106 protein-coding genes (2 of these 106 cut by a window edge) are annotated in these 113786 nt (G+C 68.1%); 38 read left to right on the forward strand and 68 right to left on the reverse strand.

What is annotated here, in order from left to right; translation table 11 throughout:
• Window positions 1-396 carry the 5' portion of a class I SAM-dependent methyltransferase gene (locus tag ACSFBM_RS12295; RefSeq protein WP_435484589.1) on the reverse strand. The gene continues 408 nt to the left of window position 1, outside the view, so the window shows 396 of its 804 coding nt (coding positions 1-396); its start codon is at window positions 394-396; its stop codon lies beyond the left edge, outside the window.
• A gap of 117 nt (window positions 397-513) precedes the next feature.
• Window positions 514-1266, reverse strand: coding sequence for an SDR family oxidoreductase (locus ACSFBM_RS12300; RefSeq protein WP_435484590.1), 753 nt, complete (start codon window positions 1264-1266; stop codon window positions 514-516).
• Window positions 1267-1363: 97 nt separating this feature from the next.
• Here ACSFBM_RS12300 and ACSFBM_RS12305 point away from each other — a divergent pair, with 97 nt between their 5' ends.
• The gene (locus tag ACSFBM_RS12305; RefSeq protein WP_435484591.1) at window positions 1364-2299 is read left to right on the forward strand and encodes an AraC family transcriptional regulator; all 936 of its coding nucleotides are present in this window, start codon (window positions 1364-1366) and stop codon (window positions 2297-2299) included.
• On the opposite strand, the gene ACSFBM_RS12310 is transcribed toward ACSFBM_RS12305, so the two are convergent.
• The gene (locus ACSFBM_RS12310) at window positions 2296-2502 is read right to left on the reverse strand and encodes a YbdD/YjiX family protein (protein WP_435436265.1); all 207 of its coding nucleotides are present in this window, start codon (window positions 2500-2502) and stop codon (window positions 2296-2298) included. The two genes, ACSFBM_RS12305 and ACSFBM_RS12310, sit on opposite strands and share 4 nt — an antisense overlap.
• A gap of 4 nt (window positions 2503-2506) precedes the next feature.
• Window positions 2507-4579, reverse strand: a complete 2073-nt coding sequence (locus ACSFBM_RS12315; protein WP_435484592.1) for a carbon starvation CstA family protein — start codon at window positions 4577-4579, stop codon at window positions 2507-2509.
• Between the two features lie 240 nt (window positions 4580-4819).
• Here ACSFBM_RS12315 and ACSFBM_RS12320 point away from each other — a divergent pair, with 240 nt between their 5' ends.
• Both ACSFBM_RS12320 and ACSFBM_RS12325 read left to right on the forward strand, forming a co-directional pair.
• A complete protein-coding gene (locus ACSFBM_RS12320) occupies window positions 4820-6043 on the forward strand; it encodes an FAD-dependent oxidoreductase (protein ID WP_435484796.1) in 1224 nt (407 codons plus the stop codon).
• Window positions 6044-6254: 211 nt separating this feature from the next.
• Window positions 6255-6590: a hypothetical protein gene (locus tag ACSFBM_RS12325; protein ID WP_435484593.1), complete on the forward strand. Its 336-nt coding sequence runs from the start codon at window positions 6255-6257 to the stop codon at window positions 6588-6590.
• Window positions 6591-6641: 51 nt separating this feature from the next.
• Here the strand turns inward: ACSFBM_RS12325 and ACSFBM_RS12330 are convergent, their stop codons facing one another.
• Together ACSFBM_RS12330 and ACSFBM_RS12335 are read right to left on the reverse strand one after the other, a co-directional pair.
• Window positions 6642-7181, reverse strand: a complete 540-nt coding sequence (locus tag ACSFBM_RS12330) for a C40 family peptidase (protein WP_435484594.1) — start codon at window positions 7179-7181, stop codon at window positions 6642-6644.
• Window positions 7182-7325: 144 nt separating this feature from the next.
• Window positions 7326-7613, reverse strand: a complete 288-nt coding sequence (locus ACSFBM_RS12335; protein ID WP_435436261.1) for an HU family DNA-binding protein — start codon at window positions 7611-7613, stop codon at window positions 7326-7328.
• A gap of 261 nt (window positions 7614-7874) precedes the next feature.
• Between ACSFBM_RS12335 and ACSFBM_RS12340 the strand changes: the two genes are divergently transcribed.
• Together ACSFBM_RS12340 and ACSFBM_RS12345 are read left to right on the forward strand one after the other, a co-directional pair.
• A complete protein-coding gene (locus tag ACSFBM_RS12340) occupies window positions 7875-8738 on the forward strand; it encodes a DUF1444 domain-containing protein (RefSeq protein WP_435484595.1) in 864 nt (287 codons plus the stop codon).
• A gap of 182 nt (window positions 8739-8920) precedes the next feature.
• Window positions 8921-10117 (forward strand): MFS transporter, encoded by a 1197-nt coding sequence (locus ACSFBM_RS12345; protein WP_435484596.1) that lies wholly within the window; start codon window positions 8921-8923, stop codon window positions 10115-10117.
• An 85-nt stretch (window positions 10118-10202) separates the two neighbouring features.
• Here the strand turns inward: ACSFBM_RS12345 and ACSFBM_RS12350 are convergent, their stop codons facing one another.
• The 20 genes from ACSFBM_RS12350 to ACSFBM_RS12445 all read right to left on the reverse strand — a co-directional run bounded on the left by ACSFBM_RS12350 (window position 10203) and on the right by ACSFBM_RS12445 (window position 35221).
• Window positions 10203-10505, reverse strand: a complete 303-nt coding sequence (locus tag ACSFBM_RS12350; RefSeq protein ID WP_435484597.1) for a hypothetical protein — start codon at window positions 10503-10505, stop codon at window positions 10203-10205.
• Between the two features lie 90 nt (window positions 10506-10595).
• Window positions 10596-11231 carry a response regulator gene (locus tag ACSFBM_RS12355; RefSeq protein ID WP_435484598.1) on the reverse strand — a complete coding sequence of 212 codons (636 nt, stop codon included), beginning with the start codon at window positions 11229-11231 and terminating at the stop codon, window positions 10596-10598.
• Window positions 11228-12610, reverse strand: a complete 1383-nt coding sequence (locus ACSFBM_RS12360) for a cache domain-containing protein (RefSeq protein ID WP_435484599.1) — start codon at window positions 12608-12610, stop codon at window positions 11228-11230. Before ACSFBM_RS12360 ends, ACSFBM_RS12355 begins: the two co-directional genes overlap by 4 nt.
• 46 nt (window positions 12611-12656) lie before the next feature.
• Complete coding sequence (locus ACSFBM_RS12365) at window positions 12657-13682, reverse strand: hypothetical protein (protein ID WP_435484600.1); 1026 nt, start codon at window positions 13680-13682, stop codon at window positions 12657-12659.
• Window positions 13683-13697: 15 nt separating this feature from the next.
• Window positions 13698-14978 (reverse strand): MFS transporter, encoded by a 1281-nt coding sequence (locus tag ACSFBM_RS12370; protein WP_435484601.1) that lies wholly within the window; start codon window positions 14976-14978, stop codon window positions 13698-13700.
• Window positions 14979-15102: 124 nt separating this feature from the next.
• Complete coding sequence (locus ACSFBM_RS12375; protein ID WP_435484602.1) at window positions 15103-16041, reverse strand: VTT domain-containing protein; 939 nt, start codon at window positions 16039-16041, stop codon at window positions 15103-15105.
• 141 nt (window positions 16042-16182) lie between these two features.
• The gene (locus ACSFBM_RS12380) at window positions 16183-17565 is read right to left on the reverse strand and encodes a heavy metal sensor histidine kinase (RefSeq protein ID WP_435484603.1); all 1383 of its coding nucleotides are present in this window, start codon (window positions 17563-17565) and stop codon (window positions 16183-16185) included.
• Complete coding sequence (locus tag ACSFBM_RS12385; protein WP_435484604.1) at window positions 17562-18260, reverse strand: heavy metal response regulator transcription factor; 699 nt, start codon at window positions 18258-18260, stop codon at window positions 17562-17564. The genes ACSFBM_RS12380 and ACSFBM_RS12385 overlap by 4 nt, the downstream gene beginning before the upstream one ends.
• 38 nt (window positions 18261-18298) lie before the next feature.
• Window positions 18299-21472 carry an efflux RND transporter permease subunit gene (locus ACSFBM_RS12390; RefSeq protein WP_435484605.1) on the reverse strand — a complete coding sequence of 1058 codons (3174 nt, stop codon included), beginning with the start codon at window positions 21470-21472 and terminating at the stop codon, window positions 18299-18301.
• Window positions 21469-22674, reverse strand: a complete 1206-nt coding sequence (locus tag ACSFBM_RS12395) for an efflux RND transporter periplasmic adaptor subunit (RefSeq protein ID WP_435484606.1) — start codon at window positions 22672-22674, stop codon at window positions 21469-21471. Before ACSFBM_RS12395 ends, ACSFBM_RS12390 begins: the two co-directional genes overlap by 4 nt.
• A 4-nt stretch (window positions 22675-22678) precedes the next feature.
• Window positions 22679-24199 carry an efflux transporter outer membrane subunit gene (locus ACSFBM_RS12400; protein WP_435484607.1) on the reverse strand — a complete coding sequence of 507 codons (1521 nt, stop codon included), beginning with the start codon at window positions 24197-24199 and terminating at the stop codon, window positions 22679-22681.
• 470 nt (window positions 24200-24669) lie between these two features.
• Complete coding sequence (locus ACSFBM_RS12405) at window positions 24670-25680, reverse strand: aldo/keto reductase (RefSeq protein WP_435484608.1); 1011 nt, start codon at window positions 25678-25680, stop codon at window positions 24670-24672.
• Window positions 25681-25762: 82 nt separating this feature from the next.
• Window positions 25763-27310, reverse strand: coding sequence for an alkaline phosphatase D family protein (locus tag ACSFBM_RS12410; RefSeq protein ID WP_435484609.1), 1548 nt, complete (start codon window positions 27308-27310; stop codon window positions 25763-25765).
• Window positions 27311-27438: 128 nt separating this feature from the next.
• A complete protein-coding gene (locus ACSFBM_RS12415) occupies window positions 27439-28689 on the reverse strand; it encodes an MFS transporter (RefSeq protein ID WP_435484610.1) in 1251 nt (416 codons plus the stop codon).
• Between the two features lie 132 nt (window positions 28690-28821).
• The gene (urtE, locus tag ACSFBM_RS12420) at window positions 28822-29514 is read right to left on the reverse strand and encodes an urea ABC transporter ATP-binding subunit UrtE (protein ID WP_435484611.1); all 693 of its coding nucleotides are present in this window, start codon (window positions 29512-29514) and stop codon (window positions 28822-28824) included.
• Between the two features lie 12 nt (window positions 29515-29526).
• On the reverse strand, window positions 29527-30405 hold the full coding sequence (gene urtD / locus ACSFBM_RS12425) for an urea ABC transporter ATP-binding protein UrtD (protein WP_435484612.1): 879 nt from the start codon (window positions 30403-30405) through the stop codon (window positions 29527-29529).
• On the reverse strand, window positions 30402-31628 hold the full coding sequence (gene urtC, locus ACSFBM_RS12430; protein WP_435436242.1) for an urea ABC transporter permease subunit UrtC: 1227 nt from the start codon (window positions 31626-31628) through the stop codon (window positions 30402-30404). The genes urtD and urtC overlap by 4 nt, the downstream gene beginning before the upstream one ends.
• A gap of 121 nt (window positions 31629-31749) precedes the next feature.
• Window positions 31750-33297 carry an urea ABC transporter permease subunit UrtB gene (urtB, locus tag ACSFBM_RS12435; protein ID WP_435484613.1) on the reverse strand — a complete coding sequence of 516 codons (1548 nt, stop codon included), beginning with the start codon at window positions 33295-33297 and terminating at the stop codon, window positions 31750-31752.
• A gap of 185 nt (window positions 33298-33482) precedes the next feature.
• A complete protein-coding gene (gene urtA / locus ACSFBM_RS12440; RefSeq protein WP_093058616.1) occupies window positions 33483-34751 on the reverse strand; it encodes an urea ABC transporter substrate-binding protein in 1269 nt (422 codons plus the stop codon).
• A 143-nt stretch (window positions 34752-34894) separates the two neighbouring features.
• Window positions 34895-35221 carry a nucleotide pyrophosphohydrolase gene (locus ACSFBM_RS12445; RefSeq protein WP_435484614.1) on the reverse strand — a complete coding sequence of 109 codons (327 nt, stop codon included), beginning with the start codon at window positions 35219-35221 and terminating at the stop codon, window positions 34895-34897.
• A gap of 138 nt (window positions 35222-35359) precedes the next feature.
• Here ACSFBM_RS12445 and ACSFBM_RS12450 point away from each other — a divergent pair, with 138 nt between their 5' ends.
• Entirely contained in the window at window positions 35360-35902 is a 543-nt protein-coding gene (locus ACSFBM_RS12450; RefSeq protein ID WP_435484615.1) for a nucleotidyltransferase domain-containing protein, read from the forward strand.
• A complete protein-coding gene (locus ACSFBM_RS12455; RefSeq protein ID WP_435484616.1) occupies window positions 35886-36230 on the forward strand; it encodes a hypothetical protein in 345 nt (114 codons plus the stop codon). Before ACSFBM_RS12450 ends, ACSFBM_RS12455 begins: the two co-directional genes overlap by 17 nt.
• Window positions 36231-36318: 88 nt before the next feature.
• Here the strand turns inward: ACSFBM_RS12455 and ACSFBM_RS12460 are convergent, their stop codons facing one another.
• Together ACSFBM_RS12460 and ppk2 are read right to left on the reverse strand one after the other, a co-directional pair.
• Window positions 36319-37362, reverse strand: coding sequence for an extracellular catalytic domain type 1 short-chain-length polyhydroxyalkanoate depolymerase (locus tag ACSFBM_RS12460; RefSeq protein WP_435484617.1), 1044 nt, complete (start codon window positions 37360-37362; stop codon window positions 36319-36321).
• 60 nt (window positions 37363-37422) lie between these two features.
• Window positions 37423-38346: a polyphosphate kinase 2 gene (ppk2, locus tag ACSFBM_RS12465; RefSeq protein ID WP_435484618.1), complete on the reverse strand. Its 924-nt coding sequence runs from the start codon at window positions 38344-38346 to the stop codon at window positions 37423-37425.
• 155 nt (window positions 38347-38501) lie between these two features.
• Here ppk2 and ACSFBM_RS12470 point away from each other — a divergent pair, with 155 nt between their 5' ends.
• The 8 genes from ACSFBM_RS12470 to ACSFBM_RS12505 all read left to right on the forward strand — a co-directional run bounded on the left by ACSFBM_RS12470 (window position 38502) and on the right by ACSFBM_RS12505 (window position 46690).
• The gene (locus tag ACSFBM_RS12470) at window positions 38502-40133 is read left to right on the forward strand and encodes an inorganic phosphate transporter (protein WP_435484619.1); all 1632 of its coding nucleotides are present in this window, start codon (window positions 38502-38504) and stop codon (window positions 40131-40133) included.
• 9 nt (window positions 40134-40142) lie between these two features.
• On the forward strand, window positions 40143-41255 hold the full coding sequence (locus ACSFBM_RS12475) for a transporter (protein ID WP_435484620.1): 1113 nt from the start codon (window positions 40143-40145) through the stop codon (window positions 41253-41255).
• A 97-nt stretch (window positions 41256-41352) separates the two neighbouring features.
• The gene (locus ACSFBM_RS12480; RefSeq protein ID WP_435436233.1) at window positions 41353-42210 is read left to right on the forward strand and encodes a 3',5'-nucleoside bisphosphate phosphatase; all 858 of its coding nucleotides are present in this window, start codon (window positions 41353-41355) and stop codon (window positions 42208-42210) included.
• Window positions 42207-43184: a DMT family transporter gene (locus ACSFBM_RS12485; RefSeq protein ID WP_435484621.1), complete on the forward strand. Its 978-nt coding sequence runs from the start codon at window positions 42207-42209 to the stop codon at window positions 43182-43184. The genes ACSFBM_RS12480 and ACSFBM_RS12485 overlap by 4 nt, the downstream gene beginning before the upstream one ends.
• A 130-nt stretch (window positions 43185-43314) precedes the next feature.
• On the forward strand, window positions 43315-43950 hold the full coding sequence (locus ACSFBM_RS12490) for an L-threonylcarbamoyladenylate synthase (protein WP_435484622.1): 636 nt from the start codon (window positions 43315-43317) through the stop codon (window positions 43948-43950).
• 41 nt (window positions 43951-43991) lie between these two features.
• Complete coding sequence (locus ACSFBM_RS12495) at window positions 43992-44663, forward strand: site-2 protease family protein (RefSeq protein ID WP_435484623.1); 672 nt, start codon at window positions 43992-43994, stop codon at window positions 44661-44663.
• A gap of 18 nt (window positions 44664-44681) precedes the next feature.
• Window positions 44682-46016 carry a tryptophan--tRNA ligase gene (locus tag ACSFBM_RS12500; protein ID WP_435484624.1) on the forward strand — a complete coding sequence of 445 codons (1335 nt, stop codon included), beginning with the start codon at window positions 44682-44684 and terminating at the stop codon, window positions 46014-46016.
• A 74-nt stretch (window positions 46017-46090) separates the two neighbouring features.
• Window positions 46091-46690 (forward strand): LuxR C-terminal-related transcriptional regulator, encoded by a 600-nt coding sequence (locus ACSFBM_RS12505; protein WP_435436228.1) that lies wholly within the window; start codon window positions 46091-46093, stop codon window positions 46688-46690.
• Window positions 46691-46840: 150 nt separating this feature from the next.
• Here ACSFBM_RS12505 and shkS read toward each other — a convergent pair whose 3' ends face one another.
• Entirely contained in the window at window positions 46841-48256 is a 1416-nt protein-coding gene (shkS, locus tag ACSFBM_RS12510) for a surface-behavior sensor histidine kinase ShkS (protein WP_435484625.1), read from the reverse strand.
• Between the two features lie 163 nt (window positions 48257-48419).
• On the opposite strand from shkS, the gene ACSFBM_RS12515 reads away from it, so the two are divergent.
• The 3 genes from ACSFBM_RS12515 to ACSFBM_RS12525 all read left to right on the forward strand — a co-directional run bounded on the left by ACSFBM_RS12515 (window position 48420) and on the right by ACSFBM_RS12525 (window position 50361).
• Window positions 48420-48812 carry a VOC family protein gene (locus tag ACSFBM_RS12515; RefSeq protein WP_435484626.1) on the forward strand — a complete coding sequence of 131 codons (393 nt, stop codon included), beginning with the start codon at window positions 48420-48422 and terminating at the stop codon, window positions 48810-48812.
• 37 nt (window positions 48813-48849) lie between these two features.
• Window positions 48850-49251, forward strand: coding sequence for a phage holin family protein (locus ACSFBM_RS12520; RefSeq protein WP_435484627.1), 402 nt, complete (start codon window positions 48850-48852; stop codon window positions 49249-49251).
• A gap of 198 nt (window positions 49252-49449) precedes the next feature.
• The gene (locus ACSFBM_RS12525) at window positions 49450-50361 is read left to right on the forward strand and encodes an alkaline phosphatase D family protein (RefSeq protein ID WP_435484628.1); all 912 of its coding nucleotides are present in this window, start codon (window positions 49450-49452) and stop codon (window positions 50359-50361) included.
• A gap of 22 nt (window positions 50362-50383) precedes the next feature.
• Here ACSFBM_RS12525 and ACSFBM_RS12530 read toward each other — a convergent pair whose 3' ends face one another.
• The 3 genes from ACSFBM_RS12530 to ACSFBM_RS12540 are packed head-to-tail and all read right to left on the reverse strand — an operon-like array spanning window position 50384 to window position 54152.
• The gene (locus tag ACSFBM_RS12530) at window positions 50384-51496 is read right to left on the reverse strand and encodes an ABC transporter substrate-binding protein (protein ID WP_435484629.1); all 1113 of its coding nucleotides are present in this window, start codon (window positions 51494-51496) and stop codon (window positions 50384-50386) included.
• A gap of 35 nt (window positions 51497-51531) precedes the next feature.
• Entirely contained in the window at window positions 51532-52638 is a 1107-nt protein-coding gene (locus ACSFBM_RS12535) for an ABC transporter permease (protein WP_435484630.1), read from the reverse strand.
• Window positions 52635-54152 (reverse strand): sugar ABC transporter ATP-binding protein, encoded by a 1518-nt coding sequence (locus ACSFBM_RS12540; RefSeq protein ID WP_435484631.1) that lies wholly within the window; start codon window positions 54150-54152, stop codon window positions 52635-52637. The genes ACSFBM_RS12535 and ACSFBM_RS12540 overlap by 4 nt, the downstream gene beginning before the upstream one ends.
• Window positions 54153-54368: 216 nt before the next feature.
• Here ACSFBM_RS12540 and ACSFBM_RS12545 point away from each other — a divergent pair, with 216 nt between their 5' ends.
• Window positions 54369-55379, forward strand: coding sequence for a LacI family DNA-binding transcriptional regulator (locus ACSFBM_RS12545; protein WP_435484797.1), 1011 nt, complete (start codon window positions 54369-54371; stop codon window positions 55377-55379).
• A 6-nt stretch (window positions 55380-55385) separates the two neighbouring features.
• Here ACSFBM_RS12545 and ACSFBM_RS12550 read toward each other — a convergent pair whose 3' ends face one another.
• On the reverse strand, window positions 55386-56483 hold the full coding sequence (locus ACSFBM_RS12550; protein WP_435484632.1) for an L-idonate 5-dehydrogenase: 1098 nt from the start codon (window positions 56481-56483) through the stop codon (window positions 55386-55388).
• Between the two features lie 28 nt (window positions 56484-56511).
• Window positions 56512-57465, reverse strand: a complete 954-nt coding sequence (locus tag ACSFBM_RS12555) for a 2-hydroxyacid dehydrogenase (protein WP_435484633.1) — start codon at window positions 57463-57465, stop codon at window positions 56512-56514.
• Window positions 57466-57628: 163 nt separating this feature from the next.
• On the opposite strand from ACSFBM_RS12555, the gene ACSFBM_RS12560 reads away from it, so the two are divergent.
• From ACSFBM_RS12560 to ACSFBM_RS12580, 5 genes are read left to right on the forward strand one after another with little or no spacing between them, the layout of a single operon-like run.
• Window positions 57629-58390: an SDR family oxidoreductase gene (locus ACSFBM_RS12560; RefSeq protein WP_435484634.1), complete on the forward strand. Its 762-nt coding sequence runs from the start codon at window positions 57629-57631 to the stop codon at window positions 58388-58390.
• A 4-nt stretch (window positions 58391-58394) separates the two neighbouring features.
• Window positions 58395-58961, forward strand: a complete 567-nt coding sequence (locus tag ACSFBM_RS12565) for a gluconokinase (protein ID WP_435484635.1) — start codon at window positions 58395-58397, stop codon at window positions 58959-58961.
• Entirely contained in the window at window positions 58958-59851 is an 894-nt protein-coding gene (locus ACSFBM_RS12570; RefSeq protein ID WP_435484636.1) for an NAD(P)-dependent oxidoreductase, read from the forward strand. The genes ACSFBM_RS12565 and ACSFBM_RS12570 overlap by 4 nt, the downstream gene beginning before the upstream one ends.
• 45 nt (window positions 59852-59896) lie before the next feature.
• Window positions 59897-60049, forward strand: coding sequence for a hypothetical protein (locus ACSFBM_RS12575; protein ID WP_435484637.1), 153 nt, complete (start codon window positions 59897-59899; stop codon window positions 60047-60049).
• Complete coding sequence (locus ACSFBM_RS12580; RefSeq protein WP_435484638.1) at window positions 60022-60246, forward strand: hypothetical protein; 225 nt, start codon at window positions 60022-60024, stop codon at window positions 60244-60246. Before ACSFBM_RS12575 ends, ACSFBM_RS12580 begins: the two co-directional genes overlap by 28 nt.
• Here ACSFBM_RS12580 and ACSFBM_RS12585 read toward each other — a convergent pair.
• Entirely contained in the window at window positions 60200-62143 is a 1944-nt protein-coding gene (locus ACSFBM_RS12585) for a glycoside hydrolase family 15 protein (protein WP_435484639.1), read from the reverse strand. The two genes, ACSFBM_RS12580 and ACSFBM_RS12585, sit on opposite strands and share 47 nt — an antisense overlap.
• 201 nt (window positions 62144-62344) lie before the next feature.
• On the opposite strand from ACSFBM_RS12585, the gene ACSFBM_RS12590 reads away from it, so the two are divergent.
• Entirely contained in the window at window positions 62345-64330 is a 1986-nt protein-coding gene (locus ACSFBM_RS12590) for a type VI immunity family protein (RefSeq protein WP_435484640.1), read from the forward strand.
• Here ACSFBM_RS12590 and ACSFBM_RS12595 read toward each other — a convergent pair.
• From ACSFBM_RS12595 to fliE, 24 genes are all read right to left on the reverse strand, one after another.
• The gene (locus tag ACSFBM_RS12595; RefSeq protein WP_435436214.1) at window positions 64314-65048 is read right to left on the reverse strand and encodes an RNA polymerase sigma factor FliA; all 735 of its coding nucleotides are present in this window, start codon (window positions 65046-65048) and stop codon (window positions 64314-64316) included. The genes ACSFBM_RS12590 and ACSFBM_RS12595 overlap by 17 nt on opposite strands.
• 36 nt (window positions 65049-65084) lie before the next feature.
• On the reverse strand, window positions 65085-65879 hold the full coding sequence (locus tag ACSFBM_RS12600) for a MinD/ParA family ATP-binding protein (RefSeq protein WP_435484641.1): 795 nt from the start codon (window positions 65877-65879) through the stop codon (window positions 65085-65087).
• A gap of 10 nt (window positions 65880-65889) precedes the next feature.
• Window positions 65890-68439 carry a flagellar biosynthesis GTPase FlhF gene (gene flhF, locus ACSFBM_RS12605; RefSeq protein ID WP_435484642.1) on the reverse strand — a complete coding sequence of 850 codons (2550 nt, stop codon included), beginning with the start codon at window positions 68437-68439 and terminating at the stop codon, window positions 65890-65892.
• Window positions 68436-70535 carry a flagellar biosynthesis protein FlhA gene (flhA, locus tag ACSFBM_RS12610; RefSeq protein ID WP_435436211.1) on the reverse strand — a complete coding sequence of 700 codons (2100 nt, stop codon included), beginning with the start codon at window positions 70533-70535 and terminating at the stop codon, window positions 68436-68438. Before flhA ends, flhF begins: the two co-directional genes overlap by 4 nt.
• Window positions 70532-71695: a flagellar biosynthesis protein FlhB gene (flhB, locus tag ACSFBM_RS12615; RefSeq protein WP_435484643.1), complete on the reverse strand. Its 1164-nt coding sequence runs from the start codon at window positions 71693-71695 to the stop codon at window positions 70532-70534. The genes flhA and flhB overlap by 4 nt, the downstream gene beginning before the upstream one ends.
• Before the next feature lie 154 nt (window positions 71696-71849).
• Window positions 71850-72491: a protein phosphatase CheZ gene (gene cheZ, locus ACSFBM_RS12620; protein WP_435436209.1), complete on the reverse strand. Its 642-nt coding sequence runs from the start codon at window positions 72489-72491 to the stop codon at window positions 71850-71852.
• 1 nt (window position 72492) lies between these two features.
• Window positions 72493-72888: a chemotaxis response regulator CheY gene (gene cheY, locus ACSFBM_RS12625; protein ID WP_172839779.1), complete on the reverse strand. Its 396-nt coding sequence runs from the start codon at window positions 72886-72888 to the stop codon at window positions 72493-72495.
• 31 nt (window positions 72889-72919) lie between these two features.
• Complete coding sequence (locus tag ACSFBM_RS12630) at window positions 72920-73954, reverse strand: protein-glutamate methylesterase/protein-glutamine glutaminase (RefSeq protein ID WP_435484798.1); 1035 nt, start codon at window positions 73952-73954, stop codon at window positions 72920-72922.
• A gap of 56 nt (window positions 73955-74010) precedes the next feature.
• Entirely contained in the window at window positions 74011-74697 is a 687-nt protein-coding gene (gene cheD, locus ACSFBM_RS12635; RefSeq protein WP_435484644.1) for a chemoreceptor glutamine deamidase CheD, read from the reverse strand.
• Window positions 74694-75560, reverse strand: coding sequence for a CheR family methyltransferase (locus tag ACSFBM_RS12640; protein WP_435484645.1), 867 nt, complete (start codon window positions 75558-75560; stop codon window positions 74694-74696). Before ACSFBM_RS12640 ends, cheD begins: the two co-directional genes overlap by 4 nt.
• A gap of 92 nt (window positions 75561-75652) precedes the next feature.
• A complete protein-coding gene (locus tag ACSFBM_RS12645; RefSeq protein WP_435484646.1) occupies window positions 75653-76978 on the reverse strand; it encodes an EAL and HDOD domain-containing protein in 1326 nt (441 codons plus the stop codon).
• 26 nt (window positions 76979-77004) lie between these two features.
• On the reverse strand, window positions 77005-79113 hold the full coding sequence (cheA, locus tag ACSFBM_RS12650) for a chemotaxis protein CheA (RefSeq protein ID WP_435484647.1): 2109 nt from the start codon (window positions 79111-79113) through the stop codon (window positions 77005-77007).
• 56 nt (window positions 79114-79169) lie between these two features.
• Window positions 79170-80069, reverse strand: a complete 900-nt coding sequence (gene motB / locus ACSFBM_RS12655; protein ID WP_435484648.1) for a flagellar motor protein MotB — start codon at window positions 80067-80069, stop codon at window positions 79170-79172.
• Between the two features lie 50 nt (window positions 80070-80119).
• Window positions 80120-80980, reverse strand: a complete 861-nt coding sequence (gene motA, locus ACSFBM_RS12660) for a flagellar motor stator protein MotA (protein ID WP_435436202.1) — start codon at window positions 80978-80980, stop codon at window positions 80120-80122.
• Between the two features lie 77 nt (window positions 80981-81057).
• Window positions 81058-81657, reverse strand: coding sequence for a flagellar transcriptional regulator FlhC (flhC, locus tag ACSFBM_RS12665; RefSeq protein WP_435484649.1), 600 nt, complete (start codon window positions 81655-81657; stop codon window positions 81058-81060).
• On the reverse strand, window positions 81654-82016 hold the full coding sequence (gene flhD / locus ACSFBM_RS12670; protein ID WP_435436200.1) for a flagellar transcriptional regulator FlhD: 363 nt from the start codon (window positions 82014-82016) through the stop codon (window positions 81654-81656). The genes flhC and flhD overlap by 4 nt, the downstream gene beginning before the upstream one ends.
• Before the next feature lie 356 nt (window positions 82017-82372).
• Window positions 82373-82660 (reverse strand): EscU/YscU/HrcU family type III secretion system export apparatus switch protein, encoded by a 288-nt coding sequence (locus ACSFBM_RS12675; protein ID WP_435436199.1) that lies wholly within the window; start codon window positions 82658-82660, stop codon window positions 82373-82375.
• Window positions 82657-83970: a flagellar hook-length control protein FliK gene (gene fliK, locus ACSFBM_RS12680; RefSeq protein ID WP_435484650.1), complete on the reverse strand. Its 1314-nt coding sequence runs from the start codon at window positions 83968-83970 to the stop codon at window positions 82657-82659. Before fliK ends, ACSFBM_RS12675 begins: the two co-directional genes overlap by 4 nt.
• A 54-nt stretch (window positions 83971-84024) precedes the next feature.
• Window positions 84025-84357, reverse strand: coding sequence for a flagellar protein FliT (locus ACSFBM_RS12685; RefSeq protein WP_435484651.1), 333 nt, complete (start codon window positions 84355-84357; stop codon window positions 84025-84027).
• 56 nt (window positions 84358-84413) lie between these two features.
• Window positions 84414-84824: a flagellar export chaperone FliS gene (fliS, locus tag ACSFBM_RS12690; RefSeq protein ID WP_435484652.1), complete on the reverse strand. Its 411-nt coding sequence runs from the start codon at window positions 84822-84824 to the stop codon at window positions 84414-84416.
• Window positions 84825-84849: 25 nt separating this feature from the next.
• Window positions 84850-86301 (reverse strand): flagellar filament capping protein FliD, encoded by a 1452-nt coding sequence (gene fliD / locus ACSFBM_RS12695; RefSeq protein ID WP_435484653.1) that lies wholly within the window; start codon window positions 86299-86301, stop codon window positions 84850-84852.
• Between the two features lie 58 nt (window positions 86302-86359).
• A complete protein-coding gene (locus tag ACSFBM_RS12700) occupies window positions 86360-86695 on the reverse strand; it encodes a flagellar protein FlaG (protein WP_435484654.1) in 336 nt (111 codons plus the stop codon).
• Window positions 86696-86870: 175 nt separating this feature from the next.
• Window positions 86871-87995: a FliC/FljB family flagellin gene (locus tag ACSFBM_RS12705; protein ID WP_435484655.1), complete on the reverse strand. Its 1125-nt coding sequence runs from the start codon at window positions 87993-87995 to the stop codon at window positions 86871-86873.
• A 176-nt stretch (window positions 87996-88171) separates the two neighbouring features.
• Window positions 88172-88495, reverse strand: coding sequence for a flagellar hook-basal body complex protein FliE (fliE, locus tag ACSFBM_RS12710; protein WP_435484656.1), 324 nt, complete (start codon window positions 88493-88495; stop codon window positions 88172-88174).
• Window positions 88496-88788: 293 nt separating this feature from the next.
• On the opposite strand from fliE, the gene fliF reads away from it, so the two are divergent.
• The 13 genes from fliF (at window position 88789) to fliR (ending at window position 100235) form a co-directional block, all read left to right on the forward strand.
• Complete coding sequence (gene fliF, locus ACSFBM_RS12715) at window positions 88789-90543, forward strand: flagellar basal-body MS-ring/collar protein FliF (protein ID WP_435484657.1); 1755 nt, start codon at window positions 88789-88791, stop codon at window positions 90541-90543.
• A complete protein-coding gene (gene fliG, locus ACSFBM_RS12720; RefSeq protein WP_435484658.1) occupies window positions 90536-91534 on the forward strand; it encodes a flagellar motor switch protein FliG in 999 nt (332 codons plus the stop codon). Before fliF ends, fliG begins: the two co-directional genes overlap by 8 nt.
• Entirely contained in the window at window positions 91521-92390 is an 870-nt protein-coding gene (gene fliH, locus ACSFBM_RS12725) for a flagellar assembly protein FliH (protein WP_435484659.1), read from the forward strand. Before fliG ends, fliH begins: the two co-directional genes overlap by 14 nt.
• A 5-nt stretch (window positions 92391-92395) precedes the next feature.
• Window positions 92396-93847, forward strand: coding sequence for a flagellar protein export ATPase FliI (gene fliI, locus ACSFBM_RS12730; protein ID WP_435484660.1), 1452 nt, complete (start codon window positions 92396-92398; stop codon window positions 93845-93847).
• 50 nt (window positions 93848-93897) lie between these two features.
• Window positions 93898-94353, forward strand: a complete 456-nt coding sequence (gene fliJ / locus ACSFBM_RS12735) for a flagellar export protein FliJ (RefSeq protein ID WP_435436186.1) — start codon at window positions 93898-93900, stop codon at window positions 94351-94353.
• Between the two features lie 25 nt (window positions 94354-94378).
• A complete protein-coding gene (locus tag ACSFBM_RS12740; protein ID WP_435484661.1) occupies window positions 94379-95818 on the forward strand; it encodes a flagellar hook-length control protein FliK in 1440 nt (479 codons plus the stop codon).
• Between the two features lie 134 nt (window positions 95819-95952).
• The gene (fliL, locus tag ACSFBM_RS12745; RefSeq protein ID WP_435484662.1) at window positions 95953-96459 is read left to right on the forward strand and encodes a flagellar basal body-associated protein FliL; all 507 of its coding nucleotides are present in this window, start codon (window positions 95953-95955) and stop codon (window positions 96457-96459) included.
• 24 nt (window positions 96460-96483) lie between these two features.
• A complete protein-coding gene (fliM, locus tag ACSFBM_RS12750) occupies window positions 96484-97482 on the forward strand; it encodes a flagellar motor switch protein FliM (protein WP_435484663.1) in 999 nt (332 codons plus the stop codon).
• Window positions 97475-97921 (forward strand): flagellar motor switch protein FliN, encoded by a 447-nt coding sequence (fliN, locus tag ACSFBM_RS12755; protein WP_435436182.1) that lies wholly within the window; start codon window positions 97475-97477, stop codon window positions 97919-97921. The genes fliM and fliN overlap by 8 nt, the downstream gene beginning before the upstream one ends.
• Window positions 97918-98406 carry a flagellar biosynthetic protein FliO gene (gene fliO, locus ACSFBM_RS12760; RefSeq protein ID WP_435484664.1) on the forward strand — a complete coding sequence of 163 codons (489 nt, stop codon included), beginning with the start codon at window positions 97918-97920 and terminating at the stop codon, window positions 98404-98406. The genes fliN and fliO overlap by 4 nt, the downstream gene beginning before the upstream one ends.
• 23 nt (window positions 98407-98429) lie before the next feature.
• Window positions 98430-99161, forward strand: a complete 732-nt coding sequence (fliP, locus tag ACSFBM_RS12765) for a flagellar type III secretion system pore protein FliP (RefSeq protein ID WP_435484799.1) — start codon at window positions 98430-98432, stop codon at window positions 99159-99161.
• A 10-nt stretch (window positions 99162-99171) separates the two neighbouring features.
• Window positions 99172-99441, forward strand: coding sequence for a flagellar biosynthesis protein FliQ (gene fliQ / locus ACSFBM_RS12770; protein ID WP_435436180.1), 270 nt, complete (start codon window positions 99172-99174; stop codon window positions 99439-99441).
• Between the two features lie 44 nt (window positions 99442-99485).
• Window positions 99486-100235 (forward strand): flagellar biosynthetic protein FliR, encoded by a 750-nt coding sequence (gene fliR, locus ACSFBM_RS12775; protein WP_435484800.1) that lies wholly within the window; start codon window positions 99486-99488, stop codon window positions 100233-100235.
• 69 nt (window positions 100236-100304) lie between these two features.
• Here the strand turns inward: fliR and flgL are convergent, their stop codons facing one another.
• The 9 genes from flgL to ACSFBM_RS12820 form a co-directional block, all read right to left on the reverse strand.
• The gene (gene flgL / locus ACSFBM_RS12780; RefSeq protein WP_435484665.1) at window positions 100305-101516 is read right to left on the reverse strand and encodes a flagellar hook-associated protein FlgL; all 1212 of its coding nucleotides are present in this window, start codon (window positions 101514-101516) and stop codon (window positions 100305-100307) included.
• Between the two features lie 44 nt (window positions 101517-101560).
• The gene (gene flgK, locus ACSFBM_RS12785) at window positions 101561-103525 is read right to left on the reverse strand and encodes a flagellar hook-associated protein FlgK (RefSeq protein WP_435484666.1); all 1965 of its coding nucleotides are present in this window, start codon (window positions 103523-103525) and stop codon (window positions 101561-101563) included.
• A gap of 98 nt (window positions 103526-103623) precedes the next feature.
• The gene (locus ACSFBM_RS12790) at window positions 103624-105345 is read right to left on the reverse strand and encodes a methyl-accepting chemotaxis protein (protein ID WP_435484667.1); all 1722 of its coding nucleotides are present in this window, start codon (window positions 105343-105345) and stop codon (window positions 103624-103626) included.
• Between the two features lie 118 nt (window positions 105346-105463).
• Window positions 105464-107203 (reverse strand): methyl-accepting chemotaxis protein, encoded by a 1740-nt coding sequence (locus ACSFBM_RS12795; protein ID WP_435484801.1) that lies wholly within the window; start codon window positions 107201-107203, stop codon window positions 105464-105466.
• A 64-nt stretch (window positions 107204-107267) separates the two neighbouring features.
• Complete coding sequence (locus ACSFBM_RS12800) at window positions 107268-109001, reverse strand: methyl-accepting chemotaxis protein (protein WP_435484668.1); 1734 nt, start codon at window positions 108999-109001, stop codon at window positions 107268-107270.
• Window positions 109002-109031: 30 nt separating this feature from the next.
• A complete protein-coding gene (locus tag ACSFBM_RS12805) occupies window positions 109032-109550 on the reverse strand; it encodes a chemotaxis protein CheW (RefSeq protein ID WP_435436175.1) in 519 nt (172 codons plus the stop codon).
• A 56-nt stretch (window positions 109551-109606) separates the two neighbouring features.
• A complete protein-coding gene (locus ACSFBM_RS12810) occupies window positions 109607-111247 on the reverse strand; it encodes a methyl-accepting chemotaxis protein (protein ID WP_435484669.1) in 1641 nt (546 codons plus the stop codon).
• Between the two features lie 16 nt (window positions 111248-111263).
• On the reverse strand, window positions 111264-112859 hold the full coding sequence (locus tag ACSFBM_RS12815; RefSeq protein ID WP_435484670.1) for a methyl-accepting chemotaxis protein: 1596 nt from the start codon (window positions 112857-112859) through the stop codon (window positions 111264-111266).
• Between the two features lie 16 nt (window positions 112860-112875).
• Window positions 112876-113786 carry the 3' portion of a methyl-accepting chemotaxis protein gene (locus ACSFBM_RS12820; RefSeq protein ID WP_435484671.1) on the reverse strand. Its footprint extends 688 nt past the window's final position, so only the last 911 of its 1599 coding nucleotides appear in the window; its start codon lies off the right edge, out of view; its stop codon occupies window positions 112876-112878.

Consider the following 113786-nt stretch of genomic DNA (forward strand, 5'->3'; position numbering starts at 1 on the left):
CCGCATCTCGGCAATGGCCACCTCGGCACGCGGCGCGAACATGTGGCCGAACTGGCTCAGCACCACGTCGAACGAGGCGTCCGGGTACGGCAGCTGTTCGGCATCCCCATCGGTCCACACGATGTCTTCGTGTTTCGAGATGCGGGCGTTGTCGCGCGCCAGCTCGAGCAGCTCGGGCGTGAGGTCCAGCCCCGTGACCCTGGCGCCCTGGCGCGCCGCCGTGATGGCCACGACACCGGTGCCCGTGCCCACGTCGAGCACCGCCTCGCCCTTGGCAATCTGCGCGAAGCGCACGAGGTGGCCCGCCACCGGCGGCGTGAACATGGCGGTCGGCGCAAAGGTCGACCACATCTGGCGTTGCCGCTGCTTGAACTCTGCGAACGGATCGGTGGACATGCAGCCCTCCATGCCGGCCGCGAAGGTGCGGACGTGGGCGCACTGTAGACCTCGGGCGCATGGCGGCCTAGCCACCGCGCGAAAGAAGCGTAACGCGATGCCGCTGCAGCGTCCGCTTCATGCGCCCGCCAGCGCGACGGCATCGGCGCCCGCCGGGATCCGCATGGGCGCCGCGGGGTCGGTCACGGCGCGCCACACGGCCTCGGCGACGTCCTGCGCGTGCGTCACCGGCGTGCCGGTGTCGCGCACCGCGGCGAACACGCGCTGCCTGAAGTCCGCATAGGCTTCGTGCACGCCGTCGCCCATCCGCTGGCGCGCGTTGTCGCCAAAGCTCGTGCCGGGCGCGCGCCCCGGCAGCGCCAGGCGCACGCGAACCTCGAAGGGCGCCAGCTCCAGGGCCAGCGACTCCGTGAACGCATTCACCGCCGCCTTGCTGCCGGTGTAGACCGACAGCAGCGGCAGCGGCATCAGCGTGACGCTCGACGTGACATTGACGACCACGCCCGAGCGCCGCTGCCGGAACTGCGGCAACACGGCCTGCGTCATCGCGATGGTGCCGAGCGTGTTGGTCTCGAACACCTCGCGGGCGCTGGCCAGCGCCATGCCTTCCAGCGGCGCCAGCAGGCCGACACCGGCGTTGTTGACCAGCGCGGCTATCGGCCCGGCCGCCTCGATGCAGCGTTGCACGCTCTGCGCGTCGGTCACGTCGAGCGGCAGCACGCGAAGCCGCTCCGAGCGGGGCAGCAGGTCGTCGCGCGGCGTGCGCATGGTCGCGACGACATGCCAGCCCTTGTCGAGGAAGAAGCGCGCCGTCTCGAGGCCGAAGCCGGAAGAGCAGCCTGTGATCAGGACGGTGGAAGCGGTGGACATCGGGTAACTCCGTGGGGTTGACGATGCCCTGACGATACGGACCGCAGGCAGGACTTACTACACTCGAAGATCCATTCATTTGTCGAGAGAGTCCAGCATGGTCGACCCGTTGGCGGAAGTGGTGGCGTTGCTGCGCCCGGAGGCGCCGTTCTCGAAGCTCGTCGTCGCGTCGGCTCCCTGGGCCGTGCGCCGCACCGAAACGGGCCGGCCCTTCTACCTGGTCGTGCTCGAAGGCAGCTGCCACCTGACCGTCGACGGCCCGGCGCACAGCGACACCCTCACGCTGAACGCGGGCGACTTCGCGCTGATTCCCGCCGCGCGCAGTTTCGCCACGTCCAGCCTCGACCGGCAGCCGCCGCGAGAAGGAGAGGCCGTCACCACGCCGATCGCGCAGATGCCCGGCGGTGCCCGCGTGGGCGATCCGGCCGCCACGGTGGACGTGCGCATGCGGGTCGGCAACTGCGTGTTCGGCTCGCCGGACGCGGCGCTGCTGGTGTCGCTGCTGCCGCAGTGGCTGCACGTGCGCGGCGAGCCGCGCCTGTCGACGCTGGTGCAGCTGGTGGGCGAGGAGTCTCGCGCCGACCGGCCGGCGCGAGAGATCGTGATGGCCCGCCTGCTGGAGGTGCTGCTGATCGAGGCCTTCCGCTCGTCGGCCAGCACCGCGGCTTCCGCGGGACTGGTGCGCGCCCTGGCCGACACCAAGCTCGCGCTGGCGCTGCGGCGCATGCACGAGCACCCTTCAAACGCATGGACCGTGGCGCAGCTCTCGCGAGAAGCAGGCATGTCGCGCTCGGCCTTCTTCGCGCGCTTCAGCCGCGCGGTGGGTATCGCACCGATGGCGTACCTGCTGGCATGGCGCATGGCGCTCGCCAGGCAGATGCTGCGGCAGCGCGAGCTGGCGATCTCCGAGATCGCCGAGCGCGTGGGCTACAGCTCGGTCAGCACCTTCGGCGTGGCGTTCACGCGGCATGTAGGCGTACCGCCCGGGCGCTATTCGAGGAGCGGGATCGACGAAGCTATGCGGGCGGCCTAGCAGCAGCGCCCCTTGCCCGCGCCGTACCGCGCCTCCAGACGCTCGCGGAAGAAGGCCTCGTAGCTCATGGGCGCCTGGTCCGGGTGCGTGGCGGCCATGTGGGTCAGGTACACGTCGTAGTCGGGCAGCCCGACCATGAGCCGCAGCGACTGCTTGACAGAGCGCGCGATGTAGCGCCCCGCTTCCGGCAATGCGAGGCCCATGGCGTCAGTGCGCCGCCGACGAAGCCGCGCCCATCGGCTCGAACGGCGTCTCGTGCGTGGTCGGCCGGTTGGCCGCGCGCGCTGCCAGGCAGGCCTTGATGCTGTACACCAGCACGCTCAGCACCACGAACATGAAGAGCGCGCACAGCGCGGCGTCGAGCCGGTCGTTGAACACGATGCGCGACATGGCCTCCGGCGTCTTGGCCGGCGCCACCAGCACGCCGTTGGCGATGCCTTCGGTGTACCTGGCCGCATGCGAGAGGAAACCAATCTTCGGGTCGGCCGAGAAGATCTTCTGCCAGCCCGCGGTGAGCGTGCAAGCCAGCAGCCATGCGGCCGGCGCCGCCGCCACCCACGCATAGCGCTCGCGCTTCATGCGGAACAGCACCACCACGCCCAGCAGCAGCGCCACCGCGGCCAGCATCTGGTTGGAGATGCCGAACAGCGGCCACAGCGTGTTGATGCCGCCCAGCGGATCGACCACGCCCTGGTACAGGAAGTAGCCCCAGGCCGCCACGCACAGCGCCGTCGCGACCAGGTTGGCCGGCAGCGAATCGGTGCGCTTGAGCGCGGGCACGAAGCTGCCGAGCAGGTCCTGCAGCATGAAGCGGCCGGCGCGGGTGCCGGCGTCCACCGCCGTCAGGATGAAAAGCGCCTCGAACAGAATGGCGAAGTGGTACCAGAAGGCCATCATGGCCTGCCCGCCGATCACCTGGTGGAGGATGTGGGCCATGCCCACCGCCAGCGTGGGCGCGCCGCCCGCGCGGCCGAGGATGGTGGTTTCGCCCACGTCCTTGGCGGTCTGCAGCAGCATCTCGGGCGTGATGACGAAGCCCCAGCTCGACACCGTGGCCGCCACCTGCTGCGCGGTCGTGCCGACCAGCGCGCCGGGGCTGTTCATCGCAAAGTACACGCCCGGCTCGATGCACGAGGCCGCCACCAGCGCCATCACCGCCACGAACGACTCGGCCAGCATGCCGCCGTAGCCGATGAAGCGCGCGTGGCGCTCGTTGTCGAGCATCTTGGGCGTGGTGCCCGAAGAAATCAGCGCATGAAAGCCCGACACGGCACCGCACGCGATGGTGATGAACAGGAACGGGAACAGGCTGCCCGACCACACCGGGCCGTTGCCCTGCGCGAACTGCGTGATGGCCGGCATCTGCAGCGTGGGCATCACGAACACGATGCCGATAGCCAGCGCGATGATGGTGCCGATCTTCAGGAAGGTCGACAGGTAGTCGCGCGGCGCCAGCAGCAGCCACACCGGCAGGCTCGCGGCCACGAAGCCGTAGCCCACCAGCATCCAGGTGAGCGCCTTGCCGTCGAAGGTGAACAACGGCGCCCACTCGGCGCTCTGGCTCACGGCCTGGCCGCCGAAGATGGCCAGCATCAGCAGCACGAAGCCGATGAGCGACACCTCGCCGATGCGCCCCGGGCGAATGAACCGCAGGTACACGCCCATGAACAGCGCCACCGGCACCGTGGCCGCCACCGTGAAGGTGCCCCACGGCGATTCGGCCAGCGCCTTCACCACGATGAGGGCCAGTACCGCCAGGATGATGATCATGATCATGAAGGTGCCGAACAGCGCGATCATGCCGGGCACCACGCCCATCTCCTGCTTGACCAGGTCGCCCAGCGAGCGGCCGTCGCGCCGCGTGGAGATGAACAGGATGATGAAGTCCTGCACCGCGCCCGCGAACACCACGCCCGCCAGGATCCACAGCAGGCCGGGCAGGTAGCCCATCTGCGCCGCGAGCACCGGGCCCACCAGCGGGCCTGCGCCCGCGATGGCCGCGAAGTGGTGGCCGAACAGCACGTTCTTGTCGGTCGGCACGTAGTCCAGCCCGTCGTTGTGGCGGTGCGCGGGCGTCTTGCGGTTGCCATCCAGGCCCAGCACCTTTTCGGCGATGAACAGGCTGTAGTAGCGGTAGGCAATGAGGTAGGTGCAGATCGCGGCGGCCACCACCCAGAGGGCGTTGACGCTTTCACCACGGGTCAGGGCCACGGTGCCGAGCGCGAATGCGCCGACCACGGCCACGACCAGCCACACCAGATGGCGTCGGATGCTGTGCATGCGGTTGTCTCCAAGATTGAACCCGCAGAGTCTTGCGGGGCTGGAGCCGATGCGCATCCGTCGCACCGCGCGGTGCATGTGCGTGGCTTTGCGTAATGGAAAACCCGCATCACGCGCAAACCGCTGCGCGTTTCAATGCCTTTGGGCCTACACGCACGAACCACGCCAGACCTGAAGATGTCGCCCTGACGCCAGGGAGCACGAGAGATCAACGCATTCGACACCCCCCTACGCTGCTGCATTGCAGGCGGCGGGCCGGCCGGCATGGTGCTGGGCCTGCTGCTGGCACGCGCAGGCGTCCACGTCGTGATGCTGGAAAAGCACCTGGACTTTCTGCGCGACTTTCGCGGGGACACGGTGCATCCGTCGACGCTGGAAATCCTGCACGAACTGGGCCTGCTCGACGCCTTTCTTCAGCGCCCGCACGACCGTGTCGATGAACTGCGCGCCACCTTCGAAGGACAGGACTTTCCGGTCGCCGACTTCACCCACCTGCCCTCGCACAGCAAGTTTCTCGTGCTCATGCCGCAGTGGGAGTTTCTGGACTTCCTGTGCGACGAGGCGCGGCGCTATCCGGGCTTCGAGCTGTGGGCCGACGCCGAGGCCGTGGGCCTGTTGCACGACAACGGGCGCGTGAGCGGCGTGAAGGTGAGGCGCGGCGCGCGAAGCGGCAAGCCGCAGGACGTCGAGCTGCGCGCCTCGCTGGTGGTGGCGGCCGACGGCCGGCATTCGACGCTGCGCGATGCTGCGGCGCTGCCGCACATCAGCTACGGCGCGCCCATCGACGTGCTGTGGATGCGCATTCCCAAACAGCCCGGCGACCCCGATGCCACCGCGGGCCACATTGCCGGCGGGCACTTCCTGGTGACGCTGAACCGCGGCGACTACTGGCAATGCGCCTTCGTCATCCCCAAGGGCGGCCACGAGGCGCTGAAGGCGCGCGGCATCGACGACTTCCATGCCGAGATCGCGAAGATCGCGCCCTTCATGCGCGAGCGGCTGCCGCAGGCGCTGCCCGACTGGAACGCGGTGAAGCTGCTCGAAGTGACGGTCGACCGGCTCGAATCGTGGGCCTGCAAAGGCATGCTGTGCATCGGCGACGCGGCGCACGCCATGTCACCGGTGGGCGGCGTGGGCATCAACCTGGCCGTGCAGGACGCCGTGGCCGCCGCCAACCTGCTGGCCGCGTCGCTCGCGGGCGGCGCCACCGACAAGCAGATCGACACCCTGCTCCCGCAGTTGCAGCGCCGCAGGGAATGGCCCGTGCGCGTGACGCAGGCGGCGCAGCGCATGGTGCAGGACCGTGTGCTGCTGCCGGTGCTGGGCGGCAAGGTCAACACAAAGGCGGGCCATGTGCCGTGGCCGTTGCGGCTGCTGTCGCGCTGGCCGTTGCTGCGCAGGCTGCCGGCGCGCGCGGTGGGCCTCGGTGTGCGGCCGGAACACGTGCAGTCGCCGCGGGCCTGAGCGTTTTTTACGGCTTGTTTACGCAGACGCGTGAACATTCGACGCCGTTTTTATGCCGGCCTTCAGACACTCGATGCATTGCAAATGCATGAGTGAGCAATGGACATCGTTTGGTTGGCCGTCATCGCGGCCGTATGGATCATTTCGGCCGAGACGCTGGTGCGGGTTCGCAAGCTCGATGGTTCGGGCCGGCGCGCCGCCCGGGTGTGACATGGCGTTGAACGCAACGCTCTGGTATCGCGCGGCGGCCTGGGCCCGGCAGGCGCAGGCACGGCCCGACATGACGCTGCTCTGGTCGTGCTGCGGCACACCCGCGCTCGGCGAGCAGACTTTGCTCGGGCGGCATGGCGGGCGCGACGTGCTGGTCGCTTCATGCAGCCATTGCGGGGCGGAGTGGTTGAGCCTGTCGCAGGCGCAGCACACCAGCGACTGGCAGCCCTTGGCACGCAACACGGCATCCGCCGCGCGACCGGCATGCAAGCCGCCACGCTCTATCGACGAGCGGATCGCGTGGCGCCGAAGAAAGCAGCGCGATCTTGAAGACTGAAGACGCAGCCGGCCGCAAGGTAGCCAACGCTCGCGGCGGCGAGCGAAGCCCTCACGCGCCGGGCCGCCGCGCCTGCTGCGGCTGCCGCGACCAGTAGACCCCGTCGAGCCTGTCGAGCCGCACTTCGCCGCCGGTCGACGGCGCATGCACGAAGCGCCCACCGCCCACGTAGATGCCCGCGTGCGAGGGCGTGGAAGAACCGAAGAGCACCAGGTCGCCGGTGCGCAACTGCGACATGTCCACCGGATGCCCGAAGGCGGACATGCGCGCCACCGTGCGCGGCGGCGATTGCCCCACGCTGTTGAGGTACACGTAGCCGATGAGCCCGCTGCAATCGAAGCCGCCGTCGGGCGTGTTGCCGCCGTAACGGTACGGCGTGCCTACAAGCCCGAGCGCATGAATCGCGATGCTGTTCGATTGTTCGTCCGTCAATGGAATGCCGGTGACGACGGGCACCTGCCCCTGGCGCGGCCTGGGGCCCGTGGGGCCGGCGCAGCCGACGATGAGGACGCAAGCCGCAATGGGCAACAGCCTGGGCAGCCACTGCTGCAGCATGCGAAAAGATGACGTGGGCCGGAGTGCGTCTTGCATGGCGGAAGGCGGGTCTGGTGGGCGTTCGCGAACTCTATCGCGGAACGCCCACCAGACCCGCCTTCCTGAAAACGAAACGCCCTTTGCGGCCGGTGCTGCTGCACCGGAGCCGCCAAAGGGCGTCTATGCACACGAGGGTGCGATTTACGCAGCAGGCGCAGCGTTGACCGCGTCCTTCAGCGCCTTGCCGGCGGTGAACTTGGGCGCCTTGCTGGCCTTGATGGTCATCGGCTCGCCGGTCGACGGGTTGCGGCCCGTGCGCTCGGGGCGTGCGGCCACCGAGAAGGCGCCGAAGCCGATCAGTTGCACCGTGTCGCCACCGGCCAGGGCGCGCGACAGGTTGTCGAGGGCGGAGTCCAGAGCGCGGGCGGCATCGACCTTGCTGAGGTTGGTGTCGGTGGAAATGGCGGCGATGAGTTCGGTCTTGTTCAAAACGAGGGGTTCCTTTTTCAATGAGTGAAACAGTGGGGAAAAGTACGTAGCGCCAAAGCGCTACCGGGGCACGAACTTTAAACGCACCGCAGGGGGCCGGCTGCACACGCGCATTTCAAAATTGCAACATCGTGATCGATGTCCGGCAACCGCCGCTTGTGTCTGCTTCAAGCAAACGGCCACCGGCCGCCAAGTTCGTTGTACATGAGAGTTCATCGAGAATGAAATGGTTCGAACATCTTCGAAACGACCCTGTCACACATGTCCATCCTGAAAAAGCTCTTTGGCGCGCGCAATGCCGCGCCCCTACAACCGGTCAGCATCGCCTCCTACGCCGAGGCCTATGCCGCGCATGTTCGCGTTGCGTTGCCGGGCACCGATGTACATGTGGAGCATGGCGAAACGGCCGGCCTCACGCGTGTGCACTGGACCTTTCCCGAAGGCGGCGAGGTCAGCACTTTTCTGGGCAACGCCTATGCGCGTTATCTGCAGCAGCCCGAAGCGATGAACGCGCTCTTTGCCGAACACCTGGCCGATGCACGGCGAATGCACGCGCTGGAAGCCGACGCGCCCGATCGCTCGCTCATGCTTCCGGTCATGAAGACCTTGGCGTGGCGGCAGGCGTCTCAAGCCCAGCTTGCGCGCAGCAATGCGCCCGAGAACCAGCAACCCGTGCTGGCGTCCCTGGCCGGCTCGCTGGTGCTTGCCTACGTGGAAGACACGCCCGAGGCCATGCGCTACATCACGCCGAGCCGGCTCGAGAGCATCGACATGGATTTCGCAACGCTGAACACCACCGCGTTCGAGAACCTGTTGGCCTTTCTTCCGCAACTGCGGATCGAGGGCGGCGGGGGACGCTACGCCGCGCGGCTCGACCACAACTACGACGCGAGCATGGTCCTCGTCTTCGGGCATTGGCGTGAGCGCGTGCCTGTTGCGGGCGACCCCGTCTTCGCCATTGCGGCGCGCGACGAACTGCTGGTGTGCGGCAGCGAAGATGGCGAGTCGGTGGCGGCCCTGCGCGACATGGCGCGAGAGATCGCAGCGAGCTCTGCCTACGGCCTGACGGACGAACTGTTCGTCTGGCGCGAGGGGCGGTTGCAGGTGCTGGACAAGGCCGGCTGAGGAACGCCCACCGGTTCCGCCGTCGAGATGTTGGCGACGTATTGACGACGGCGCAGCGCCGCGTTTATAGTCGCCGCCGCAGCCCGCAATGGTGCTGCCGTAAGCGTTACCGTCATCCAACGCGTCCTTTGTCGAGAGGATCCCAGTGGGGAATATCTCGATCCATAAAGACGCGCATTGGCATGACATCACTTTTCTCACCCGTATCCGTTCGCCCGCTCGGGCCCCCCTCTGCTTTCACCGGCCTCGTGCCCGTGGTGCTCGCGGTGTTCCTGGGCTTTCTTGCAATCAGTGTTCCGCTGGCCGCGCTGGCACTCGAGGTGCGCGATCACCTCGGATTCGGCGCACTCACCGTGGGCTGGGTCATCGGCGCGCAGTCGCTGGCCACCTTGCTGACCCGCCATCAGGCGGGCACCCTATGCGACCAGCGCGGGCCGCGCGCTGCCGTGCTTCTCGGGCTTCCACTGACCGCCTGCTCGGGCCTGGCGTATGCCCTGTCGAGCGTGTTGCCCATCGACCCCGTTGCCAAACTGGCCGTGCTGCTGCTCGGACGGCTGGTGGCGGGCTTCGGCGAGAGCCTGTTCCTGACCGGCTTGATGAGCTGGGGCATCGCGCGCATGGGTGCCGCCCACACCGGCAAGGTCATGTCGTGGACGGGCATTGCGATCTACGCCGCGCTCGGGCTCGGCGCACCGCTGGGGCTGGCCGTGCAAGCGCACCACGGCTTTGCCGGGGTCGGTGTTCTTGCGGTGTTGACCCCTGTGCTGGCCTGGGGCATCGCCGTGCGGCTGCCGGCTGTTCCCGCCGCCGGTGGCCAGCGCGTGCCGTTCCATCGCGTGCTCGGCCTCATCTGGCGACCGGGCCTGGTGCTGGCGCTCGCAACGGTTCCCTATGCCGCGATGGCGGCCTTCCTGACGCTCGACTACGCGGCGCACGGCTGGCCGCACGCCGGCACGGCGCTGCTGGGTTTCGGTGCCGCCTATGTCTTCGTGCGGCTGGTCGGGTCGGGGCTGCCGGACCGCTTCGGCGCAACGAAAGTCGCCGTGGGTTCATTGGCCTTCGAGGCCTTGGGGCAGGTGCTGATCTGGTGCGCGCCCACGCCGGCAATGGCCGTGCTCGGAGCGACGTTGACCGGGCTCGGCTTCTCGCTCGTGTTCCCGGCGATGGGCGTCATCGCGACCCGGTCCGTTCCGCCTGAACAGCGTGGCCGTGCGGTGGGCAACTTCATCGCCTTCGCCGACATCGCGCTGGGCGTGACAGGGCCGGCGGTTGGTTTTGCGACGCAGTGGTTCGGGATATCTGCGGCCTTTCTCGTGGGGGCCGGTGCGACCTGCGCGGCGTTGTGCCTGCTGCCGTCTTTGCGCATCGGCAAGGCGTGAGGCGAGCGCGCCAGACAGGGCGTGGCGCAAGTGCCCGGCTTCGGCGCCGGGCCTCAGAAGCCCGGCGCAGCACGCCAATGCGTGTTCATGTCGCCAGGACCTCCAGCACGCGGCCATGTCCGACAACCCGTCCCTCCCACATCGAGAAGGACGTGCCCACTGCGAAATGCGGCAACGCTTCTTTCGGGGACAGAAACTGAACACCGACTCTCTGCGGTGTGCCTGCGTCGAATGGCAGAGCCACGAAGAATCGAATCGAGAAGCCTTGCTCGCCGACAAGAAACACACCGCGGTATTCGCCTTCATTCAAGGGGCGTTGTCTGCCGCCGTCTGCAGCGGCATCCAGCTCCAGCCCAACGACAATTTCAGGAACAACAGGTGAAGTCATGCTCAAGGCTCTCACGTTCGACTCTTGGTTCCCGAAATACGCGGGCAATCAACACACAGCAGCGGCAGTACACAAAGCCACGCAGCCGAATCAACCGCCCTGCCCGAACTCCCGCGCATGCTCCACCGCATACTTGATGAGTTCCGCCTGCCCCTCGATGCCCAGCCGCCGCTTGATGCTCTGCCGGTGCGCCTCCACCGTGCGCACGCTCAAAGACAGGTCGCGCGCAATCTGCTTGCTCGACTCCCCCCGCCCCAGCGCCGACAGAATCTCGCTCTCGCGCGGCGTGAGCAGGGGCCGCGGCGCCTGCGTGCGAAACAGCTTCTTCGACACGGCCGGGCTCAGGAAGGTGCCCCCCGCCGACACGGCCTCGATGGCCGCGACGATCTCCGCCGCCGGCGCGTCTTTCAGCACATAGCCGCGCGCGCCCACCTGCAAGGCCTTCTGCACGTACTCGGGGTTGTCGTACATGCTGAGCATCACGATGTGCGTGGCGGGCCGGCGTTGCAGCAGCAGCGCAGCAAGGTCGATGCCGTTCATGTCCTTCATGCCGACGTCCATCAGCATCAGGTCGGGTTGAACGCTGTCGATCTGCGCAAGCGCCTCGGCCGCGTTGCCGGCCTCGCCGACGATCTCCAGGTTGGGCATGGAGCCCAGCCGCGCGCGCAGGCCGTCGCGCACCAGCGGGTGGTCGTCGACCAGAAAGAGGCGAACGCTGTTCGTCATGCGGGCACCGCCGCCTCGGCCCGCGCATTGCGCACCGGCACCTCGGCCTCGATGGAGGTGCGCCCGTCGTTGGAGCACACCACGAGCCTGCCGCCGATGGCCTCCATGCGCTCGCGCATGTTGCGCAGGCCGATGCCTCGGCGCGGGTCGAGCTGCACGGCGTCGATGTCGAAGCCGGTGCCGTCGTCGCTCACCTCGAGCCGCACGCCCGCTTCTTCGTCGAAGTTCAGCTCGATGTTCACGTGCTGCGCCTGCGCGTGCTTGCGCACGTTGGTCAGCGCCTCCTGCGTCAGGCGAAAGAGCGCGGTCTTCACCTCGGGCTGCAGCTCGAAGGCTTCGCCGCCGATCATCATCGACGCATCGACGGCGCCTTCTTCGCGAAACTCGTCCACCAGCCGCTCCAGCGCAGCGGGCAGGCCCAGCGTGTCGAGCAAGGCGGGGCGCAGCCGGTGCGAGATGCGGCGCACCTCGATGAGCGAATCGTTCAGCCGCTGCAGCGCCTTGCCCAGCGCGGGCGGCGTGCCCTGGCGCTGGCTGTCGAGCTGCTCGACGGCCGACTCGATCAACAGCTTGGCCGACACCAGCGTCTGGCTGGTGCCGTCGTGCAGCTCGCGTGCGAGGTGGCCGCGCTCTTCTTCCTGCGACTGCACCACGCGCCGCGCCAGCAGGCGCAGCTTGGCCTCGGCCGTGCGCTGCTCGCTGAGGTTCAGCAGCAGCCCGGCGGCGCTCACCGTGCCCAGGCACAGCGCAGCAATGCCGGCAATCCACAGCAGCGTGGCGGTGACGTTGGCGTTCATCTGCCGGTCCAGCGTGTCCATGGTCGACTGGATGTCGTCCAGGTACAGGCCGGTGCCGACCATCCAGTTCCAGCGCGGCATGGCGGTGACGTAGCCGAGCTTGGGCGCCATCTGCGCGCTGGAGGGCTTGCGCCATTCGTACTCGACGTAGCCGCCGCCGTTGTCCTTGGCGCCCTTGATCAGGTCCTGGATGGTGAAGCGGCCGTGCGAATCGCGCATGTCCCAGAGGTTCTGGCCCACCAGCTCGGGCTGGCGCGAGTGCATGAGGGAGTTGCCCTCCAGGTCGTACACGAAGAAGTAGCCGTCGTCGCCGTAGTTCAGCGCGGCCAGCCGGCGCAGCGCCTCGTTGCGGGTGGCCTCGTCGTCCTGGCCCGATTCGTACAGCGGCAGCAGGTTGCTCACGGCCAGGTCGACGTAGCTGCGCAACTCGCTGCGGCGCTGGGCCATGTAGCTGCGCTCGATGAGGGCCCGCTCGCGCTGCGCGAGGTCGTGCTCCTGGTGGCGCACCGCCAGGGCCACCAGCACCAGTGCGACGAGCAGCGGGGCCACGGCCAGCGCGACGATCTTGGAGCGGAGGTTCATCGGGGGGCAAGGCTACCACCGGGGCGTGGCCACGGCCACGGGCCGGTCAGCGCCCGGCGTTCGCCTGCGGCAGCACGCCCCGCTCGACCAGGGCGTCCAGCAGCGCCTCTTGATCCGCGCCGCCCTGCAGCAGCAGATCTCGTCCCTGGCCCTCCTTCGGCCGAACACAGAGAAAGCTGAACTCGTAGCCGAGTCCGCTCACATGGCGATGGCTGACGCGGGCCTGCGGCAAGTCGGCCTGCCATTCGCCGTCGATGCTGCGCAAGCGCGTGCCGTCGAGCTCGAAGGCGCGCACCCGTGAGTGCGAAAAAGTGGTGATACGCGAAAAAGGAACGGCCCACACCAGCCACGCGATCAACGGCATGAGCACGCACAGCCCCACCACGGTCTTCAGGAACCCGGCATCGGAGGCGTTCAGCAGCAACGCGATGCCTGCGGCGCCGGCCAGCGCGTAGCCCGCCCAGACCCAGGCAAGAAAGCACCGCCAGCAGAACACCATGGCACGGGTTTGCAGGGCGGCGGTGCGCGTTCCTTTGGACGTTGTGTTGGGTGTTGCCTGCGCGTTGCTTGCGAGTTCGAGGTAATGGTGGATGGCCGGGGCCAGCTCGTCGACGGGCGCGGTGAGCATCAGCTTCCTGAACGGCCGGGTGTGCACGATCAGGTAGTTGTCGCTGTCGGGAATGCCCTCGAGGGCCAGCACGTCGATCCAGGCGATGCAGCCCAGGCCCTGCACGCTGAGGCCGTCTTCGCCGACCTCGACCTGGGTGCTCGCGTTGAACGGCTCCGGCCTGCGCTCACCCGCTCGCAGCCAGTGCGTTTCGATCCAGATCCATGCGCGCACCACGAACACCAGGCCCACCAGCCACATCGCGAAGAGCGCCAGCCAGGCCACCATGCCCAGCGCGATGTACCAGCCGGTCGCCTCCATGTCGATGACCCACGCCGTGGCCGCGCAGATCAGCACGATGTAGAGCGCGCAGACCAGCAGGGTCGGCCAGATGCGCACCCCGTCGAGCTGGGTGACCTGGATGTGCCGCGAAAAGGCCGGCGGGCCGCCTGCTGATTGCAGCATCGGCGTGGACCCGGGCTATCGGCCCACGGCGACGGCCGCAGGCTGGCCGCGGAACTCGGTCGCGTAGTACAGCAGCGCCAGCGTCACGTAGCCGCCGCCCAGCAGGCACAGGCCGGTCCACCCATGGAAGGCATACACGGCCGCCGCAATGCCCGAGGCAACTGCCGCGCAGATGAAGATGAAGGTCATGAACAGGCCATTGAGCCGACCGCGCAGCTCCGGCGCCAGCATGAACAGGCTGCGGAAGTTCAGCACTTGGCACAGCTGCACCGCACCGTCGAGCAGGATGCCCGCCACCACCAGCCCGGCCAGCGAATGGAAGTGCATGGACACCGCGCCCAGCACGAACGACAGCAGCGCGACCACGATGGCCCAGCCGGTGGCCGGGCGCGTGAGCCCGCGGTCGGCCAGCCGGCCCGCCACGGGCGCGAGCAAGGCACCGGCCGCACCGGCCAGCGCGAACAGCGCAATGCCGCGCTGGCCCATGCCGAACTCGTGCACCAGCGCCAGCGGCACGGCCGTCCAGAAGACCTGGAAGCCGGAGAACATCATTCCCTGGTAGAAGCCGCGGCGGCGCAGCAGCGGCGTGTTCCACACGATGCCGGGCAGCGAGGCCATGGTGCGCGCATAGCCGACCGACGCATGCGGCCGGCGCTCGGGCAGCGCGCGCCACAGCACGGCAATGAGCACGGCCATCAGCGCCGCCGACACCCAGAACACCGCACGCCAGCCCAGCGCCGACGCCACCAGGCTGGCGAAAGGCCGCGCCAGCATGATGCCGCCCAGCAGCCCGGCCATGATGTTGCCGACCACCTTGCCGCGCGAGGACTCGGGCGCGAGGTGCGAGGCGAAGGGCAGCAGCACCTGCGCCGCCACGGCGCACGTGCCCACGAGGAACGAGGCTGCAAGAAAGGTCACGGCCGAGTCCGACAGCGCAATGCCCACCAGCCCGATGACCGCCCCGAACAGCGCCCCCACGATGAGCCGGCGGTTTTCCACCACGTCCGCCAGCGGCACCAGCAGCAGCAGGCCGGCGCCGTAGCCGAGCTGCGTGAGCGTCATGATCAGCCCGGCCAGGCCGGCATGCAGCTGCAGCGTCTCGGAGATGGGGCCGATCAGCGGCTGGGCGTAGTAGATGTTGGCCACGCACAGGCCGCAGGCGATGGCGAAGACCAGCGTGAGGGCCGGGCTGAGACCGGGCGCGTGATGGGCTTGGGCTTGCGCATTGGCCCTGTCCGACGCATCGGCGCGGGCGCTCTGCGCGGCAGTGGGAAGGGGGGCGTCGGGAAGTGGCACGAAGGGCCTCGCTGGCTGGCGGGTGTCGGAAGATATCTGGGGAAAGAGGGGTGGCCAAGGGTTAACCCGGGCCGCGGCACCTTAGCACGGTCACCCGATTCCTGCAGGCCAGCAGCCGCCCGGCTCAGTCCGTGCTGGTCGGCCGCCCCGAGGCCACCCAGGCATCGAGCCCGCCCGTGAGCGGCAGCGCCCGCTTGGCGCCGCGCGACAGCAGCACGCGTGCGGCCTGCGCGGCCGACACCTCGTTGGGGCAGTTGCAGTACAGCACCACGTCGCGCCCCTCGGCATGCGACAGGTCGAGCCCGCGCTGCTGCAGCGCCTTGAGCGTGTACGACTGCGCCCCCGGAATGCGGCGCGGGTCGACCTGCGTGCCGGCCTTGCCCCGCACGTCGATGACCAGCGGCGGCGTTTCACCTTCGAGCAGCGCGTGCAGCTCGTCCACCGAGATGCGCGGCATGCCGGTGAGCCGCATGAAGGCGCGGCGGCGCCAGTAGCGCACCGCCAGAATGATCACCAGCAGCACCGCCAGCGCGACGGTGGCGATGCCGCCGGCCTGCGCCATCACGGCCAGCACCTCCTGGATCTGGTTGCGAAACACCCAGCCCAGCCCGAGGAAGAGCCCCGTCCAGACCAGCGCGGCGCCGATGTCGAAGCCGATGAAGCGCCGCACCGACATGCCCAGCGCCCCGGCCATGGGCGGGGCCACCACCGACACGCCCGGCACGAACTTGGCGGCCACCAGCGACAGGCCGCCCCAGTCGGTGATGAGCGACTCGCCGCGCCGCACGCAGGTGTCGGGCGACAGCGAGATGCGGCACAGCATGCGCATGAAGCGGTAGCCGAAGCGCCGGCCTGCATAGAACCAGGCCGCGTCGCCCAGCAGGTTGGCCACCACCGCGGCCAGCACCACGCCGGGCACCGACACATCGCCCGCCGCCAGCAGCGCGCCGGTGAGCACCAGCACCGCCGCGGCCGGCACGGGCAATCCGAGGCGGGCGGCGAAGCTGACGGCGAACACCACCAGGATCGCGTTCTGCACGAGCAATGACATCAGCTGTGCCATGCCGGGTGTCCTGGAAGTGCTGGGGGTGCGGCGGAATGCCGCGGGATGGGTGGGGGGTTCATGCCACCGGCGATTGTCCGGCATGGCCCAAGAACGTACCCGCGGCAGGCCATTGGCGGACGGCCGTGGACAGCGGCTCTCTCAAGCGGCGCGCGATACGCTGAAGCCGAAGGTATTCAGCCCGTCTTCGCTCGACGCAAAGACCTGCCCGCCATGCATGCTCGCCACCGCCTTCACGATGGCCAGCCCCAGGCCGTGGCCATGGTGCTCGCCGCCGCCGTCGTTGCGCGCCGCGTCCACCCGGTAGAAGCGGTCGAACAGGTGCTGCAGGTGCTGCGCGTCGATGGGCGCGCCGGGGTTGGACACGGTGATCCAGGTCGAGGCGGCCTCCTCGCGCAGCGTGACGGCAATCTGCGCGCCCGGCTTCGAATGCTCGATGGCGTTCTGCAGCAGGTTGGACATGGCGCGGCGGAACAGCGCGCTTTCCAGCCGGGCCTGCGCCAGCACGTCGCCTTCGATGGCCACCTGCGTGCGGGTTTCGTCGAGCACGAACTCGAAGAACTCGATGGTCTTGCGCACCTCCTGCGCCACCGGCGTGAGCACCAGCCCGGTGGCCACCTCGCCGCGGTCGGCGCGCGCCAGGAACAGCATGTCGTTGACGATGGAGCGCACCCGCTCCAGGTCTTCCAGGTTGGCCTGCAGCACCTCCTGGAACTCGCCCGCGCTGCGCTGGCGCGACAGCGCCACCTGCGTGCTGCCGATGAGGTTGGCCAGCGGCGTGCGCAGCTCGTGCGCCACGTCGGCATTGAACGACTCGAGCTGGCCGTAGGCTTCTTCGAGCCGGCCGAGCGCGCCGTTGAAGGCCTCGGCCAGCGCCGACAGCTCCACCGGCAGCGCCCCGGACTGCAACCGCTGGGACAAGGTCTTGGGCCGCAAAGCCTGGGCCTCGCGCGAGAGCTGCTTCACCGGCTGCAGCCCGACGCGGGCGATCCAGTAGCCGGCCAGCGCCACCACCAGCACGGCGCCCAGGCCGAGTGCCACCAGCGCGGTAAGGAATGCATGCCGCGTGTGGGTGTAGGGAGCAGAGTCGCTGCCGACGATCAAGCGCACGGCCGGGCGGTCCAGCAACGGCTCGATGTGCACCGACAAAGTGTGCATCGGCTCCGCGCGGCCCGGCAACAGGATGCTGCCGCGGCCGTCGGCGTCGTGGCTCATGCGCTCGATCTCGGCCAGGCCCTTGCCGTACTGGAAGCGCGGGTCGTCGCACAGCACCCAGAAGCGCACGCTGCCGTCCTCGGGCGTGAGCGTGTCCATCTTGGCCTGCACGCGGGCCCAGCGGTCGACGGTGCCCACGCGGTCGATGGAGTACTGCATGTTCTTGAGCCCGATCTTGAGCTCGTCGTACTGGTGGCGGTCGAGCTCGCGTGCCAGCACGCCGTGCAGCGCGGCGCCGGTGAGCGCGAAGGTGGCCAGCGCCACCGCCGCGAACATCAGGACCAGGCGCGCCGTGATGGAGCGCTTCACAGGGCGGCACCCTCCCCTTCGCCACCGTCGCGCACCTCCATCACATAGCCCATGCCGCGGATGGTGTGCAGCAGCTTGGTGCCGAAGGGCACGTCGATCTTGTCGCGCAGCCGCTTGATGGCCACCTCGACCACGTTGGTGTTGCTGTCGAAGTTCATGTCCCACACCAGCTCGGCGATGGCGGTCTTCGACAATATTTCGCCCTGCCGCCTTGCCAGCACGGCCAGCAGCGCGAACTCCTTGGCCGTGAGGTCGATGCGGGTGCCGCCTCTGAAGGCCTTGCGCGCGAGCAGGTCGACCTGCAGGTCTGCCATGCGCAGCTGCATCGGCTCCTGCTTGCGGCCGCGCCGGTTCAGTGCCTGCAGGCGCGCGAGCAGCTCCAGGAACGAGAAGGGCTTGACGAGGTAGTCGTCCGCGCCCTCGTGCAGGCCCTTGATGCGGTCTTCCACGCGGTCGCGCGCGGTGAGCATGATGACCGGCGTCTGCTTCACGGCGCGCAGCCCGCGCAGCACCGAGAAGCCGTCCTGTCCGGGCAGCATCACGTCGAGCACGATCACGTCGTAGTCGTGCGTGAGCGCCAGGTGCTGGCCGTCGATGCCGTTGTGCGCCGTGTCGACCGTGCAGCCCTGCTCGGTCAACCCCTTGGAGAGGTAGTCCGCGGTTCTGAGCTCGTCTTCGACAATCAGGATCTTCATATTTTTGTGCTCTTGTCTCTCTCCGTCCCTGCCGGCTTCTAGCCGTGCGCTTCGGCCACCGGCGGGGCCTCGCCGGCGCGGGCGGCCTTGCGGGCCTTGCGCGCTTCCTTGCGGCTCAGGTACCAGTAGTGGGCGCGGTCGAGGTACAGGTAGACCACCGGGGTCGTGAACAGGGTGAGTGCCTGCGAGAGTATCAGCCCGCCGACCATCGCGTAGCCCAGCGGGCGGCGCAGCTCGGAGCCCGAGCCGTGGCCCAGCATCAGCGGCAGCCCCGAGAGCAGCGCGCACATGGTGGTCATCATGATCGGGCGGAAGCGCAGCAGGCAGGCCTGGTAGATGGCGTCGTGCGGCGACATGCCCTGCTCGCGCTCGGCCTTGAGCGCGAAGTCGATCATCATGATGCCGTTCTTCTTCACGATGCCGATCAGCAGGATGATGCCGATCAGCGCGATCACGCTCAGGTCGTAGCCCCCCGCCATCAATATCAGCAGCGCGCCCACGCCGGCCGAGGGCAGCGTCGACAGAATGGTCAGCGGATGGATGTAGCTCTCGTACAGCAGGCCCAGCACGATGTACACCGCCACCAGCGCCGCGGCAATCAGGTAGGGCTGCGAGGACAGCGAGTCCTGGAACGCCTGCGCCGTGCCCTGGAACGAGCCGGTGAGCGACTGCGGCAGCCCCATGTCGGCCTGCGCCTTGTTGATGGCGTCCACCGCGTCGCCCAGCGCATGGCCCGGTGCCAGGTTGAACGAGATGGTCACGGCCGGAAACTGCCCCTGGTGGCTGATCGACAGGTAGGCCGTCTTGCTGGTGTCCACCTTCACGAAGGTCGACAGCGGCACCTGCTGGCCGGTGAGCGGCGAGTTGAGGTACAGCTTGCTGAACAGCGCCGGGTCCTGCTGCAGCGCAGGCGTCACTTCCAGCACCACGTGGTAGCTGTTGAGCTGCGTGAAGTACTGCGCCACCTGGCGCTGGCCGATGGCGTCGTACAGCGTGGCGTCGATGGTGGCGGGCGTGATGCCGAAGCTGGCGGCACGGTCGCGGTCGATGGTGAGCACGGCCGACGCGGCGGCGTTCTGCTGGTCGGACGCCAGGTCGGTGATCTCGGGCAACTGCTTGAAGCGCGCAAGCAACTGCGGCGCCCAGGTGTTGAGCTCGTCGAGGTTGGCGTCGGTCACCGTGTACTGGTACTGCGTGCGCGAAGAGCGCCCGCCCACGCGGATGTCCTGCCCCGCCTGCAGGAACAGGTTCACGCCCTGCACCTTGGCCAGCTGCGGACGCAGCCGCGTGATGATCTCGTCGGCCGTGGCCGTGCGGCCTTCGTCCTTCGGCTTCAGGCTGATGAAGAAGTTGCCCGTGTTGTAGGTGGACGAGCTGCCGTTCATGCCGAAGCCGGTCACGTCGGGGTCCTTGCGCACCACGTCGGCCAGTTCGAGCATGCGCGAGTTCATCGACGCGAAGGACGCGTCCTGCGCCGACTCGGCAAAGCCCGAGATGAAGCCGGTGTCCTGCTGCGGGAAGAAGCCCTTGGGGATGATCACGAACAGGAAGCCCGTGGCCGCCACCGTGGCGATGAACGCCATGAGCGTGATGAACTGGTGGTCGAGCACCACGTGCAGCCCGCGCTTGTAGCCGTTGAGCAGGGCGTCGAAGCCGCGCTCGAACAGCTGGTAGAGCCGCCCGTGCTGGCGCCCATGCTCGTTCTTCAGGAAGCGCGAGCACAGCATGGGCGTGAGCGTGAGCGAGATCACCACGCTCACCACGATGGTCAGCGTGACCGTGACGGCGAACTCGCGGAACAGCCGCCCCACGATGCCGCCCATGAGCAGCAGCGGAATGAACACCGCAACGAGCGACACCGAGATCGAGATGATGGTGAAGCCGATTTCGCTCGCGCCCTTGTACGCGGCCTCCATGGCCGTCATGCCCTCTTCCACGTAGCGGTAGATGTTCTCCAGCATCACGATGGCGTCGTCCACCACGAAGCCCACCGCGATGGTCAGCGCCATGAGCGAGAGGTTGTCCAGGCTGTAGCCCAGCAGGTACATGACGGCCACCGTGCCCAGCAGCGCGAGCGGCACCGTCACGCTGGGAATGAGCGTGGCGGGCACGTTGCGCAGGAACACGAAGATCACCGCCACCACCAGCGCAATGGTCAGCAGCAGCGTGAACTCCACGTCCTTCACCGACGCGCGGATGGTCTGCGTGCGGTCGATGATGGCGTTGACCTCCACGGTCGGCGGAATCGAGGCCTTCAGGCGCGGCAGCGCGGCGTTGATGCGGTCCACCGTTTCGATGACGTTGGCACCCGGCTGCTTGGTGATGGCCAGCACAATGGAGCGGCCGTTCTGCACGGTGCTGCCTTCGGGCGCGGCGGCGCCGGCGTAGGCCCAGCCGGCGATCTTGGCGTTCTCGGGGCCGTCGACCGCCACGCCCAGGTCGCGCACGCGAACGGGCGCGCCGTTGCGGTAGGCCAGCACCACGTCGTTCCACGGTTGCGCCTTCAGCAACTGGTCGTTGGTGTAGACGGTGAAGCTCTGGTTGGGCCCGTCGATGGTGCCCTTGGGCGCGTTGACGGTGGCCGACGCGAGCACGGTGCGCACGTCTTCCAGGCTCAGGCCCAGCGCGGCGAGCTTGGCCGGGTCGACCTGGATGCGCACGGCCGGCTTCTGCACGCCGCCGATGTTGACCAGGCCCACGCCGGAGATCTGCGAGATCTGCTGCGCCAGGATGTTGTCGGCGTAGTCGTTCACCTCGGTCAGCGGCAGCGTCTTGGACTGCACCGACAGGATCAGGATGGGCGAGTCGGCCGGGTTCACCTTGCGGAAGGTCGGCGGGCTCGGCAGGTTGGCGGGCAGCTGGCCGGTCGATGCATTGATGGCGGCCTGCACGTCGAGCGCGGCGGCGTCGATGCTGCGGTCCAGGTCGAACTGCAGCGTGATCTGCGTGGAGCCCAGGCCGCTGGTCGAGGTCATCTGCGACAGGCCCGCAATGAGCGAGAACTGCCGCTCCAGCGGCTGCGCCACGTTCGAGGCCATGGTCTCCGGGCTGGCGCCCGGCAGGTTGGCCGACACCTGGATGGTCGGAAAGTCGACCTGCGGCAGCGGGGCCACCGGCAGCAGCGGGAACACCGCCGCACCGACCAGCAGGATGGCCAGTGCCAGCAGCGTGGTGCCGATGGGGCGCTTGATGAAGGCGGCGGAAATGCTCAATTGCCGCTCCCGGCGACTGGCGTCTTGCCGTTCGCATTCTTCGCGGCGGGCGGCGGCTCGACCGTGCTCACGCCGGGCTTGAGCTTGTACTGCCCGTCGGTCACCACGCGCTGGCCGGCCGCGAGGCCCTTGTCGATCACGGCCGTGCCGTCGGCGATCTGCACCACGTGCACGGGCACGTTCTCGGCCTTGTTCTCGGCATCGATCACCCAGACGTAGGTGTTGTCCTGGCCGCGCTGGATGGCGGCCGCGGGCACGGTGAGCGAGTCGGGCCGGCGGTCGAGCTGCAGCCGCACGTTGACGTACTGGCCGGGCCACAGCGTGTGCTGCGGGTTGGCGAAGCTGCCCTTGAGCTGCACGGTGCCGCTGGTGGTGTCGATCTGGTTGTTCAGCAATATCAGCTTGCCGGTGCCCAGCATCTGCGCGCCGCTGCGGTCGTAGGCCACCACGGCGAGCGGCTGGTTGCTTTGCTGCTGCACGCGGTTGATGTCCTGCACCGCGTCTTCGGGCAGCGTGAACTGCACGGCGATGGGGTCGATCTGGTTGATGACGACCAACCCGTTGGCGTCGGTCGCGTGGACGATGTTGCCCGGGTCCACCAGCCGCGCACCCACGCGCCCGTTCATGGGCGACGCGATGCGCGTGAAGCTCAGCTGCACCTCGGCGTACTGCACCTGCGCGGCGTCGTTCTGCACCGTCGCCTGCAGCTGGTTGACCAGCGCCTTCTGGGTATCGACCTGCTGCTGCGTGGCGGCGTCCTGCCCCAGCAGCGTGGTGTAGCGCTGGAGGTCGGCGCGCGCATTGGCGAGCTGGGCACTGTCCTTGGCCTTGGTGGCTTGCGCCTGCGCGAGCTGCGCCTGCAGCGTGCGCGGGTCGAGCTGCGCGAGCAGCTGGCCGGCCTTCACGTCCTGCCCTTCGACGAAGCCGACCTTGTCGAGCTGGCCGTCGATGCGCGCCTTCACCGTCACGGTGGCCATCGAGGCGACCGTGCCGATGCCCGAGCGGTAGACCTGCACGCTCTGCGAGGCGACACGCGCGGTGGTCACCTGCACCGGCGGCGTCTTGGGCGCGTCGGGCTTGGCGGCGTTGGCCGCATGGGGCGCGAGCGCCCAGGCGCCGCCGCCCAGCAGCACCACGAGCGTGGCGGCGGCGAGCCAGGTGGAGCGGCGCTGAAGAAGGGGATGCGTTGCGGTGGTCGTCATGGCGTCAGTTTCCGGAAGTCTTGGATGCGGCCGCGGTCGTGGCGGCGGTGGTGTCGGTGGCGTTCCAGCCGCCGCCCGTGGCCGCGATCAGCGACACGCTGGCGGCCAGCTGGCGGCCCAGCACCTGCGCGGCGGTGCGCTGGTTGGTGAGCGAGAGCGTCTGCGCCGTCACCACGCTGAGGTAGGTGGCGGTGCCCGCGCGGTACTGGCTCAGCGCCAGGCGCTCGGCGAGCTGCGCGGCGCGTACCGCGTCGGCCTGCAGGGCGGATTCGCTGTCGAGCACGCGCAGCGTGGCCAGGTTGTCTTCCACCTGCTGGAAACCGCCGAGCACGGTCTGCTTGTATTGCGCCACCGACGCGTCGTAGGCGGCCACGGCCTGGTCGCTGTGCGCCTTGCGCAGCCCGCCGTCGAACACCGTCTGCGCCAGCGCCGCGCCCAGCGACCACACCCGGCTGGGCGTGTTGAAGAGCGTGGCCATGCTGGCCGCGCTGAAGCCGCCGCTCGCACTGAGCACGATCTGCGGAAAGTACGCGGCCTTGGCCACGCCGATGTTGGCGTTGGCGACCTGCACGCGGCGCTCGGCGCCGGCGATGTCGGGGCGGCGTTCGAGCAGCTCCGACGGCAGCCCCGTGGGCGTGACCGGCAGCTGCACGCGCAACGCGGCGGACGAAGACAGCGACTCGGCCGTCGGCGGCTGCGCCGGCGATTCGAGCCGCGCCAGCGAGAACGACGCGGGCGCCTGCCCCGTGAGCACCGCGATGGCGTGTTCGAGTTGCGCGCGTTGGGCTTCGAGGTCGACCGCCTGGGCCTGCGCGGTCTTGAGCTGGCTTTCCGCGAGCGCCACGTCGGAGCGCAGCACGGTGCCGGCGGCGTACTGGTGCTGCGTGAGTTCGAGCGCCTTGGCATAGGCGGCGGTGGTGCTGGCGTACAGGTCGCGCTGCAGGTCGATCACGCGGATCTGCAGATAGTCTTGCGCGAGCGTGGTCTGGATGCTCAGGCGCGCGGCGGCCAGGTCGTCGGCGCTGGCCTGCTCGCTGGCGCTGCCGGCCTCGACCGAGCGGCGCACGGCGCCCCAGATGTCGGGCTCCCAACTGGCGGCGAGGCCGAGCGTGTCGGTGGTGCCCAGCTTGACGGTGCCGGTGTTGTTGGTCTGCGCGCGGCTGGCACCGGCGTTCAAGCCGACCGTCGGAAAGAAACTGGCGCGCGCCGCGGCGGTGATGGCCTGCGCCTCGCGGTACTGGGCCTCGGCGACGCGGATGTTCTGGTTGGCCGCATTGGCCTGCACGATCAGGTCGCCGAGCGTGCTGTCGCCGTAGGCATCCCACCAGGGGTGGGCGGCGTCGATGGTCTGCGGGGCGGCGGTTTTCCAGGGGCCGCCGGTTTCCTTGTAGGCGACCGGCACGTCCATCTGCGGGCGAACGTAGTCGGGGCCGACGGCGCAGCCTGCGAGGAGCAAGGCGGCCAGCGCGATGGCGGACGGCGCGAAGGCCTTGCGCGATGGGGGAATTGCGGCGGAAGAATCCATGATGAAGGCACTCTAGGTACCTGCATCGAACCGCTCGCTGTCGGTTAACTGACAGTTCTGACAGTTTCCCGTTGTGGCTGTTGCTCCCTCCCCCGCTGGGGGAGGGTTGGGGTGGGGGCACGGCGGCGCTCGCAACAACGCAGCGCCTTTTCGAAGGCCGCTTGCCCCCATCCCGGCCTTCCCCCAAAGGGGGAAGGAGCGGGACCCTCTTGCTCCCTCCCCTTCCGGGGGAGGGCCGGGGTGGGGGCACGGCGGCGTCTGCATAAGCGCAGCATCTACGCAAAGGCCGCTTGCCCCCATCCCAGCCTTCCCCCAAAGGGGGAAGGAGCGGGGACCCTCTTGCTCCCTCCCCTTCCGGGGGAGGGTTGGGGTGGGGGCACGACGGCGTGTGCATAAGCGCAGCGTCTACGCGAAGGCCGCTTGCCCCCATCCCGGCCTTCCCCCGGGAGGGGAAGGAGGAAGACCCAAGATCAGCGCGGGGCGTCGCCCTTGCGGTACTCGGAGGTCAGATCGTCCAGCTTCTGCTTCAACGCCGGGTCCAGCTTGTATTCAGCCGCGGCCAGGGTCGCGTCCAGCTGATCCGGCCGGCTTGCCCCGAGCAGCGGCGCGGTGATCAGCGGATTCGCCATCACCCACGCCACCGCCAGCGTCGCCAGCGGCACGCCGGCTTCGTCCGCCAGCTTGTGCAGCTGCGTCACGGTGTTGAAGCTGCGCTCGTTCCAGTACCGGTCCTGGTACATGTTGCCGGCGGTGCCGAGCGTGAAGCGGGTGTTCTCCTCGGGCTTCGCACCGGGCTTGTACTTGCCGGTCAGCAACCCGCCGGCCAGCGGGTTGTAGGGAATCACGCCCAAGCCCTCTTCACCCACCAGCGGCAGCAATTCGCGCTCGATCTCGCGGAACAGCAGGCTGTAGCGCGGCTGCACCGACACGTAGCGCGTGAGCTTGTGAAGCTCGGCCTTGCCCAGCGCGCGCGCCAGCCGGTAGGCCAGGAAGTTCGACACGCCGATGTAGCGCGCACGCCCCGACTTCACGATGATGTCCAGCGCCTCCAGGCTCTCTTCGAGCGGCGTCTCGCGGTCGTCGCTGTGCAGCTGGTACAGGTCGACGTGGTCGGTCTGCAGCCGCTTGAGCGAGGCGTCGATGGCGTCCAGCAAATGCTTGCGCGACGCGCCCTGGTCCCAGCTGTTCGGGCCGACCTTGCCGACCGCCTTGGTGGCGACGACGAAGCGGCGGCGCCCCGCGGGGCCCTGCTTCTGCAGCCAGCGGCCGATGATCTCCTCGGTGCGGCCGGTGGTCTCGACGGTGCCGCCCAGCGGGTACACGTCGGCGGTGTCGAGGAAGTTGATGCCGCCTTCGGCTGCCTTGTCGAGGATCTGGTGCGACACCGTCTCGTCGGTCTGCAGTCCGAAGGTCATGGTGCCGAGGGCGAGGCGCGACACGGTGAGGCCCGTGCGGCCGAGACGGGTGGTGGGAATGCTCATGGTGTTTTCGCTCTGCAAGAGTGAGGGAAAGGGCGGCGGCCATCATAGACACGGCCGCGCGATCCTGCAGGCGGTGCGGGTTTCAGGCGGTCTCGGCATGCACGCCGGGCGCGCCGCGCTCCACGCTGAAGCGGGCCATGGCCTGCACGCCCGAGTCGGCCTGCTTCTCGTCGTCCACCGCGCGGAACTCCACGGCGCAGCCGCGCGCATCGAGCGTCATGAGCGCGTAGCCGCGCTTGTCAGCGCGGCCGTAGCGCAGGTGCGGATTCTTGGCGAGCAAGTTCGTCACGCTCGCGCCGCTCGGGCCTTCGGAGGTGATGGCGCCGCCGACGAACTCGGTCGCGATGGCCGGCTCCTGTGCGTCGCGCCGCAGGTTGGCCGCCCAGAAGGCATGCACGTCGCCGCTGACCACCAGCGTGTTGCCGCCGTTCGCCTTGTTGGCTGCGATGCCGTCGAGCAGGCGCGCGCGGGCCGCGGCGTAGCCGTCCCAGCCGTCCATCCAGTAGCCGTGCTCGGCGCCGCGCTTGCGGTCGGCCTCGGCCAGCAGCGTGGGCTGCGCGATGACGGTCCAGCGTGCGGGCGGCGCCGCGAGCTCGCGTGCCAGCCAGGCCTCCTGCGCCGCGCCGAAGAAGCTGCGCCCGGGCGCGAAGCGGTCGGCGCAGTCGGCCAGCGGCGAGGCGCTGCGGCCCGAAAGGCAGGCGTGGTGCGAGCGGTACTGGCGCCCGTCGGTCAGCAGCACGTCGAGCATGCGGCCGAAGCGGTGGCGGCCGTGGATGGTCGCGTCAGCGCCGCGCGGACGCATGCTGGCGGGCACCGGCATGTGCTCGTACCAGGCCTGGTAGGCCGCCGCGCGCATCGCAAGGAACTGCGCGGGGTCGGCGGTGCGCGGCGACACGTCGTCGGTGTAGTCGTTCGCCACCTCGTGGTCGTCCCAGGTCACGAGCCACGGGAACGCAGCGTGCGCGGCCTGCAGGTGGGGGTCGGTCTTGTAGAGCGCATAGCGGTCGCGGAACTCGCCCAGCTGCGTGGGAACGCCCCCCGTGTGGTGGCGCACATGGCGCGAGCCCCAGGAGCTTTCGTAGATGTAGTCGCCCAGGTGCACGACAAAGTCCAGCGGCTGGTCGGCCATGTCGCGGTAGGCCGCGTAGAAGCCCTGCTCGTACTGCTGGCAGGAGGCGAAGGCGAAGCGCACGGGCTGCGTGGCTTCGTCCGTTTCGGCCGGGCTGGTGCGTGTGCGGCCGACGGGGCTGCGCCCACCGGCAGCCGTGAAGCGGTACCAGTACGGCCGGCCCGGCGACAGGCCCTGCACCTCGACATGCACGGCGTGCGCGAGTTCGGCCGCGGCCGTGGCGGTGCCCTTCGCCACGATGCGCCTGAAGGCCTCGTCGTGCGCGACCTCCCAGCGCACCTCGACAGGCACATCGCCCATGCCGCCGCCCTGCAGCGGATCGGGCGCCAGCCGCGTCCACAGCACGAAGCCGTCGGGCCGCGGTGCGCCCGAAGCCACGCCCAGCGTGAACAACTCGCGCGACGCTGGTTGCGCGTGCAGCCGTAGGAAGGGGTGGCCCAGCGACGCGGCGGCCAGACCGCCGCACAGCAGGCGCCGGCGCGAAAGCGGCCATGTGCTCATTGGCGCGCCGAGGTGGAGAAGATCATCCCCGGCACTGTCGTTCGCTTCGCTCGCTGCTGTCAACCAAGCCTGTCACGGACGGGCGATGCAATGCAACGCGCTCCCCGAGCGGGCGCTTCCACCAAGGCTCAGCAGGCGACGGCCGCCGGCTGCCGCGCATCGGCGCGTGCACTCATCACCGCCCAGCCGAACACGCCCATGCCCGCCAGCGCCAGCAAGGCGCCGACCCAGCCGGTCGAGGTCCAGCCCAGGCCCGAGGCAATGGCCACGCCGCCGAGCCAGGCACCGAGCGCATTGGCCATGTTGAAGGCCGAGTGGTTGAGCGCCGCGGCGAGCGTCTGCGCGTCGCCGGCCACGTCCATCAGGCGGATCTGCAGCGCCGGGCCGATGGCCACGGTGGTGCCGATGAGGAACACGTTGAACGCCGCGGTGTAGACGTTGTGCGCCGCGAAGGTGAACAGCGCGAGCACCACCGCCGCGTAGACCAGCAGGCCGCCGATGGTTCGCATGAGCGACTTGTCGGCCAGGCGCGCGCCCACGAGGTTGCCCATGACCATGCCCAGGCCGAACAGCGCCAGCACGAAGGGCACGCCGCCCAGCGGCAGGCCGGCCACTTCGATGAGCGTGGGCTTGATGTAGCTGAACACCGCGAACATGCCGCCGAAGCCGATGGCGCCGATGCCCAGCGTGAACCACACCTGCTTGCGCTTGAGCGCGCCGAGCTCGCGCCAGGGGCTGGCGCCGGCCGGCGGTGCCAGGTCGGGAATGTCGCGGCGCAGCAGCACGATGGCCACCAGCGCGATGACGCCGACGAACACGAAGGCCGCACGCCATCCGAAGACCTGGCCCAGCCAGGCGGCGATGGGTACGCCGACCAACGTGGCGCCGGTGAGCCCCAGCATGACGAGCCCCACGGCCCGCGCGCGGCGCCCCGGCGGTGCGAGGGTGGCGGCCACGAGCGCGGCCACGCCGAAGTAGGTGCCGTGCGGCAGGCCGGTGGTGAAGCGCAGCAGGTTCAGCAGCAGGTAGGTGGGGGCCGCGGCGCTGGCGAAGTTGCCCGCGGCGAACACGGCCATGAGCGCGATCAGCAGCGCGCGGCGGCGCCATCCCGCGGCCAGCACCGCGAGCACCGGTGCGCCGATGACCACGCCCAGCGCATAGGCGCTGATGACGTGCCCGGCCTGCGGAATGCTCACGCCGATGTCGTTCGCCACTTCGGGCAGCAGGCCCATGATGACGAACTCGCCGGTGCCGATGGCGAAGCCGCCGACGCCGAGCGCGAGCACCGCGCGCAGAAAGTTGACGGGCGCGCCAGCGGAAGAAGAAGAAACGGAAATGTCGGTGTCCGCGCTGTCCAGCGCGGGTGGGGAGGCGTTCAAGGCCAGGCTCCTGGGAAGGTGCCCGGCGGCCGCGGGCAGAAGCCGGATTTTAGGGTAAACCCTGAATTTCTGCCGATACGGAGTTGCCAAGGGCCCTGTACGGACTTGGCGACGGAAGCCCGGCCAGGAAGCTCAGATGGCCACCAGCTGGCGAACGCCCTGCGCTTCCATGTCCTTGCCGAGGCCGCGCGCAATGACTTCGCCGCGCTCCATCACGAGGTAGTCGTCGGCCAGTTCCTGGGCAAAGTCGTAGTACTGCTCGCACAGCACGATGGCCATGTCGCCGCGGTCGGCCAGCATGCGGATGACGCGCCCGATGTCCTTGATGATGCTGGGCTGAATGCCTTCGGTGGGCTCGTCGAGGATCAGCAGCCGCGGCTTCGGCGCCAGCGCACGCGCGATGGCCAGCTGCTGCTGCTGCCCGCCGGAGAGGTCGCCGCCTCTTCGGTTGATCATCTGCTTGAGCACGGGGAACAGCTCGTACAGCTCCGAAGGGATGGGCGTGCTGCCGCTCTTGTAGGCCAGGCCCATGCGCAGGTTTTCCTCGACGGTGAGCCTGGCGAAGATCTCTCTTCCCTGGGGGACGAAGCCGATGCCTGCTCTTGCCCTGTCGTAGGGCGTGGCTTTCTGGATCGGCTTGCCTTCGAGTTCGATGCTGCCGCTCTTGATGGGCACCAGGCCCATGAGGGACTTCAGCAGCGTGGTCTTGCCTACGCCGTTGCGCCCCAGCAATACGGTGACCTTGCCCAGGGTTGCCTGAAAGCTCACGTCCCTGAGGATGTGGGAGCCGCCGTAGTACTGGTGGATGTTTTTTACTGTCAGCATGGGTTCGGTTCCTCAGCGGCCCAGGTAGACCTCGATCACGCGCTCGTCGGCCTGCACTTCATCGAGCGTGCCCTGCGCCAACACGGAGCCGTCGCACAGCACGGTGACGATCTCGGAGATGGTGCGGATGAAGCTCATGTCGTGCTCGACCACCATCAGCGAATGCTTGCCTTTGAGGGTGAGGAACAGCTCTGCCGTGCGCGCCGTTTCCTCGTCGGTCATGCCGGCCACGGGCTCGTCGAGCAGCAGCAGCTTCGGGTCCTGCATCAGCAGCATGCCGATTTCGAGCCACTGCTTCTGGCCGTGACTCAGGTTGCCTGCCAGGCGCGACACGCTGTCGGCGAGGTGAATGGTCTCCAGCACCTCGGCGAGGCGGTCGCTCTGCGCCGAGTCGAGCTTGAAGAGCATCGAAGCGCGCACGCCCTTGTTGGTCTTCAAAGCGAGCTCGAGGTTCTCGAACACCGTCAGGTGCTCGAACACCGTCGGCTTCTGGAACTTGCGGCCGATGCCCAGCTGCGCAATGTCGGCCTCGCGGTGGCGCAGCAGGTCGATGGTGCTGCCGAAGAACACGGTGCCCGAGTCGGGCCGCGTCTTGCCGGTGATGATGTCCATCATCGTCGTCTTGCCCGCACCGTTGGGGCCGATGATGCAGCGCAGCTCACCCGGCGCGATGTCCAGCGACAGCTTGTTGATGGCCTTGAAGCCGTCGAAACTCACGCTCACGTCTTCCAGGTACAGGATGCGGCCGTGCGTGACGTCCACTTCGCCCGGCGTGACGTGACGGCCGAAGTCGGCGCTGCGGCCGCCAGATTCGGTATTGCCGCTGTCGTAAGGCAGGCCGTGGGCACGCGCGGCGCGCTCGGCACCGGCTTCCATCAGATCGGGCGTCATGCGCGTGCTCCCTTCGGTTCGGCGGCCAGCGGCGCGAGCAGCGACTCAGGCTCCATGCCTTGTGCGGCCGCGAGGGCGCGTTGCGCTTCTTCGCGGCCATCGCTCACGGCGGCAGCGGGCGTCTTCTCGCGAGACATCCACTTGCGTACCAACCCCACGATGCCGTTCGGCAGGAACAGCGTGACAGCAATGAACAGCGCACCCAGAAAGTACAGCCAGTACTCCGGGTAGGCCACGGTGAGCCAGCTCTTGGCGCCGTTGACGATGAATGCGCCGATGATCGGCCCGATCAGCGTGGCGCGCCCGCCCACCGCCGCCCAGATCGCGATCTCGATGGAGTTGGCCGCGCTCATTTCGCCCGGGTTGATGATGCCCACCTGCGGCACGTACAGCGCACCGGCCACGCCGCACATGATGGCCGAGATGACCCAGATCGTGAGCTTGTAGGGCAGCGGGTTGTAGCCCGAGAACATCACGCGCGTTTCCGCGTCGCGAATGGCCTGCAGCACGCGGCCGAACTTGCTGCCGATGAGCCACTTGGCGAACAGGAAGAAGCCCAGCAGCGTGATTCCCGTGAGCGCGAACAGCGTCATGCGCATTTCCTGCGTGGCGATCGGAATGTTCAATATGCGCTTGAAGTCGGTGAAGCCGTTGTTGCCGCCGAAGCCCGTCTCGTTGCGAAAGAACAGCAGCATGGCCGCGAAGGTCATCGCCTGCGTGATGATCGAGAAGTACACGCCCTTGATGCGCGAGCGGAAGGCGAAGAAGCCGAACACGAAGGCGATGATGCCGGGCACCGCGACGATCATCACCAGCGTCATGACGAAGCTGCCGCTGAAGGTCCAGTGCCAGGGCAGTTCCTTCCAGTCGAGGAACACCATGAAGTCGGGCAGGTCGCTCTTGTAGTTGCCGTCGCGCCCGATCTGGCGCATGAGGTACATGCCCATCATGTAGCCGCCGAGCGCAAAGAACATGCCGTGGCCCAGCGACAGGATGCCGGTGTAGCCCCAGATCAGGTCCATGGCCAGCGCGCAGATGGCGTAGCACATGATCTTTCCGACCAGCGCCACGGCGTAGTCGCTCATGTGCAGCGGGCTGTCGGCGGGTACCCAGATGTTGAGCACCGGCGCCACCGCGCACACCACGATCAGCGCGACGAAGAAGGCCGTCCAGCCCTTGCCGCTCAGCAGCGGGCCTTTCGAGGGAAGAGTCACTGTGGTCATAGAAGCGTGGCCTTGATGGATCGGTCCAGGAACACCGCGGAACCGGCTTTGCCGGGCCGCAGGTGTTGCCCCCGCGAGGGGGTTGGCGAAGCGACACGAAATGCGCGCAGACTGGGGGCGGTCATGCTTCCGCGCTCCGGCCTTTCATCGCGAAGATGCCTTGGGGGCGCTTCTGGATGAAGATGATGATGAAAACGAGCACCGCGATCTTGGCGAGCACCGCGCCCGCCCAGCCTTCGATGAACTTGTTGAGAATGCCCAGCCCCAGCGCCGCATACACGGTGCCCGCGAGCTGGCCCACGCCGCCCATCACGACCACCATGAAGCTGTCGACGATGTAGCTCTGGCCCAGGTCGGGGCCGACGTTGCCGATCTGGCTCAGCGCGCAGCCCGCCAGCCCCGCGATGCCCGAGCCGAGCGCGAAGGCGTAGGTGTCGATGCGGGCGGTGTTCACCCCCATGCAGGAAGCGATGGGACGGTTCTGCGTGACGCCGCGCACGAACAGGCCCAGGCGCGTTCTGCCGATGAGCCAGCCCATGGCGAGCAGCACCAGCACCGCGAAGATGATGATGCCGATGCGGTTCCACGGCAGCGTGACGTTGCTCAGCATGGTGAAGCCGCCGCTCATCCAGCCGGGGTTTTCCACGCCGACGTTCTGCGCGCCGAACAGCGTGCGCACCAGCTGCTGCAGCATCAGGCTGATGCCCCAGGTGGCCAGCAGCGTCTCGAGCGGGCGGCCGTACAGGAAGCGGATGACGCCGCGCTCCAGCACCGCGCCCACCAGCGCCGAGGCCATGAACGACACCGGGATGGCGGCCACCAGGTACCAGCCGAAGGCCGACTCCGGCAGGTATTTCTGGAAGATGCCCTGCATCACGTAGGTGGCGTAGGCGCCGATCATCATCAGTTCGCCGTGCGCCATGTTGATGACGCCCATCAGCCCGTAGGTGATGGCCAGGCCCAGGGCGGCCAGCAGCAACACCGAGCCCAGGCTGATACCGCTGAACACCGCATTGATGCGGTCGCCCCAGACCAGCGAGCTGTCGATGCTGGCAATGGAGGCGACGATGGCGACCTTGACGTCAGCCTCGGTCTCGTCGGCCAGGCGCTGGTTGAGCAGCAGCTTGGTGTCGGGGTTGCGGTTGTTGCCCAACTCCTTGGCGGCGACGAGGCGCTTGGCCTTGTCGGCGCTGGTGAGCATGCCGGCGGCGCGCACGCGTTCGAGCTGCGCCTTGATCTTGGGGTTGGTCTCGGCGGCCAGCGCCTTTTCGACCATCGGAATGCGCGACTCGTCGGGGTCCTTGAACAGGGCCCGTGCGGCTTCCGCGCGCACCGCGTCGTCCTTGCTGGTGAGCTTGAGCGCGGCTTGCGCGGCGTCGAGCGCGCCGCGCATGAGGTTGTTGTTGACGACGTCTTCGGCGGTGTCGGGTACCTTCAGTTCGGTGCCGGTGACGGGGTCGTAGCCCTTGTCGTCCTTCATCACGAAGACCTTGTCTTCGGTGTACTTGACCGCGTCGTCGGACATGGCCTGGATGAAGGCGGCGGTCTTGTCGTCGGCCGTGAGCACGGCCTTGTTGAGCGCGGCGATGCGGGCTTCGGACTCGCCGGAGGCGATGGCCCGGGCTTCGTCGGCGGTCAGCGCGTGGGCGGCCGTTGCCATGAGCAGCATGGCGGCGAGTGCGCAGTGAAGGGTTCGTCGAAGCATGGTGAAAGTGGAAGTTGGGTTTTGGCTCCCTCCCCTTCCGGGGGAGGGTCGGGGTGGGGGCACGCGGCGCCCGGACAAGCGCAGTGCTCGAATCGACCGCCGTCAGCCCCCACCCCTGCCCTCCCCCGGCGGGGGAGGGAGAAACACACTTACATCGACTTGCCAGCCGGGTAATCCGGCTTCTTGTCGTTGCCTTCGATGTACGGGCTCCACGGCTTGGCCTTGACCGGACCCGGCGTCTTCCACACCACGTTGAACTGGCCGTCGGCCTTGATCTCGCCGATGAACACGCTCTTGTGCAGGTGGTGGTTCTTCTCGTCCATCTTCGACACGATGCCCGAGGGGGCGGTGAAGGTCTGGCCGGCCATGGCGGCGATCACCTTGTCGGTGTCGGTCGACTTGGCCTTTTCCACGGCCTGCTTCCACATGTGGATGCCGATCCAGGTGGCTTCCATCGGGTCGTTGGTGAGCGGCTTGTCCTTGTGGCCGGCGATGTTCTTGGCCTTGGCGTAGTCGCTCCACTGCTTGATGAACGCGGTGTTGGTCGGGTTCTTGATCGACATGAAGTAGTTCCATGCGGCCAGGTGGCCCACCAGCGGCTTGGTGTCCACGCCGCGCAGTTCTTCCTCACCCACCGAGAAGGCGACCACGGGCACGTCCTTGGCCTTCAGGCCGGCGTTGCCGAGTTCCTTGTAGAAGGGCACGTTGGAGTCGCCGTTGATGGTCGACACCACGGCCGTCTTGCCGCCAGCGGAGAACTTCTTGATGTCGGCAACGATGGTCTGGTAGTCGCTGTGGCCGAAAGGGGTGTACTTCTCGTCGATGTCGGTGTCCTTCACGCCCTTGCTCTTGAGGTAGGCGCGCAGGATCTTGTTGGTGGTGCGGGGGTACACGTAGTCGGTGCCCAGCAGCACCCAGCGCTTGGCGCCGCCGCCTTCCTTGCTCATCAGGTAGTCGACCGCCGGAATGGCTTGCTGGTTGGGTGCCGCGCCCGTGTAGAACACGTTCTTGGAGAGTTCTTCACCTTCGTACTGCACGGGGTAGAACAAGAGGCCGTTCATTTCCTCGACCACCGGCAGCACCGACTTGCGCGACACCGAGGTCCAGCAGCCGAAGATCACCGAGACCTTGTCCTGGCCGAGCAGCTGCTTGGTCTTTTCAGCGAACAGGGGCCAGTTGGAGGCTGGGTCGACCACCACGGGCTCGAGCTGCTTGCCCAGCACGCCGCCCTTCTTGTTGATGTCGTCGATGGCCATCAGCACCGTGTCTTTCAGCACGGTTTCCGAAATGGCCATCGTGCCCGACAGCGAGTGCAGCACGCCGACCTTGATGGTGTCGGCGGCAAATGCGGGCGCAGCAGAAATGCTGGCCAGCGCGACGGCGGCGGTAAGCGCCTTGAGTGTGAAACGACGTTGCATGTGGACTCCTGCTCCGGGGTGGGTTGAACCTGTCGCCAGCGCTGTGCTGGCGTGGAGAGGAGTCTGCGGAATGCACCATCAAGGTGAAATACGCCGGGTGGCGTACACGGAGGTACTCAGCCGGTTCGCCCCGTTCAAAGGATTCAGGCGGGCGGCGGCGGCGCGGGGTACTTCTGCGCGTTCAGCACCATCTTGCTTCTGGCCGCCTCGATCACGTCGATGCCGAGCTTGTCGGCCAGCTGCAGCAGGTAGAGCAGGACATCGGCGATCTCGGTGCCGATCTCGGCGCGCTTGTCGGCCGGCAGCGAGCGGCTCTGCGCCTCGGTGAGCCACTGGAAGTGTTCGAGCAGCTCGGCGGCTTCCACCGACAGCGCGGAGGCGAGGTTCTTGGGGGAGTGGTACGGCTCCCAGTTGCGCGCCTGGGCGAAGTCGCGCAGGGCTTGGGTGAGCGATTGCAGGTCGTTGGTCATGGCTCTTGTGCGCAGGGGTTACAAAAGCCCATTTTGGGCTTTAAACTACCCAAAATGGGTAAATCTCCATCACCGACGCCGGAGACCGGGAAGTCCGCAGGTCTCGCGGACGCCCTGTTCACGACCACGCAGCAACGCGTGCTCGGCTATCTCTTCGGTCAACCGGATCGAAGCTTCTTCTTCACCGAATTGATCAAGCTTACCGGCGCGGGCTCCGGCGCCGTGCAGCGCGAGCTCAAGCAGCTGACGGACAGCGGGCTGCTCACGATGTCTCGCGTCGGCAATCAGAAGCACTACCAGGCGAACGCCCAGGCACCGATCTACGAAGAGCTGTGCGGCATCGTGCGCAAGACCTTCGGGCTCGCAGGCCCGCTGTACGAAGCGCTGCAACCGTTGGCTGAAAAAATCGAGGCTGCCTTCGTGTTCGGCTCGGTCGCCAAGAAGAGCGACACGGCCGCGAGCGACATCGACCTGCTGTTGATCAGTGAAGAACTTGCGTATTCGGATCTGTTTCTTGCGCTCGACGCAGTGTCGGCGCAACTCGGCCGTACAGTGAACCCGACCCTGTTCACCCAGAAGGAACTCATGCGAAAACACAAGGATGGCGAATCGTTCGTGAGGCGCGTCATGGAACAGCCCAAGCTCTGGGTCATCGGCAACGCGGATGCCCTCCCCGCTTGAAAACCTCTGCGGCCCGACCAAGCCGCTCGCCGCAGAGCCGCCGGACGCCCGCGAATTCGCGGGCCTGATGCGCTCCGGCCTCGCGCGCCTGGCGGATGCCCAGGTGATGCAGCTCTCCGTCGAAGGCCGGTTCGATCTGGCCTACAACGCAGCACATGCGATGTGCCTCGCGGCGCTGCGCTGGCATGGCTACCGGTCGAGCAACCGCTTCATCGTCTTCCAGGTGCTGCCGCATACCTTCGCTCGGTCCGGAGGTGTGGCGCGTGCTGGCCAAAGGCCACGAGATACGAAACCTCGGCGAGTACGAAGGCGATCTGAATGTGGATGAACGCATCGTTCGCGACCTGATCGCCGCGTGCCAGCGCGTGGCCTCGAAGCTGGGCGAGCTCCCGTTGCCGCCCAGCGGCTGACGCCGCTCAGCCCTTCGCCGCAGCCTTGAACTGCGCAGCCGCAAACGCCCACGTCATGCGCGTGGCGTCGGGCCCCGTCGGGTCGCTGAACATCAGCGCGGACGCACCGCCGCTCCACGAGTGGCCCAGCCCCGCGATCTCGCACAGCGTGACCACCGTGCGGCCCTTGCGCTTGAAATCGGTCACGCGCATCGCGCGCCGCTTGCCGCGCTGCATGCCACGCGGCGGCCCGGGCTTCGCGCCCAGGGCCGTCGCCCACACCACGGCGCTGCTGACGGCATTGCTCGGCGCCACCACGGCGTCGGCATCGCCGTGCAGCACCAGCATCGGCGGCAAGGTGGCGAAGACGGCGGCCGCGCCCATGGCCTTGCCGACCGCCGTGGTGGGCATGGGCGGCACGTTCTGGCCACGCATCGCGCCCAGCGCCGTGGCCGACGACTTGGCAGCCCCGGGCGCCACGCCCGAATGCATGACGACCGCGCGAAAGCGGTTCGCATAGCGCGTGGCGATCAACGCCGCCATGCTGGCGCCGGCCGAGAGCCCGACCACCGCCACCCGGTCGCGGTCCACCGGATAGAGCACGCAGGCCTGGTCGACCGCGGCCATCAGCGTCGCGGCCTCGGCGTCTGCCTTGCCGGAGCGGCGCTCGTACCAGTTCCAGCAGCCCTGCGGATGGGCCAGCCGGTCCTGTTCGGGATAGAGCACCAGGAAGCGCTGGCGCACGGCCAGCGCGTTCATGCGGGTGCTGGCCGCGAAGTCGCGCCCGGTCTGGCCGCAACCGTGCAACATGACCATGAGCGGCAGCTTCTCGCCGGGCGCGAGCTGCAGGTCGGCCGGGCGAAACAGGTGATAGCCCCGCGCCCCGCCCGCCCCCATCGCCATGCCGCTGAGCCAGTCGCCCTTGCCCGGCGGCGGCTTGAGCCGCTGGGCGGCGGCGCGCTGCACCTTGCCGGCAATGCGCTTGCTGCTGGTCAGCGTGACCTTGGTCAGCGCACGCAGGTTGCGCTGGTAAGCGCGGGCGAAGACGGAAGCGGTGGAACGACGGGCCATGGCGCAGTGTGAACGCAAAGCGCCGACCGGCCTAACGGTGACCGCCCGCCGGAGTGCGCCTCAGTAGATTTCCGGAACAATCATGTTGGCGGGCACGGGCTGGCGCAGGTAGTCGGCATGGCGCACGCGCTCGGGCAACTCGACCGTCGGGTGCGGCACTTCGTTGTAGGGCAGCTGGCCCAGCAGGTGGCTGATGCAGTTCAGGCGCGCCTTCTTCTTGTCGACCGCCTGCACCACCCACCACGGCGCCTCGGGGATGTGGGTGCGCTCCAGCATGATTTCCTTCGCCTTGGTGTATTCCTCCCAGCGGCGGCGGCTTTCCAGGTCCATGGGGCTGAGCTTCCACTGCTTGAGCGGGTCGTGGATGCGGCCGAGAAAGCGCATGTGCTGCTCGTCGTCGGTGATGGAGAACCAGTACTTGATGAGCTTGATGCCCGAGCGCACGAGCATCTTCTCGAACTCGGGCACGGTGCGGAAGAATTCCTCGTACTCGTCATCGCTGCAAAAGCCCATCACGCGCTCGACGCCGGCGCGGTTGTACCAGCTGCGGTCGAACAGCACCATCTCGCCGGCCGCCGGCAGGTGCGCGGCGTAGCGCTGGAAGTACCACTGCGTGCGTTCGCGGTCGTTGGGCGCCGGCAGCGCGGCCACGCGGGCCACGCGCGGGTTCAGGCGCTGCGTGATGCGCTTGATGACGCCGCCCTTGCCCGCCGCGTCGCGGCCTTCGAAAAGAATGACCACCTTCTGCTTGCTGTGCTGCACCCAGTCCTGCAGCTTGACCAGCTCGCCCTGCAGGCGGAACAGTTCCTTGAAGTAGGCCTGGCGGGCGGCCTTGTCGGCGGTGGCATCGGCCGCGGGGTCGAGGCCGTCGATGTTGCGGTCCTCGATTTCCAGCTCGAGCTCTTCGTCGTAGCTGTCGATCAGGTCGCGGGCGATGCGTTGCATCAGGTCTTCGTGGTCCGGGAGGGCGCTGTTCAGCATCATGGAAAGCTCGAATGGGAAGGCGAAGGAAAAAGCATGCTGCGCTGCGCATATGACCGCTGCGTGACGGACGAACGCTCTTTTACAGGTCCCGACACAAAGTTGTCATATGGCCGGAACACCATCCGCGGCATACCAACAGCCTAAAAAATGCCGCCATGAACACCCTCGCCGCCCCCCACGCCGAGATGCCGCCAGCGCCCGCCGCGCACCGGCCCAAGCTCGACGCCAAGCCCGGCCCGGTCACGCTGATCACCTTCGTGGGGCTGCTGGCCGCGGGGCTGCTCTTCACGGCCTGGAGCCTGGTGGGCGACGTCACCGCCTCGGGGGCGCCGGTCACCACCTGGGTGCCTTACATCCTGCTGGGCGTGGCGCTGCTGATTGCGCTGGGCTTCGAGTTCGTCAACGGCTTCCATGACACGGCCAACGCCGTGGCCACCGTCATCTACACCCACTCGCTGCCGCCCAACTTCGCGGTGGTGTGGTCGGGCTTCTTCAACTTCCTGGGCGTGCTGGTGTCCAGCGGCGCGGTGGCCTTCGGCATCATCGCGCTGCTGCCGGTGGAGCTGATTCTTCAGGTGGGCTCGGGCGCAGGCTTCGCCATGGTGTTCGCGCTGCTGATCGCCGCGATCATCTGGAACCTGGGCACGTGGTGGCTGGGGCTGCCGGCCTCTTCCTCGCACACGCTGATCGGCTCGATCATCGGCGTGGGCGTGGCCAATGCGCTGATGCACGGGCGCGACGGCACCAGCGGCGTCGACTGGGCGCAGGCCACCAAGGTGGGCTACTCGCTGTTGCTGTCGCCGCTGGTGGGTTTCGGCTGCGCCGCGTTGCTGCTGCTGGCGCTGCGCGCCTTCGTGAAGAACCGCGCGCTGTACGAAGAACCCAAGGGCAGCGCGCCGCCGCCGTGGTGGATCCGCGGCCTGCTGATCCTGACCTGCACGGGCGTGTCGTTCGCGCACGGCTCCAACGACGGGCAGAAGGGCATGGGGCTGATCATGCTGATCCTGGTGGGCACGGTGCCGATGGCCTATGCGCTGAACCGCGCGATGCCCGCCAACGAGACCATCAAGTTCGTGGCCGTGGCCGAGATGGCGCAGAACACGCTGAGCCGCGGCGTGCCGACCTCGCTGCCGGCGCTGCAGCCCGCCGCGGCGCGCGACACGCTCTCCACCTATGTGCGCACCCGCGAGTTCACGCCGGCCGTGGTGCCGGCGCTGGCCGCCACCGCCGGCAGCATCGGCGAGCAGGTGCGCAAGCACGGCTCGCTGGCCGCGGTGCCGGCCGAGGCCGTGGCCAACGTGCGCAACGACATGTACCTGGCCTCGGAAGCCATTCGCCACCTCGACAAGAGCGGCGCCGCGAAGTTCGACGCCGAGACGAAGATGCGTGTGAACGCGTTCCGCGAGGAACTGGACAGCGCCACGCGCTTCATTCCGCTGTGGGTCAAGGTGGCCGTGGCCATTGCGCTGGGCCTGGGCACGATGATCGGCTGGAAGCGCATCGTGGTCACCGTGGGCGAGAAGATCGGCAAGACGCACCTGAGCTACGCCCAGGGCGCCTCGGCGGAACTGGTGGCCATGGTCACCATCGGCGCGGCCGACATGTACGGGCTGCCGGTGTCGACCACGCACGTGCTGTCGTCCGGCGTGGCCGGCACCATGACGGCCAGCGGCTCGGGCCTGCAGATGTCCACGCTGCGCAACCTTGCGCTGGCCTGGGTGCTGACGCTGCCGGTGGCGATGCTGCTGTCGGGGTCGCTGTACTGGCTGTTCACCCGCTTTTTCTGATCACGCACCTTGTCGGCATTTCATGACCTCGCCGCCCAGTCCTATGGCGGCGACGAAGCCGGACTGATTTCCGGCTACCTGTTCGACGCCTCGGCGCCGGAGCCTGCGCGTGCCATCGACTCGGCGCAGGCCGCGGCGTGGCTGGAGGCACAGGCGACACAAGCCGGCCCGAGCGCAGCGCCGGGCCGCCCCAAGCAAGCGAGCGCCCCCTCGGGGGGCAGCGAGGACACGGAGTGCCGAGCGTGGGGGTCGTCATTCCTCTGGCTGCACTTCAACCTCAGCCATGCGCATGCGGAGCGCTGGCTGCTGCGGCACGCGAACCTGTCGGACACCTTCTACGAGACGCTGCACGAGGGCCTGCCCTCCACGCGCATCGAGCGCGCGGACGACTCGCTGATCGCCGTCATCAACGACGTGCACTTCGAGTTCAGCTTCGAGCCCTCGGACATCTCCACCCTGTGGATCAGCGTGGGCCCGCGCCTGGTGGTCACGGCGCGCACCAAGCCGCTGCGCTCGGTCGATGCGCTGCGCACGGCGGTGAAGGCGGGCGACGCGCCGCGCTCGAGCACCGAGTTGCTCGAACACCTGCTGCGCGCACAGGCCGACGTGCTGGTGAAGATCGTGCGCGGCGTCACCTCGCGCATCGACCGCATCGAAGACGAGTTGCTCGCCGGCCGGCTGGACCACAAGCGTGCGCGGCTGGGCGTGCTGCGGCGCCTGCTGGTGCGGCTGCAGCGCCTGCTGGCGCCCGAGCCGGCAGCCCTCTTCCGCCTGCTGCAGGGCCCGCCGGCCTGGATGTCCGAGGCCGACGCGCAGGAACTGCGCGGCTCGACCGAAGAGTTCTCGGTGGTGCTGCGCGACATGCAGGCGCTGCAGGAGCGCATCAAGCTGCTGCAGGAAGAGATTGCAGCCAACGTGAACGAGGACAACAACCGCAGCCTGTTCGTGCTGACGGTGGTCACGGTGCTGGCGCTGCCGATCAACATCCTGGCCGGCCTGTTCGGCATGAACGTGGGCGGCATTCCGCTGGCCGATCACAAGCACGGCTTCTGGATCGTGGTCGCCATCGTGGCCACCTTCACCGCGGTGGCCGCATGGGCGGCTTTTCGCAAGAAGCGCTGAGCCGCATGCAGCGGTGCGGTAATGCTATTTATTTAGTAGCACATGGCGCAGCATCCATGCGCCCGCACCAATGTTCCAGACCCCATAGAATGCGTGGGTGTCCTCCATACTCAACGCCGATCTTCACTGCCACTCCGTGGTCTCCGACGGCACATTGACGCCCGAGGAACTGGCGGCGCGCGCAGCTGCCAACGGGGTCGAGCTCTGGGCCCTCACCGACCACGACGAGGTGGGCGGCCAGCACCGCGCCGCCGCGGCGGCCCGCGCGAACGGCATGCGCTACCTCACGGGCACCGAGATCTCGGTGACCTTCGCGAACGAAACGGTGCACATCGTCGGCCTGGGCTTCGACCCCGACGACGCTTCCATGTCGCAGGGCCTGTACGACACGCGCGGCGGCCGCGGCAAGCGCGCGCAAGAAATGTCGGAGGGGCTGGCCAAGGTCGGCATCCACGGCGCCTACGAAGGCGCGCTGCGGTTCGTGGGCAACCCCGAGCTCATCTCGCGCACGCACTTCGCGCGCTTTCTGGTCGAACAAGGCCACTGCCGCGACACCCCCGAGGTGTTTCGCAAATACCTCACCGAAGGCAAGCCCGGCTACGTGCCGCACCGCTGGGCCTCGCTGAAGGACGCAGTGCACTGGATCACCGCCGCCAAGGGCATGGCCGTCATTGCGCACCCGGGCCGCTACAAGTTCACGGCCAACGAGGAATACGCGCTGTTCCTCGAATTCCAGGCACATGGCGGCAAGGCGATCGAGGTGGTCACCGGCAGCCACACGCCGGCTGAATTTGTCGAGTACGCCGACAAGGCGCTCGAGTTCGGTTTCGCCGCCTCGCGCGGCAGCGATTTCCACAGCCCCGACGAAAGCCACTGCGACCTGGGCAAGCTGCCGCCGCTGCCCGGTGCACTCACTCCTGTGTGGGAACTGCTCGGCGACCGCATCCAGCAGTGAGCCAGAGCGCGCGGCCCGGCAGCGACAGTGCGGCAACCGTTGCGCTGGCCAATGCACGCGCCGCCGAGCAGGAAAGCCGCAGCCGGGAGTCCGAACGCATCCTCGCGGGCATCGGCCTGGTGATCCTGGCGGTGGCCTGCTTTGCCACGCTCGACACCGCCACCAAGTTTTCCACCCTCGGCGTGCCGATCCTCATGGGCGTGTGGTTCCGCTACGCCTTCCAGGCGGTGGCGACCACGCTGGTGCTGCTGCCGCTGCACGGCACCGCGCTGCTGCGCACGCGCCATCCGCGCTACCAGGTGCTGCGCGGGGCGCTGCTGCTGGCGTCGAGCGTGTTCGCCTTCTTCAGCCTGCGCTACATGCCGCTGGCCGAGTTCACGTCGATCGTGCTGATCGCACCGCTGGTGATCACGCTGCTGGCGGCCACGACGCTCAAGGAACATGTGTCGCCGCTGCGCTGGTCGCTGGTGGCGGGCGGCTTCGCGGGCACGCTCGTGATTCTTCGTCCGGGCGGCAGCGCCTTCAGCTGGGCCGTCTTGCTGCCGCTGGGGCTGGTGCTGACCAACGCCTGGTTCCAGGTGCTCACCAGCAAGCTCGCGCAGACCGAGAACCCGCTGACCATGCACTTCTACACCGGCTGGGTCGGCACGCTGATCGCCTCGGTGGCGGTGCCCTTCGCGTGGACGGCGCTGCCCTCGTGGGAATGGTGGGCGCTGCTGTGTCTCATGGGTTTCATGGGCACGGTGGGACACTTCATGCTGATCCTGGCCTACCAGCGCGCGCCGGCGTCCACGCTCACCCCTTATCTTTATGCGCAGATCGCGTTCGCGATGCTGGGCGGCTGGCTCATCTTCTCGCATGTGCCCGACCGCTTCTCGCTCATCGGCATGGCGATGATCGCGGTCTGCGGCGCCGCCGGCGCCTGGCTCACGGTGCGCGAGCGCCGCGTGCCCATAGAACCTGCGGAGTCATGAGCCTCCACGCTCGGCACTTCGTGTCCTCGCTGCCCCCCAAGGGGGCCGGTCGCGCCTTGGGGCGGCCCGGCGGCGCTCGGTTCCCGGTCGTATCGAGGTCAAGTATGTTCAACCATTCCTCCAGGTAATCATGGCCCAGTACTTCGAAGTCCACCCCGAAAACCCCCAACAGCGACTGCTCAAGCAGGCCGTGGCGCTGCTCGCGCGCGGCGAGATCGTGGCCGTGCCCACCGACTCCAGCTACGCGCTGGCCTGCCACCTCGACGACAAGGACGCGGTCGACAAGCTGCGCCGCATCCGCCAGGTCGACGACAAGCACCACCTCACGCTGCTGTGCCGCGACCTGAGCGAACTGGCGAACTACGCGCGCGTCGACAACAAGCAGTACCGCCTGCTGAAGGCCGCCACGCCCGGCCCCTACACCTTCCTGCTCGAAGCCACCAAGGAAGTGCCGCGCCGCGTGAGCCATCCGCAGCGCAAGACCATCGGCCTGCGCGTGCCCGACCACACGGTGCTGCTGGAGCTGCTGGCGCTGCACGGCGCGCCGCTGCTGGCCACCACGCTGATCGCGCCCGGCGAGACCGAGGCAATGAACGACGCCGCCGAGATTCGCGAGCGCTTCGAAAAGCAGGTCGGCGGCGTCATCGATGCCGGCGCCTGCCCGTCGCAGCCCACGACCGTGGTCGACCTCACGCCCATGGGCACGGGCGACGAGCCGGTCGTGGTGCGCCAGGGGCGCGGTGCATTGGCCGTGCTCGGCCTCTGAAATCGGGGCTGAGAAGCACTCCCGTCTGACACAATCGCCCCGTGGATATTTCCAATCTGATACAGACCGTACTGATCTACGCACTGCCGGTGATCTTCGCGATCACCGTGCACGAGGCGGCTCACGGCTATGTGGCGCGCCATTTCGGCGACAACACGGCCGAGGTCATGGGACGCGTCACCCTCAACCCGCTCAAGCACATCGACCCCATCGGCACCATCCTGATGCCGCTGATGCTGTACTTCGCAACCTCGGGTGCCTTCCTTTTCGGCTATGCCAAGCCGGTGCCCGTCAACTTCGGGCGGCTGCGCCATCCGAAGCGCGACATGATCTGGGTGGCGCTGGCCGGGCCGGTGTCCAATTTCATCCAGGCCATCCTGTGGGCAGTGGCGCTGATCGCCATGGTGGCGGCCGGCGTCGATGAAACCTTTTTCATCAAGATGGCGCAGGGCGGCATTTTGGTCAACCTGGTGATGTGGGCCTTCAACCTGTTCCCGCTGCCTCCGCTCGACGGCGGCCGCGTGCTGGCGGGCCTGCTGCCCAACGGCCCGGCGCAGCAGTTCCTGGCACGCATCGAGCCCTACGGCTTCTTCATCGTGATGGGCCTCGTCATCGCCGGCGTGGTCAGCAACTACTGGCTGCGCCCGCTGATGGACGTGGGCTACTACGTCATCAACCTGCTCATCACCCCGCTCAAGGCATTGCTGCTCTAGGTTCTTCTTTTTCGCTCCATGGCTACGTCTCCCCAAGCTCCTCTGCGCGTCCTGACCGGCATCACCCCGTCGGGCACGCCGCACCTCGGCAACTACGTCGGCTCGATCCGCCATTCGGTGCGGCAAAGCGTTGCGCCCGGCGTGCAGAGCTTCTTCTTCCTGGCCGACTACCACGCGCTCATCAAGGTACAGGAGCCGGCGCTGATCCAGCGTTCCACCCTCGAAATCGCGGCCAGCTGGCTGGCCTGCGGGCTCGACCCCGAGCGCGTCACCTTCTACCGCCAGTCGGACGTTCCCGAGATCCCCGAGCTGACCTGGTTCCTCACCTGCGTCACCGGCAAGGGCGTGCTCAACCGTGCGCATGCCTACAAGGCGCAGCTCGACAAGAACGTGGCCAAGGGCGAGGACCCCGACGCAGACGTGTCGGCCGGCCTGTTCATGTACCCGGTGCTGATGGGCGCCGACATCTTGATGTTCAACGCCCACAAGGTGCCCGTGGGACGCGACCAGGTGCAGCACATCGAGATGGCGCGCGACATGGCGCAGCGCTTCAACCACCAGTACGGCGAGCACTTCACGCTGCCCGATGCCGAGATCGACGACGCCGTCGCCACCCTGCCCGGCCTGGATGGCCGCAAGATGAGCAAGAGCTACGGCAACACGATCCCGCTGTTCGCGCCGCGCTCGCAGCTGCAAAAGCAAATCGCCAGCATCGTGACCGACTCGCGCGCGCCCGGCGAGCCCAAGGACACCGAAGGCTCGGCCCTGTTCCAGATCTACCAGGCCTTTGCCAGCGCCGAAGAAACCGAGGCGTTGCGCAAGGCGTACGCCGAGGGCATCGGCTGGGGCGACGCCAAGCACACGCTGTTCGAGCGCATCGACCGCGAAGTGGCGCCGCTGCGCGCGCGCTACGACGCGCTGATGAACGACCCGGCCGAGATCGAGCGCATCCTGCTCATCGGTGCCGAGAAGGCCCGCGCGCTGTCGAAGCCGTTCATGACGAGCCTGCGCCATGCCGTGGGCCTGCGCAACCTCGCGGCGGGCAAGGACAAGGCCGGCGCCAAGGCGGCCAAGGTTGCAAAGCCCAGCTTCAAGCAGTACCGCGAGAAGGCCGACGGCCTCTTCTATTTCAAGCTGCTGGACGCGCGCGGCGAGACCCTGCTGCAAAGCCGCGGGTTCGCATCGCCGCAGGAAGCGGGCCGTACCATCGCGGTCTTGCAGGCGCAGCGCGGCGAGGCATTGGCCGCGCTGGCCGACCAGCTGGAACCCATCGACACGACCGAAGGAACACGCGCCATCACCGAGGCGCTGGAGGCACTGGTGGAGGCAACGCCCACCCACCAAGGGAGTTGACCCGGCCAAGCCCATCGGCTTGCCCGCCGGTGAGCAGAAAAAGAGAAGACGGTGCGATCACAAAGGAAGAAAACATGAGCATTTATGTCATCGACGACCACCCCCTGATGCGCGACGCGATCGTGATGGTCCTGCGGCGCCTGCGTCCGGCCGAGAACATCGTCGAACTCGAGCGCCTCGACAAGCTCGCAAGCTCGGTGCAGCAGCGTGGCGCGCCCACGCTCTTCTGCCTGGACCTGAAGCTGCCGGACACCAACGGCGTATCGGGCGTGATTGCGGTCAAGCAGGTCTATCCGAACGTGCCGATCGCCGTGTACTCGGCCGCACCGGCTGCCGACATGGAAGACGCCTGCATCGAGGCCGGCGCGGACACCTACATCGAGAAGTCGGCCAGCTCCAACGAGCTGGCGGCCGCCCTTCGCGGCCTGCTGATGGCAGGTTCGGAAGAAGAGGAAACCGACATACCGGCCGCCAACAGCGGCAAGCTGTCGAAGCGCCAGACGCAGTTGATCGCCATGCTCGACAAGGGCATGAGCAACCGCGACATCGCCACCGACCTGGAGATCAGCGAACACACGGTGAAGGTGCACCTGTGGCGCCTGTTCCGCCGCCTGGGCGTGAAGAGCCGCACGCAGGCCTTGCATTACGCGCGCACGAACGGGCTGCTTTCCTGACCTTCAGGCTTCGCGCGCTGCGTCGCATCGCTTCTCCCAGCCCCCCTTGCAGGGGCACCACCTGAGCCTCGGCGAAACCGGCTCCCCGGTATTGGGAAAGAAAAAAACGCGCGCAACGGCGCGGTTTTTTTATGCGCGCTCCGGTCCTGGCTAGCCGCCCGACGCCGTCACCCGCGCCTGCGCCACCGCCTCGTCGGCATCGTGCAGCGCCACGCGGAACACGCTGCCGCTGCCCACGCGCGAACGCACGCTCACAGGGTGCCCCAGCACGTGCGACAGCCGCGCCACGATGGCCAGGCCGAGGCCGAAGCCGTCGGAGGTGCCGGCATGGTCGGCCACCTTGTAGAACTCCAGGAACACGTCGCGCAGGTGCTCGGGCGCAATGCCGATGCCGGTGTCCCACACCTCCACGCGCAGGCCGTCGCGGGTATGGCGCGCGGCCAGCAGCACGCCGCCTTCACTCGTGTATTTGATGGCATTGGCCAGCAGGTTGCCGATCATGCGGCGCACGCGGATCGGGTCGGTCAGGAACGAGCCCTCGCACACGTGCACGCGGAAGTCGAGGCCGCGGCTTTCGGCCACCGGGCGGTACTGCAGCTCCAGGTCGTGCAGCAACTCGGGCACGTCGACCCGCTCCACGTGCAGGCGCACCTGGCCCGAGTCGATGCGCGCCAGGTCGAACATCGAGTCGAACAGCGCATTCACCGCGTGCGTGGCGCGCACGATCTTCGGCGCGAGTTCCAGCACCAGCTCCGGCTCGTTGCGCAGCCAGTCGGCGTACAGCGACAGCGCCAGCACCGGTTGGCGCATGTCGTGCGCGGCGCTGGCCAGAAAGCGGTTCTTCATGGCCACGGCCGACACCGCCGCCTGCCGCTGCTGCGTCAGCGACTTGATCAGGATGTGGTTGTGAAACAGCAGCTCCAGGCTGTTGCGCGCCGTCTCGTGGATGTGCCGGCCGGCACGCAGCAGCAGGAACCAGTGCAGCACGGGCAGCACCGGCATCAGGTAGCCGTACTGGAACTGCGGGTGCTGCATCTGCAGGCTGATCATGCGAAGCACCACCGCGCCGAGCATCGTGATGAACAGGGTGTTGACGTAGCGCTTGAGCAGCGGCGGGTGCAGCGCCAGCCCGTTGAGCGGAAAGGTGCCCACGCCGGCCACGATGAGCCAGCTCATGAACTGGTTGACCTGCGGCGAGCGCTCGAAGAACAGCAGCACAGAGAAGCCCCAGACCACCGCGCTGGTGCTCCAGACGAAGCCGTAGCGCTCGGTGAACTGCTGCTGCGCCAAGGCGCTGCGCCCGGCGTAGCGCACCGCGTAGACGCGCGCCCCCCAGGCGCGGCAGGCGGTGGCGAGGATGCCGGCCACGAGCCAGGTGTACAGCTCCCACCTGGCGGCATAGCCCCAGTTCAGGCCCACCATCGCCGGCATCAGCATCGCCGACACGAGGTACGACCCCTTCGCGGAGCGCATCAGGCTGCGGATGAGCTCGCCGCGGACCCACGATTCGGCCTCGTCAGCCGAAGCCGGGGCGGGAGTCAAGCTGGCGATCGACGCATTGGCCATGGGGCGCAAGATCCTTGTTGATCAGGCGACAAAGAAAACCCCGTGTCTGTCGACCATGGGCGCGAAAGCGGCGATCTTAACGGGCTGTACGCCATTGTTTCACCGGGTAACAATCAAACACCACCCGCGATAATGCTGGGCCGTCCTGCGAGGAATTCCACTGATGCTGTCCCATGTCTACCTCGGCGTGAACGATTTCGAACGTGCCTTCGCCTTCTATTCGCCGCTCATGGCCGTGCTGGGGCTGACATTGCGCTTTCGCGACGACACCAGGCCCTGGGCCGGCTGGCAGGGCGCCGACGCGCCCCGCCCGCTGTTCCTGGTCGGCGCCCCGTACGACGGCCAGGCCGCGTCGCCCGGCAACGGCCAGATGGTGGCGCTGCTGGCCGCCGACCGCGCCACGGTCGATCGCGCCCATGCCACGGCGCTGGCACACGGCGGCGTGTGCGAAGGCCCGCCGGGGCTCAGGCAGCACTACCACCCGGACTACCATGGCGCGTACTTTCGCGATCCGGACGGGAACAAGCTCTGCGTGTGCTGCCACGCTCCCGGCTGATCCCGGTCCCTCCCCGTCACACCTGCCCCTCCCCGACATGCTGAACAACCTGACCCCCTTCCTCATTCACTGGGCCATCACGGCCGCCTCGCTCTGGGTGGCGAGCCATCTCTTTCGCGGACTGAAGTTCGACAGCACCGGTGCGCTGGTGGTGTCCGCGCTGCTGCTGGGCCTGGCCAACGCCGTGGTGAAGCCGCTGCTGATCGTGCTCACGCTGCCGCTGACGCTGGTGACCTTCGGGCTGTTCCTGCTGGTGATCAACGCGCTGATGATCCTGCTGGTGGCGGCGCTGGTGAAGGGGTTCCGGGTGTCGGGCTTCTGGACGGCGCTGTTCGCGAGCATCTTCATCTCGCTGCTGAGCATCGTCATCGGTTCGTTCGTGACGAGCAACGATCCGGCGGAGAAGGTGCAGATGCCGCAGAGCGGGAACTGGCTCTGATTCACTGAGCGCTTGTTCTGCGGGGCTCCTGTTCTTCGGGGGCTTTTTTTTCAGGGCATGGGCATGCCCTGAACCCAGCCTGTTGCCGTACGAGCCCGTCCCCCGCCATCCCATGTTCTGCGGAGAGACAGCGCCCGGCCGCTCCCTAAGATGCGCCTCACCCCGGCCCGCAGGCCGGAGCGCAGAAAGAGGAGCCCCATGAAAATCGCCTTCGCCTCGTGCATGAACCTCCAACCCGGCCATGCGCAAGCGGTCTGGGAACGCATCGCGGCGCACCAGCCCGACTACCTCTTCCTGCTCGGCGACCAGATCTACATGGACTTCTTTCCCCACCTGGGGGAGCCCAGACAGTGGGCCGACGCCTACTTCGGGCAGGTCATGGCCGAGAAGTACACCGCGCAATGGAACACGCCGGGCTTCAAGGAGCTGTTCGCCAGCATGCGCGCGAAACAAGGCCCGCAAGGCGGCGTGTACGGCACCTGGGACGACCATGACTTTGCCTGGAACAACGCGAGCGGCACGCAAGTCAGCGCCACCAAGAAAGACATTTCACGCGCGCTGTTCGCGCAGTTCATGCACATCGACCCGCCGGTCGCCGGCCTGTACTACTCGGTGCCGCTGAGCCATGAGGGCCAGCGGATCGGCAGGGCCATCTTTCTCGACACGCGCTGGTACAGCGAGGAGCCGGGCGACCAGAACACGCTGCTGGGCGAAGCGCAGTTTGCGTTCCTCGCGCAGGAACTGCAGGCGGAAAACGGCTTCATCCTCATCTGCGCCGGCATGCCGATTCGCGCCACCGGCAACGGCTGGATGCGCTATCGCGACGAGTACGCCAGGTTTCGCCAGCTCATCCAGGGGCGCAAGATCATCTTCCTGTCGGGCGACATCCACGAGAACGCCTTCCTGCCGCCGGCGGGCGCCACGAAGATGTTCGAGGTCATCTCTTCGGGCGCATGCGTCACCAAGTACAAGCTCGTCGGCACGCGCGAGAACTTCGGCATCCTCGACTACACGCCGGCGGCCACCGACATCCGGCTGTTCGACAAGAACGGGCTCGAACACCACGACGTGATCGACAACGCCACGTTCGAGCACGAGGAACTGCAGTAACGAAGCAGGCGGCCTGCGCGCCCTACTTGCCCCACACCGTCCTGTACTGGTTGCGATACCCGTTGTCCGGGTCGAACACGTTCTTCGGCCCGCCGTCCTTGCCGACGTTGCCCACCGTCACCAGGTGCACCTTGGGCACGTAGCCCGACCACTTCTCCTTGGAGAACGCGCGGTTGAGCTCGTCCACGATCTGCCAGCCCTGCATGTTCAGCGGCTCCGGCACGGTGCCGGCCTGGAAGCGCTGCGTGCGGATGCGCTGATAGGCGGCCTCGGAGCCGTCGCCGGCCGACACGGCCTTGGGCGCGCCGTCGCCCTTCTTGCCCGCCGACGTGAGCGAGGGGCCCATGAAGTCGAAGTACAGGTCGTTGATGGCCAGCGAGTGCGTCCACTTGTCGCCGAAGCGCTGCAGCAGCGAGGTGGTGAGCTGCGGCATGCGCGTGGAGCTTTCGGAGATGGGGCTGTCCTCGAAGCTCAGCACCGTGCAGCCGCCGCACTTCTTGATGACCGCCTCCATGGCGCGCGCCTTGTACAGGGCAATGGCGTACTGCGAGTCGGTGAAGATCACCACGCCCGCCTTGCCGCCCGAGTCGGCCACCACCCACGAGGCCGCGACATCGGCCACGTCGTCGGTCACGGTGGTCACGTTGGCGAACAGGCCGGCCTTGTCGTTGGGGCCGGGCTGCTCGCCCGAGTGCCAGCCGACCAGCGGAATGCCCGAGGTGGCCGCGCCCGAGAACGCGGCCTTCTGCTCGGTGGTGTCGAAGCCGCCGACCACGATGCCCGCCGGCTTCACGGCCAGCGCCTGGTTGAGCGCGGCGGTGCGCCCGCTGACCGTGCCCTGCCCGTCGATGACGCGCACCGTCCAGCCGATGGCGCGCGCCGCCTCCTCCACGCCCTTGCTCACGCCCACGATGCCGCCGTTCTTCATGTCGCCCGCCACGAAGACGATGGTCTTGCCGGCCACGGCCTTGGGGCCGGTGGTGGGGCCGTCCCACTTCTCCTTGGTCATGGTCGCGACCTCGACCTTCTTCTTCGCGGCGTCCAGAAAGTCGTCGGCCATGGCCTTGGGCGCCAGCGTGGCGGCGCACAGGGCCAGCACGGCGGCGGCCGTGCGTGCGTGAACACTGTTCTTCATTGCTTGTCTCCAGTCGTTGTGGTGAATCGCCGTCGTCATTTCGACGGCGCGGGGGAAACAGGTTGCACTTGCGCCGTGGGGTCCGCCTGGTCGAGCTGGCGCTCGGCGATGCGCCGCTTGATCGACCGGTTGCGCCGCTGCTGCGCCCAGCCCGCGATGCCGATGGACACCAGCAGCGTCAGCCCGTTGAAGAGCGGCTCCACATAGAAGGCCCCGCCGAACTGCTGGATGCCCGAGATGCCGATGGCCAGGATGGCCACGCCCACCAGCGTGCCCCACACGTTCACGCGCCCCGGCCGGATGGTGGTGGAGCCCAGGAACGCGCCGACCAGCGCGGGCAGCAGGAACTCGAGCCCCACGCTGGCCTGCCCGATCTGCAGCCGCGAGGCCAGCAGCACGCCCGCAAAGCCCGACAGCAGGCCCGACGCGACGAAGGCGCCCATCACATGCTTGCGCACCGCAATGCCGTTGAGCTGCGCCGCCTTCGGGTTCGCGCCGATCACGTACAGCGCGCGGCCCAGCGGCGTGAACTCGGTGACCACCCACAGCGTGACGCTCACCGCGAGCACATAGAAAGCGCCGACCGGCAACCCCAGCAGGTTGCCGCCCGCGATGCCGACGAAGCCGTCGGGCAGCTCGCCCACCACCTGGCGCCCGCCGCTGTGCCACATGGCCACCGCGTAGATCACGGTGCCGGTGCCCAGCGTGGCGATGAACGAGTCGATCTGCGCGAGTTCCACCAGCAGCCCGTTGAGCACGCCGAACAGCGCCGCGCACAGCAGCACGACGAGCACCGCCACCGGCCAGGGCAGGCCCAGCTGCGTCTGCAGGCTGATGGCCAGGATGTGCCACAGCACGATGCCGTAGCCCACCGTGAGGTCGATCTTGCCGGTGATCATCGGAATGGTCGCGGCCAGCGCCAGCAAGGCGATGACCGACTTGTCGGCCAATATGGCGCGCAGGTTGAACAGCGTCGGAAAGGTGTCGGGCAACAGCACCGAGAACAGCAGCGCCAGCGCCACCGTGAGCATCACGAGCCCGTAGACCGGCAGCGCCCGGCCGATGCGCTGCGCGACGGACACGGCCTCGCCGTCGAGCGACTTGTCGGGCTCCAGCGCGGTGGACTTGATGGAACTGCTCATGTCAAAACTTCCTCGCGCGTTGCCGCGCCTGCTGCCAATGCCAGGAGTCTTTCGACCGTGATCGCCTCGCCCGTCAGTTCCGCGGCGATCAGCCCGTCGCGAAACACGAGCACGCGGGTGCACACGGTCGCGATTTCCTCGAAGTCGGTGGAGACGACGACCAGTGCGGTGCCGGCTTGCGCGCGCTCGCGCAGCACGCCGTAGATCTGCCGCTTGGCGCCCACGTCCACGCCCGCGGTCGGCTCCTCGAGCACCACCAGCGGCTTGTCGAGGTGGAACCAGCGCGCCAGCACCACCTTCTGCTGGTTGCCGCCCGAAAGCTGCTGCACCTCGGCAGACGGCGCGGGCGGGCTGATGCCGAAGCGCCGGATGAGGCCCAGCGCGCTGTCGTTCTCGCGGCGCGGCCGATCGAAGGCCAGGCCGCGATCGCCGTGCAATGCGGCGTTGGGAAACAGGTTCTCCAGCACGCTCATCGCGCCGCAGAGGTTTTCTTCGAGCCGCTCGCCGGCCACGTAGGCCACGCCGGCGCGGATGGCATCGGCCGGGCAGGTGAAGCCGCAGGGCTTGCCGAGCAGCTGCATGCGGCCGGCCGACAGCGGCTCGCGCCCGAAGATCGCGCGGCTGATGGCCTCGTGGCCCGCGCCGCGCAGGCCGACCAGGCCCAGCACCTCGCCGCGATGCACCGCAAGGCTCAGCGGCCCCGCATTGCCGCTGGCGGCACCGTCGAGCTGCAGCACGGGCTCGCTGCGCGCGGGCGCCTTCGCCTTGACCACCGAGGCCGACAGCGCCTTGCCGACGATCAGGCCGACCAGCTCGCCTTCGCTGGTTTGCGCCGTGGCCTTCACCGCCACCAGCTTGCCGTCGCGCATGACAGCCGCGCGGTCGGAGATGGCCATCACCTCGTCGAGCCGGTGCGACACGTAGAGCATGGCCATGCCCTGGCGCCGCAGTTCGCGCAGCACGCCGAACATGCGCTCCACGTCGCTCATCGGCAGGCTGGCCGAGGGCTCGTCGAGCACCAGCAACCGCGCCTTCACCTCGAGCGCGCGGCCGATGGCCAGCAGCGATTTCTCGGCGCGGGTGAGCGAGAACACGCGCCGGCCGGGGTCGATGTCGCAGCCCACGCGCGCCATCACGCGGCGTGCCGTGTCGTGGGCGGCGCGCCAGTCGATCAGCCCGAAGTGGCGCGGGTAGCCGGTGCCCAGGCACACGTTCTCGGCCACCGTCATCCATTCGACCAGGCCCAGGTCCTGGTGGATGAAGGCCACGGGCTGCTCGCGCCGGTCGCTGCGCCGCCACACGGCCTGCGGCTGGCCGTCGAACACGATCTCGCCCTGGTCCGCGGGGTAGATGCCCGCAAGCAGCTTGATGAGCGTCGACTTGCCCGCGCCGTTCTCGCCGAGCAGCGCCAGGATCTCCCCGGCGCGCACGTCGAGCGTGACGCCGTCGACCGCCTGCGTGCCGCCGAAGCGCTTGCTGACGGCCTGGAACTGCAGCAGGGGTGGAGGGCTCATGCCGCAGTCTGGCACCGCAAGAGATACCGGTAACTTAGGCTTTTCCCGTAGATATCGAAGTGGCAATTTCACTCTGTGAACGGCGCAGCGCGCGGTATCCTTCGCTGCACCGGACGCCGCGCCTTAGAAGGTATCGGTACCTCCTCATTGCGAATTCAAGGACAGCCCACCTTGCCCCCGACCAAAGCCCCCGCCCCCCCCACCCGCCCCGCGACGATGGCCGACGTGGCCGCGCGCGTCGGCGTGTCGAAGATGACGGTGTCGCGCGCGCTCAACCGCGGCGAGAGCAGCGACCGCGTGACCTCCGAGGCGCTGCGCCAGCGCATCCTGCAGGCCTGCGAGGAGATGGGCTACGTCATCGACCAGACGGCGCGCACCTTCTCCAGCAAGCGTTCGGGCTTCATCGCGGTGCTGATTCCCTCGCTCAACAACTCGAACTTTTCCGAGACCGCGCAGGGCATCACCGCAGCGGTGGAAGCACGCGGCCTGCAGGTGCTGCTGGGCTACACCGACTACCGCGTGGAGACCGAAGAGCGCCTGCTGCGCGCCATGCTCGCGCGCCGGCCCGAAGGCGTGATCCTCACCGGCGGCGCGCACACGCCCGCCGCGCGCGCCATGCTGCAGGCCGCGGGCGTGCCCGTGGTCGAGACCTGGGACCTGCCCGCCACGCCCGTGGGGCACACGGTCGGCTTCTCGAATGCCGAGGCGGCCGCGGCGATGGTGCGGCACCTGCACGGCAAGGGCTACCGGCGCATCGCCTACATCGGCGGCACGTCGAACCGCGACACGCGCGGCGCGGACCGCCAGCGCGGCTATGCGCAGGCCATCCGTGAACTGGGCCTGCCCGACGGCCGCGTCATCAGCTTCGGCCAGCCGCCGATCTCGATGGCGCAAGGCGGCGAGGCGGTGGCGCAGCTGATCCGGCAGTGGCCCGACGTGGACGCCGTCCTCTGCGTGTCCGACCTCTCGGCCTTCGGCGCGCTCATGGAATGCCAGCGCCGCGGCTGGAGCGTGCCGGGCCGCATCGCGATCGCGGGCTTCGGCGACTTCGAGGTGGCGCGTGCCTGCCACCCGCGCATCACCACCGTGGCGGTGGATTGCGTGGGCATCGGCAAGGCGGCGGGGGAGCTGTTGCTGCGCGTGCTGGACGGCACCCGCGAAGGGCATCGGCCGCCGGCGGAAACGGTGTTGATCCCGTTTCACATCGAGCAGCGCGAGAGCTCCTGAGCGGCGTCAGGCCGGCGCGGTTTGCGCGGCCGTGTCGGCGCCCGCGTTCGCGCCCACGTCCGCGAAATCGATCAGCACCTTCATCGCCTTCTGCCGATCGCTCGCCAGCTCGAAAGCCGCACGCGCCTGCAGCATCGGGAAGGTGTGCGTCACCACCGGCGACAGATCCACCCGGCCTTCGTTGATGAGCTTGACTGCAAGTGCGAATTCGGCATGGAAGCGGAACGAGCCGCAGATGCTGAGCTCCTTGGCCACCACCATGTTCTGCGGAATGCTCACGTCGCCGCCCAGGCCCAGCTGCACGACCACGCCGCGCGGGCGCATCACCTCCAGCCCGTCGCGCAGCGCGCGCTCGTTGCCCGAGCATTCGAGCATCACGTCGAAGGTGCCCTTGTCGGGCGAGTAGCGCGACACCCACTCCTTGTCCTTCGCGACGTTGATGACCTGGTCGGCGCCCATGGCGCGCGCAATGGCCAGCGGCTCGTCGACCACGTCGGTGGCGGTGATCTCGGCGGCGCCGTGCGCACGCGCCGCCGCGATGGCCAGCACGCCGATGGGGCCGCAGCCCGACACCAGCACACGCTTGCCCAGCAGCGGCCCGGCGCGCGACACGCCGTGCAGGCCCACCGAGAACGGCTCGGCCAGCGCGGCCAGGCGCAGCGGCACGTGGTCGGCCACCTTCACGCACTGCGTGGCCTCGCACAGCAGCATGTTGCGGAACGCCCCCTGCACGTGCGGCGTGCGCATGGCGCTGCCGTAGAAGCGCATGTCCAGGCACTGGTTGGGCAGGCCCTCCAGGCAGAACTTGCAGGCGCCGCACGGGCGGCTGGGGTTGATGGCCACCTTGTCGCCGATGCGAACGTTCTGCACGCCCGGGGCCACCGCCACCACCGTGCCGGCCACCTCGTGGCCCAGCACCATCGGCTCCTTGATGCGCACCGTGCCGAAGCCGCCGTTGTGAAAGTAGTGCAGGTCGGAGCCGCAGATGCCGCCCATGCCGACCTTCACCAGCACCTGGCCGGGACCGATTTCTCCGGCGTCCTGTTCGTCCAGACGCAGGTCGTCGGGCGCGTGGATCACGAGGCACATGCAACGCAAACGCATGATGTTTCTTTCTTCAGTTCAGTTCAGGTCAGGCGACGGGGGTGATCAGGGGCCGGCCCGCGAAGTGGGCCTCGAGGTTGCGGCGCACCAGCTCGCCCATGGCGCGGCGCGTCTGCTCGGTGCCGCTGCCGTGGTGCGGCGTGAGCACCACGTTGTCGAGCGCGGCAAAGCGCGGGTCGATGCGCGGCTCGTTCAGGAACACGTCGAGCGCGGCGCCGGCAATGCTTTTCTGTTCGAGCGCCTGCAGCAGCGCGCCTTCGTCGACGGTGGTGCCGCGCGACACGTTCACCAGCCAGCCCTTGGGGCCTAGCGCCTTCAGCACCTGCGCGCTGACGATGCCGCGCGTGGCCTCGCCGCCGGGCAGGATGACGATGAGCACGTCGCACCAGTCGGCCATCGCCTCCAGGCTGGCGAAGTGGCGGTGCGGACTGTCGGCCTTGGCCGTGCGGCTGAAGTAGCCCAGCTCCACGTCGAAGCCCGAGAGCCTGCGCGCGATGGTGCCGCCGATGCGTCCGAAGCCGGCGATGCCGACGCGCTGGCCGAACACGCGCGTGGCCAGCGGCATGCCGCCGTCGGCCCAGGCGCCGCTGCGCACGAAGGCATCGCCCGCCGGAATGCGCCGCTGCAACGCCAGCGTGAGGCCCACGGCCAGGTCGGCCACATCGCCGTTGAGCACGTCGGGTGTGTTGCTCACGCGGATGCCGCGCGCGCGGCAGGCGGCCAGGTCGATGCCGTCGGTGCCCACGCCGTAGCAGGCGATCAGCTCCAGCTTCGGCAGCGCCGCGATGAGCTCGGCATTGGCGCCCAGCTCGCCGCGCGTGGCGATGGCACGGATGTTCGCGGCATGCTCGGCGATGAAGGCCGCCCGGTCAGGCGCCTCCCAGAGGCGGTGCAGCGTGTAGGCCGACTGCATGGGCGTCATGTCCCATTCCGGGTAGGTGCCGGGCATCAGCACGTGCGGGGAGGTGGCGGTAGCGGTCAAGCGGATGTCTCCTGCGGATGACGGTAAGAAAGAACCGAATAAGATACCGGTAACTTTAACCCGTTGCCAATGGCACTGGCAACACAGGTTTCACCGGTTGACGGCCCTCCAGGATACCGGTAACTTAGCCGCCATCACGCTGTCATCGCCCCAGGAGTTTTTCTTGAAACTGTTCGATCTTTCCGGGCGCACCGCCCTCATCACCGGCTCCAGCAAGGGCATCGGCTTTGCGCTGGCCGAGGCGCTCGGCAACGCCGGCGCACGCGTGGTGCTCAACGCGCGCGACGCCGCATCGCTCGCCGCTGCCCGCGACGCCCTGCGCGCCAAGGGCATCGCGGCCGAGGCCGTGGCCTTCGACGTGACCGACGCCGCCGCGGTGGAAGCCGGCGTGGCCGCCATCGAGACCGGCATCGGCGCCATCGACATCCTGGTGAACAACGCCGGCATGCAGCATCGCGGGCCGTTCGCCGAATTCCCGATCGACGCCTGGCACAAGATCACCACCACCAACATCGACAGCGTGTTCCTGGTGGGCCGCTTCGTGGCGCAACGCATGATCGAGCGCCAGCGCGGCAAGATCATCAATGTGTGCTCGGTGCAGAGCGAGCTGGGCCGCCCGGGCATTGCGCCCTACGCCGCCACCAAGGGCGCGGTGAAGATGCTCACCAAGGGCATGGCGATCGACCTGGGCAAGTACGGCATCCAGGTGAACGGCCTGGGGCCGGGCTACTTCAAGACCGAACTCACGCAGGCGCTGGTGGCCGACGAGGCCTTCACGGGCTGGCTGTCGGGCCGCACGCCGGCCGGGCGCTGGGGCGATGTGGAAGAGCTCGGCGGCGCGGCCATCTTCCTGGCCTCGGATGCGTCCAGCTTCGTCAACGGCCACATCCTGTACGTGGACGGCGGCATCACCGCGAGCCTTTGACACCGTGCGCGCTGCAGCCTCCCCGCCGCAACGACGCCTGAGCGTGGTGGTCATGGGCGTGTCGGGCACCGGCAAGAGCAGCGTGGCCGCCGCGCTGTCGCAGATGCTCGGCGTGCCCTGGGTCGACGGCGACGACCTGCATGTGCCCGAGGCCGTGGCGCGCATGCGCGCCGGCCTGCCGCTGGCCGACGCGGACCGTTGGCCCTGGCTCGACGGCATCGGCGCCTGCCTGGCCGACCGCACCGCCGCGCCGCATGGCGTGGTGGTGGCCTGTTCGGCCCTGCGCCGCGCCTACCGCGACCGGCTGCGCGCCGCGTCGCCCGATTTGCAGTTCGTGTTCCTCGACGGGCCGAGCGCACTCATCCGCCAGCGCATGGCGCAGCGCGCCGGCCACTACATGCCGCCCGCGTTGCTCGAGAGCCAGCTGCAGACGCTGGAGCCGCCCGACGCGGACGAGACCGACGTTCTGCGTGCCGCCATCGACACGCCGGTCTCGCTGATCGTGGCGGACGTGGGCGCCCGGCTCCTTCAACGCAGGGCAAGCGCCCCCGTGACGAAAGTTTCCGCATGACCGCCCCCCGCCAGCGCGTGGCCGTGATCGGCGTCGGCATCATGGGCTCGGCCATTGCGCGCCGGCTGCTCGAATGCGGCCATGAGGTCCGCGTGTTCGACCCCGACACCGCGAAGGTGGCCGCGCTCGAGGCGCTCGGTGCCAAGGCCGCCGGCAGCGCGCAGGCGGCTGCGGCAGCCACCGACTTCGTCATCACCAGCCTCAACGCGGCCGCCACGGTGGAGCGCGCGATCTTCGGCGAGGCCGGCATCGCCTCGGCGCCGGCCGATGCGCAGCGCCTGCTGATCGACATGTCGTCGATCGACCCGCCCTCCACGCGCCGGCTGGCCGAAGCGCTGCGCGAGCGCACGGGCATGGGTTTCGTCGACACGCCGCTGTCGGGCGGCGCGCCCAAGGCGCTGCTCGGTCAGCTCACGGTGATGGCCGGCGGCAGCGAACACGATGTGCGCCGCGCACGCGCCGTCATGGACAGCCTGTGCGCCAACTACACCCGCATGGGCGACAGCGGCGCGGGCCAGACCACCAAGCTGGTCAACCAGCTGCTGTGCGCCATCGGCTTCCAGGCGGTGGCCGAGGCGGTGCGGCTCGCGGAGGCCGGCGGTGTCGATGCGTCGAAGCTGCCCGCAGCCTTGGCAGGCGGTCGCGCGGACAGCCAGATCCTGCGCGAGTTCGGCCCGAAGATGGCCGCGCGCGATTTCACGCCCACCGGCCGCATCGACAACATGCTCAAGGACCTGGAGGCGGTGCAGGCCTTCTCGCAGGGCGAGCGCCTGCCGTTGCCGCTGGCGGGCGCCGTCGCGGAACTGCACCGCAGCTTTGTCGCAGCCGGCCTCGGCGCGCAAGACACGGCCGCGATGATGCGGCAGTTCAGCGGCTACGAACGCGGCTGAGGCCCGGCGGGCCCACCCCGTTTCCACAACAGAAAAGAGACACCCATGTTCATCCGCTGCGCGTTCTTCAAGGGCCAGGTCAAGCCCGGCATGGAAGAGGCCTTCGACCAGCACGTGCACCAGAAGCTGGTGCCCTGTGGACCCGCTTTCCCGGCGCGCTCGAAGTGCGCGTGCTGCGCCAGCTCGAAAGCGACGTGAGCGACCCCACGCTGGCGATGGTGCTGTCCATCCGCTATGCGAGCCGCGAAGACATTGCCGCAGCGCTCGACTCCCCCGTGCGCTACGAAAGCCGCGAAGTCTCCAAGAAGCTGTTCGAGATTTTCGACGGCAGCGTCTTCCACACGGTGTTCAGCGCCGAGGAGTTCGCGCTCGCGGCTTCGGCGTCGCCTTCTTAGGCGTCGGCCTCTTCGGCTTAGCCGCAGGTTGCGAAGACCTGGGGCCCGCCTTGCCGTCCAGGTCCGCCAGCTCCCACACGCCGCCCTGCGCCGACACCAGCGCATGCGCGCTGTTGACCAGCCCGATGTGCGAGAAGGCCTGCGGAAAATTGCCCAGCTGGCGCTTCGCCACCGGGTCGTATTCCTCGGCGAACAGCCCCAGGTCGTTGCCCAGCGCCAGCAACCGCTTGAACAGCGCGCGCGCCTTGCGCACCTTGCCCATGGCCACGTACACGTTCGACAGCCAGAAGCTGCACGCCAGGAACGCGCCCTCCCCGCCTGCGAGCCCGTCCACGCCCTCCTCGGTGCGGTAGCGGTACACCAGCCCGTTGAAGACAAGCTCTTTCTCGACGCGCGCGATGGTGCCCTGCACCCGCGCGTCGTGGATCGGCAAGAAGCCGATCAGCGGCATCCACAGCAACGCCGCGTCGACCGTGTCGGCGCCGTAGTACTGCACGAAGGAATTGCTCACGGCGTCGTAGCCGCGCGCGCACACCTCGGCATGGATTTCGTCGCGCACCGCGCGCCATGTCTCGACGGGGCCTTCCAGGCCGAACTCGGTCGCGCTGGCGATCATGCGGTCGAAGGCCAGCCAGCACATGATCTTGGAATGCACGAAGTGGCGCGGCTCGCCGCGCACCTCCCACAGGCTGCAGTCGGGCTCCTTCCACAGCACCATCAGCTGCCTGGCAATGGCGCGCTCCAGGGGCCACACCTTGTCCATGTCCGAAAGCCCGGCCTTGCGCGCCGCATGAAAGGCCGCGATGACCGAGCCGAACACGTCGAGCTGCAGCTGCCCGTGCGCGCCGTTGCCGATGCGCACCGGCCGGCTGCCTTCATAGCCCGACAGCCAGCCGAGCTCGAGCTCCGTCAGGGAGCGTTCGCCGTGCAGGCCGTACATCACCTGCAGCTCTTCGGGTGAACCGCCCACCGCGCGCATCAGCCACCAGCGCCAGGCGCTGGCCTCTTCCACGTAGCCGGAGCCGATCAGCGCGTACAGCGTGAGCGCGGCGTCGCGCAACCAGCAGAAGCGGTAGTCCCAGTTGCGCTCGCCACCCGGCTGCTCGGGCAGCGAGGTGGTCGGCGCGGCGACGATGCCGCCGGTCGGCTCGTAGGTCAGCGCCTTGAGCGTGAGCAGCGAGCGCATCACCGGCTCCTGAAACTCGCCCCGGTAGCCGCAGCGTTCGGTCCATGCGCTCCACTCGGCGACGGTGCGCACCAGCAGGGCGCTGGCGTCGCGCGTCACCGGAGGCTTCAGGTGCGAGGGAAACCAGTCGAGGCAAAAAGCGATGGATTGGCCGGCGGACACGCTGAAGTCGGCAAAGCTCGCGAAGTTCTCGTTGGTCAGCGGCACGCCGGAGGTGATGCGCACCGCGTCGGGACCGGCCGTGGCGAACACCGCGCCGTCGCGCCGGTCCATCCACGGCATCCACTCGCCGTAGTTGAAGCGGATGCGGAACTCCGTGTGCATGGCCACGGTGCCCCGCACGCCCCGCACGATGCGCACCACCTCCTGCGTGCCGTCGGCTGCGGGCCGCGGCATGAAGTCGGTGACGGTGGCGGAGCCCTTCGCCGTGTCAATGGTGGTCTCGAGCACCACGGTGCCGGGCAGGTAGCGCCGCGTGACGCGCGCCTTGGGGTCCTTGGCGCGCATCGTCCAGTGGCCGTTGCGCTCGTCGCCCAGCAGGCTGGCGAACATGGCGGCCGAATCGAAGCGCGGCAGGCAGAGCCATTCGATGTCGCCACCGCGGTGCACCAGCGCTGCGCTGTGGGTCGAGCCGATGAGCGCGTAGTCGCCGATGGGGCGCGCCGCGCGGCGCTTGGGGGGAAGGGAAGATTGCTTTGGCAAGGCTGCCATCGTGACGCCAGGCGCTGCGGCGGCGCGCCGGAAAGCGGCGCGCGCCCGTGCCGGACAAAGCCTGACCGCGAGGTGTGCGAACTTGTTCGCAGTTCGCGCGGGATTCTTCTGGTGCCGCGCGCGACTTAACCATTGTTCGCTTTTCAGGCACGTCGGGCCTTGCAAACTCCGCCGTTCTTTTTTTCGCGATGCGAGTCCCCGATGGCGCACACCCTCCCGCCCCACCCCCTCCAGACCTCCTGCGAACCGCACCTCGCCAAGGCTTTGGCCGTGCTGGACGCGCTCGGCCCCGAAGGCATCGAAACCCTGCGCCGTCCCATGGGCGTGCTCGTGTACCGGCTGGGCAAGCTGCTCTGTGCCGCCGAAGCGCCCACCCTGCCGGTCGGCGCGCTGCTCGAACAGGACCTGGAGGCCAGCCTGCAAATCTATCCCGCGCTGCAATGGCAGGAGGCCGGCTTGCGCAAGGCAGCGGGCGTGCTCACGCAGGTGCTGGCCGACCTGGGCCGCCACTGCATCGCAGCCAGCGCCGTCGCCGACGCCACGGCCATGCAAGGCCACGACGAGGCACGCAACACCTGGGGCCGGCCGCTGCCCTTCCTGCCGCTGTATCGCGCGCTCGGTGCCTTCGCCGTGGCCTTTCCGGTGCGCCCCGACTCGCGCTGCTACGAGATGCAGCCCGGCGAGGAATCCGCGGTGCATGCCGGCGGCGACGACAAGCCCAAGGTGCGCAGCGACGCGCATCGCAGCTTCGCCACGCTGCTGGACGCCTGCGAGTACCAGGTGGGCTTCTGGCAGGCGCCCTTCAAGTCGGAGCTGGCCTTTGCCGTCAACGGCATGCCGCTCATCGGCAACCCGGCCCCCAGGCCGGCGCGCAAGGGCGACTGCCATTGGCGCAAGCCCAAGGGCAGCCTCTCCGCCGACCTGGTGGTCGTGCCGCCGGGCCACGCGTCGCCGAGCGCGGCGCAGGTGACGCACGCCGTGGAGCTGAAGCTCACGCCCGACTCGCTGGGACTCAACCAGAGCCAGGCCCTCGTCGAAATGTTCGGCCGCGACCGGTTCCACGTGCTCTACGCGCCCGGCATGCGCGGCCGCGACCATCTGCCCGCACCCGAGCTGCAGCGCTGGATCGACGCCCTGCGCACCAACGCCGGCGCCACGGCCACGGTGCCTGCGAGCGATGCGTCGGGCCCGTCGCAACCGCCCGCCACCTGGCGGCTGGCCATGCACGCCTCGGCCTACTTTCAGGTGCGCTCCAAGGCCGACGCGGGCCGGCTGGCCTTGCTCATTCCGCAGCTGCACGAGGAGTTCCAGGCGCTCACCGGCCACGCGCTGACCCGCTACATGGGCCTGCGCAGCGGCGCCGTCGCGCGCAGGGCGCACACGCAGGCCGACATCGAAACCCACTTCCTCAAGCATGCCGACGACACCGTCTCGCTCGAAGCCTTCGACGCCCCGACGAAGGAAAGCTCGTCGCAGTTCGAGTTCCAGGCGCTCGCGCAGTGCCGCCGCGCGCGCCTTGCCAAGGCCGCGCCCGGCCTGGACTACCTCGCACTGCACTTTCCGCTGGCGTTCTGGACGGCGCGCAAGGACGAACTGCGCGCCTGGTGGCTGGACGCATTGCAACGGTTGCAGCCCGTGCAGGCCTACATGGGCCTGGGCATCGGGCGCCCGCCGGTGCTGGAGCGCTATGCGTTCCAGCAGGTGGCCGAGTTCGCCCTGGCGCAACGGTTTCTCGGGCTCGACGTGGACAAGCCCTTCTTCATGCGCTCCAGCAGGTCCGACGGCATGAGCCTGGAGGGCGGCATGCGCACGCCCAGCTTCGGGGTGCTGGTGTGCGGCGACCACGCCACCACGCTGGGGGGCGTGAATGCCTTGCAAGGCCGGCTGGGCCAGGTGCCGGGCCTGCGCGTGCAGCCGTGCATGGAAGCCCGGGGCCTGTGGATCGAGGCCGGCGACGCTCCTGCGCTGCACCCGATCGAACAAGGGGTGCCCGCGCCCCTGCGCGCACTGGCCGAAGCGCTGAAGCCGGTGCGCCTGCCAAGGCTCTGGCTGGTGAGCCATCCGCCCAACACGGCGCGCGAGGACATGTTCACGCCAGCCACGTCGGCGCGCTGGCTGCGGCGCTTCGATACCGACAGCGACTGGGCCGCCGTCGGCCCCGCACCAGGCCCTACAGCAGGTCCTTGAGCTTCGCGCGCAGCCGGCTGATCGCCTGGCTGTGCAGCTGGCACACGCGCGACTGGCTCACTTCGAGAATGGCGCCTATTTCCCGCAGGTTCAGCTCTTCCTCGTAGTACAGGTTCAGCAGCAGCTGGTCGCGCTCGGGCAAGGTTGCAATCGCGTCGACCAGCTGGTGCCTGAAGCCGCTTTCCAGCAACTGCTCCAGCGGGTCGCTGCTCGCGCGTCCGTCCTTTCGCGATTCCTGCGAATGGGCGTCGAGGAAGGGGTTGTCGGCATCGTCCTTGGCGAAGTCCTCGACGTACAGCAGCTGGCAGCCCTGAATTTCCTGCAGCAGCGACTGGTACGCCTCCAGGTCCATCTTCAGCTCCTTGGCGATCTCCCCTTCGGTGGGCGAGCGCCCGAGCCGGTGGCCCAGCGCGTGAATGGCCTTCTCGACGCCACGCGCCGACTGGCGCAGCCCGCGCGAGCCCCAGTCGTTGGCACGCAGCTCGTCGAGCATGGCGCCCCGGATGCGCTGGCTGACGAAGGTCTCGAACTGCGCACCGCGGTTGTCCTGGTAGCGGCTGGACGCGTCCAGCAGGCCCAGCATGCCGGCCTGGATCAGGTCGTCCAGCTCCACGCTGGCGGGCAGCTTGGACATCATCTGCAGCGCGATGCGGCGCACCAGCGGTTGATGCTGCGCCAGCAGGTGCGATTTGTCGATGGTTCCCTGTGCGGTGTACACGGCCGTCCTTGTTCCGTTGATGGGGTGGTCGGCGCGTCAGGCGGCCTGCAGCGGCACGGCCGCACGCCACGGCCAGCGGCCCACGTCGTCGGCCAGGCGCCGGAAGTCGACCGCGGCCGCGCTGGCGGGAAAGGCCTCGGCAATGGTCTGCTTCAGCCGCCACGCGTCGGGAATGCGCGCATCGAAGCGCACCAGGCCGGCGGGCAGCAGCGACAGCGCGAGGTAGCGGCTGCCGGCATTGGCAAGGTTGTTCATGATCTGCTGCGCGCCGTCGACATCGACCACGCCGTTGATGAGAAAGCGCAGCTGCTTCAGCCCGTGCGCGTAGTGCAGGTTCTTGATGCCCGCATAGGCCGAGGTGATCGACGCCGGATGCGGCTTGAGCACCAGCAGCAGGTCGTCCGCAGCCCGCGCGAGCGGCGACAGGCGCCCCTCGCTGTCGAAGGCGGCGTCGACGATGACCACGCCTTCGGGCCACAGCGCGCGCGGGTCGGTCGTGTCCGGCGCCACGCCGGGCGGCGCGGGCAGCACGTGCACCCCGCACCCGGCCTGCACGTCGGCCCCGTCCAGCGTCAGCCGATGGCTGGCGACGTCGGCCAGGCTGCCGAGCGGATCGATCGCCCAGACCTCGCAGGCCGAGCCTTCCTTCGGGCAGTGTTCGTCCAGCAGCAGCACGCTCTTGCCCTGCTGGACCAGGGCCACGCCCAGGTTCATGGCGGCAGTGGTGCCGCCGGCGCCCTGCCCCATGCCGGCGACGGCGATCACGCGCGTGGGCTTCGGCGCCAAGAGGCGCCGCAGTCCGTCCGCCTGGTCGGCGACCAGCTTGCTCATGCGGTTCTCCTCATCGGCCCAGCGGCTCCAGCGCGCGCGGCGCCTGCACGGGCGCCGTCGATTCGGTGCCCAGCGCCTCCAGCAGCAGGAAGAGCTTGCCCACGCCGGCATACAGCGCGCTGCCGCTCATGAGCCGTCCGTTGCGCGCGGGGCGGGCCGTCAGCTGGCCCAGCAGCGTGCGCGTGCGGTCGGCCCATTCACCCTCGGCGTGCAGCAGGCGCCACACGGTGGTGGTCACCTGCCCGGCGATGAGCAGGCGCTTCATGTTGTCCGGGTCGCCCAACTCGCCGATGCCGCCCACCAGCTGCACGCCGTCGCGCAGCAGGCGGAAGCAGGGCTCGGCCTCGTTGGCCCAGCCTTGCCATTGCGCGAGCTGGCGCGCCGTCACCTCGGTGCCGATGTTCGACAGCGCGAAGCCAAGCGCCAGCACGTTGCCGGTGCGCGCGTCGAGCGTGCGGGTGGCCACGCAGCGCAGCGCGGGCATGGCGTCGCGCTCGATGCCCGCCGCCGCGGCGGCGGCGTTGAAGCGCAGCACCACGTCGACGTGCGCTTCGCATTGCAGCGCCGGCTTGCCGCGAAAGCGCACCGGCCGGCCTTCGCCGAATTCGAGATCCAGGCGGGCCAAGGTGTCGGGCGCACCGGTGCGCGAATCGATCACGGCGGTGGAGCCCGGCGCGCGCGCCAGCCAGCGCTGGCCGGCGGCCTGCCACTGCACCATGGCCTCGATGCCGGGCAGGCGCGTGAGCACATGCACCATCGTGCGGGCGCCGAAGTCCTGCTGGCGCAGCCAGGGCGCCTGGCGCGCGCCCGGCTTTCGCGCCGGGTCCTTCACGCCGCGCGTGGCGGCGGTGGCGAGCCACTGGTTCGGGGCGGCGAGCGGCAGGCCCGTGCGGTCCGACAGCAGCAGGCTGCCATGGCATTCGTAGGCGTCGCCGCCTTCGTTGGAGCGCAGGCCGATCTGGCCCGACAGCGCCAGCACGTGGGTCTCGCAACCCGCGGCCACTTCGCCGCGCGCATGCACCGCGAGGTCTTGCAGCACGGCCTTCTGGCCGATCTCGGCGTCGCCCGCCTGGCGCCAGAGGCCGCGTGCGCGATCGAAGCCGATCTGCGCACCGGACAGCGCGCCCGCGGCGGTGGCCAGCTCCTGCGCGTCGTGCGCCATGGCGCGGATCAGGTTCTGGTACTTCAGCCGCAGGCGGTCGGTCTCGCCCTGCGCCTGCACCACCTGCGCCGACGGGCCGGCGCCCGCAGGTTCTTCCTGCAGGTCGCTCTCGGCCGGCACGAACAGCGGGTTGTGCTGGCGCGGCTGGAACACGCTGTCCACCAGCTGTGCGCGGTCGGCCTGCAACAGGTTCTCGGGCACCTTCTGGCCGCTGGAGATGTAGTGCACCGGCAGGCGGTGGCGAATGACGGTGTCGATCAGCGCGCCCGGGTGCGTGGACTCGTCGACCTTGGTGAAGATGCAGCCGGTCAGCTCGTTGCCCTGGCGGTAGGCGTGCACCACCTCGTTGAGCGTGTCGCCGTGGCTGGTGGCGTTCAGCAGCAGCAGGCGCTTCACCGGGCGCGGACTCTGGCCCAGCATGGCGATCTGCTCGGGCACCGCGCGGTCGCGCTGGCTCATGCCGACGGTGTCGATCAGCACCATGTGCTTGTCGCGCAGGTCCTGCAGCACGAGGTGCAGGTCGGCCGCGTCCTTCACGGCGTACACCGGCACGTTGAGGATCTGGCCGTAGATGCGCAGTTGCTCGTAGGCGCCGATCCGGTAGCTGTCGGTGGTGACCAGCGCGAGCTTGTCGGCGCCGAAGCGCATCACGCAGCGCGCGGCCAGCTTGGCGGTGGTGGTGGTCTTGCCGACGCCGGTCGGGCCCATCAGCGCATAGACGCCGCCTTGCGCGAACAGGGCGTCTTCGTCTTCATGCACGGGCACGGCGCGGATCAGCTCGGACCGCACGTAGGCCATGCCTTCGGCGTAGCTCTGGCCGGTGGGCAGCTTCTCGAGCATGGCCTTGGACAGCTTCGCGCTGAAGCCGGCGCCGAGCAGCGTGCGCAGCAGGCGGCCGCGCACGGGGTCGCGGCGCTGCTTGTCGTTCCACACCACGCTGGCGAGCTGCTCCTCGATCATGCCGCGCATGGAGTGCAGTTCGTGGAGCACCGTGTCGGCCGGCGCGGAGGGCGCGACCGGGGCCACGGGCGCCGCGGCGACCGGTGTCAACGGCACGGCGCGCGCGACGGGAGCGACAGGGGTGACAGGGGCGACGGGTGCCACCGGTGCGACAGGCGCAACAGGCGCGGCAATCGCAACGGGCACCACAGCCGCAGGGACCGAAGGGGCTGCGGAGGCCAAGGCAGCCGCAGGCTTCACGGGCGAGGCGTCGCCCACCACCTGCTGCATCTCGCCCTCCACCATGGCGACGATCTCGACGCCCTCCGGCGCCACGCGGTGGCTGAGCACGATGGCGTCGGCGCCCAGCGCCTCGCGCACGAGTCTCAGGGCTTCGCGGCTGGTGGCCGCGACGAATTTGCGTGCGGTGGTGCGCACGTCGGTCTGCTGGGAATTCAAACGCGTCCTCCAATGGCGGCAGTGATCTTGATGGTGCGGGAGTCAGGAATCTCCGCATGCGAAAGCACCTTGAGCTGCGGCAGGCTGCGCCGCAGGAAACGCGACAGCAGCACGCGCAGCGCGTGCTGCACGACCAGCACGGGCGCAAGGCCCAGCTGTTCCTGTCGAACGATGGCGGCCTGCGCCTGGCGCAGCAGGTTGTCGGCAATGCCGGGCTCGATGCCGCTGCTGCTGGTCAGCGCCTGCTGCAGCACGCCGTCGAGCGAGCCGTCCAGGCCGATGACCTGCATCTCGGTGTCGCCCGGGAACAGTTGCTGCGTGATGGCGCGGCCCAGGGCCAGGCGGGTGAGCGTGGTCAGCTCGGTCGGGTCCTTGATGGTCGGCGCATGCTCGGCCATCACGTCCAGGATGGTGCGCATGTCGCGGATCGGCACCTCTTCGTCCAGCAGGTTCTGCAGCACCTTGTGCAGCGTGCTGAGCGACAGCACCTTGGGCACCAGGTCCTCGGTGAGCTTGGGCGCGGTCTTGGCGATCTGGTCGAGCAGCTGCTGCACTTCCTGGCGCCCGAGCAGCTCGGCGGCGTGCGTCTGGATCAGGTGGTTCAGGTGCGTGGCCATCACCGTGCAGGCATCGACCACCGTGTAGCCGTACACCTGCGCCTGCTGGCGCAGGTTGGCGTCGATCCACACCGCCGCCAGGCCGAAAGCCGGGTCGCGCGTGGGCGTGCCGGGCAGCGAGCCCGTCACCTGGCCGGGGTTGATGGCCATCCACTGGTTGGGGTAGGCCTCGCCGCGGCCGATCTCCACGTCCTTCAGGCTGATGATGTACGTGTTGGGGTTGATCTCGAGGTTGTCGCGGATGTGCACCACCGGCACCAGGAAGCCCACCTCCTGCGCGACCTTCTTGCGGATGCTCTTGATGCGGCCCAGCAGCTCGCCCTGCTGCGACTGGTCCACCAGCGGAATCAGCCGGTAGCCGACCTGCATGCCCAGCGGGTCGACCATGGCCACGTCGTCCCAGGTGGCCTCGGCCATTTCGGCCGCGGGCGACACGCTCGCGGCCTGCGCGGCGGCCGCAGCCTGCTGCGCGGCCTCCTTCGGCTTGCGCAGCAGCAGGCGGCGGCCCAGCCACACCAGGCCGCCCGCGATCAGCAGGAACGCCAGGTTCGGCATGCCGGGAATCATGCCCAGCAGGCCGACGATGCCGGCCGTGAGGAACAGCACCTGCGGGTTGGAGAAGAGCTGGCCGGTCAGCTGGCTGCCGACGTCCTCGTCGGTGGTCACGCGCGAGACGATCACGCCGGCCGCGGTGGAGATCACCAGCGCCGGAATCTGCGCCACCAGGCCGTCGCCGATGGCCAGCAGCGTGTAGGTCTTGCCGGCGGTCGAGAAGTCCAGCCCGTGCTGCAGCATGCCGACCACCAGCCCGCCGATGATGTTGATCACCATGATCAGCAGGCCCGCGATGGCGTCGCCGCGCACGAACTTGCTGGCACCGTCCATGGAACCGTAGAAGTCGGCCTCCTGCGCCACCTCGGCGCGGCGCTTGCGGGCCACTTCCTCGCCGATCAGGCCGGCGTTCAGATCGGCGTCGATGGCCATCTGCTTGCCGGGCATGGCGTCGAGCATGAAGCGCGCGCCCACCTCGGCGATGCGGCCCGCGCCCTTGGTGATCACCATGAAGTTGATCAGCACGAGGATGATGAACACCATCACGCCCACGGCGAAGTTGCCGCCCACCAGGAAGTGGCCGAAGGCCTCGATCACCTTGCCCGCGGCGTCGGGGCCGGTGTGGCCGTGCATCAGCACCACGCGCGTGGACGCCACGTTCAGCGACAGGCGCAGCAGCGTGGAGAACAGCAGCACCGCCGGGAAGGCGGCGAAGTCGAGCGCCTTCATGGTGTACATGCTCACCAGCAGCACCATCACCGACACCGCGATGTTGAAGGTGAACAGCAGGTCGAGCAGGAAGGGCGGCAGCGGCAGCACCATCATGCTCAGGATGAGGATGATGAGCACCGGGCCGGCCATGCCCTTGAACTGCGAGCCGGAGAACGCGTTCGGCGGCAGTCGCAGGAAAGTTGTCAGCGCGTTCATGCGGCTTGGGGTTCCACGGGTTGGTCTGTGTCGGTGTATTGAAGGTCTGCGGGCACCTGCAGGTCGGTCGGCGTGCGGGGCGCGTCACCGCCGTCGCTCTTCCAGCGCTTGAGCTGGTACACCCAGGCCAGCACCTCGGCCACGGCCGTGTACAGGCCCGTGGGAATCTCCTGCCCCAGCTTGGTGTGCTTGTAGAGCGAGCGTGCCAGCGGCGGTGCCTCCAGGATGGGCACGTTGTGTTCCTTGGCCATCTCGCGGATGCGCGCGGCCACCAGCTCGGTGCCCTTGGCCACCACGCGCGGCGCGCGCATGTCGCTGTCCATGTACTTCAGCGCCACGGCGAAGTGCGTCGGGTTGGTCAGCACGATGTCGGCCTTGGGCACCTCGGCCATCATCCGGCGGCGCGCCATCTGCTGCTGCTGGCGGCGGATCTGCGCCTTGATCTGCGGATCGCCTTCGCTTTCCTTGTGTTCCTGGCGCAGGTCTTCGCGCGACATGCGCAGCTTGCGGAAGTAGCTCCACAGCTGGAAGGGCACGTCGATCGCGGCCACCAGGAAGAGCGTGGCGGCGATCAGCGCGCAGTGCTTGGCCACCAGCACCACGGCGTGCGGCAGCGCGTAGTGCGCGGGCTGCGCCATGAGCGCCATCAGGGCTTCGATGTCGCCCGACACCACCCACCACGCCACCCAGCCGATCAGCACCGACTTGGCCAGCGCCTTGACCAGCTCGGCCAGCGACTGCGCGGAGAACATGCGCGCGATGCCGGCCAGCGGATTGAGCTTTTCGGCCTTGAAGGCCACCGCCTTGCCGGAGAACATCCAGCCGCCCAGCATGAGCGGCGCGACCACCGCGGCCACGACCATCATGGCGAACCAGGGGCCCACGGCCATCAGCGTCTGCATCGCCATGAGCCCGGTCTGGGCCAGCATGTGCTGCGGGTCGAAGGCGCTGGTGCGGTCGAACTGGAGGCCCAGGCGCAGCGCGCCGTTCAGGCTCTGGCTGAGCGAATCGCCGGCGAGCCACAGCCCGGCGCTGGCGGTCGCCAGCATCACGAACGTGGTGAGTTCGCGTGAACGGGCAACGTTGCCTTCCTCGCGCGCCTTCTCCAGGCGCCGCTCGGAGGCGGGTTCCGTTTTTTCGAGATCGCTTTCCTCAGACATTCATGCTCCGGATGGCGGTGGCGGAATACGCCTTGCCTAGAACCAAATTATTGAATTTGGTGGTCCGGAACAATCTGCCGATCAGGGCCCTGATCGCCCTGCTCTTCGCTTAATCAGCGCAGCCCGGCCGAGGCTGGCCGGGCGCTTCGGGGCGTCAGAAGCCCAGGCTCTCCAGCAGGTCGTCGACCTGTGCCTGGTCGGTCACCGCGTCGGGGTTGCCCGGCTTCACCTGGGGGCCGTTCTGCAGGCTGTGGGCGGCCTCGACGCGCTTCTCGGCGGGCGAGTTGTCGATGAGCACCTGGAGCAGCTGCGTCTCCACGTCGTTGACCACTTCCATCATCTTCTTGATGACCTGGCCGGTCAGATCCTGGAAGTCCTGCGCCATGAGGATTTCCATCAGCTGCGAGTTGATCTCGCTCGCGCGCTGCGGCACCTGGTGGAGGTAGCCGCGCGTGTCCAGCACCAGTTCGCGCGCATGGTCGAGCTCGATCGGGTTCTCGAACCACTTGTCCCAGCGCTGGCTCAGGCCCTTGGCGTCGGCGGCCAGCGCTTCCTGCAGCGGTTGCGCCACGTCGATGGCGTTGAGCGCCCGGTGCGCCGCGCGCTCGGTGGTCTCGGCCACGTAGCTCAGGCGGTCGCGCGCGTCCGGAATCGCCTGGGCGGCCTTGGCGACTTCCTTGTCGAGGCCCAGCTCGCGCAGGCCCTCGCGCAGCTGGCGCGTCAGCTGGCCGATGCGGCCCAGCAGTTGTTCGGCGGTGTTGGTGGAGTCCGCAGCCTCCGTCGCGATCTGGCTCATGTCACGCCGCTTCCTTGGCAAGTTTTTCGAAGATCTTGGTGATCTTTTCTTCCAGCGTGGCAGCGGTGAAGGGCTTCACCACGTAGCCGTTGGCGCCCGCCTGCGCGGCCGCCACGATGTTTTCCTTCTTGGCCTCGGCCGTCACCATCAGCACCGGCAGCTTCTTCAGCTCGGGGTCGGCGCGGATGGTCTGCAGCATGGTCAGGCCGTCCATGTTCGGCATGTTCCAGTCCGACACCACGAAGCCGAAGTTGCCCCCGCGAAGCTTCTCGATGCCGGCCGCGCCGTCCTCGGCCTCGTCGACGTTGAGGAACTCCAGCTCCTTCAGCAGGTTGCGCACGATGCGGCGCATGGTCGGGAAGTCGTCCACAACCAGGATTTTGATGCTCTTGTCGATCACGATATTTCCAACTCCAACAGGTCTTTTTTCAAACTCGGTTCGCACGTTCACCGAACGTGCGCAGATGCGCCAGAACGCGGCGGCTCACTTCACTCAGGGGGGACACGTCGTCCACCGCGCCCAGCGCGATGGCTTCGCGCGGCATGCCGAAGACCACGCAGCTCGCTTCGTCCTGGGCCAGCGTGTGGGCGCCGGCGCGCTTCATGCGCAACAGGCCCTCGGCGCCGTCCTTGCCCATGCCGGTCAGGATGATCCCGATGGCGTTCTTGCCGGCATGCTTGGCCGCGGAGTCGAACAGCACGTCGATGGACGGGCGGTGACGGTTCACCGGCGGCTCCTGGTCGAGGTGCGCCACGTAGTTGGCGCCGCTGCGCGCCAGCGACAGGTGGAAGCCGCCCGGCGCAATGTAGGCATGGCCCGGCAGCACGCGCTCGCCGTGCTCGGCTTCCTTCACGTTGATGCGGGACAGGCCGTCCAGGCGCTGCGCGAACGAACGCGTGAAGCCGGCCGGCATGTGCTGCGCGATCATCACCGCGGGCGAATCCGGCGGCAGCGGCTGCAGCACTTCGCGAATGGCCTCGGTGCCGCCGGTGGACGCACCGATGATGATGAGTTTCTCGGTGCTCAGCAGCGGGCTGCGCAGCAGCGATTCCTGCGGCGCGTCGGCACCTGCGCCATGGCCCGGGCGCGCGGTGGCGTGCCGGCTCGGCAGCAGCCGCGCACTCGCGGCCGTGCGGATCTTGCCGGCAATGAGTTCGGTGTAGTTGAGCAGCCCGTCGCGCACGCCCAGGCGCGGCTTGGTGACGAAGTCGATGGCGCCCAGCTCCAGCGCGCGCAGCGCGATTTCAGAGCCGCGCTCGGTCAGCGACGACACCATCACCACGGGCATGGGGCGCAGGCGCATGAGCTTCTCGAGAAACTCCAGCCCGTCCATGCGCGGCATTTCCACGTCGAGCGTGAGCACGTCGGGGTTGGTGACCTTGATGAGGTCGCGCGCCACCAGCGGGTCGGCCGCGGTGCCGACCACGGTCATGTCGCTCTGGCTGTTGATGATCTCGGTCATCACGCTGCGGATCAGTGCCGAGTCGTCGACGCACAGCACCTTGATTTTCTTGACGCTCACCGGTTTCCTTTGATTGCGGCCGCCGGCGCCACACGGGCGACCGGCAGGGGGGCCGTTCGTTGCGAATCGGGCGCGGTGCGCAGGCCGGTGAGCCCGCGCAGCAATTCGCCTTCCACGCTCTGTACCTGCTGAACCTCCGTCTGCGCGCGCAGCTTGCGCACGATGGCCTTGCCGGTCGAGGGCAGGAAGCACACGCGGCGCGCATGCGGTCCGCGCAGGTCCTGCGCGGCGACCTCGATGCGTTCGTCGCGCAGGTAGCGCAGCACGAAATCCGCATTGCGGTCGCCGATGTTCAGCGTCGTCATGTTGGCCAGCACGGCGCCGCCGCCGAACACCTTGGCCTGCAGCCGGTCGCGCCGCGCGCCCACGCGCACCAGCTCGCGGATGAGCACGTCCATGGCGTAGGCGCCGTAGCGCATCGATTCGGTGGCGTCGCGCCTGGGTGCGCCGGGGGCCGCTTCGCCCTCGTCGGGCAGCATGAAATGGTTCATGCCCGCCACGCCCGCTTCGCGGTCGTGCAGGCAGGCGGCCACGCACGAACCGAGCACGGTGCTCAGCACGGTGTCGCTCGAGGTCACGTAGTACTCGGACGGCAGCAGCTTCACGGCCATCAGGCCGACGTCGCGGTCGAAGTAGTGATGGGTCGCCACCGCTCCCGGCGCGCCCACATGGGTGGCGCTCATGGCAGGCCCGCGGTCCGCGCGCGCGCCAGCTCGTACACGGTCTGGCCCAGCGGGCGGAACGCCGGGTTGACGAGCGACGCATTCTCCGAATGCCCGGCGAACAGCAGGCCGCCCGGCTTGAGCAGCGGCGCGAAGCGGTCGAGCACCTTCTTCTGCGTGGGCTTGTCGAAATAGATCATCACGTTGCGGCAGAAGATCGCGTCGACCGGCTCCTTCACCGACCACGAACTGTCGAGCAGGTTGAGCCGCGAGAACTTCACCAGCGCCGCAACTTCGGGGCGCACGCGCACCTTGCCGGCATTCGCGCCCGTGCCCTTGTTGAAGAAGCGGCGCAGCCGCTCCGGCGCCAGGGCGCGCACCTGCTCGGTGGTGAACACGCCGGTGGCGGCCTTGGCCAGCACCGCGGTGTCGATGTCGGTGGCGATGATGCGCGCGGAGGCCGCCTTGTCGCCCAGCGCCTCCATCAGCGTGATGGCCAGCGAATAGGGCTCCTCCCCGGTCGATGCCGCAGCGCACCACACCGTGACCGGCTGCTGCGCGCGGCGCACATGGTCGGCCAGCGTCGGAAAATGGTGCGCCTCGCGAAAGAACGAGGTGAGGTTGGTGGTGAGCGAGTTGATGAACACCTGCCACTCGTCGCCGTCCTGGCGCTCTTCGAGCCAGTCGAGGTAGGTGGCGAACTCGGGCACCTGCAGCTCGCGCAGCCGCCGCGAGAGGCGGCTGTACACCATCTGGCGCTTCTGCTCGCCCAGGGCGATGCCGGCGCGGCGATGGATGAGCGTGCGGATCCGCGAGAAATCGCTGTCGGTAAAAAGAAACTCGGAGTTCACGGCAGCCTTGGAAATGTGGCTTTCAATGTACATAGCACCCGAGGTTTCCAATGCGCCGATCAGACGCACCAAAGCCCTGCACTTTCCGGGGCTTGGGCGCCGTCACGGTCGCGGTCACGCTCATTTCACGGCCCCGAAGCGGCAGGACCCGCGTCCTGCGACCACACCAGGGCCGACAGCTGCGCCGCGTTGACCTGCGCGGCGCTCACGAACAGCGCTTCGGACAGGCGCGAGGCCTCGCCGTTGTCCAGCTCGCAGGCCTCGGCCAGCGCCACGAAGGGGCCATAGAGCCCGCCGCGCGACAGAATGGCCTGCTGCACCGCCTCGGTGAGCTGCACCTTGCGCAGCACGCCTTCCATCGACACGCCCAGCAACTGGTCGAGGAGCGAGAACATGCCGGCCACGAACAGGTTGTCGGACTCGCCGGGCGGCAGCATGCCCTGGCCCATGAGCTCGACGAAACGCCCGCGCAGGATGGCCTTCTTCATCATGAAGGGCGAGCCCGCCTTGTTGCTGGTGGCCAGCAGCAGAGACAGCCAGCGGTACAGCGGCGAGTAGCCCAGCATCGTCACCGCGTGGCGCAGCGAATGGATCTCCACCGCCACGCCGACCGACGGCGAATTGATGTAGCGCAGCAGCCGGTAGGTCAGCGCTGCGTCGTGCTTGAGCGCGGCCTCGATGGCACGCACATCCTCGTTGCGCTGGATCATCTGCATCAGCTGCACGATGAGCAGCGACTCGGGCTGCAGCGCGTCCTCGGCCTCGCGCACCGGCGGGTTGCCGAAGGTGCCGTCGATGAACACGTTCACGCGGCGCGCGATGCAGGCCTCGTACTCGTTCCAGTTCTTCACGCGCGCGGCGATGAGCTCCACCGGCGGATGGCCCAGCAGCATTTCCTGACGCATGCGCGAGACGGTCGCCACGTCGGTGGCGTCCACCTCGAAGTGGGTGACGATGGCGCGCAGCTCGGGGTCGTCAGGCAAGGCCTGCGCGCCGCACAGCATGAAGCCGAAGCCCTGTTCGCGCAGGAACATCAGGATGGAGCGCATGTCGGCGTCCAGCAGGTCTTCCGGCCCCATGCACAGCACCACGTTGTGTGCCGGCAGCGACTGCAGCTCGCTCTGGAACAGCGCGTCGACGGCCACGTCGACGAACAGCACCTGCGGCCCCAGCAGCCAGCCCGTGTTCTCAGGGTTGAGGTGCACGGCGAGCGTGTCCATCAGCGCCTTGACGCCAGCGGCCGGCGACGCCGTGCGCGAGCCGGGCTCGTCGCCGGGCTCGCGCCACGCCATGCGGTAGCCGATGACGCGGCGTTGCGCATCGAGCAGCATTTCATAGGCCACGTGGCCGTTGGCACCGGGCTCGCTGGAAACCGGCGTGGCACCCGAGGCGCCGTTGCCGTTGCCGTTGGCGTCCCCGGAACCGGAACGTCGGAAGAAATCGAAACGCATTCAGCTGTCTCCGTCTTGTGTGGGCGTCACAGGGCGATGGCGTCGGTCCTCCGGGCAGCCGCCAGCGCGACCGCGCTCGCGGCCTGCGCGCGCTGGATGCGCGGCATGGCGCCCACGTCGATGATGAAGGCCACGCTGCCGTCGCCCAGGATGGTGGCGGCCGAGATGCCCGGCACCTTGCGGTAGTTGGTCTCCAGGTTCTTCACCACCACCTGGTGCTGGCCGAGCAGCTCGTCCACCATCAGCGCGAAGCGCGTGTCGTCGGCCTGCACGATCACCAGGATGCCCTGCGTGGGCTGGGTCTGCGCGCCGCTCACGTCGAACACGCGGTGCAGCTCGATGAGCGGCAGGTACTCGCCGCGCACCCGGATCACATGGCCGTCGGCGGTGATCGAATGAAGGTGCTCGGGCAGCGGCTGCAGCGACTCGATGACGTAGCTCAGCGGAAGAATGTAGGCCTCGGCTCCCACCTTGACCGACATGCCGTTCAGGATGGCCAGCGTGAGCGGCAGGATGATGCGCGTGGTGGTGCCCTGCCCGCCGCGCGAGTGGATCTCCACATGCCCGCCCATTTCCTGGATGTTGCGCTTGACCACGTCCATGCCCACGCCGCGCCCGGAGATGTCGGTGATCTGCTCGGCGGTGGAGAAGCCTGGCGCGAAAATCAGTTGCCACACCTCCTCGTCGGGCATGGTCTCGCTGACCGCCATGCCCTGCTGCAGGGCCTTGGCGAGGATGCGTTCGCGGTTGAGGCCGGCGCCGTCGTCGCTCACCTCGATCACGATGTTGCCGCCGTGGTGCTGCGCCGACAGCAGCAGCTGGCCGGTGGCGTCCTTGCCCTTGGCCAGGCGGACTTCGGGCGTTTCGATGCCGTGGTCCAGGCTGTTGCGCACCAGGTGCGTGAGCGGATCGACGATGCGCTCGATGAGCCCCTTGTCGAGCTCGGTTTCCTTGCCGTAGGTGTCCAGGCGCACCTGCTTGCCCAGCTTGGCGCTGACGTCGCGGATCACGCGCGGGAAGCGGCTGAACACATAGTCCATCGGCATCATGCGGATGGACATCACCGACTCCTGCAGGTCGCGCGCATTGCGCTCCAGGTGGCCCAGGCCGCTCAGGAAGCGTTCGTAGGCCACGGGGTCGAGCATGGTGGCGGCCTGCGTGAGCATCGACTGCGTGATGACGAGTTCGCCCACGAGGTTGATGAGCTGGTCGACCTTCTCGACGTCCACGCGGATGGAGCTGGACTCCTTGGCGCCGGCTGCCGCGGGGGCTGCGGCGGCGGCCTGCTTCACGGGCGCCTCGGCGACCAGGAGCGGTTCGGGCTCGGGCTCGGGTTCGGGCTGCGCCACGGCGGCGGGCGCCTCGACGGCGGCCACGGCCTGCACAGCCTCGGGCGCATCGCCGGTATCGCGCGAGATGTCGATCTGCGACTCGTCGATGACGAAGCAGCACACCGCCACGATGTCGTCCGGGTCGCAGGTGGTCTCCAGCAGGACGGTCAGCTGGTCGCTGCTGCGCGTGCGCGAGCGCACGGTACCCAGGTTGGCGAGCTCGCCGGCCAGCAGCTCGCATTCGCTGTCGGACAGGCGGGCGAAGCGGATGCGCAGCACCCCGTCTCCCGCCGCTGCTTCGGCGTCCACGGGTGCGGGCGCGGCGGCAACGGGCGCTGGCACCGGCGTGGGTGCCGGTGCAGGCGCTGGCACCGGCGTGCGCGCGGCCAGCGGCTTGGGCGCCGCGCTGCCGTCGCCGCCGTTTTCCTGTGCGAGCTGCTGGAGCACGCCGCAGATGTGCGCGACCATGTCGGGTTCCGGCTCCTTGCCGGCCTGGTAGGCGGTGAGTTGTTCTTGCAAGGCGTCCTTCGTTTCCAGAAAGGCATCGATCATCGAAGCGCTCAGGACCAGTTGCCCATGGCGGGCGCGGTCCAGCAGCGTCTCGAGCACGTGCGTGGTGTTGGTCAGGGCTGTGAAACCGAACGTCGCGGCGCCTCCCTTGATGGAGTGCGCCGCGCGGAAGATGGCGTTGAGCTGTTCGCTGTCCGGCGACTCGACATCGAGCGCCAGGAGCAGTTGCTCCATCTCCGCGAGAAGCTCGATGGCTTCGACGAAGAATGCCTGGGTGAATTGACTGAGGTCCATCTCTTGTGCTCCGGGCCTGCGCTCTCACGCCTGCCGCATGTGATTTCTTGTCGTTGTCATGGCGACGCGGGCGTCGCCTTGGGAGCGGGCGCGCCGGGCACGTTGCCCACGCGCGTGCCCACGGGTTCGGTGCTGTTCTCGTGCTCGATGCGTTCCTGCGTACGGCGGTTGAGCAGGATGATGCTGATGCGCCGGTTGATGGGGCTGCGCGGGTCGGCCTTGTCCAGGTGCATGCTGTCGGCCAGGCCGATCACGCGCAGCACCTTGCCTTCGGTCATGCCGCCGATGACCAGCTCGCGGCGCGAGGCGTTGGCGCGGTCGGCCGACAGCTCCCAGTTGCCGTACGAGCGGTCGTTGGTGTAGACGATGGCATCGGTGTGGCCCGACAGCGTGATCTTGTTGGGCAGCAGGTTCAGCGCAGGCGCCAGCTCGCGAAGAATGGCGCGCATGTGCGGCACCACGCGGGCGCTGGCCAGTTCGAACATCGGGCGGTTCTCGGTGTCCACGATCTGCAGGCGCAGGCCTTCGGTGGTGATGTCGATCAGGATCTGCGAGCGGAACTGCTGGAACACCGGGCTCTTGGCGATGAGCTCGTCGAGCTGCTTCTTCATCTCGGCCAGGCGGCTGGCGTCGGCCTCGTCCTCGCTCGTGCTCTCGGTGTTCCTGACCTCGCCCTCGACATGCATCGGGTCGGCGCCGCCGCCGGAGATCATGCTGGAGCTCAGGCTGGCCTTGTCGCCGCCGTTCATCGCCACGCGCAGCGGCATGCGGAAGTGCTCGGCAATGCCGTCGCGCTGCTTCGGGCTGGAGATGGACAGCAGCCACATCACCAGGAAGAACGCCATCATGGCCGTCATGAAGTCGGCATACGCGATCTTCCAGCCACCGCCATGGTGGCCGCCGCCGTGCGCCTTGTGCACGTGCTTGATGATGATCCTTGGCTTGCCTTCGCTCATGGTGGCTCTGTCGTTCGCTCGATGGCTGGGGTATCGGGTCGGGCGGCGCGTCAGCGCGCCTTGACTTCGCGAACGTGGTCATCCAGTTCGGAGAAGGACGGGCGTTCGGTCGAGAACAGCACCTTGCGGCCGAACTCCACGGCCAGCTGCGGCGCGTAGCCATTGAGGTTGGCCAGCAGCGTGACCTTGGCGCACTGGTAGATCTTCATGCTCTCTTCCACCTTCTGCTCGATCAGCGAGGCCAGCGGCGACACGAAGCCGTAGGCCAGCAGCACGCCCAGGAAGGTGCCGACCATGGCGTGGGCGATCAGTGCACCCATTTCGGAAGGCGGCAGGTTGGCCGAGGCCAGCGCGTGCACCACGCCCATCACGGCGGCAACGATGCCCAGCGCCGGCAGCGCGTCGCCCACGCGAGCCAGGCTGTGGCCGGGCACCATGGCCTCGTGGCGGATGGTCTCGATCTCGTGGTCCATCAGGGCCTCGATCTCGTGGGCGTCGGTGTTGCCGCTGATGACCAGGCGCAGGTAGTCGCTCAGGAACACGGTGATGCCCTCGTGCCCCAGGATGTTCGGGTAGCGCGAGAAGATCTCGCTCTGGGCCGGGTTCTCCACGTCGGACTCCAGCTTCATCATCCCTTCCTTGCGGGCCTTGGCGAGCAGCTCGTACAGGAGCGCCATCAGGTCCATGTAGAGCTGGCGGTTGTGCTTGGAGCTGCGCAGCAGGAGCGGCAGCTCCTTGATGGTCGCCTTGATGGTCTTGCCGTTGTTGCCCGCGATGAACGCGCCCAGCGCGGAGCCGCCGATCATGAGCAGCTCGATCGGCTGGAACAGGACGCCGAAGTGCCCGCCCATGAGGGCGTAGCCCCCGAACACGCAACCGATCACCACGATGTATCCAACCAGAACCAGCACGGGCTACCCCTATCGCCCTGAGGCGTCAATTCATTCAATCCCCGAACGTCCGCAAGACGGGCGCGGGGGTACTTTTTCTAGCTTGCGCCGCCGAGGTCCAACGCTGGCCCTGCGGCCACCAACCCACCGAATCCGCTCAGCCGCACTTCGGCGAGCTTGGGCTTGCGTGCCTTGCCCGCGCGCGAAGGCGGACGGCACAGGACACACACGTATCCGTTCTTGTGATCGTGCGCATGCGCCACGAAGTGGCCGCCGCACCGGCTGCAGGGGCTCAGCTGCAGCATGTCGCTGTCGAAGAAGCGCACCATCGTCTCGGCGCGGGTGAAGTCGAGCACGACCTCGCCGCCCTGCGATGAAACCTGCTCCACGTAGAGCCGGTAGGCCTTGATGAGCGCGGGCAGTTCGTTCTCGTCGGCCTCGTCCAGCATGAAGCGGTAGATGTTGTAGAACATCGACGAGTGAATGTTGGCCAGCCAGGTCATGTACCAGTCGGTCGAGAACGGCAGCAGGCCCTTGGGCGGCGAAACGCCCTTGAGTTCCTTGTACAGGCGGATCAGTCGTTCCCGGCTCAGCGACACCGCCGCTTCGAGAAACTGCAGGCGCGCGCCGAGTCCGATCAGCTCGACGGCGAGCTGCACTTCACGGACCTCGCCAAGGACGCTCTTGCGGGTGGTCATGCAGCCGCCACGCCCGCGTCGCGCATCTGGCCCTGGGCCTGGATCTGGCGCGCCGCCATCAGGATCGACATGTGAGCCTGCTGCAATGCGGGCTCCTTGCCTTCTCCCACCACCGCGAACATCGGGCGGTCGTCCAGCCTGAAGCTGCACAGCAGGAAGTTGGAAGCCGCCAGCTTCACGATCTGGCTGAGCGACATGTTCGCCAGCAGATCGGCGAGCTCGCGCCCCACGCCCAGCCGGAACATGGCTTCCGCCCTGTCCTGCTTGACCAGTTTCTGCGCGAGCAGCATATACGCAAGGTTTATTTCGCCGATTTCCTTGGAAATCACGCCACCTGCATTGAAATTACCGTTTTCCATGTCTTGTTCCATTTCCGTTCCTCAGTCCACCAAAGGTTCTAATTGACCGTGTATACATTCTATACACAAAGTTTTACACTTTGAAGTACTTTGTAAGAGATGGCGACAAAAAAAGTAGGAATCGTCCGACAAGTCCCCCGCGCTCTCCCTGTGAGAGAGGTTGGCCGGGGCAGGAAAAGGGGTACCCCGAAACATGCAACCAGTGGTTACAAACAGACATTTTCGGGAATAATTTATTCACTTCAGTTTGCGAATTAACAAAGACTATGGGCATTCGGCCATTGAATGAATTGCTGAATTTCCTATTCAGATTCCGTTCATCCGAATGTCCATGACTTTGCATTGATCGCACCTGGCTAATTCTGTTCACGGCCTTCCAGGCCGTAGATCCACGCCATGACCTCGGCCACCGCCAGGTACAACTCGGGCGGGACGTGCTGGTCGAGGTCGACCTGCATCAAGAGCTTCACGAGGTCCGCCGACGAGTGCACATACAGGCCGTGCGCGCGCGCCTCGCGCATGATCGATTCGGCCGCCACGCCGTAGCCCTTGGCCACGACGACGGGTGCCTTGGTCTTGTCGGCGTACGACAGCGCGATTGCGCTGGGCCGGTTCTCCATGGCGTCATTCAGGGCCGTGCTCATGCGGCCTCCGCCATGGCTTTTTCCGTGACCTGCAACTGCTGCAGCTGGAAGCCCGCGGCCTCGAAGCGTTTCGCGAGCTGGCCCGCGTCGCCGCGCAGCCGCTCGGTGGTGGTGGCTTCGCGCGCCGACAGGTGCGCCTGCACCGCCGCGCCCGCGAGGCTCAGCCGCAGGTCGACTTCGCCCAGGCGCGGCAGCGACAGCGACACCGTGGTCGACCAGCGGCGCTCGGCCTGCGGTGCCGAATCCGCGCCTTCGCGGGCATCGTGCCTGTCCTGTTCCTGCTCGACGGACCAGCGCATCGGCACATCGGGCCAGGCCTGGCCGCTCCAGCGGAAGGCGGCGCTGGCCAGCAGGTCGAGCTGCTGGTGCACGAGCGTGACCGCCTGCGGATGAATGACTTCGGTGCCGCGCGCGGCTTGTGCCACTGCAGCGCTCTCCGACGAACGCGCGATCTCGCCGGCGCGGTGCGCGGGCATGTCGCCGTCCAGGGCCGTGCGGGCCGTTGCGCCATCGCTCTGGCCGTAGGCGGCCTGCAGGCGCAAGGCGTCGACCGACACGGCCGATGCCGCAGGGTCCGGCGCCTGCGCCGCGCCGGGCTGTGCCGCAGCATGGGTCGAAGGCGCAGTCGCTGGTGTGTGCGGGCTGGGTGCGGCGGCGTGCGGCAGCTCACCTTGCGCCACCGCGGCAGCAGCCTGCGGTGCACCGGCCGGCAGCAGCACGTCGACGGCATCCGCCGCGGTCGCCATTGCCGTCGCCGTTGCTGTCGCTGTCGCCGCATTCACCGGGGCGGCGGCAGTCTCGGGCCGCGCAACCAACGGCCCCGCCCAACGCGCCTGGGGCTCCCGCGCCATCTGCGCCAGCGTGCGGGTGCCGGTGGCGAACTCCGCCAGGTGCGCTTCGTAGAAGAGCCCGCTGTCCGACACCGTGCGCGCCAGCGCGCCGGCCAGTGCCGCGGCGCTGGCGGGTTGCTGCCCCGATGCCAGCAGCGGCGCCGCGCCGCGCACCGGCCCCGGCTGCGCCTGCAGGTCGGCCAGCACCGCGCCGATGACGCGTGCCGCCACCGACAGCCGCGTGGCCACCGACGACGGCGCACCGCCGCCGGCATGCACCGCGCCGCCGGTCAGCGCACCCGGTATCTGCCGGTCGAGCGCGGCATTGGAAGGCAGCCGCACATCGTTGTCGACCTTGCCGACGCCCACGGCCGGGCCCGGCGCGCCGATGGTCGTCTCGCCCTTGATGCCCAGCACGTCGAGGCGCGGTGCGAGCCGTGCGGCCAGCAGTGCGTCGATCAGTCCGGCAAGTCCAGTCATGGGCGTGGCATCTCGGGTGGGGGTTCAGGCGGGCTCAGGCGAATACAGCCAGGCTCAGTGCGTCTGCCCGTAGGCGCGCCCGAGGCTCTTCTGCTTGTGGAGATGACCCATGCGGTCGATCAGGTCGTCGAGCTGCGGCTTGATCAGGCCGGAAACCTCGGCCTGGTCCGTGCGGATGCGGTCGAGCAGGCCGAGCACGCGCTCGATCTGTATCGCGTCCAGCATTTCCAGCGGCTCGATGGCGCGCAGGCGCTCGACCAGCGCCGAGCAGCGGGCCTCGAGCTCGGGCAGCTTGCCCCACTCCTTGGCCCGTGCCAGCACCAGCATCTGCGCGACGCTGGCGGCAAGCTCCTCATAACAATGAACGACCTCACTCCGGACTGCCATCTTGTTCACCTATCCCTGTTGTCTTTTAACTGTTGTCTTTTGATCAAGGCCGCGTCTCAGCCGCGGCTCCGGTCGTCGATCTCCCGCCAGGCGGAAGCGACGTTTTCGAGCAGCCGTCCTGCTTCGTCCAGTGCCTGCACATCGTTGTGCAGGTTGGCCTGGAACAGCCGCCGCGCGACGTAGTCGTACAGCGCGGACAGGTTGCCCACCAATTCATCGTCGGGCGCGGTCGTATCGAGCGCGGCCTTCAATCCGTTGTTCACGATGCCGATGGCCTTCGAGATCGAATTTCCCTTGGCTGCGATCTCGCCTGCCGCCATGTGGTGACGCGCCATGGCGATCGCGGTCGCAGCGCCATCGAACAGCATCACGATGAGCTGGTGCGGCGATGCACTCATCACGCTGGTCTCCAGGCCGACGCGCGCATAGGCGCCGGCACCGGTGCGAAGGTTGTGGGGTGTGTACATCGTCTGCTCCGGTCCCTTCGTCGACTCAGTTGCTCGAGCTCGAGCTGATGGAGTCGAACTGCTGCTTGAGGTAGGCCAAGGTGTTGTTCATGCTGTTGATCATCACGTCCAGCTGCGTGAACTGGGCCTTGTAGCGGGCGACCGTGGAGTCGACCCGCGCCTGCATGGCGTTGTACTGCTTGCTCAGGTCGTCGAGCGTCGAATTCACGCCCTTGGTCGCCGCCACCAGCACGCCGTTGGTGCCGGTCAGGTCGTCGACCACTGCGCTCAACTGCTTGCCGTAGCCGCCGGTGCTGCCTGCGGCGCTGGAAAAGAGATTGGCCACGCCGCCGAGGTTCTTGGTCGTGGCGTCATGCAGCTTGGTGGCGTCGACCGCCAGCGTGCCGTCCTTCTGGAAGGACACGCCGATTTCGCTCAGCACCTTCATCGAATTCGCGCCGGTGTCCTGCGGTGACACCAAGGTCTGACGCACGCGCGTCATCAGGTTGCGCAGCGTGGAGTCGCCCATCAACGCAGCGCCGGTCTTGGTGTCCGCGTCGTAGGCGGTCAGGGTCGAAGACGTGCTCAGCAGGCTGTTGTAGGCCTTCACCAGATCGTTGACCGCCGTCTCCACCGACGCGGTGTCGGTCGTCATCGTGACGCTGGTGGTTCCCACCTTCAGCAGGTTCAGCGTGGTGCCCTGCATGGCGCCCTGAACCGTGTTGCTGGCGCTGGTCACGGCGATGCCGTTGACCACCAGCTTGGCGTTCTGCGCCACCACGGTCTGCTGCAGGTTCTGCGTGCCCGCCGGGTCGTTGCCCAGCAGATTCTGCAGCGCCGCGTCGCCGGCAACCGACACGCGCATGCTCGATGCCTCGCCGCTCTTCGCGGACACCAGCACCAGCCGGTTGGGCGTGCCGCTGCCGTCGTTCACGATGCTCGCCGTCACGTCGCCCTTGGCGGCGTTGATGGCATCGCGGATGCCTTCGAGCGTGTTGTGGTCGGAGTCGATGTTGACCTTCATCGTCTTGCGCGCCGCGTCCTGCGTGAAGGCCGCACCGGCGTACTGCCCGGTCGTGGCGTTCAGCGAGCCGCCGCTGATGGCGCCGAAGTCGATGGTGATCGTTCCGTTGCCGATGGCCGTCTTGGCGCTGGCCTGCCCGCCGGTGATCAGAGACTGCGATTGCGCAAGTTGCGTCACGTTGACGGCGTAGCTGCTGGCAACGGCGGTGCCGTCGGTGGTGGCGCCCAGCACGTCGCTCGCCGTCACCGCGGTCTTCACGCTCTGGAAGAAGGCCGGATCAGCCAGCTTTTTCGCGGCGTTCTGCAACGTGGTGAGCGCGCTCGTGACCTGGCCGTAGGCCGACAGCTTGCTGGTGAAGCTGGTGGCGCGGGCCTGGATGTCCTTCAGCGGCAGGCTTTCCGCCGTCTGAAGTTGCGTGAGCAGGGTGCTCAGGTCCAGGTTGGAGCCGACGCCAAGGCTGCTGATGGTTGCCATGAATATTCTTCCTTCTTCGTATGCGGTTCAAGAGTTCGACAGGGAGGGCCACGCGGCCTCAGGCCTGGTGACTCACCAGGAGCCCGGGCAACTTGCCCTGCAGCACTTTGGCGATGCGGACCGCCTCTTCGGTGGGCATCTGGCGAATCAGTTCGCCGCTTTCCTTGTCGATCACCTTCACGATGAGCGTGTCGAGGTCCTTGTCGACCTCCAGATAGACGCCGACCGAGCGGCTCTCGAGCGTTGCGTTCACTTCCTTCACCGCGCTCTCGATCTGCACCGGCGATGCGGCCTCGGCCGCAGCAGGCAGCGCGGGTGCGCTGCCTGCCGCACGGCCGGCAATCACCTGCATCCACCATTGACGGTCCGCCGGGGCGGCAGCCGGTATCGACATATTCGTTCCTCGGTTGTGTTCGCTTTCCTCTGCGGCCTGGCGGGTTCCAGGCCGCAGAGGAAAACGCGCACGGAGGCGGGCTTGCTCCCGTTGCCCCTCCTGTGCGCTTTCTCTCTGTTTCGAACAGGCCGGGCCTTGCCCCTTGCGGGACCGGTCCGGCCTGTTGCCGCGCCGATTACTGCAGGAGCGACAGCACGCCTTGCGTGGTCGAGTTGGCTTGCTTGAGCACCGAGGTGCCGGCTTGCTGCAGGATCTGCGCGCGGGTCATGTTCGACACTTCCGTTGCGTAGTCGGCGTCTTCGATGCGCGAACGCGACGACGACAGGTTGGTCACCGTGGTGCCCAGGTTGGAGATCACCGAGTCGAAACGGTTTTGCACCGCACCCAGCGAGCTGCGCAGGTCGTCGACGCGCTTCAGGGCGGCGTCGATGGCGGCCAGGGGCGTTGCCGTGGCAGCAGAGCCGGCGGCGGCATCGGTGTCGTAGGCAGCCTTGGCGGCGGCCATGGACGTTGCGTCTGCAAAGATCGTGGTGTTGGTCACGGCGCCGGTGGCAGGGTCGACGTCGCCGGCGGTCAGCTTGTACGAGTTGCCCGAAGCGTCGGTCACTGCGTAGTTGGCGTACGTGTCGGTGGAAGCGGTGTAGGCACCGTAGCCTTGCAGCTTCAGGCCGCCGGTAGGCAGCGCGGCGCCGGTCACGCCGGTCAGGTCGGCGGGAGCCGACGTCGTGACGCCTGCCGTGGTCGTCGAGAACGACGACACCACCGACGATGCGCCGACGTTGAAGCCGCCCAGGCCCAGCGAGGCCTTGTCGATCTTCTTCAGGTCGATGCTGATGGTTTCGCCGTCGTTGGCGCCGACCTGGATGCTCAGCGTCTTGTTGGCCGACAGGACCTTCACGCCGTTGAAGTCGGTTTGAGCCGAGGTGCGGTCGATTTCGTCCAGACGCTGGGTGATTTCGTCCTGGATCGACTTCAGGTCGGAAGACGAGTTCGAACCGTTGGAGGCTTGCACCGTCAGTTCGCGGATGCGTTGCAGGTTGTTGTTGACTTCGGTCAGCGCGCCTTCCGTGGTTTGCGCCAGCGAGATGCCGTCATTGGCATTGCGCTGTGCAACCGTCAGGCCCTTGATGTTGGCCGTGAAGCGGTTGGCGATGGCCTGGCCCGCAGCGTCGTCCTTGGCGCTGTTGATGCGCAAGCCCGACGACAGGCGCTGGATCGCCGTGTTCAGCGACGATTGCGACTTGTTGAGGTTGTTCTGCGTGAGCAGCGAGAGGCTGTTCGTGTTGATGACTTGCGCCATGATGGACTCCTGATTGACAAAGGTTGTATGACTCCGGCCATCGGCCGTAACGCTGGACCCGCTTCCGTTGAGAGACTCAAGCCATCGTTGATTTAGTTATCGGCGACCGCCTTCAAACCTTTAGGGCCGGGCACAAAAAAGTTGCACAAGCCCGTCCGAGCCACCCACCCAAGCATTCAAGCCTGCAGATTCATCACCTCCTGATAGGCGCTCACCAGGCGGTTGCGCACCTGCAGACCGGTCTGGAACGCCACGTTGGCCTTCTGCAGGTCGACCATCACGTCGTTGAGCGCCACGCCGGGCTTGCCCAGTTCGAACGACTCGGCCTGCGCGTAGGCGCTTTGCTGCGCGCCGCTGATGTTGGCGAGCGAGCGCTTCAGCTCGGCGGCAAAGCCGCCGGCCTCCGCGGGGGCTGCCGCACCGGAGGACGGGCCGATGCCGGTGTTGAGCGCGGTGACGCGCATCTGCTGCAAGACGGATTCGATGGCGCTGATCGACATGGGATCTCTTCTTCCTGTGTGAACACTTCTGCGTGACTTGACAAGGAGGACACACGGTCCTCCGGCTGGCCTGCAGCGTATCAAGGGAAGACCCCGATTCAAGCGCGCAACTGAGGGCGAAAACCCCGGCTGTTCGGGCATTCGAATTCCCATGCACTGTTGACAATCGTCGCGAAACGAACATGCCGTGGACGACTTCACCGGCGCTCCGGAATGAACTCTCAACACCGAAATCTCTCTCCAAACATGGCACAGGACCGTAGCGGCCACGCCGGCGCCACCAAGGTGCACGCATGAGCACAGCCGTGCCCACGGGCGACCTGCCCACTGCCGGGACGGGTTCCGGCAACGGCCTGCCCCCCTTCCTGGAGCGCATGCGCGCCCAGCCCAAGCTGCCGTTGATCGTGGGCGGCGCGGCCCTCGTGGCCGCGGCCGCCGCGTTCATGCTGTGGAGCCGCGCGCCCGACTACAAGGTGCTCTACACCAACGTGTCGGACCGCGACGGCGGCGCGATCATCGCGTCGCTCCAGCAGATGAACGTGCCCTACAAGTTCGCCGAAGGCGGCGGCGCGATCCTGATCGCGGGCGACAAGGTGGCGGAAACGCGCCTGAAGCTCGCCGCGCAGGGGCTGCCCAAGGCCGGCGGCGTGGGCTTCGAGCTGATGGACAACCAGAAGTTCGGCACCAGCCAGTTCGCCGAGCAGGTCAACTACCAGCGCGGGCTGGAAGGCGAGCTGGCGCGCTCCATCGAGTCGATAGGCACCATCGAGGCGGCCCGGGTGCACCTGGCGCTGCCCAAGCCCTCGCTGTTCGTGCGCGACCAGAAGAAGCCCTCGGCCTCGGTGGTGCTCACGCTCATGCGCGGGCGCAGCATCGACGAAGGCCAGGTCAGCGCCATCGTGCACATGGTGTCCAGCAGCGTGCCCGACCTGGACGCCAAGAGCGTCACCGTGGTCGACCAGCGCGGCAACCTGCTGTCTTCGGCGCGCGGCACCGACCGCGGGCTGGACGTGAGCCAGATCAAGTACGCGCAGGAAATCGAGCAGGGCTACATCCGCCGCATCGAAGCCATCCTGCAGCCGCTGGTGGGCGCAAGCAACGTGCGCGCCCAGGTGGCGGCCGACATCGACTTCTCGGTGGTCGAGCACACCGACGAGAAGTACAAGCCCAACCAGGACCCGTCGCAAGCCGCCATGCGCAGCCAGCAGAGCAGCGAGTCGGCGCAGCACGGCAGCGGGCCTGCGGGCGGCGTGCCGGGCGCGCTGTCGAACCAGCCGCCGGTGAACCCGACCGCGCCGATCGTCGGCCCGCGCGCACCGAACGCGCCGGGCACGCCGCCGCCCGGAACGCCGGGCGCTCCTGGCGCACCGGGTGCGAATGGCGCCACCGCCGCGACCACCTCCACCGCAGCCACCGGCCCGAGCAGCACGCGCAAGGACACCACCACCAACTACGAGCTCGACCGCACCATCCGCCACGTGCAGCAATCCGCCGGCGGCGTGAAGCGCCTGTCGGTGGCCGTGGTGGTGAACAACCGCGACAGCGTGGACGCGGCCGGCAAGACCACCAGCCGCCCACTGACGCCGGCCGAGGTGGAGCAGATCCGCAACCTCGCCAAGGAAGCCATGGGCTTCAGCACGGAGCGCGGCGACTCGCTCAACGTGGTGAACAGCGCCTTCGCCCGCGAGGCCGACAGCGGTCCCGCGCCCGAAGTGCCGTTCTGGCGCGACCGCGAGAACATCGAGATCGGCAAGACGCTGGGCCAGTACCTGCTGTTTGCGCTGCTCGCCCTGTTCGCCTGGTTCGCCGTGCTGCGTCCGCTGGTGCGCCGCCACGCAGCGCCCCCGCCGGCGCCCGTGCCGGTCGCTGTGCCCGACTTCATTCCGAGCGCCGCGCCGGACGCCAGCGCGCCCTCGCCGCAAGACAGCCTGCGCGAACGCGAGGCCAACCGCAAGAAAGCCGACATGGACTATGCGCACGCGATCGCCGAGAAGGACCCCAAGCTGGTCGCCACCCTGATCCAGCACTGGATGAACACCCATGAGTAACGAACTGGGAACCCGAAAAGGCGCCATCCTGCTGATGGCGCTGGGCGAAGACCGCGCCGCGGCCGCGCTGCACCAGCTGCCCACCTCCGAGGTGCAGACGCTGGGTCTTGCGATGTCCAAGCTGAGCTCGGTCTCCAAGGAAGAGCTGGCCGAAGTGCTGGCCGAGTTCCGCCAGGAAACCGAGCAGCTGTCGGCCCTGCACCTGGGCTCGACCAGCTACATCCGCGCCGTGCTGAAGAAGGCGCTGGGCGAGGACCGCGCCAGCAACCTGCTGGAAGACATCCTGCAGCCCGACGAGCCGCACGGCGGCATCGAGCGGCTCAACGAGCTGGAAGCCGGCGAAGTGGCCGAGCTCATCCGCGACGAGCATCCGCAGATCCTGGCCACGCTGGTGGTGCACCTGGACCGCATGAAGGCCTCCGAGGTGCTGGAGAAGCTCCCCGCCCGCCTGCGCCACGACGTGATCATGCGCGTGGCCACCTTCGGCGGCGTGCAGCCCTCGGCGCTGACCGAGCTGACCGACGTGCTCACCGAGATGCTCGCGGGCCAGGGCCTGCGCCGCAGCCGACTGGGCGGCGTGCGCACCGCGGCCGAGATCGTCAACCTGATGAGCACCGCGGTGGAAGAAGAAGCCATTGCCCATGTGCGCGAACACGACGAGGCGCTGGCCCAGCGCATCGTCGACGAGATGTTCGTGTTCGAGAACCTGCTGGGCCTGGAAGACCGCAGCATCCAGCGCCTGCTCAAGGACATCGAGAGCGACTCGCTCATCATCGCGCTCAAGGGCGCGCCGATGGAGCTGCGCGACAAGTTCCTCAACAACATGTCGCAACGCGCCGCCGAGACCCTGCGAGAAGACATGGAACTGCGCGGCCCCGTGCGTGTGTCGCAGGTCGAGGCAGAGCAGAAGACGATCCTGCAGGTGGCCCGCCGGCTGGCGGAGTCAGGCGAAATCGTGATTTCGGCGCCTGGCACCGATGACTTCGTCTGACCCCGGCGCCCCGGGCGCATTCACTGGCGCGAGCGAGCGTCTCGCCGCCATCCACGCCGCCGCACGGCAGGCCGCCGCTGGCCCTTTGCCGGGCATGACCGGCACGACCAGAAGGCCGGCCCCGCCCGCGCTCTCCGCCTGGGAGCGCTGGGAGATGGGCACGCTCGACGGCAAGCCCTCGGTGCCCGCGAGCCGCAAGGCCGCCGCCGCCGCCGAGTTCAACCGCAACGGCAACCGCGGCGCCGCACCGCTCTCCCCGGTTCCTCAGCCCGCGCCCCCCGCGCCGAAGGTCGACCTGGCCGAGCTGGCCCGCATCCGCAAGGACGCGCGCACCGCCGCCGAAGCCGAAGGCCGCGCCGACGGGCTCGCCGAAGGCCGCAAGGCCGGCCACACCGAAGGCCTGGCCGCCGGGCTGGCCGCCGCCACCGCGCATGCCGAGCGCCTGCGCGCGCTCACGCTCTCGCTGCCCTCGGCGCTGCGCCGCGCCGAGGGCGAGCTGACCGACACCGTGCTCGCGCTGGCGCTCGACGTGGCGCGCCAGGTGGTGCACCGCACGCTGAAGGCCGAGCCCGAATGGGTGCTGCCGCTGGTGCGCGACCTGCTGAACACCGAACCCGCCCTGCGCGGCGAGCCGCGCCTGCTGCTGCATCCGGACGACGTGGCGCTGGTGAAGAACAGCCTGGGCCACGAGATCGAGGCCGCCGGCTGGCTGGTGCGCAGCGACGACACCCTGGCGCGCGGCGGCTGCCGCGTGCAGTCCGCCAACGGCGAACTCGACGGCACGCTGGAGACACGCTGGAAGCGCGTGGCCTCGGTGCTGCGCGAGAACGCCTCCGACGGCGGCGAACCCTCCTGAACGCCATGCGCGAGACCCCCACGATGCAGACCGCCACCGCGAACGCCAACCCCCATCTGCACAAGGTGCGCGCCGCGCTGGACAGGGCGCGCGAGGGCGTCGCCCAGTGCACCACCACCACCGCCTCGGGGCGCCTCACGCGCGCCGTCGGGCTGGTGCTCGAAGCGGTGGGCCTGCAGCTGCCCGTGGGCAGCGACTGCCTGATCGAACTGCCGCCGGGCAATGCGCAGCGCTACGCCGAAGCCGAAGTGGTCGGCTTCGCGGGCGACCGGCTGTTTTTGATGTCGCAGACCGAAGTGGCCGGCCTGGTGCCGGGCGCGCGCGTGTTCGCGCGGCCCGTCACCGTGGAGCCCGGCATGGGCGGCACGGGCGGCAACGCCCACACCAAGCGCCTGCCCGTGGGCGAAGGCATGCTCGGGCGCGTGGTCGACGCGGCCGGGCGCCCGCTCGACGGGCTGGGCCCGCTCGACTTCGCGCGCAAGGTGCCGCTGAGCTCTCCGCCGGTCAACCCGCTGACCCGCGCACCCATCGATTCGGTGCTCGACGTGGGCGTGCGCGCCATCAACGGGATGCTCACGGTGGGCCGCGGCCAGCGCATGGGCCTGTTCGCCGGCTCCGGCGTGGGCAAGAGCGTGCTGCTGGGCATGATGGCGCGCTACACCAGCGCCGAGGTCATCGTCGTCGGCCTGATCGGTGAACGCGGGCGCGAGGTGAAGGACTTCATCGAGAACACGCTGGGCGAAGAAGGCCTGGCCCGCGCCGTGGTGGTGGCGGCGCCGGCCGACAACTCGCCGCTGCTGCGCCTGCAGGGCGCGGCCTACGCCACCTGCCTGGCCGAGTACTTCCGCGACCTGGGCAAGGACGTGCTGCTCATCATGGACTCGCTCACCCGCTACGCCATGGCGCAGCGCGAGATTGCGCTGGCCGTGGGCGAGCCGCCGGCCACCAAGGGCTACCCGCCCTCGGTGTTCGCCAAGCTGCCCGCGCTGGTGGAACGCGCCGGCAACGGCGCGCGCGACGCGCAGGGCCGGGGCGGCTCCATCACCGCTTTCTATACGGTGCTGTCCGAGGGCGACGACCAGCAGGACCCGATTGCCGACTCGGCGCGCGCCATCCTCGACGGGCACGTGGTGCTCTCGCGCACGCTGGCCGAGGCCGGGCACTACCCCGCCATCGACATCGAGGCCTCCATCAGCCGCGCCATGACGGCGCTGATTCCGCAGACGCAGTTCGACAGCGTGCGCCGCTTCAAGCAGATGCTGTCGCGCTACCAGCGCAACCGCGACCTGATCAGCGTGGGCGCCTATGCGCCCGGCCACGACCTGCAGCTGGACCAGGCCATCGCGATGTACCCGCGCATCGAGTCCTTCCTGCAGCAGTCGATGCACGAGCGCACCGGCTACGAGGACTCCATCGCGCAGCTGGACGGCCTGTTCACGCCCGAGCGGCGCGCCTGAGCGGCCTGCCGCACGCCAAGCACACCCGACATCACGCAAGGACTACTTTCATGACCCGCAAGCTTCCCCTCGGCATGCTGATCGACCTGGCCCACACGCAGACCGACGACGCGGCGCGGCGCCTGGGCACGCTGCAGAGCGCGCACCTCAGTGCCAGCCAGAAACTCGAGCTGCTGCTGCAGTACCGCCAGGACTATCACGACCAGCTCGACGCGCTGATGCGCGACGGCCTGCCCTCCTCGCAGTGGCGCAACTACCGCAACTTCCTCGGCACGCTGGACGGCGCCATCGCGCAGCAGCGCGCCATTGCCGCGCAGACCGAAACCCGCCTGGACAACGGCCGCATCGACTGGCAGCAGCAAAAGCGCCGCCTGAGCTCCTTCGACACCCTGGCCGAGCGCGTGCGCGCCCAGGAAATGATGGCCGAGAACAAGCGCGAGCAGCGCGACAGCGACGAACGCGCGGCGCGCAAGTTCTTCGACCGCGTCTCGCACCCGACCCTTTGAATCCCCAGGAACCGACATGCCACCCATGATCTCGCCCCCCGTCTCGCCCAACAGCGGCAGCCCGTCCGTGTCGCAGACCGGCGCGCGCAACCGCGGCGCGGACGATGCGCAGGGCCAGGGCTTCGGCGCCGCGCTGGAGCGCTCGCGCGCCAGCAACGGCAACCAGCGCGCCAGGGCCACGGAAGATGCGTCGGGCGCCACCGCCACGGCCGCAGAGCGCAAGCCGGTGCGCAAAGCCAGTGCCGACGACGACACCAAAGACGCGTTGCCCGCCGACCCGAACCTCGCCTTCCTGGCGCCAGCCCACACGCCGCTGCATGCGCTGACCCTCGCGGGACGTGCGGCAGCCAAGGGCGCCGGCGCGGCCGACGCCGCCAAGGCGGTCGATGCCGCGCAGGGCGCCGCCGCGGGGGCGGACACCCCCGCCGACGCGGCCGCGACCGACCCGCTCGCCAAGGCCCAGGCACCCCTGTCGGATGCGGCCACCCTGGCCGCGAACGCCAAGGCCACGCCCGAAGCGGAAGCGGCGGCCAAGGACGCGGCCAAACCCGCTGCTGTCACTGCCTCCGCCAGCGCAGCCGACGCCGCGCGCGATGCCGACGCCGCGCCGACCGCCTCGCTGCAGGACATCGTGCGCGCCGCCGTCGCGGCACAGGCCATGGGTGCAGGCGCTGCAAAGCCCGCGTCCACCACCGCCGGCCCGGCCGCCGGCGCAGCCTCTGCCGGCCGCGCCGGTCCGCGCACCGCCGTGAGCGCCACCACCGCCGAGCAGCTGGCGAGCGCCGCGCAACCGAAGGCCGCCGAAGGCACAACGGCGGCGATTGCCGCCGCTGCGGCAGCCGCCGTGCCGGCCGCAGCCAACGCCCCCGGCGCCGACACCGACGCAGACCCCCAGGCGAGCGCGACGCCTTTCCTGCTGCAGCAGCCCGCCGCCGCCACGGCCTCGGCCGGACGCAGCGACGAAACCGCCGCCGCGCGCCCCGCGGTGCACACCATCGCGCCCGAGGTCGGCAGCGACAAATGGGGCCCTGCCCTCGGCCAGCAGCTGGCGCGCATGAGCACCACCGGCCACCACACGGCCGAGCTCAACCTCAACCCCGCCGGGCTCGGTCCGCTCAAGGTCACGCTGTCGCTGGGCGACAACCAGGCGCAGGCCGTGTTCGTGTCGGCCCATGAAAGCGTGCGCAAGGCCGTCGAGGCCGCGCTGCCGCAGCTGCGCAGTTCGCTGTCGGAACAGGGCATCACCCTGGGCCAGGCCTCGGTCGGTGCCGACACCCGCCAGGCCGGCGGCCAGGACGCCGCGTTCGCGCAGCAGCAGCAACAGCAGCAGAACGCCGCGCGGCAACAGGCCGCCAGCTACCCCGGTGCCGGCCGTGCCGCCGCCGTCGTGGCGGCCGCGCCCGTGACGGCCGCTCGCGCGGCGCCTGCCGCCCACGCGAGCGCGGGGGTCGACACCTTCGCCTGACGCCCGCCCTCCCCTCGGCGGCGCCTGCCCGGCGCCCGCAATGACGGATATGAAACGCCTTTGTGCGCTTGTTCGACCGTTCGTTGCAGAGGGACTTCGCAAAGAATAGACCGGACCCGCAACCCCGCATCACCATGGCTACCTCCACCCCCGTCGCAACCGCCGTCCCGGCCCCAAAGGCCCCGCGCCGCTTCTCGAAGCTGCTGATCGGGCTCCTGGTCGCCCTCGGCCTCGCGGCCGTCGCCGCCGCCGCGTACACCTTCATCCCCCGGTTCATGAACTCGTCTTCCGAAGCCGCGGAGCCGGCGAAGGCCGCCGAGCCGGAAAAGCCGATCTTCCTGATGCTCGAGCCGCTGACGGTCAACCTGCAGTCCGAAGGCCGCAGCCGCTTCCTGCAGATCGGCATGGCGCTGCGCGTGCCGGACGAAAAGACCAAGGCGCAGATCGTGGAGTACATGCCCGAACTGCGCAGCCGCCTGCTGATGCTGCTGTCCAACCGCACGCCCGACACCCTCGTCACGCCCGAGGGCAAGGCCAAGCTGGCGGAAGAGATCCGCAACACGCTGAACACGCCGCTGGCCGCCGGGCTTCCTCCGCTGGGCATCTCCAACGTGTCCTTCAACACCTTCGTGGTGCAGTGACCCCCTCCTTCGGACAAGCGACCCATGGCGTATGAACAGGTGCTTTCGCAAGACGAGGTCGATGCGCTGCTGCAAGGCGTCACCGGCGACGTCGACCAGCCGGCCGCCGCGCCGCCGGCCAAGGACGGCCTGCCGGCCTACGACCTCGGCGCGCCCGACCGCGTGGTGCGCAACCGCATGCACACGCTGGAGGTCATCAACGACCGCTTCGCGCGCGGCCTGCGCAGCGCGCTGCTGAACTTCATGCGCCGCAGCCCCGACATCTCGGTGGGGCCGGTGCAGATCCAGCAGTACGGCGAGTTCGTGCGGCACCTGCCGGTGCCTGCGAACATCAACATGATCCACCTGAAGCCGCTGCGCGGCACGGCGCTGTTCGTGTTCGACCCGAAGCTGGTGTTCCTCGTGGTGGACAACCTCTTCGGCAGCGACGGGCGCTACCACGTGCGCGTGGAAGGCCGCGACTTCACGCGCACCGAGCAGCGCATCATCAAGCGCCTGCTCGACCTGTCGCTGCAGTGCTACGGCGACGCCTGGCAGCCGGTGTTCCCGCTGGACTTCGACTACGTGCGCGCCGAGATGCACGGCAAGCTCGCCAACATCGTGGCGCCCAACGAGGTGGTGATCAACACCACGCTGCAGATCGAGTTCGGCCCGGTGGGCGGCTTCCTGCACGTGTGCATTCCCTACTCGATGATCGAGCCCATCAAGGACCTGCTGTCCAACCCGATCCAGGACGAGGTCGAGGTCGACAAGCGCTGGGTCAAGCAGATGTCGCGCCAGATGCAGGCCGCCGACGTCGAACTCATTGCCGACTTCGTGACCATGCCCTCCACGCTGGGCGAAGTGATGAAGCTGCAGGCCGGCGACGTGATTCCCATCGAGCTGCCCACCACGGTGCTCGCCAAGGTTGGCGGCGTGCCGGTGATGGAGTGCGGCTACGGCACCTCGAACGAGCGCTACGCCTTGCGCGTGCAACACATGATCTCCCACCAAGACAGTGATTTGAAGAACGACCATGACTGACAACACCTCTTCCGCCAGCAGCGACGCGGACGACTGGGCCAGCGCGCTGGCCGAACAGACGGCGGCCTCTTCTCCAGCCTCGCCGGCCGCGCCCGAACCCACCGTGGCCCCGGCCACCGCGCAGGTCTTCCAGCAGATCCACGACGCGCCATCGGCGCCGTCGAGCACCACCGCGGTGGACATCGCGCGCGTGCTCGACGTGCCCGTGCAGCTCACCGCCGAAATCGGCCGCACCCGCATCACCATCAAGAGCCTGCTGCAGCTGTCGCAGGGCTCGGTGGTGGAGCTCGACGGCCTGGCCGGCCAGCCGCTGGACGTGCTGATCAACGGCTACCTCATCGCCCAGGGCGAAGTGGTGGTGGTGAACGAAAAGTACGGCATTCGCCTGACCGACATCGTCACCCCGTCCGAGCGCATGCAGAAGCTCGCCCGTTCATGAACCTGCGCCGCCACCTTCGAGCGCTGTCGGCCCTGTGCGTGCTCGCGCTGCATGCCGCGCACACGGCCCACGCCGCGCTGCCCACCGTGCCCACGCCCGTGCACGAGGCCCAGCCCGCCGCAGTCGGTGCGTCGGGCCTGCTGCAGGCCGGCTTCGGCATGGCGGTGGTGGTCGGACTGATTTTTCTGTGCGCCTGGCTGGCGCGCCGCTTCGGGCTTCAGCGCCTGGGCGGCGGCCACCTGGTGAAGGTGGTCTCCAGCGCCGCGCTCGGCCAGCGCGAACGCGTGGTCGTGGTCGAAGTGGGCGGCCAATGGCTGGTGCTGGGCGTCACGTCCAGCCAGGTCAACATGCTGCACACGCTGCCGGCCCAGGCACAGCCGGCCTCCGGCACGGCGGGCACGCCCGCCGCCATGAACAACCCTGTCGAACTCTTTGCCCGGAAGCTGCGCGAATCCCTTTCGGGCAAGACGCATACCGCCCCATGACGCATTCCGCATTGCGCCGCGGCCTGCGTGCCGCGCTGCTGCTTGCCGCCGCCGCGCTGCCCGCCGTGGCCTGGACCCAGGGCCTGCCCGGCATCACCAGCACGCCGGGCCCCGGCGGCAGCCAGACCTGGTCGCTGAGCGTGCAGACCATGGTGCTGCTGACCTCGCTCACCTTCCTGCCCGCGCTGCTGCTGTCGATGACCAGCTTCACGCGCATCCTGATCGTGATGGGCCTGCTGCGCACCGCCATCGGCACGCAGACCTCGCCGCCCAACCAGGTGCTGGTGGGGCTGTCGCTGTTCCTCACCTTCTTCGTGATGGCGCCGGTGCTCGACAAGGCCTACACCGACGCCTACGTGCCTTTCTCCGAGAACAAGATCAGCGCCGACAAGGCGCTGGAGCGAGGCATCGCGCCCTTCAAGACCTTCATGCTCAAGCAGACCCGCGAGAGCGACCTGGCCCTGTTCGCGCGCCTGGCCAAGGTGCCCGACATGCAGGGCCCGGAAGACGTGCCGCTGCGCATCCTGCTGCCCTCGTTCGTCATCAGCGAGCTGAAGACCGCCTTCCAGATCGGCTTCACCATCTTCATTCCGTTCCTCATCATCGACCTGGTGGTGGCCAGCGTGCTGATGTCGATGGGCATGATGATGGTGCCGCCCGCCTCCATTGCACTGCCCTTCAAGCTGATGCTGTTCGTGCTGGCCGACGGCTGGCAGCTGCTCATCGGCGCACTGGCGCAGAGCTTCTACCTTTAGGTACGCCGACATGACCCCCGAATCCGTCATGACCATGGGCCACCGGGCCATGGAAATCTCGCTGCTGCTGGGCGCCCCGCTGCTGCTGGTGGCGCTCGTCATCGGCCTGATCGTGAGCATCTTCCAGGCGGCCACGCAGATCAACGAAGCCACGCTGTCGTTCATTCCCAAGCTGCTCGCGGTGTTCGCGACGCTGGTGATCGCCGGCCCCTGGATGCTCGACCGCATGCTCGACTACATGCGCGCGCTGTTCGCCGGCATTCCGCAGCTGGTGGCGTGACGCCGTCGATTCTTTCCGTCACCTCGGCCCAGCTCGAGGGCTGGATGGTGGCCTTCCTGTGGCCGTTCGTTCGCATGCTCGCGCTGGTGAGCACGGCGCCGGTCTTCGGCGAGACATGGGTGCCGCGGCCAGTGAAGGTGGCGGTCGCCGCCATGCTGACCTTCGTGATCGCACCCACGCTGGGCGCCCTCCCCGCCGTGCCGGTGGTGTCCGCCGCAGGCCTGTGGATCATCGTGCAGCAGGTGCTGGTCGGTGCGGCCATGGGCTTTTCGATGAAGCTGGTCTTCAACGCCGTGCTGGCCGCGGGCGAGTACATCGGCCTGCAGATGGGCCTGTCGTTCGCCTCTTTCTTCGACCCCATGAGCCACGGCAGCACCATGGTGGTGTCGCGCCTGCTGAACATGCTGGCGATGCTGATCTTTCTTGCGCTGGACGGCCACCTGCTCATGGTGAGCGCGCTGGCCGACAGCTTCGGCACGCTGCCGATCGCCGACGGCCCCATGGCGTCCGGCGGCTGGATGTTCCTGGTGCTGGCCGGCGGCGACATCTTCGCCACCGGGCTGATGCTGGCGCTGCCGCTCATCACCGCGCTGCTCACGCTGAACCTGGCCATGGGCATCCTGAACCGCGCCTCGCCGCAGTTCAGCATCTTCGCCGTGGGCTTTCCGATCACGCTGCTGGCGGGCATCTTCATGCTGCAGTTGCTGATGCCGAACCTGGCGGCGTTCCTCGAGCCGAGGTTTGCAGAAGCTGTCGCGAACACGCTGCGGTTCACGCAGGCCTTGCGTCCGTAGTTCAGCGCGGTACCTGCCGCTGGCGGGGGTTGGAGAAGCGGCACGAAATGCGCGAAGCCCGGGGGCGACTCAAAGATAGTTGAAGAGCGAGATGCTGTTCAGCTTGGCGAAGGTCATCTGCGTGGCCTGCAGCGACGACTGGCGCTGGTAGAACTCCGCAATGGCGCTGTACGGGTCCAGGTCCTCGATGCTGGAGCGGTAGCTTTCTTCCTGCAGCTTGCTGGCCGAGCCGGCGGTGTCGAGCGCATCGATCTCGGTCTGGCGCGAACCCACCGACGACAGCACCGTCAGCACGTTGTCGTGCGCGTTCGTGACCTTCATGTTGGCCGTGCTCAAGGCGTTCTGCAGCTTGGCCTGGGCCGCCGCGCCGCCGCCGGTGAGCGGGGTGCGCAGCGCCGACACCAGCTCGCCGACGCTCGCGAAGATGTCGGTGCCGGCGTTCTTCGCGGTCGACACGTCGAAGCTGTCGCCGTCGGCCGGGGTGCCGCTGACGCTCAGCTGCACCCCGCCGAACGAAATGGGTTGGCCTGCGGCATACGCGCCGCCGGACACCACCACGGGCGGCGTGTCCTTGGTCGACACCGAATAGTTGCCGCCGGTGAAGCTGACGGTGAAGTCGCGGCCGTAGTTCGGGTCCGTGACGTCCTTCACGCCCACCGAGCCGAACACGGCGGTGCCGGTGTTGCCGGCCGCGGCCGAGGTCACGTAGCCCGCACCGCCCTGCACCGACTGGAAGATGGTGCGGCCGTCGTCCGAGGTGGACAGCTGGCGCGCCACGTCGACCTGCATCAGCCGCTGGCCCTGGTCGCCCACGTACTGCACGCCGCCGCCGGCGGTCGAAACGAAGGGCGGCGAGCCGCTCTTGAAGCCGGCGAACAGGAACTGGCCGTTGCCGTCGTCCGAATTGGCCACGCCGACCAGCTGGTCGAGCGCGCTCTGGATAGTGGTGGCGAGCGAGCCGCGGTCGGCATCCGACAGCGTGCCGTTGCCGGCCGCCACCGTCAGGGTCTTGATGTTCTGCAGGATCGAGGTCACCGAGTTGAGTGCGTTCTCCTCGGTCGACAGCGACAGCGACGCGCGCTGGCGGCTGGTGGCGTACTGCGCGTTTTCCGACAGCGTCTGGGTGACGCCCAGCGCGCGGGCCGCGCCGACCGGATCGTCGCCGGCCGAGAGGAACTTGGAGTTCGTGGCCAGCTGCTGCTGCACACGGAACAGCTTCTGCTGCTGCTGCCCCATGGCGGTGACGTTCTGGTCGTAGAAGGATTGGGTGCTGATGCGCATCGCGGTTTCCTGGATCGGTACGTGGGCGGGTACTGGAGGGAGGCTCAGTTGCTGATGCCGAGGATTGCGTCGAAGATGGTCGAAGCGGTCTGGATCACTTTCGCATTGGCCTGGTACATCTGCTGGAACATCAGCAAGTTGGCGGTTTCCTCGTCCTGGTTCACACCGGAGATCGACTGCTGGCTGGCCTTGATCTGGCTCGTCACGCTGTCTTGCGTGGTGGCCGCCACCTTCACCGCCATGGCGCGGTTGCCCACCTCGCTCACCAGCTGCGAGTAGGCGCCGTTGAAGGTCGCCGTGCCGCCGGCCATGGTGGTCTTGCGCTGCAGCGCGCCCAGCACCAGGGCGTTGCTGTTGTCGGACACGCCCGAGGTGTTCTTGCCGATGGTGAAGGTGTCGCCCTGCGCAGGCGCGCCGGTCATGCCGACGGTGATGCCGTCGAAGCTCATCTTCGCGCCCGCCGTGTAGGGCACGGGCGTACCGGCCGCATAGCTGGTGCTGGTGCCGTCGGCCAGCGTCACGGTCACGGCCGAGGTGGCCGGGAAGCCCGAGAAGCTGCCGCTGGCGGCGTCGTAGCTCAGCGTCAGCGAGCCGGCCAGCGGCGTGCCCGGGTAGCTGGCGTCCACGGTGGCGGCGCCCAGCGCGCCGCTGCCCTTGTTGGCCGCGGTGTTGCCGGTGACGATCGGCGATGCGGCGGCGACCTTGGCCGGGTCGAGCGTGAGCACGTCGAGGTCGCGCGCGCCGGTGCGCGTGGGCTGCACCAGGAACGAGTCGCCGGCCTGCGCGGTGCCGCTGGCAGCGGCGAGGCTGACGCCGTCGAAGGTGATCGGGAATGTGGTGAAAGTGCCCATCGACGTTTTGTCCGAAAGCCGGGTGACCGAGTAGGTGAGCGTGCCGGCCACATCGGTGACGCTCACGTTGTAGTCGCTGGTTGTGAGCTGCGAAGCGTCCGAGACCGTGGCGGCGAACTCGAGGTTGCCCGTGTTCTTTGCGTTGGAGAGCACGCCCGGCACGGCCTGCGTGAAGAAGTCCTTGCCCAGCGCGCCGTTCAGGTCCACGCCCAGCTTGTGTTGCGCATTCACCGCGTCGGCCACCGACATCGCAAGGCGGCCGATGGCGTTCTGCGAGGGAATGAGCGTGTCGCGGCGAAAGCTCATGAGCCCGCCCAGCACGCCGCCGGTGATGGCGCTGTCCGACAGCTCGGAGGTGTTGCCGGCAAAGCCCTGCAGCGCCACCGCCTTGCGCGACGGGTCGGCGGCGGAATTCACCGCCACCATCTGCGAGGCGTAGTCGCCCACCACCAGCGACTGGCCGGTGGCGATGAACACGTTGTACTTGCCGTTGTCCTGCTGCAGCACCTTCACGTCGACCACCTGGCTCAGGTCGCTCACGAGCTGGTCGCGCTGGTCGAGCAGGTCGTTGGGCGGCTGGCCGCCGGCCATGGCGCTGATCTGGCTGATCTGCTGGTTGAGGCTGGCGATCTTGCTGGCGTAGGTGTTGATCTGGTCCACGCTGCCCACGATCTGCTCGTTCACCGAGGAGTTCAGGTCCGACAGGTACTGGTCGGTCGCGCGGAACTTGCTGGCCAGCGCCTGGGCCGAGCTGATCATCTGCTGGCGCGCGGCCGGGTCGGCCGGCGTGTTGGCCACGCCCTGGATGCTGGTGAAGAAGCTCTGCATCAGCGGCGCGATACCCGAGGTCTTGTCGGCCAGCAGGGTGTCGATGCGGTTGATCTGCACGCTGTTGGTGGCCAGCGCGGCCGAAGCCGACTGCGCCGTGCCCAGCTGCGCCGTCAGGTAGCGGTCGTAGCTGCGCGAGACGGTCGTCACGTTGGCGCCCGAGCCGATGAAGCCCGAACCGCTGGAGATGGCGTTGCCGGTGGCAATTTCCGCCACCTGCCGGCTGTAGCCGGCGGTGTACACGTTGGCGGTGTTGTGGGCCGTGGTCATCAGCGCGGTGCGAGCGACGCTCAGACCGCTCAGACCTGTGTAGAACAAACTTCCGGACATATGGCTTTACCTGTCGATGGTGTGTAGGGGTGGCATCGAGTCACTGTCTTTTCGATGCCTTGTTCTCTCTATCGGCAGGATCGGCCGAAAGTTGAGGGTCAGAACTCGCTCCAGTCGCCCTTGGCGTCGCCGGTCATGGACAACTGCGGGGCCGAGGCGGCGCCGGGGGCACGCCGTGCGGGCAGCGGCGGGGCCGCGCGCCGGGGCGCGGGCCTCGCCACCTTCGGGATCGGGGTGATGGGCGTGAACGCCGCGCGGGGGGAGGCCACGGCGTTCCGGTCGAGCTTGAAGATGCTGACGGCCTGCACGAGGCTGCCGGCCTGTTCCTGCAGCGACTGGGCTGCCGCCGAGGCCTCTTCGACCAGCGCGGCATTCTGTTGGGTGACCTGGTCCATCTGGCTGATGGCCTGGTTGATCTGTTCGATGCCCGAGGTCTGCTCCTGGCTCGCCGCCGTGATCTCGCCCATGATGTCGGTCACGCGCTTCACGCTGCCCACGATCTCTTCCATCGTGCGGCCGGCTTCTTCCACCTGCTTGCTGCCTTCTTCGACCTTCTCCACGGAGTCGCCGATCAGCGTCTTGATCTCCTTGGCCGCTGCGGCCGAGCGTTGCGCCAGGCTGCGAACTTCCGAGGCCACGACCGCGAAGCCACGGCCCTGTTCACCTGCGCGTGCGGCTTCCACCGCCGCGTTCAGTGCCAGGATGTTGGTCTGGAATGCGATGCCGTCGATGACACCGATGATGTCCACGATCTTCTTGGACGACGCATTGATCGAGCCCATGGTGTCGACCACCTGCCCGACCACGTTGCCGCCGCGCACCGCGACCTCGGAGGCCGACACGGCCAGCTGGTTGGCCTGGCGTGCGTTGTCCGCGTTCTGCTTCACAGTGCTCGTGAGTTCCTCCATCGAGGCGGCTGTTTCTTCCAGCGAACTCGCCTGCTCTTCGGTGCGCGACGACAGGTCCTGGTTGCCCGAAGCGATCTGCCCCGAAGCCGTCGCAATGGTCTCGGTGCCGGAACGCACCTCGCCCACCACCTTGGCCAGGCTGGCGTTCATCTCGCGCAGCGCATGCATCAGCTGGCCCGCCTCGTCGCGGCTCTCCACCACGATGTCCGCGCTCAGGTCGCCGGCGGCCACCGTCTCGGCCACCGTCACCGCATGGCCCAGCGGACGCACGATGCCCAGCGTCAGGCGCCACGCGAACAGCGCGCCCAGCACCAGCGCAATGGCCGACAGCGCCAGCAGCAGGGTCTGGCCGCTTTCGTGGTCGGCAAGGATGCCCTTGGACAGCACGTCGATCCTGTCGCGCTGGTACGCGGCGAGCTTGGCCACGGAGTCTTCATAGACGGCGAGGCCCGACGCGAACTGGTTGTCCGCCAGGGCGGTGGCTTCGTCGCTCTGGCCCGCGAGCTTGAGCTTGTTGAGCCTGTCGCTGATTTCCAGGACGACCGCGCGCGCATCGGCCACGCCGGCGTAGAGCTTCTTTTCTTCCGGCGAGGTCAGCAGCCCTTCGAGCTCCTTCTGCACGGGGTTGATCCGGTTCGAGCTCTCGGTGCGCGCCTTGGCGAAATAGGCCACCACGGTCGGGTCCGTGGACTTCACCATCGCGTAGGAGCGCACCACGGTCGGCCCCAGCAGGTTGGCCCACTGGTTGGCCAGGCGCTCCTTCACGAGCGCGTGCGCAATCATCTCGTCCGTGGACTGGCCCACGCTGGCAAGGCGCAGAAAGCCGGTGCCGGCAATCACCGCCATCAACAGCAGCATGGCCGCGAAGCCAAGGCCCAGGCGGGTGCCGATTTTCAGGTTCTTCAAACTCATTTGATTTCTTCTCTTTCAGAACTGCAGCGAATCCCGCCGCGGGATGCGGCGTTGTCGATTCGTTATCGGCACAGGCCTGCCGGTCTTGAGCCCTCGTGTCTCTTGGCTCTCTTGTCTCTTAAAACTCCGTCCAGTCGCCCTTGGCGTCGGCAGTCACGGCCAGCCGCGGCGCGGCACCCGTGCCGGGTTCGCCGCGCGCAGGCAGCGCCTTGGCCGGGCGCTTGAGCGCCGACTGGGAAGCGGCAACCGCCTTGGCGGGCCGGGCGATGGGCGTGATGCGTGTGAAGTTGGGGCGCGCCATCACGGCGTTGTGGTCGAGCTTGAAGATGCTGACGGCCTGCACGAGGCTGCCGGCCTGCTCCTGCAGCGACTGGGCTGCGGCCGAGGCCTCTTCCACCAGCGCGGCGTTCTGTTGGGTCACCTGGTCCATCTGCGAGATGGCCTGGTTGATCTGTTCGATGCCCGAGGTCTGCTCCTGGCTGGCTGCCGTGATCTCGCCCATGATGTCGGTCACGCGCTTCACGCTGCCCACGATCTCTTCCATCGTGCGGCCGGCTTCAGCGACTTGTTTGCTGCCTTCTTCGACCTTCTCCACGGAGTCGCCGATCAAGGTCTTGATTTCCTTGGCTGCTGCTGCGGAGCGCTGCGCCAGGCTGCGAACTTCAGACGCCACGACTGCGAACCCACGGCCTTGCTCTCCGGCGCGAGCGGCTTCCACAGCCGCATTCAGCGCGAGGATGTTGGTCTGGAACGCGATGCCGTCGATCACGCCGATGATGTCCACGATCTTCTTGGACGAGGCATTGATCGAGCCCATCGTGCCGACCACCTGCGACACGACGCTGCCGCCCTTCACGGCCACTTCCGAAGCCGAAACGGCCAGCTGGTTGGCCTGGCGCGCGTTGTCGGCGTTCTGCTTCACGGTGGAGGTAAGTTCTTCCATCGACGCGGCGGTCTGCTCCAGCGAACTGGCCTGCTCTTCGGTGCGCGACGACAGGTCCTGGTTGCCCGAGGCGATCTGGCTCGACGCGGTAGCGATGGTGTCCGTGCCCGTGCGCACTTCACCCACGATCTTCACCAGGCTGCCGTTCATGCCCTTCAGCGCTTCGAGCAGCAGGCCGGTCTCGTCGGTCGTCCTGGCCTCGATGCGGCTGGTCAGGTCGCCCGCGGCCACCGACTGCGCCACCTTCACGGCTTCGGCGAGCGGACGCGCGACGAGGCGCGCGATCCACAGCGCCAGCGCCAGTCCGAGCGCGACAGCACCCAGCAACAGGCCCACCACCCAAATACGGGCTTGCGCGTACACCTTGTCGGCCGTCTCGCCCGCGCGAACGGCGCCGGCCACGTTCAATTCGGTCAGCTTGTCGAGCGCCGCGTTCATTTCTCGGCTCAGCTGCAGCGCCTTGCCGCCGCTCAGCGCGGTCGCCTCCTCGGTGTTCTGCGTGTGCGACATGGCGATGACCTTGTCGTGCGCCAGCGCGTACTCGGCCATCAGCTTCTCGAACACGGGATAGATCTCGCGCTCCTCGGGTTCGGAGATGAGCGCCTGGTATTCGGCGCGGCTCTTCTGCAACGCGGCCCAGGTCACGTCCATCGACTTTTCGTAGACGGCCATCTCGGTGTACGAGCCGGACAGGATGTGCTGCAGTTCCTCGGAGCGGTAGCGCGACACCAGGTTCTTTATCTCAAGCAGGGAACGCGTCGCCGGCAGCCAGTTGGTCGCGAGGTCCGTGGTCATGCCGTGGACCTTGCCGAGCTGCAGCACGGAAACGGCACCGACGCACGCCGTCAACACAAGGACGGCAATGAACGCCACAAGCAGCTTGGTCGCGATTTTGAGGTTGTAGAACGCTTTGATGATTTTTCCTTCAGGGGCCGCGGGCCCCGGATCGCCTGTTATGTGTTGTTCTTCCGCGGGAGACTCAGAATTCCGTCCAGTCGCCGGAGCTGGCCGCCGCCAATTGCGGCGCGGCGCCCTTGGCCGGTTCGTGGCGCGCCGGCAGCGCCTTGGCCGGGCGCTTGAGCGCCGACTGGGAAGCGGCAACCGCCTTGGCGGGCCGGGCGATGGGCGTGATGCGTGTGAAGCTAGGGCGCGCAACCACGGCGTTGTGGTCGAGCTTGAAGATGCTGACGGCCTGCACGAGGCTGCCGGCCTGTTCCTGCAGCGACTGGGCTGCCGCCGACGCCTCTTCCACCAGCGCCGCGTTCTGTTGGGTGACCTGATCCATCTGCGAGATGGCTTGGTTGATCTGCTCGATGCCCGAGGTCTGCTCCTGGCTGGCCGAGGTGATCTCGCCCATGATGTCGGTCACGCGCTTCACGCTGCCCACGATCTCGTCCATGGTGCGGCCCGCTTCAGCGACCTGCTTGCTGCCTTCTTCGACCTTCTCCACCGAGTCGCCGATCAAGGTCTTGATTTCCTTGGCTGCTGCTGCGGAGCGCTGCGCCAGGCTGCGAACTTCGGAGGCGACGACCGCGAAGCCACGGCCTTGCTCACCGGCACGCGCTGCTTCCACCGCCGCGTTCAGCGCCAGGATGTTGGTCTGGAACGCGATGCCGTCGATGACACCGATGATGTCCACGATCTTCTTGGACGAGGCATTGATCGAGCCCATCGTGCCGACCACTTGCGACACGACGCTACCGCCCTTCACCGCGACCTCGGAGGCCGACACGGCCAGCTGGTTGGCCTGGCGTGCGTTGTCCGCGTTCTGCTTCACCGTCGAGGTCAGCTCTTCCATCGAGGCGGCTGTTTCCTCCAGCGAACTGGCCTGCTGCTCCGTGCGCGAAGAGAGATCCTGGTTGCCCGCAGCAATCTGGCCCGACGCCGTCGCGATCGTCTCGGTGCCCGAGCGCACCTCGCCCACCACCTTGGCCAGGTTGGTGTTCATGTTCTTCAGGGCCTGCATCAACTGGCCCACCTCGTCGCGGCTGTCCACGGGAATGTCGGCGCTCAGGTCGCCCTGTGCCACCGTCTCGGCCACCACCACCGCCCTTGCCAGCGGACGCACGATGCTGCGCGAGATGAAGAAGGCAAAGATGCCCCCGCTCACCACCGTCAGCACGGTCAGCAGCAACTGCAGGTTGAAGCTCTTCAGGTTGGCGGCGTCGATGTCGTGGCTCATGCGGTCGATGTCGCGGCGTTCGATCGACAGCAGCTCCAGCACCCGGCTCTCGTAGGCCTTGGCGGCCGGCTGAAACACGTCCTGGAACGCTCGCGCGGTGTCCACCGCATTGCCGCTCGACTTGGCCTTGCCGACCTCGTCCTTGGCGGCCTGGTACTTCGCACGCAGCTCGACGATCGATTTGTAGGTCGCTTTTTCCTCGTCGGTGAACAACAGCGGCTCCACCTTCGCCATGGTCTCGCTGCCCTTCTTCACGCTGTCGGAGATGACGTCGGCAAAGGTCGCGGGCAAGGTCTCGTCCGTGGTGCGCGCGATCATCGAGGTGCGTGCGATGGCCGCGTAGGTCAGCACATACCAGTCGGAGATGAGCCGTTCCTTGGCGAGCGGGCTCTGCATCATCAGCCGCGTGGCTTCCGCGTTGTTGCGCGCGGACACCAGCGCGATGGCGGTCGAGATCACGGTCAGGCCGAGCACGATGGCAAAGGCCAGCGTGAGGCGTCGGGCGATGCGAAGATTGGCGAGGAAGTTCATGGGGTGCCTTCAGGCGAATGTGCAGGGGGGTCAGGCGGTGGCTGCGGCCTCGACGAGGCCCATTTCGTCGCTGGACATCAGGCGGTCGATGTCCACCAGGATCAGCATCCGCTCGTCCAGCGTGCCCAGCCCGATCAGGTAGTCCGCGTCCAGCACCGAACCCATCTCCGGCGCAGGCTTGATCTGCTCGCCCGTCAGCGTGATCACGTCCGACACGCTGTCCACCACCATCCCCACCACACGCCCACCGATGTTCAGCACGATCACCACCGTGAACTGGTCGTACGTCGGGTCGCCCAGCTTGAACTTGATGCGCATGTCGATGATCGGAACAATGATCCCGCGCAGGTTCACCACACCCTTGATGTAGTCCGGCGCGTTCGCAATGCGCGTCACCGCGTCGTACCCGCGCAGCTCCTGCACCTTCTGGATGTCGATGCCGTATTCCTCTTCGCCCAGCTTGAAGGTCACGACCTCCAGGCGCGCGGCGACGGCGGCGGACGATGCCGAGGCGGCTTGTTTCAATGGGTCTTTTGCCTTGTTGAGCATGGGGTCTTCTCCGGGTTGGGTCTGTTGAATGTGAGTTGGATTCGCGGTCGCGCGCTTCAGGCGGCCAGCTCGACTTGCGAGGCCTGCGCGACTTCGGCCGCCTGGCTCGCGTCGCCGCGGAACACGCGCACGGCCTTCACGAGGCCGTCGGCCTGCTCCTGCAGCAGTTCGGCCGTGGCCGTGGCTTCTTCGACCAGCGCGGCGTTCTGTTGCGTGACCTGGTCCATCTGGCTGATGGCCTGGTTGATCTGTTCGATGCCGGAGGTCTGCTCCTGGCTGGCGGTGGTGATCTCGCCCATGATGTCGGTCACCCGCTTCACGCTGCCCACGATCTCCTGCATCGTGCGGCCGGCTTCCGCCACCTGTTTGCTGCCGGCTTCGACCTTGTCGACCGAGTCGCCGATCAGCGTCTTGATTTCCTTGGCGGCGGACGCGGAGCGCTGCGCGAGGCTGCGCACTTCCGAGGCCACCACGGCGAAGCCCTTGCCCTGCTCGCCGGCGCGTGCGGCTTCCACGGCCGCATTCAGCGCCAGGATGTTCGTCTGGAACGCGATGCCGTCGATCACGCCGATGATGTCGACGATCTTTTTCGACGACGCATTGATCGAGCCCATGGTGTCGACCACCTGCGACACGACATGGCCGCCCTTCACCGCGACTTCCGAAGCCGACACCGCCAGCTGATTGGCCTGGCGCGCGTTGTCCGCGTTCTGCTTCACCGTCGAGGTCAGCTCTTCCATCGAAGCCGCCGTCTCTTCGAGCGAACTGGCCTGCTGCTCGGTGCGCGAGGACAGGTCCTGGTTGCCCGAGGCGATCTGGCTGGACGCCGACATCACGCCGGCCACGTTCTCGCCCACGTCCGAGACGATGGCGAAAAGGTTGGCGCTCATCTGGTTCAGCGCACGCAGCAGCCCGGTGATTTCGTCGCCGCGCCGCACCTCGAAGCGCGCGAGGTCGCCGCCTGCGATGGCACGGGCCACGTGCACCGCCTCGTCCAGCGGGCGGAACACCGTGCGGCCGAGGAACCGGCCCAGGCCCAGCCAGGCGAGCGCGGAGGCCGCGCCGGCGGCCGCGATCAGCCCAGGCAAGCTGCCGTGCGCGCCGGCGGAAGCCACCAGCCGCGACGCTTCCATCCAGCCCGCGAGACCCAGGCCCAGCGAGAGCACGGCGGCCACGGCGGTAGCGCCGGCCACGCGGCTGCGCACGGGAATGCGGCGCAGCCGCGCCAGCGGGCTGCGCCAGCCGCGCTGCACCACCTCGCCTTGCAGGAGCTCGATGTCCTTGGCGCGGCCTTCGCGGATGCGGGCGTACAGCGCGTCGGCTTCAGCCACTTCGGCACGCCCGGGCTTGCTGCGCACCGACATGTAGCCCTGCACGCGGCCGTTGCGCCGGACGGGCGTGACGTTGGCCAGCACCCAGTAGAAGTCGCCGTTCTGGCGCCGGTTCTTGATGAGGCCGGTCCAGGGCAGGCCCTGCCCCAGCGAGGCCCACATGTCTGCGAAAGCCTCGGCCGGCACGTCGGGGTGGCGCACGATGTTGTGCGCCTTGCCCATGAGGTCGCCCACCGCGAAGCCGCTGGCTTCCACGAAGGCCGGGTTGACGTAGGTGATCCGGCCCTTCAGGTCGGTGCGTGACACCAGGGCGGCGCCCGGTGGGAGTTCGTATTCGACGCCGGTGATCGGCAGGTTGACGCGCATGTCGGTGTCTTCTGTTTCAGGCCAAGGCCACCTGTGGGTTGCCGAGGCGGAACACGCCGACGACTTCCGAAAGACTGCCCGCCTGTTCCTGCAGCGACTGGGCGGCGGCCGAAGCCTCCTCGACCAGCGCGGCGTTTTGTTGGGTGACCTGGTCCATCTGCGTGATGGCCTGGTTGATCTGCTCGATGCCCGAGGTCTGCTCCTGGCTGGCTGCCGTGATCTCGCCCATGATGTCGGTCACGCGGCGCACGCTGCCCACGATCTCGTCCATGGTGCGGCCGGCTTCGGCCACCTGCTTGCTGCCTTCGGCGACCTTGTCGACCGAGTCGCCGATCAGCGTCTTGATTTCCTTGGCTGCTGCGGCCGAGCGTTGTGCGAGGCTGCGAACTTCCGACGCCACCACGGCGAAGCCGCGGCCTTGTTCGCCGGCACGCGCGGCTTCCACCGCTGCGTTCAATGCCAGGATGTTGGTCTGGAACGCGATGCCGTCGATCACGCCGATGATGTCGACGATCTTCTTCGACGACGCATTGATCGAGCCCATGGTGTCGACCACTTGCGAGACCACGGTGCCGCCCTTCACCGCCACTTCGGACGCCGACACGGCCAGCTGGTTGGCCTGGCGTGCGTTGTCCGCGTTCTGCTTGACGGTGCTCGTGAGTTCTTCCATCGAAGCCGCCGTCTGTTCGAGCGAGCTGGCTTGCTCTTCGGTGCGCGACGACAGGTCCTGGTTGCCTGCCGCGATCTGGCCCGAGGCCGTGGCAATGGTGTCGCTGGACTCCTTGATCCGTCCGACGATCGAGGTCAGCTGTGCCTGCATCTGCTTGATGGAGTGCAACAGGCTGCCATCGCGTGCGGTGTCGGCGTCGACGGCCATCGTCAGGTCGCCGTTCGCGATGCGGCTGACCACGTCGGCCGCATAGACCGGCTCGCCGCCCAACTGGCGGCTCAGCAGGCGCGCGACCAGCACGCCCAGGCCCACGCTCGCCGCAATGCCGGCCAGCGCCAGCACCACCATCATCAGCCGCGATGTGCTGTAGGTTTCGCCGGCGTGCTCGGCGCTGAGCCTGGCCAGCTCCTTGCTGTGCGCGACCATGCCCTTGAGCACTTCCTCGACCCCGCGCGATTCCTTCAGCAGGCGTGTGCTGTCCTCGGTCACCTGGTTGTCGAACTGCGAACTGTCCAGCGGCTGCTTGAACACCAGCGCCACGAAATCGCTCATGCGCTTGGTCAGAGGGCCGATCAGGGCCTCGTACTGGCCGTAGAGCTTCTTGCCTTCCTCGGTCTCCTCGAAGAAGGGCTTCACCTCGCCGGCGCGCGCCGCCAGGCTTTCCATCGACGCCTTGAGTTCGGTCGCCCCCGCGTTGCGTTCGCCGCGCGTGCCGGCCGACAGCAGCGTGACCTGTGCACGGCTGGCGTACAGCAGATGGATGTTGGCTTCCTGGACCGCCTGGAGCGCCTGCAGCTCATTGGCGTACAGCCGCTGCGTGGCGTCGCTGATGCGCCCCATGTGATAGATGCCGAGCGCGCTGACTGCAGCGCCGATGGCCGCGACCACGAGAAAGCTGAGGATCAGCCGGACGGTGACGCGGAGATTCTGGAACCATTGCATTTCTTTTTTCCCTTGTTTATGGAGCGAGTGCGGTGAACTGCGGGTGCTGCGCCGAGCCGGTGGCGCGGCTGCTGTCCAGGCGGAACACGCCCACCACTTGCGACAGGTTCCCCGCCTGTTCCTGCATCGATTGCGCGGCAGCCGAGGCTTGCTCGACCAATGCGGCGTTCTGTTGCGTCGCCTGGTCCATCTGGCTGATGGCCTGGTTGATCTGCTCGATGCCCGAGGTCTGCTCCTGGCTCGCCGCCGTGATCTCGCCCATGATGTCCGTCACGCGCTTCACGCTGCCCACGATCTCTTCCATCGTGCGGCCGGCTTCTTCCACCTGCTTGCTGCCTTCTTCGACCTTCTCGACCGAGTCGCCGATGAGGGTCTTGATTTCCTTGGCTGCTGCGGCCGAGCGCTGCGCCAGGCTGCGAACTTCAGATGCCACGACTGCGAAGCCACGGCCCTGCTCGCCGGCGCGCGCGGCTTCCACCGCCGCGTTCAGCGCCAGGATGTTCGTCTGGAACGCGATGCCGTCGATCACGCCGATGATGTCGACGATCTTCTTCGACGACGCATTGATCGAGCCCATGGTGTCCACCACCTGCCCGACCACGTTGCCGCCGCGCACCGCGACCTCGGAGGCCGACACGGCCAGCTGGTTGGCCTGGCGTGCGTTGTCCGCGTTCTGCTTCACCGTCGAGGTCAGCTCTTCCATCGAAGCCGCCGTCTCTTCGAGCGAACTCGCCTGCTGCTCCGTGCGCGAAGAAAGATCCTGGTTGCCCGAGGCGATCTGGTTCGACGCGGTCGCGATCGTGTCCGTGCCCATGCGCACTTCGCCCACCACCTTGGCCAGGCTGGCGTTCATCTCGCGCAGCGCATGCATCAGCTGGCCCGCCTCGTCGCGGCTCTCCACCACGATGTCCGCGCTCAGGTCGCCGG

The organism is Variovorax pasteuri (genome assembly GCF_051216435.1).
Taxonomy (GTDB): domain Bacteria; phylum Pseudomonadota; class Gammaproteobacteria; order Burkholderiales; family Burkholderiaceae_C; genus Variovorax.

Bases quoted from the DNA above. Each gene is read 5' to 3' on its own strand.
- fliH (WP_435484659.1), top strand. From the start codon at position 91,521: ATGACTTCGTCTGACCCCGGCGCCCCGGGCGCATTCACTGGCGCGAGC.
- ACSFBM_RS12535 (WP_435484630.1), bottom strand. From the start codon at position 52,638: ATGAGCAGTTCCATCAAGTCCACCGCGCTGGAGCCCGACAAGTCGCTC.
- ACSFBM_RS12300 (WP_435484590.1), bottom strand. From the start codon at position 1,266: ATGTCCACCGCTTCCACCGTCCTGATCACAGGCTGCTCTTCCGGCTTC.
- ACSFBM_RS12790 (WP_435484667.1), bottom strand. From the start codon at position 105,345: ATGAGTTTGAAGAACCTGAAAATCGGCACCCGCCTGGGCCTTGGCTTC.
- ACSFBM_RS12400 (WP_435484607.1), bottom strand. From the start codon at position 24,199: ATGGATTCTTCCGCCGCAATTCCCCCATCGCGCAAGGCCTTCGCGCCG.
- ACSFBM_RS12575 (WP_435484637.1), top strand. From the start codon at position 59,897: ATGTTCATCCGCTGCGCGTTCTTCAAGGGCCAGGTCAAGCCCGGCATG.
- fliL (WP_435484662.1), top strand. From the start codon at position 95,953: ATGGCTACCTCCACCCCCGTCGCAACCGCCGTCCCGGCCCCAAAGGCC.
- ACSFBM_RS12365 (WP_435484600.1), bottom strand. From the start codon at position 13,682: ATGCTGCAATCAGCAGGCGGCCCGCCGGCCTTTTCGCGGCACATCCAG.
- ACSFBM_RS12405 (WP_435484608.1), bottom strand. From the start codon at position 25,680: ATGAGCATTCCCACCACCCGTCTCGGCCGCACGGGCCTCACCGTGTCG.
- ACSFBM_RS12345 (WP_435484596.1), top strand. From the start codon at position 8,921: ATGACATCACTTTTCTCACCCGTATCCGTTCGCCCGCTCGGGCCCCCC.
- flhA (WP_435436211.1), bottom strand. From the start codon at position 70,535: ATGAACGCGCTGACAACTTTCCTGCGACTGCCGCCGAACGCGTTCTCC.
- urtE (WP_435484611.1), bottom strand. From the start codon at position 29,514: ATGCTGACAGTAAAAAACATCCACCAGTACTACGGCGGCTCCCACATC.
- ACSFBM_RS12815 (WP_435484670.1), bottom strand. From the start codon at position 112,859: ATGCAATGGTTCCAGAATCTCCGCGTCACCGTCCGGCTGATCCTCAGC.
- ACSFBM_RS12705 (WP_435484655.1), bottom strand. From the start codon at position 87,995: ATGGCGCAAGTCATCAACACGAACAGCCTCTCGCTGCTCACGCAGAAC.
- fliD (WP_435484653.1), bottom strand. From the start codon at position 86,301: ATGGCAACCATCAGCAGCCTTGGCGTCGGCTCCAACCTGGACCTGAGC.
- ACSFBM_RS12540 (WP_435484631.1), bottom strand. From the start codon at position 54,152: ATGAGCCCTCCACCCCTGCTGCAGTTCCAGGCCGTCAGCAAGCGCTTC.
- urtB (WP_435484613.1), bottom strand. From the start codon at position 33,297: ATGCTGCTCATGGCAACGGCCGCCCACGCGCTGACCGCCGACGAAGCC.
- ACSFBM_RS12585 (WP_435484639.1), bottom strand. From the start codon at position 62,143: ATGGCAGCCTTGCCAAAGCAATCTTCCCTTCCCCCCAAGCGCCGCGCG.
- cheZ (WP_435436209.1), bottom strand. From the start codon at position 72,491: ATGAGCCAGATCGCGACGGAGGCTGCGGACTCCACCAACACCGCCGAA.
- ACSFBM_RS12700 (WP_435484654.1), bottom strand. From the start codon at position 86,695: ATGTCGATACCGGCTGCCGCCCCGGCGGACCGTCAATGGTGGATGCAG.
- flhB (WP_435484643.1), bottom strand. From the start codon at position 71,695: ATGTCTGAGGAAAGCGATCTCGAAAAAACGGAACCCGCCTCCGAGCGG.
- fliS (WP_435484652.1), bottom strand. From the start codon at position 84,824: ATGTACACACCCCACAACCTTCGCACCGGTGCCGGCGCCTATGCGCGC.
- ACSFBM_RS12360 (WP_435484599.1), bottom strand. From the start codon at position 12,610: ATGAACCTCCGCTCCAAGATCGTCGCGCTGGCCGTGGCCCCGCTGCTC.
- ACSFBM_RS12570 (WP_435484636.1), top strand. From the start codon at position 58,958: ATGACCGCCCCCCGCCAGCGCGTGGCCGTGATCGGCGTCGGCATCATG.
- ACSFBM_RS12630 (WP_435484798.1), bottom strand. From the start codon at position 73,954: ATGACCGAGATCATCAACAGCCAGAGCGACATGACCGTGGTCGGCACC.
- ACSFBM_RS12395 (WP_435484606.1), bottom strand. From the start codon at position 22,674: ATGACGACCACCGCAACGCATCCCCTTCTTCAGCGCCGCTCCACCTGG.
- fliN (WP_435436182.1), top strand. From the start codon at position 97,475: ATGACTGACAACACCTCTTCCGCCAGCAGCGACGCGGACGACTGGGCC.
- fliE (WP_435484656.1), bottom strand. From the start codon at position 88,495: ATGTCGATCAGCGCCATCGAATCCGTCTTGCAGCAGATGCGCGTCACC.
- cheD (WP_435484644.1), bottom strand. From the start codon at position 74,697: ATGAGCGCCACCCATGTGGGCGCGCCGGGAGCGGTGGCGACCCATCAC.
- fliR (WP_435484800.1), top strand. From the start codon at position 99,486: ATGGTGGCCTTCCTGTGGCCGTTCGTTCGCATGCTCGCGCTGGTGAGC.
- fliJ (WP_435436186.1), top strand. From the start codon at position 93,898: ATGACCCGCAAGCTTCCCCTCGGCATGCTGATCGACCTGGCCCACACG.
- ACSFBM_RS12315 (WP_435484592.1), bottom strand. From the start codon at position 4,579: ATGCACAGCATCCGACGCCATCTGGTGTGGCTGGTCGTGGCCGTGGTC.
- ACSFBM_RS12330 (WP_435484594.1), bottom strand. From the start codon at position 7,181: ATGCAAGACGCACTCCGGCCCACGTCATCTTTTCGCATGCTGCAGCAG.
- fliK (WP_435484650.1), bottom strand. From the start codon at position 83,970: ATGACTGGACTTGCCGGACTGATCGACGCACTGCTGGCCGCACGGCTC.
- urtC (WP_435436242.1), bottom strand. From the start codon at position 31,628: ATGACCACAGTGACTCTTCCCTCGAAAGGCCCGCTGCTGAGCGGCAAG.
- ACSFBM_RS12550 (WP_435484632.1), bottom strand. From the start codon at position 56,483: ATGCGTTTGCGTTGCATGTGCCTCGTGATCCACGCGCCCGACGACCTG.
- ACSFBM_RS12490 (WP_435484622.1), top strand. From the start codon at position 43,315: ATGGCCCAGTACTTCGAAGTCCACCCCGAAAACCCCCAACAGCGACTG.
- flgK (WP_435484666.1), bottom strand. From the start codon at position 103,525: ATGTCCGGAAGTTTGTTCTACACAGGTCTGAGCGGTCTGAGCGTCGCT.
- fliI (WP_435484660.1), top strand. From the start codon at position 92,396: ATGCGCGAGACCCCCACGATGCAGACCGCCACCGCGAACGCCAACCCC.
- ACSFBM_RS12470 (WP_435484619.1), top strand. From the start codon at position 38,502: ATGAACACCCTCGCCGCCCCCCACGCCGAGATGCCGCCAGCGCCCGCC.
- motB (WP_435484648.1), bottom strand. From the start codon at position 80,069: ATGAGCGAAGGCAAGCCAAGGATCATCATCAAGCACGTGCACAAGGCG.
- ACSFBM_RS12645 (WP_435484646.1), bottom strand. From the start codon at position 76,978: ATGCGTTTCGATTTCTTCCGACGTTCCGGTTCCGGGGACGCCAACGGC.
- cheA (WP_435484647.1), bottom strand. From the start codon at position 79,113: ATGGACCTCAGTCAATTCACCCAGGCATTCTTCGTCGAAGCCATCGAG.
- fliO (WP_435484664.1), top strand. From the start codon at position 97,918: ATGAACCTGCGCCGCCACCTTCGAGCGCTGTCGGCCCTGTGCGTGCTC.
- ACSFBM_RS12685 (WP_435484651.1), bottom strand. From the start codon at position 84,357: ATGGCAGTCCGGAGTGAGGTCGTTCATTGTTATGAGGAGCTTGCCGCC.
- ACSFBM_RS12375 (WP_435484602.1), bottom strand. From the start codon at position 16,041: ATGGCACAGCTGATGTCATTGCTCGTGCAGAACGCGATCCTGGTGGTG.
- ppk2 (WP_435484618.1), bottom strand. From the start codon at position 38,346: ATGATGCTGAACAGCGCCCTCCCGGACCACGAAGACCTGATGCAACGC.
- ACSFBM_RS12445 (WP_435484614.1), bottom strand. From the start codon at position 35,221: ATGACCAACGACCTGCAATCGCTCACCCAAGCCCTGCGCGACTTCGCC.
- ACSFBM_RS12350 (WP_435484597.1), bottom strand. From the start codon at position 10,505: ATGACTTCACCTGTTGTTCCTGAAATTGTCGTTGGGCTGGAGCTGGAT.
- flgL (WP_435484665.1), bottom strand. From the start codon at position 101,516: ATGCGCATCAGCACCCAATCCTTCTACGACCAGAACGTCACCGCCATG.
- ACSFBM_RS12520 (WP_435484627.1), top strand. From the start codon at position 48,850: ATGCTGAACAACCTGACCCCCTTCCTCATTCACTGGGCCATCACGGCC.
- ACSFBM_RS12385 (WP_435484604.1), bottom strand. From the start codon at position 18,260: ATGAAGATCCTGATTGTCGAAGACGAGCTCAGAACCGCGGACTACCTC.
- ACSFBM_RS12325 (WP_435484593.1), top strand. From the start codon at position 6,255: ATGGCGTTGAACGCAACGCTCTGGTATCGCGCGGCGGCCTGGGCCCGG.
- ACSFBM_RS12455 (WP_435484616.1), top strand. From the start codon at position 35,886: ATGCCCTCCCCGCTTGAAAACCTCTGCGGCCCGACCAAGCCGCTCGCC.
- ACSFBM_RS12410 (WP_435484609.1), bottom strand. From the start codon at position 27,310: ATGAGCACATGGCCGCTTTCGCGCCGGCGCCTGCTGTGCGGCGGTCTG.
- ACSFBM_RS12505 (WP_435436228.1), top strand. From the start codon at position 46,091: ATGAGCATTTATGTCATCGACGACCACCCCCTGATGCGCGACGCGATC.
- ACSFBM_RS12500 (WP_435484624.1), top strand. From the start codon at position 44,682: ATGGCTACGTCTCCCCAAGCTCCTCTGCGCGTCCTGACCGGCATCACC.
- ACSFBM_RS12525 (WP_435484628.1), top strand. From the start codon at position 49,450: ATGAAAATCGCCTTCGCCTCGTGCATGAACCTCCAACCCGGCCATGCG.
- shkS (WP_435484625.1), bottom strand. From the start codon at position 48,256: ATGGCCAATGCGTCGATCGCCAGCTTGACTCCCGCCCCGGCTTCGGCT.
- flhD (WP_435436200.1), bottom strand. From the start codon at position 82,016: ATGGAAAACGGTAATTTCAATGCAGGTGGCGTGATTTCCAAGGAAATC.
- ACSFBM_RS12530 (WP_435484629.1), bottom strand. From the start codon at position 51,496: ATGAAGAACAGTGTTCACGCACGCACGGCCGCCGCCGTGCTGGCCCTG.
- urtD (WP_435484612.1), bottom strand. From the start codon at position 30,405: ATGACGCCCGATCTGATGGAAGCCGGTGCCGAGCGCGCCGCGCGTGCC.
- ACSFBM_RS12590 (WP_435484640.1), top strand. From the start codon at position 62,345: ATGGCGCACACCCTCCCGCCCCACCCCCTCCAGACCTCCTGCGAACCG.
- ACSFBM_RS12675 (WP_435436199.1), bottom strand. From the start codon at position 82,660: ATGAGCACGGCCCTGAATGACGCCATGGAGAACCGGCCCAGCGCAATC.
- fliG (WP_435484658.1), top strand. From the start codon at position 90,536: ATGAGTAACGAACTGGGAACCCGAAAAGGCGCCATCCTGCTGATGGCG.
- flhC (WP_435484649.1), bottom strand. From the start codon at position 81,657: ATGACCACCCGCAAGAGCGTCCTTGGCGAGGTCCGTGAAGTGCAGCTC.
- ACSFBM_RS12740 (WP_435484661.1), top strand. From the start codon at position 94,379: ATGATCTCGCCCCCCGTCTCGCCCAACAGCGGCAGCCCGTCCGTGTCG.
- ACSFBM_RS12460 (WP_435484617.1), bottom strand. From the start codon at position 37,362: ATGGCCCGTCGTTCCACCGCTTCCGTCTTCGCCCGCGCTTACCAGCGC.
- urtA (WP_093058616.1), bottom strand. From the start codon at position 34,751: ATGCAACGTCGTTTCACACTCAAGGCGCTTACCGCCGCCGTCGCGCTG.
- fliM (WP_435484663.1), top strand. From the start codon at position 96,484: ATGGCGTATGAACAGGTGCTTTCGCAAGACGAGGTCGATGCGCTGCTG.
- ACSFBM_RS12810 (WP_435484669.1), bottom strand. From the start codon at position 111,247: ATGCGCGTCAACCTGCCGATCACCGGCGTCGAATACGAACTCCCACCG.
- ACSFBM_RS12800 (WP_435484668.1), bottom strand. From the start codon at position 109,001: ATGAACTTCCTCGCCAATCTTCGCATCGCCCGACGCCTCACGCTGGCC.
- ACSFBM_RS12640 (WP_435484645.1), bottom strand. From the start codon at position 75,560: ATGTACATTGAAAGCCACATTTCCAAGGCTGCCGTGAACTCCGAGTTT.
- ACSFBM_RS12515 (WP_435484626.1), top strand. From the start codon at position 48,420: ATGCTGTCCCATGTCTACCTCGGCGTGAACGATTTCGAACGTGCCTTC.
- ACSFBM_RS12355 (WP_435484598.1), bottom strand. From the start codon at position 11,231: ATGACGAACAGCGTTCGCCTCTTTCTGGTCGACGACCACCCGCTGGTG.
- ACSFBM_RS12305 (WP_435484591.1), top strand. From the start codon at position 1,364: ATGGTCGACCCGTTGGCGGAAGTGGTGGCGTTGCTGCGCCCGGAGGCG.
- fliQ (WP_435436180.1), top strand. From the start codon at position 99,172: ATGACCCCCGAATCCGTCATGACCATGGGCCACCGGGCCATGGAAATC.
- ACSFBM_RS12310 (WP_435436265.1), bottom strand. From the start codon at position 2,502: ATGGGCCTCGCATTGCCGGAAGCGGGGCGCTACATCGCGCGCTCTGTC.
- ACSFBM_RS12340 (WP_435484595.1), top strand. From the start codon at position 7,875: ATGTCCATCCTGAAAAAGCTCTTTGGCGCGCGCAATGCCGCGCCCCTA.
- fliF (WP_435484657.1), top strand. From the start codon at position 88,789: ATGAGCACAGCCGTGCCCACGGGCGACCTGCCCACTGCCGGGACGGGT.
- ACSFBM_RS12545 (WP_435484797.1), top strand. From the start codon at position 54,369: ATGGCCGACGTGGCCGCGCGCGTCGGCGTGTCGAAGATGACGGTGTCG.
- ACSFBM_RS12805 (WP_435436175.1), bottom strand. From the start codon at position 109,550: ATGCTCAACAAGGCAAAAGACCCATTGAAACAAGCCGCCTCGGCATCG.
- ACSFBM_RS12600 (WP_435484641.1), bottom strand. From the start codon at position 65,879: ATGAGCAAGCTGGTCGCCGACCAGGCGGACGGACTGCGGCGCCTCTTG.